Origin of the sequence: Allofrancisella heilbronnii (assembly GCF_000710735.2) — a bacterium.
Classification (GTDB): Bacteria; Pseudomonadota; Gammaproteobacteria; order Francisellales; family Francisellaceae; genus Francisella; species Francisella frigidaquae.
In genome coordinates this window covers 461,371-576,713 of the sequence record NZ_CP144673.1, presented here as the reverse complement: position 1 = coordinate 576,713, position 115,343 = coordinate 461,371, and the positions used below count along the sequence as shown (strand labels likewise).

Sequence of the window (115,343 nt, the reverse complement as noted above, 5' to 3'; positions counted from 1 at the left end):
TTTTTCTCTAAGTTTTTTGATCATGCTAGGAGCTCTTTTTCGCACCTTTAGTCCACCAGGTAACACCATCTCTGGACAGTTTAGCCCTCTCTCAATTGAATTGTTCATAGCTTGCCAGATTTCTTTTAATTTAATGCGTGACAGCTCTTCACCATAGGCCATTTTTTCATTTTCAAACATTATTTGATCAATGCTTTTTTGCTCCTTTTCACACAGCTGACGAAGCTCTACCATACTTGCAAACTTATATGGCTTATCGCAAGGTTTTTCTGTAGGTACTGCATCTTTTTTGATTTGTTTTTCATCTACTATAAAGCCTCCCCCTATAGAGAAATATTCTTTTTCACAAAGAAGTTTATCCCCAGCAAATAATGAAAAACGCATACCATTAGCATGCTCAGGTAAAAATTCATCATAATGGAAAATCAGATCTTTGTTATAATTAAAATCAATAGTGAATTGTTGATTTAGATCTAATTTTTCATTAGTCAAACAATTGCTATACAATTTTTTAGCTAGCTCGATATCTACTGATTCTGGTAAAAAACCCATAACACCTAAAACAACCGCATAATCAGTCTTATGACCTTTTCCTGTCAAAGCAAGAGAGCCATATAAATCTATCTGTATACGTGTTGTTGCTGGTAAATGTTCTTTATAAATGTTTATAAAATCACAACCTGCTCGCATAGGTCCTATGGTATGAGAAGAAGATGGCCCTACACCGATAGAAAAAAGCTCAAAAGTACTTTCCATAATATCCCTCCTGATCCAAGGATACAAAAACGTTACACTAATTGATTATAACCTATTTTAGACTTTTTTCCCTAACTTTCCAGTCTGGCATATAGCTTGCCACATAAGAGTAAAAATCTTTAGAATGATTTGGATGTGTTAGATGAGCTAACTCATGAAGTATAACATACTCAATAGCTTGAATGTCCCTAAGTATAAGATCAATATTAAGATTTATAATCTTTTTAGTGTGATTACAAGATCCCCACCTAGTTTTAACCTTTTTGATTACGACTCTTTGTATATCTTGATTAGTTATTTTTAGATACTTAGCTACTAAGTTATTTAAAATAATATCGGCCCTATCTTTGTAAAATTCTTCTAACAATTCTAATTTAAATTTTCTATTATCTATAACACTTGGATTCAAATAAAATACTAAAGAATTTTCTTTCTCAACAAGCAGATTTTGCTTTGATTCTACAAGTTCTACCTTATACCCTTTACCAAGAAAAAACGCCTGGCTTCCTTGATCTAAAGTATATAAACTGTAAAGGTATTTCTTATTAGCAGTAATCCTATTGCGATGTTTTTCTATCCAAGCTTTTCTTGTATCTAAAAGATCAAAAATCTCTTTCTTTGAGAAACTTTGAGGTGAAGTTACTACTACATTTCCTATTGCATCTAGAGCTAATTTAAGGCTTTTAATATTTTTATAGACTATCTTTACATTTTCCATCTAATCTTCGACATTTATATTTTGCCAACCTTTAGTAATCTCTGCAGGATGCGAACTCCAGTATTTTATTATTAAATCGCGAGCAGGGACACTACTATCTTTATAGTTTTTTACACCTTTAAATACAAACCCATCACCACCTGTTATTAAAAAATCTATTGTTGCAATTTTATAAACTCTATATAAATCTAACGGCTGGTCTCCAACAAGCACTTTGGATATATTGCCTGCTTTATCTAAATCTATATTAATTCCAGCAAAAACTCCCAGCTGCTCGCCTTCTTTTGGAGATAAGCTATGTTTAATAAGCTCTAAAAGGTCATCTCCTCTGATATTCAATGTCACAATTGTATTATCAAATGGTAGCATTTCATAAAGCATACTATAAGTGATGTCACCCGATGGTAATGATCTTCTAATACCATGCGAATTAAGTAAAGCGACATTACTAACTGTTGCTGTTTTGATTATATCAGCCAAAGTATAAGTTAATGGAATATTATAATGTCCATCTTGAGCTTGATTAGAGAGTGAAGATGGTGCTTTAGTGATAACTTTCTCTAACTCGCCTTTAATAGTAGCAGTATAACTGTCTAGTATCTTCTTTACCCCTTTATCGGCAGGTAAACTTTTAGTCACCTTCAATAAATTTATAACCTCTGGAGTAACCTTACACTCATTAGCAGTAGTATGACAATCATAATGAAGTACACTAATGTTTTTACCTTGACTTGCTCCTTGGACAACAGCCACATTATTTAAGTAGCCAGAAACAAGCATATGGCTGTGGCCCGATAAGACAGCAGAAATACCCTCAACATCTTTAGTAACCGAGTATATTTCTGACTGTTCATTTAAATCATGTCTCTTTGAAGAGTAAATATCTTCTCCCTTTTGCTGACTTGGTATATGAGTAAGTAAGACAATCGTATCTGGTTTTGGTAAGTTATTCTTCTTATAATCCTTAATAAAAGATACCCACTGATTTGCACTAATAACAGGATTTGTAAATTCAAGATTAGAAATATTTTTTTTAGCTGTAGTTTCAGGTGTTTCAAGAGTTGACAAACCAATAAAATACACAGTTTTACCGTTAGTGAACGTATGGTAGCCAAAAGGCTTAATATAGTCTAGCGATACATCACCATTGTATAAATCTCTAAAATAACTTAAAATCGAAGAGCTTTTATAATCAATATTTGCAGATAAATATCTTACACCACTATCATTATACCAGTTCCTAAACCAACGCTGTCCATAATCAAAATCGTGATTACCAACAGCGGAGTATTTAAGCCCTATATAATCAAAAAAAGCGTTTACAACAGCGCCATGAGATATATTAGAAATTGCTGTTCCTTGATAGTTATCGCCAGCTGACACAACTACTAAATTAGGATGGTCTTTTTTGTAACTTTCAATGAAACTAGCTATTTTAGCAGCTCCTACCATATTTTTATTTGGCTCAACTTGGCCATGAAAGTCGTTTAATGATAAAACTGTCATATCATCATATGCGTAAGCACATAAAACAAATAGCAATAAAAATATACTTAATAAAAATCTTTTCATAGATCCACCCTAGTTAAATTGAAATGTTTTGTAAGATCCTAATACTTTCAAAAAAGTGCTTTTTTTTAACACTTCTAACAATGCCAACTGAATATGATTATCATCTTCTGAACCTTCAAAATCGATAAAAAACAAATAATTCCAAGCTCTATCTCTAGATGGACGAGACTCAATTTTTGTAAGGTTAATGTTATGCTTGCCAAAAATGTTAAGAATATTTACTAACGCATTCGTTTTATCTTCAACGGAGAAAATAATTGAAGTTTTAAGTTTAGTGTTAACTTGCGCACCTAACTCAAGGTTATCATAACCCATTAATAAAAAACGTGTATAGTTGAAATGCTCATCTTCAAATTCACTTTGGAAAATCTCAAGACCATAAGTTTCTGCAGCAAGTTTACTTGCTATTGCTAGATAATTACCTTTCTGTTTTTCAAAAATATATTTAGCTGCCCCTGCGGTATCAGCAAATGCTTGGGGAGTAAGCTTAAGTTTCTTAAGACTCTTTGAGCATTGAGCTAAAGCCTGTGGATGTGATATTACAGCGTCAATTTCAGAAAATTTCACGTCTTTCAAACCCATTAAACAATGCTGTATTTTAAAAACTATTTCAGCTTTAACCTTCAAATTACTTTTTATAAGCTCATCATACGCAGGAATTACAGCACCTGCCAAAGAATTTTCTACTGGCAAGATAACAAAATTTGACCTACTACTCACAGTCTCTTCTATAGCATCAAAAAAAGATAAGCAAGGAATAGCTTGAAATTCCTCTATTCCTTGTAACTTTAGAAAGCTTGATATGGCTTGTTCAGAATAAGCTCCATGTTCACCCTGAAAAGATACTTTAAGCATTTAGTTATAAAAAAAATTCTTTTAGCTGAATAATACCGCTTTTTAGAGAAAAAAAAAATGATTTTTTATAAGCTAGACCTCTAATGTTTTTAAAAATTTCCAGCAACCATAATAAATAAATTGCAAATATTAAATTTATTATTTATTTTAATTTTTATTTATTTTGTGATATAAATAATTTTAAAACCAAAAAATGTATTGGCGGTGTTTAATGCGTTTTCACCCACATGAGAATAATAATGATATAACTATAGAGCATTATGAAAATAAAATATTAACAAATTTACCAGATAAAGACGCTGCTGTATTATGTGAGCTAGTGTATGAAAGTAAAGTTTTTGAAAATATTGTATCAGATAGAAAATTATATAACTCTTCATTCGCTAGTATTATTTATAGATTTGACAAAAAATCACTTGTAGAAGGTTATGAAAACCTGCTGTCATCAGACGCACAATATGCTTTAAAAAACTACCCTCATCATTACTATCCAGTATTAGCAAAATATAAGTTGGTGGTTACAAGTAACCAATTAGGTAACGATGTTGGTTACTATGGTATCGCAGTAGCAGTTGCTGGAGATAAACAAAATAAAGGTATATATGTAATAAACAGAGGTACAAGATTAAATAGTTTTGATGGTATCTATAACGACTTCCTTAAAACAGATATTAGAGATATGGCTATTTTAGGTAAAACCTTACCTGTTGCAATAGTTTCAAATCATACAAAATCAGCTATAGAATTTGTTAAGTACCTTCTTAAAAGTTATAATCTTAAGCATATAGGCTTTGCAGGACATAGCTTGGGGGGCTCAATAGCACAAATGCAAGCAGTATACTTTGTAGATAAAAGATTTAGAGGAATTAGACTATCACCATCAAAAGGATTTGAACCTTTTGGTATTAAGAATGAAGCAGACCCATTTATGAAATATAATAATGAGGACGGAGCACTTTACTATTTGACTTTAAATCCAATTAAAGCTTTTAAGTCATGGCAGTGTAAGCTAGCAGCTAAAAATTGTAATAGTTGGCAAGGTATAGCAGATAAATTAATAATTAATTATGCAAGCTTTAAGTCAGATATTGATTTTACATCTTTTGCTAGAAACGGAGATATTGTTGCTAACCTTGCAGAAAATATTGGTAAAAAAGTGTTGATAGATAGTGCTGGTAGTTATAAGGATTTTAAGAATCTTCATGAGATAGCTAACTATCGTTATCAAGAATATCGACCAGATGGTAGTTTAATAAAAACACAAGTAAATAAACTTAATTCAGATATTTTAAAATTAAGCGATAATTTAGAGCAAAAGACTAAGTATAGAATATGTTTTAATACAGATACTTTTAGTAACCGAGTAGAGGTTTAGTATGATAAGACTGCTTAAAATAATAATACTATTATATTTATCTATTTTTTTATCTGGTTGTTCATCAGTTGCATTAATGTCAGCACCAATTATTGGATATTCACAAAGAAGTATAAGTCCAAAAGCAACTAAAGAACAACAGCAGCAAGTTAAACAACAAGTTATGCAACTTCTTGAGAAAGAATATAAGCAACCATTTAAATTAGAAAGTTTTGAATATAAATACCAAACTTATAACCGCCCTGGGTCTTTTGATTTTGCTGAATATGGTACTTACTACTTTAAAATACAAGCTCTAGATAATCCAATTATAGTTATGGATTTTAGAATCGATGATATTAATAAATCATCAACCAATGAATTGTTAGAGAATTTTAAAAATAAAAAATTAAAAGATTTATATTGCGGTAGCTTAGAAAGCTATTATCTAAATTTAGAAACCGAAATATCTCAACCTTACGCTAACGAAGCAGAAAAATACTGTGACAGTAAGGATCAAGCATACTACAAAGTACAAAAAGAAAGATATTTACAATATTCGAATTTAAAATAACGCTGTGGCTTTTTTTTAGACTATAATTTCTAAAAAAGATAGGGTGTAGTTAGATTCCACAAAAATCAATACAAAGACTGCTGCAAACTACATACATACTCTAGTATTCAACAATTTCCTAACCGTAAATGTGCTTTTAAAAAAATACAAGTGTAGAACTTGAAAAGTTTTTATCATATCCAAAGATAGAAAACGATTAATCTAAATATTCTCTCTGGTGATGCAAAGCTTGTTTGATACCATTTTTCATTTCCGCAGATGATAAACAATAGTATTTAGCTAATAATGCGGTAATAAAACTTACTAATAACAATATTAAAGCTGCTGAGTAAAAGTCTAAGGCTCCTGTACCACCAAACTCACTAAAATACGAAACCACTGTTACTGCTATAATATAAAACCAAAACCAAATAGATTCTTTAAAATTCCAAAAAATTCTAGCTGACTTGTCTGCCCCAAAATTTCTATACAACGCTAATAAAAAAATAGCTATAAAAATCGCAAACCCAGATTTTGAAACAATTGACCAGCCACTCCATAAAAACACCAATGTAGATGCAAGAACTCCTAAAACTGAGATTAAGAAAGCTGCTTTTAGTCTAAATGGTCTTTCCATGTCTGGCAAGCGATATCTCATTGCGAGAGTTGAGGTAGCACCTGTTAGATAAGTCAATGATATTAATGATGTAAGGAAAGCTGCCATCGTTTTCCAGCCCGGAAAAGGTGCAAACATAATCATAGCAACCAAGAAATTTAAACCTATAGCATAAACAGGTTTATTTACAGTTGGATTAATTTTGTTAAGTATTTTTGGCATATAACCATTTGCTACCATAGCATTTAATGAATTCAGAGCGACACAGAAATATAAAAGCCCTGCAATAAGTGGAAATAATATTGCTCCAAAATATAATAAATACATAACCCAAACTTGACCAAACTGCCTTGCTAGCAAGGCAAAAGCTCCAAAGCTTGAACTATAACCTTTTGAAATAGTGTCCAAGTCCCACACGTTATTATGAACATACTTAGATATAACCAGTAAATATGCTACTTGCAAAAGTAAAAATACAACCAAACATATAAATATCGTACTTAAAGTAGCAACAGGAATAGCTTTCTTAGGGTTGTTAGTATTTCCTGCCAATTCAACTATAGCCTTAAACCCAATAAAAGCATAACCAATACCTCCTAGCGAAATTGCTGATAAAATCCCATTTATACCAAATGGCATAAACTCTAAATTAGACTCTATCGTTCTACCTTTAAGTTCTGGTAATGAGAAACAAAAAACTATAAAAGCCAATGCTATCGTTGTCGGAACCAAAATTTTAAACAAAGTAATTACATTATTTATTTTTACCAACCAACGTAAAGAATAAAAATTAAATGCGCAAAAAACTAGTAATAAAACGACAGCTATTGGAATGCCTTGCATTGTTAAAGCGCCACTGTTCTGTGGGTCTATTAAACCAGGATAAAAAACTGCAATGTATTGCAATACTGCTTGGACTTCAATCGGAGCTAATACTAAATATGAAATCCAGGTGATCCAAGCAAAAATATAGCTTATTAAAGTTCCATGTGTAATGTGAGGAATTCTTGAAGTTGAGCCTTGCACCGGTACGATAGTACAACTTTCAGCAAAAGTTAAGGCTATAAAAATCATTAGTAAAGCCCCTATAATCCAAGAAATTATTGAAGCCGGGCCTGCGTATTCTGAAGTATATTGGGCTGAAAACATCCAACCTGAACCCATAATAGTCCCTATACCTATTGCTATAAGGCTACCTATTGTTAATTTGTCTTTAATCATAAAAAATTCTTTGTTTTGCTTACAATTCCTAGTCGAGATTACTAGTTTATTGCTTTAAAATTAAAAAGTAAAGCCTAAATAATCACAGGTATTCATGTCTTATCACTCTTTGATTAAGAGTTGTAATTATATCGTATTCTATTGTATGTAGGAGCTTAGCTAATTCTTTAACACTATTTTCCTTCTGCGGTAGATCAGAAATCAACTCCACTTTCTCACCAACTTTTACATCATAATTATTTTGCCCTAACGACACTGCTAAAGCATCCATATTTATCCTACCAACTATAGGATATTTTCTCTGGCTTATATACACATGTCCTTTACTACCAAGCTGGCGAGAAAAACCATCACCATAACCTACAGGTAGTATAGCTATAAACTCATCGTTTATTCCCTTATAACTTATAGAGTAACCAACATACGAAGCTTCTGATAGCTTAATAACTTTTATAACTTGAGTTGAAAGTCTTGCTATAGGTTTAATAACCTTAAGAGCATTGTCAACTTCGAATTCTGGTAAAAAACCATAACTTAAAATGCCTGGTCTAACCATATCATAAAATATACCCTTCTGACCCACGCTGCCATAAGAGTTAGCAAAATGACATATAATTTTTGGATCTAGACTCTTTACATACTTAGCTATAACTTTAAATTTTTCACTTTGTAACTTATTAAAGAAATGATCTTTTATATCAGCACAAGCAAGATGACTGTATACTCCTTCTAGAAATATATATTCTGACTCAAATACCGTTAGTATAGTTTCTAAAGCTTGATCATAATCAACACCTAGCATATTCATACCTGTATTTACAAATAAATGCACTTTAAGTTGTGTAGAACCTTTTTTGGCATATCTTTCAAGTTTCTGAATATCATCTAGATCATGAATACTAAATCGAACGTTTTTATCTACAAGCTCTTGTATACTTTCTGGTTCAACAGCTCCAAAGATCAATATAGGTACATCAGCACTATTTTTATATACTTCCAAAGCTTCACTAGCACAAGCAGTAGCGTAAAAATCTACGATATCTTTAGTATTTTTTACAACTATCTCTAGTCCATGACCATAAGCGTTTGCTTTTACAGGTAAACAAAACTTAGTTCCTGTGTATTTTTTAATAGCTAAGATGTTATTTCTTAAACTGTTTATATTCACCTCAAGAATATTAACATTCATATTATCTCCTTAGGCAGCTAAATACTTGTTTTGTATATTTTCTATAAAACTTCCTAAATTTTTATCGTAAACAAAATTTTGTAATCTCTTGCCACAATTACCATCAGCTACTGTTATCAAAAAACTGAAAACTGTTAAATCAACCAAAGATATTTTATCATTAAAAAAACATTTCCTTGCTTCTAAAAAGTTAGCTATAGCATCAATATCTTGTTGGGCCTTTGAATATATTTCATTTTTTGTTAAGCTCATAAGTCCAATAGATTTAAGTTGCCGTAAAATATTTCTCTTTGCTACAGGATATATAATGTTTGCCATAACTTTAGGTAACCCAGAAGCCTCTATAAAATTTACTTTCCATTTATTGTTATCAGCATCTACCCAGCGACTATAAAGTCCAGCCCAATATAAACTGTCTTCACACAATCGAATAAAACTAAAAGCTATAGCTTTTTGCTGGCTATCTAAATGTTCATCTATAGAAAAATTATTCTCTTGTTGTAATCGAGAAATTATAAGATTACTATCTGCATATTTTTTACCTTGCGTCTCGATATATGGTATTTTACCTGTAGGGGACTTACTAAACTCTAAGCCAAAATGGTTTTGATAAGTCAAACCAGCAACTTTTAAGTATAGTTCCATCTTTATACAAAATGGGCTCATACTATAACTTTTATCTTGTAGCTTGGGTAATTGGTGTAAATGAATCATAATAAATTTCTACTCGTCAAATTTTATAACATTATTTATAGCCTGCTTGGGGTAGACTTGTTCTGAACCTATATTTTCTTTGACAATATCAGCCTTTTCATATTCAGAAATAACTATATCGTCTAACTTGCCATTTCTAAGTACTATATACGCCCTAAATCTCTCACTTGAAGTTAAGGTATTATAATCAAACGAATAGATCCTATATATCGCTATCTTATAATTTTCTAATTTAATATTTATTTTACGTAAGCATACTGTATCGTCTAATAAATCCAAATTATATTTATTTGCTGATCGTTCAGCTATGTTAATTGCTAGTTCTTTATTTTTCATAAAATTTCGCCATGTAAAAAAGCAAACACCCAAAAACATTAGCGTGTACAAAGCTACCGACATACCTTAATCCTTTTCAAAAACTTATAAATTACCATCCTATTATATGTTAAAATCTAATCGTTATAAAATACAACCACATAATTATTTTGAAAACTTTAAAGTATTTTTACGGCTCATTCTTTGTAACTGTTTTAGGTGTAGCTATCGGAGTATTTTTTTATCCAAATAACCCTTCTGAGATTATTTATGCGATTTCGATATTAGCAATCTTAGAAATTTCTTTAAGCTTTGATAACGCTGTTATTAATGCAAAAATACTGGGGCAAATGCCAGAAATTTGGCAAAAAGCTTTTATTTTTATTGGTTTACCCATAGCTGTATTTGGTATGAGGTTAGTTTTTCCAATATTATTAGTTAGTATATCCAGCAACGTTAGCTTTGTTCAGGTAATTAACCTAGCTTTGAACAATCCTACACAATACCAAACTATTCTAGAAAGCTCTATGCCATATATTTGTAGTTTTGGTGGTAGTTTTTTACTTATGGTTTTTTTTAATTTTTTCCTTAGTGAAAACCAAGGCCACCATTGGCTACCCATCTTAGAAAATAATATCTTAATAAGAAAAATCAGGCAATATGATGGTGGATATATACTACTTGCTGTAGTTATTGGCTTTCTAGTAATTTATTTCACGAATAATGGTATGCAGGGAGAAATAGCTATAGCCTACCTGCTTGGTATAATTGTGCATGAAAGTATAGGTTTAATAAACTCCTTTTTTGGAAGCCCAAACATTGATGCTACAACGGTTGCTCGTAATGGTCTAATGGGTTTTATTTATCTAGAAATTATCGATGCTTCATTTAGTTTTGATGGTGTAGTTGGGGCTTTTGCCATTTCTACCAATATTATAGTTATTATGATAGGTTTAGGTATAGGTGCTATGTTTGTTAGATCATTAACTATTTTATTTGTTGAAAGAAAAACCTTATCTAAATACATATATGTAGAGCATGGCGCTCATTACGCTATAGGATTTTTGGCTACTATGCTATTACTAAAAGTGTTTATGCATATACCAGAATGGTTTAGTGGATCTGTAGGGGTATTAATACTAGTAGTTTCATTTGTACATTCTATAGTAACCAATAAATCTCTACAAGAGTAAAAGATCTCTAAGCTCATGTACACTATTGGCAATATGTTTTGCTTTACTGGTAACATTTTCCCTAGCCACATGTTCAGTGTATGCGACAAATTTATCTGCAAACCCAGATTCATAAAGTTGGTAATCTGTGTAACCATCCCCTACTGCTATCACTTCACCAGTAAATAAACTTCTAGCTTTTTCAAAAGCACTAAGTTTGGAGTCACAAGCTCCATTAGTGTTATCTAAAGAGTAGAAGCTTCCATTTTCACCCCAAACCACATCAACAGCAAAAATATTATTCTTATCAATACCTAAATATTCAGCAAATGGAGTAATACTATCGGTTAATCCACCACTGAATATCCAAATATTAAAACCTGCTTGTTTTAATTCTATAATTAACTCTAATATTCCTACTGTAAGTAAATTAGGGCAATGTGTAATCACAAAATCCTCTATTCTTGCCTTAGTTGGACTAGCTATAGCAAGCCTTTTTTCTAGCGACTCCCTAAAATTTATTTCTCCTTGCATACCAAGGTTGGTTATATTCTCAATCTCTTTTAGTTTATTAGGAAATTCTTTTAATATAGGCTCCAAAATAAGCTCTAATGATTCTTTTTTTATTAATGTTGAGTCAAAATCAAAAATCACATTCTTTTTTCTAATTTGCATTAGTATTCCCTACTATTTTTATAAAATACGGTTAAACTTGGTTATAGAGCTAGACTATACTCTCAATATTTATTGTTAGTTTCGGAGTGTGCCTCAGGTACAAAATAATTTAAACATTTCTTTGATCTATTATTCAAGCCAATTTGCAATTTCCCAACCTACTTTTTGTCATCTTAATTATAATTAAGAAGTGTTAAATACGAGCGCATATACCTTCAAGGAGGTTGAACCAGTAGCTGAAGCTAGAACAGCTCGTGTTGATTACTTTGAGTATTATAACATCAATAGATATCATTAAAGTCTAGAGTATAAAACTCCTGCAGGTGTGTACTTTGGTAACGTTAAAATAGGAAATGTTTTTGATAATTTGACACCTATTTTCTGACTAAATTCTGTCCGAAAAAAATTCACCACTATACTTCACTATTCTGAATCTGTATAATTAACTACCTACAAATATCTATATATTGAATAAATTGTACACAGAAAATAAACAAACCCAAGTCTCTAAAAAAGATACGGTGTTGATTCATTTTTATGATATAAAAACTGCCTTTATAACAACTACACGTTTTTACAATGTGTACCTAAAGAATTTTATAACAGTATACAATAACCATATGAATGATGAAAAAATAAGCATGAAGTTCATTTCATTTTCTGAGGCGGCAAAGTATCAAGACTTAGAAGCATCCCTTACCCAAATAAGATTAACTATGGGCAAAAAAGAGTCTTTCCTTTTAGACTCAGATCCTGATGAAGTTAGCTTAGATAGTTTTGAGATGTTTATATCATTTTATAATAGATGTTGTAAATTAGCCCATCATGAGGTTATAAATTACAAACATATAAACCTTGTATTTGACTCATTTTACCCGCATTTCTTGGAAACTTTGAAACATGTGCGTCTAATTTACAACGAAGATAGTATATATGGATTAAAGGTGATTTTATGTGATTACTCTAATGACATCGAACAACAACTGTTTCATTTGTATGGTCAACACCATAAGTACGGGCCGTTAATCAAGGAGAGATTAAAAATTAAAGACAAATATATACCAGTCCCTTTTTTTGAAGGTGAAACAGTTAATCAAATTTGTCTTAAAAAAAGAATGACTGCAGGTATATGTCATGCGATTTTAAGTGAGATAAAGAGAGTCCTTTTAATAGAAAGTAAGATGCAAAAAAGAACGCCAAATCACTTTTTTATGCATGCAGATTTGAATGCCTCTAATATTATAGTGAATGAAGAAACAAAGGATGTTGTTATTATAGACTTTTCTTTTAGCAGTCAGTTCATTGATGAAACGGACCATGTATTAAGGGAAACGTTAAATGAAATGCAGCATGGCGTGGCCGCCAATAGCGTTGATTTTATTCGTGTTAAACTTTTAATTGAAAATTTTAGAATGATACACAATGATAATAAACTATTTTTTGATGATAGCATATTAAAAAAGCACACAACAAAAAAAAGATCTAGTTCTGTAGTTAATGGTAGTCACTTTAACGACGGATTGAACATGACTAATTTAAAGACAATTTATAGAAAAGGGCAGTTACAACATACATATAAACATACGGAAAATTATATGAAGTATAAAGATATATTCGATTTTTCTAGACATTTTAAAAAATGAGGTGACGAAGCTACTCCTGGTGAATGGCAGCACCCTCAAAACTTATAGGTCTCGCCGTCTGTTTCTGTTGCTGATACTCTTTTTAATGCGACAAGCGTTTGCCCATGAATATTATAGCTTCATCTATAAAAAATGCTACAACAGGTTTATTTCTTTAATTAAACAAAAACTTTTCCCAGAAGTAAATGCTAGACTAAATGGAAAAATACCTATGAGAATTATATCGTAGTCCAAGCAAGCTGTAAGCTAACCATCAGTCTCAAGAATGTAAGTTTTAGATTCGAACTATAAATACTCAAAGCGCAATCTAGCAATCAAAAGTGCTCATAATAACAAACATCAATCATAAGTTTTCTTTAAATAATAATTATTTACTTTTTTTCTATCATAAAATTGCTTATCATTAAGCATCTTAACTTAACAGCAGTATAGATTCTAAAGATGAATAAAATCTCCAAAAAACCTTTGGTTTCTATAAAGAACCTTTCCAAACAATTTGAAGACGGCCATTTGGCTGTTGATTCTGTGGATTTAGATGTTTATCCTAAAGAATTTTTTTCCTTACTAGGTGGCTCTGGAAGTGGTAAAAGTACACTACTAAGAATGCTAGCTGGGTTTGAAAAACCTACCGATGGCAAGATTATTATTGATGGGGTAGATATGTCTAATACTCCACCGTACAAAAGACCCGTAAACATGATGTTCCAGTCATATGCTTTATTTCCTCATATGAATATAAAACAAAATATCATGTTTGGATTAAAGCAAGAGAAAACTCTTAAAAAAGAAGATATAGAAAAAGCTACTGATGCTGCCCTTAGAATTATTAAAATGGAACATCTAGCAAAAAGAAAACCGCATCAGCTATCTGGTGGACAACGGCAACGTGTAGCTTTAGCGAGATGCTTAGCAAAAAGACCAAAGCTTATTCTTCTTGATGAGCCACTTTCCGCGTTAGATAAAAATTTACGTGATCAGATGCAGTTTGAGCTAGTAGATATCCAAGAACAAACTGGTAGTACATTTATCATGGTTACTCATGACCAAGAAGAAGCTATGACAATGTCTACAAGAATTGGAATCATGTCAGAAGGTTGGTTAGAACAAGTAAGTACTCCATCAGAAATTTATGAGTTTCCAAAAAGTAGATTTATAGCTAACTTTATAGGAAAGAGTACAATATTTGAAGGTCGTGTTGAAAAAGTTGGTAGACATAAAAGTATTATAACTTCTCAGGAGGCAGGCACGTCCTTTATACTACAAAGAAATATAGAAGCTATAGAAGACCAAGAGATTTGGGTTGGTATAAGACCAGAAAAAATTTTCATAAGTAAAGACAAGCCTGAAGATTACAACCCTAAAAAACCAGAAAACTGTATTAAAGGAAAAGTTGAGGATATTGCATACCTAGGTGGATTATCTACATATCATGTCAGAACAGAAAATGGTAGGATTGTAAAATCTACTGACTTTAATGTTGAAAGAAATGCGGACCATCCTTCTTGGGATGATGAAGTATATCTTACTTGGGAATCACAAAATATAATGGTGTTATATTCATAATGCAAAACTTACAACAAAATATTAGACATACTGTAGTTTATCTAATACCTTTTCTGTGGTTTGTTATATTTTTACTGGTACCTTTTTTATTTGTAGTTGGCATTAGTTTTACATTACCTGCGGATGGCACCCCTCCTGTTACAGCTCTATTAAACTATACAGATCAAACTTTGTATTTTACTTTTTATCTGAAAAATTATATCGAGCTAGTACATTATAATCTAATTTTTGTTTCTTTATTTAATTCGTTAAAGGTTGCTTTTATTACAACCCTTTTGTGTATTTTAATAGGCTACCCAATGGCTTTAGCTCTGTCACGAGCTAAAAAAAATACCCAAATTATATTTTTAATCCTTATTGTCATACCCTACTGGACTTCTTTTTTATTAAGAACTTATGCTTGGGTGACCTTATTAGGAAACCATACTTTAAATAAATTCTTAATGGACTTAGGTCTACCAAGTATGGCGCTTTTATATAATGATTTTTCAATGTATCTAGGTATGGTTTACTGTTACTTGCCTTTCCTAGTACTGCCATTATATAGTACTTTGATAAAAATAGACCCGATTCTTTATGATGCAGCCGAAGATTTAGGCTCTAAGCCAGTTAATTCATTTTTTAAAATCACATTGCCACTTTCTATGCCTGGTTTGATAGCCGGAAGTTTACTTATATTTATTCCAGCTGTTGGTGAGGTTGTAGTGCCTCAGATAATGGGCGGCATGAACTCCTTAATGATAGGTAATATAATTTGGGAAGAATTTTTTACTTCAAACAACTGGGGCATGGCTGCAACTATCTCAGTAGTATTAATAATAATATTAGTATTACCTATTTTATGGATGCAGCGCATCCAAACTAAAAAAACTTTTGTATAAGAGGGTATAACCATGAAAAAACTTTCATTTAGTAATATCATGCTTATTTTAGGCCTAATATTTTTATATATTCCTCTGGTGATATTAGTCATATTTTCTTTTAGTAACTCTGAAATTATAAACTTATGGGGTGGATTCACATTTGACTGGTATCATGAAGTTATTAACGATGAAGATATTATTAATGCAACTTTTACTAGCTTAAAAATAGCAACTATAACTTCTATAATTTCTACAATACTAGGTACTATAGTTGCCTACGCCATGACTAGATTTAGATTTTTTAGATCACGTAGTTTCCTATATGGACTAGTAGCAACACCTCTGGTTTTACCTGACATTATACTTGGCGTTGCTTTACTTTTAATGTTTTCGACATTACAGCAGTTGATCGGCTGGCCACATGAAAGAGGAACCACAACTGTGGTAATAGCTCATGTAACGATGTGTACAGCATATGTAACTATAGTTATGCAATCAAGAATAGCTAGTGTTGATATTTCACTAGAAGAAGCTTCTTTAGATCTTGGTGCTGGCCCCACTAAAACGTTTTTCTATATAATGCTACCCCAGTTGCTTCCTGCTCTTATTACTTCAGCTTTACTAACATTTACACTATCCATAGATGATTTAGTTGTAACAGAATTTGTCGCTGGAAGTGACAACCCTACCTTACCTATGTATATTTATTCTACTGTTAAAAATGGTCCTACACCTGAAATTAACGCTCTAGCAACTATTATGATAGCAATTATTATAACTGGAGTATTAGCAGGTATGTTTGTATCTGCAAAATTCCAAAATAGAAGGAATAAGTAACTAAATATTCTTATAACTATAGCTAAACTTTTGTATACCGTTTATTAAATAAATGATAGTGTAACGTACTTTTATACTTAATCAGAGCTCTTAATTTAAAAGTGACTATATAAAAGACACCGCCTTGTATTTATATTAAATAATTTACAAATTATTTAATAACTATTTATTTTTTGTTTTATTCATTAACAAATTATATATAATAATTAAATTATTTTATTTTTATACGTAAATTATAAACATGGAAATTTTACCCTTAATGAAACGCCTTGGATACACTATTGACGAATGTGGAATGTGTTATGGTATAGCTTTTATGGCAATACAAGCTATTATTAGAAACGATATTAATACATACGTTAACAGATTAAAGTTTATTAATGAATATGATGCTAAGTTAATAAGTTATAATATTATAATCGTTGATTCAACTCCTAATAGCTATAAACTAAAGACTATATATATCAACAGTAAAACTAAAGAGTATAGTTTTAATTATAGAGAAGGTATTATTGATGAATTTATATCAGGCACACTACCAGCTGAAATTGCAAATGAAATTAATTCAATTTCACCACCTTTAATAACACCTAGCAAAGAAGGGTTAGAAAGGTTAAAAGCTTTTTTTGCTATCGAGCTATTAGTTCGTGATATTAAAAAAGCAGAGCTAATCAGAGCTAATCAATACAATCCACAATCTCAACAAAGTCTTATTGCAATAGATAAGTTATTAAACATAAAACCTTGGCTTGAGGGGATAGCAATATATTTTGGCTTAAAAGACCCAAAAGAGCTTAGCGTAGAAGAAGAGGCAGTATGGAATAAAAACTTTAATACCTGGGATGGAGATAATAAACCATTTACACACCAAGACTACAATCGTGGTGTTCAATTATTCAGAAAACCAAGTAACAATAAATCTCAAGAGAGCTTCATTGGTTTACTAAAAAGTGAAACAAAGAAAGAAGATAATTCTATTTATTTACTACAAAACCATATAGGGATTTATAATAAAAAAAATATAGGTAAAATTATAGATTTTCTTAATAATAATCCTTCTACTCCAATTGCATGTTCACTTACTAGAAGCGGTCATACTATTGCAATTGGTAACTATAAAAAAATGGGCTATCGTTTAATCGATCATGATAGATATAAGAAATCTATTAACTTAGATTCTCTCCATCAAGATGTAATGAAGCACTTATTTAGAGAAGAAAGTTATGACCCTAAGCGAAAATATGCTATTTCTATTTTAGTATTTGGAGCAGAAAAACCTCAAGATAACCTAGTTCCAAAAAATACTTTTGGCCTTACAGAAGGAGAGTACTGGAAGTTTTTAATGTCAAATACAAATATGAGTAGTGATGCTGGATTATTACATTTAGCCTTGCAAGATGGCCATGTAGAAGCTGTTGAAAACTATATTAAAGCTATAGAAAAGGTTAATATAAATAACACTGATAAGCAAAAATTATTAGCCGCTAAAAATCCAAATGGAGGCCCTGGACTTTTTATAGCTTTGCAAAATGGTCATACTGCTACTGTTGAAAACTATATTAAAGCTATAGCAAATATTAATGGTATCAATAAACAAGAATTATTAGCTGCTAAAAATCCAAATGGATGTCCTGGTCTCTTTATGGCTTTGCAAAAGGGCCATGCTGCTGCTGTTAAAAGCTATATTAAAAATATAGCTAATATTAATGGTATCAATAAACAAGAATTATTAGCCGCTAAAGATCCAGCAAGGGTTTCTGGACTTTTTATGGCTTTGCAAGATGGCCATGCAGAAGCTGTTAAAAGTTATATCGAAGCTGTAATAAATATTAATGGCATTAATAAACAAGAATTATTAGCCGCTAAAAATCCAAATGGATGTCCTGGTCTCTTTATGGCTTTGCAAAAGGGCCATGCAGCCACTGTTGAAAACTATATTAAAGCTATAGCAAATATTAATGATATTAATAAACAAGAATTATTAGCCGCTAAAAATTCAAATGGAGGTCCTGGTCTCTTTATGGCTTTACAAAAGGGCCATGCAGCAGCTGTCGCAAACTATATTAAAGCTATAGCAAATATTAATGATATTAATAAACAAGAATTATTAGATGCTAAAAATCCAAATGGAGGTCCTGGACTTTTTATGGCTTTGCAAAAGGGCCATGCAGCAGCTGTTGAAAACTATATTAAAGCTATAGCAAATATTAATGATATTAATAAACAAGAATTATTAGATGCTAAAAATCCAAATGGGGCTCCTGGACTTTATGTAGCTTTATATAAAGGTAATACAGAAGCTGTTAAAAGTTATATCAAAGCTGTAATAAATATTAATGGCGTTAATAAACAAGAATTATTAGCCGCTAAAGATTCAGATGGGGTTCCTGGACTCTTTATGGCTTTACAAAATGGCCATGAAGATACAGTTGCTGTCTATTTAAAGATTAATGACCATGATAATAATTATGCAAGTTATATAATGCAAGAATATGAAGGTAGTCGCAAAATTTTTAAAAATCAACTATTAAAATGGGCGCAAAACTACAAACCTGAGAAAATGAAAAAAAAAGAAGATTATAGTTTGCTTATTAGTCTTCTTTCTTTTAATAGAAATTTTATAAGCAAAAATACAACAAAATCAATGCAATGCTTAAACGCAATAAATCATTGGGAATAAATTTAAATGTATCTTTTTGGTTTATAAGAAATTATATAATATAGCCGTAATAGCTTAGAGCTATTAGAAAAAAGTAGTTAAAAGCTAAAACTTACTCTTCAATAGAAACAAATTTACGGTTTAAAGCACCACCAGTGTGAAATTTTACATGACCATCTTGTAGCGCAAATAAAGTGTGATCTTTACCACAACCAACGTTAACACCTGGATGTACTTTTGTACCTCTTTGACGAATTATGATAGTTCCTGCTTTTACAAACTCACCGCCATATCTTTTAACACCTAAATACTTAGGGTTAGAATCTCTACCATTTCTAGTACTACCACCAGCTTTCTTATGAGCCATTTGTATACTCCTTAATAATCTTTATAAATTATAAACTAATAGATGAAACTTTCACCGCTGTAAAATACTGGCGATGACCTTGCTGCTTCATACTATGCTTGCGACGACGGAACTTCATAATTTTAACTTTTTTGTTACGTCCTTGTTCTACAACCTCAGCTACTACTTTAGCACCCTCTATAACTGGAGCACCAACTTTAACTTCGCCTTCTTCAGTTTGTCCCATCAAAACTGTATCGAACTCAACTGTTTCACCAATACCAAGGTCTATTTTTTCAAGTTTGACAACTTCACCTTGCTTTACCTTGTATTGTTTACCGCCACTTTTAATTATCGCGTACATGTATAAAACTCCATTTATTAGATTTTAAACTACTCAGAACTATTTATAAATTTATTATAAACTTCTGACTTTTTGTTATTATTAACATCGATCTAGATCTAGTTATAAAACTAGACACCAAATTATAGCAAAAAACATTTGTTTCACAAACAATTATTTGAATGTTATTCAACTTTACCGTGACACTGTTTATATTTTTTACCAGAACCACAAGGACAAGGATCATTTCTCTTAATTTTTGGCCCTTGTCTTTTAACTTGTTGAACTCTCAGCTCTTCTTGCTGATCTTGTTCTGCTGAAGATTTTTGATTATTATCAATCACGCTTTCATGCTCAGCTCTAATATCACTCATAGACTCTTGCCACTCTAGCTGAGCTCTTTGAGTCTCCTCTTCAGTTCCTATCCTAATTTTAGCCAAAGAACTGATTACATCATATTTAAAGTTATCAAGCATACTAGAGAACAACTCAAAAGCTTCTTTTTTATACTCATTTTTAGGATCTTTTTGAGCATATCCTCGTAAATTAATACTATTACGTAAATGATCTATCGCACTTAAATGCTCACGCCAGTGTGTATCTAATGATTGCAGCAGAGAGAACTTCTCAAACTGCCTAACCACCGCTAGGTCTAAGTCCTTAGTTTTCTCACTAAATTCAAGCGTTATAGCATCTACAACTATTTTCTTAAGATTTTCTTCACCTAAGTTTTCATTTTCTTGATAGAGTTTTTGTAAATCCACCTCTATCATAAAGTCAGATTTAAGTGCTTTTTCGAGACCCTTCAAATCCCATAATTCATGCATAGACCCTGCTGGAATATAATCGTGGAAAACCTGCTCAGCTACATCCATACGGATATCGTTTAAAATATCACTAACATCTTCAGAATCTAAGAATGCTTGTCTTTGCTCATAGATAACTTTGCGTTGAGTGTTTACAACGTTATCATATTCAAGAAGGTTTTTACGAATATCAAAATGGTAGCTTTCTACTTTACTTTGAGCTTTAGATATAACTTTTGACATAAAACCAAAAGCTAACGATTCACCACCTTTTAGGCCTTTTTTAACTCGCTCAGCCATTGTAGGTGAAGCAAAAATTCTTAATAAGTTATCATCCATTGATAAATAGAATTTACTCTCTCCAGGATCTCCCTGACGAGCAGCACGCCCTCTAAGCTGATTATCGATCCTACGTGAATCATGTCGCTCTGAACCTATTATACATAAGCCTCCAGCTTTTTTCACAGCTTCATTTCTTTTCTGCCATTCTTCTTTAATTTTTGCAATTCGTTCTTCAGTAGGATCTTCTAATTGAGCTACCTCAACCTCCCAATTACCACCTAAAATAATATCTGTGCCTCGACCTGCCATGTTAGTAGCGATAGTTACAGCACCTGGATAACCTGCCATTGCAATAATTCCAGCTTCTTTTTCATGTTGTTTAGCATTTAAGACGTTATGTTTAATTTTTTTCTTTTTAAGCAAGGTAGATAAAACTTCCGAAGCTTCAATCGATGCTGTACCTACTAATACTGGCTGACCATTTGCTATTCTTTGCTTAATATCTTCTACAATAGCATTAAACTTTTCTCTAACATCGCCATGTATTACATCATGATGATCTTTTCTTATCATTGGTTTGTTAGTAGGAATAATGATTACTTCTAAACCATATATTGAATGTAGTTCAAAAGCTTCTGTATCAGCTGTACCTGTCATACCAGCTATTTTATTGTAAAGCTTAAAGAAATTTTGGAAAGTAATAGACGCCATAGTTTGATTTTCAGCATTAATCTTAACGCCTTCTTTAGCCTCTATAGCTTGGTGTAAACCATCTGACCATCTACGCCCAGGCATTGCTCTACCTGTACTTTCATCAATAATTATCACTTCTTGGTCACGTATAATATAATCAACATTTAGCTGATATAAAGAATGTGCTCTTAGACATGCATTTAGATAATGCATTTTGGTTATATTATGAGGACTATATAGATTATCATTTCCCTCTAAGATACCTTCCTTCTTAAGCATATTTTCAATTTTTGCATAGCCTTTTTCAGTTAAATAAGCATTTTTAGATTTCTCATCAACATAAAAATCTTTTTGCTCCTCTCCTTCATCAAGCTTCTCTTTATCTTGCTTTTCTAGATAAGGCACTAGTCTGTTAAATAGATTATACATTTCTGAACTATCATCAGAAGCTCCTGAGATTATCAAAGGGGTTCTTGCCTCATCGATCAAGATTGAATCTACTTCATCTATAATCACAAAATTACGACTTCTTTGAACTTGGTGTTCTTTTTCATAAGCCATATTATCTCTAAGGTAATCAAAACCAAACTCGTTATTTGTTCCATAAGTAATATCACAAGCATAAGCTTTTTTACGTTGTTCAGGGTTCAAGTCAGCTATTATTACACCAACTGACATTCCTAAGAAATTGTAAATTTCGCTCATTAATTCAGCATCACGTTTAGCCAAATAATCATTCACTGTGATTACATGAACACCTTGACCAGTTAGAGCATTCAAATAAGCTGGAAGTGTCGCAACTAAAGTTTTACCCTCACCTGTTCTCATCTCAGCGACTTTACCCATATGCAAAACAATACCACCTATAAGCTGCACATCATAGTGCCGCATATTTTTAGTACGTTTAGCTGCCTCTCTTACAGCTGCAAAAGCTTCTGGTAAAAGACTATCCAAAGTCTCTGCTTTAGTTAATCTCTCTTTAAACTCTATCGTCTTAGCTTTTAGTTGTTCATCTGAAAGTTTCTCAAACTCTGCCTCAAGAGAATTAATCTTATGTACTGATTTGGAAATTTTTTTGATAAACCTGTCATTACGACTACCAATAACTTTTTGAATTAAACTTAACATGTTTCAAACCTAAACCGTTTTTTATAAAATTAATATTTTAAATATACTGCTCTGACTCTACATTATATAGAATTTGCAGAAAATTTAAATTAAGATGGCCATTTTAAACTAAGACTCTTCTATAAAACTTATAAAACTGGAGTTTTTCATATTTCATCGTATAATTAAGTGGAAATACTTATAGACAAAATGATAAAAAAATTTTATTCTGGTTTTAAAGCAAAGTTTTAATGGCTACCATAAAAAAGATTAATAGAAATGACTATAACTATTATTCCCGAAAAAATCTCTAATATAGATAAATATAAAACTCGCAGTAAAATAACTAACTCAACCCAAGCAAACAAAGAACTAATAAATAAAACTAAAAACTTGATTTTATCTATCGAGGTAGCAAATAAAGAATTAAAGAAACTAAATATCCCGTATCTAAATGATACCGAAATTGTGTATTATGCGCCTGAAAAAATAATATGCAAAAGTCAAAAGGAAATTTTAAAATTTAAAATAAAAGAATTACAATCACAATTTATAGAGATACTAAAAAAAAGTAAGCTTTTTTCCAAATTAGAAAAAATAGAAGTCTTAATCGATTACTCAACTAACAAGCCCCATGAGAAAAACCTTTCGAACTACAAAGCAAAAGAAGCTCTGCAACAAATTAAAAAAAATTTAAATATCTGACAAATATTATTTTTAAATTTTCATTAGTAAATACAATCTAGCAATGTTGTATGCGCCGCTGTGAACTTACTGTAGCCAGATTATAACAGCCAATTATAGAAATAAAATTTATTTAAAATTTAAATTGCATTATGCAATTTATAGCTTTTTGCGTATAATATTTTAAATTAAAGGCTAATAAAATTTTTTAGTAGAATTAATTTAATAAATATTTTATATATTTTTAAATATTATTTTACATTTGGTAAATCATTTTCATAGGTTTTAAATACCTAAACAGCATTAGATTTACGTATAACTAACCAATATGAGGAAAAACATGTACCATTTAAAATTACCAAAAGACTTTATAAATCTTTTACATATATTAAATATAGACATTTATGCAGTCCCATGGGATAAAAAATTTACTAAAAATATTTATCGACATCCATCATTCCAAATACCTTTTGACTACGTCCAATATGAAGTTTTTAACTTTGGTAAGGCAAAAACAGTGGTACCTAAAAAAAAGGCTAAGCAAATTAGTAAAAAGCTATTAAATGGCTCTAAATCATTGTCAGATTTATTAAGAGTTAACGAAGATAATTCATTATCTAAAGTAGCTTTATTTGATAAAGAAAATACCTTAGTACCTGATTCTATACTTCCGGCTCCTGAAGGCGCATTATTATTTGTGTGTAAGACAACTCACATGATCTTATCTGGGTTAGTGTATATGGGATTGGATAATATAAAAGATTTCATTCATCAAGGTTTAATGTGTCAAAAAAAACTTAAAAAAGTTCATATTTATCTTCTGTATTCTTCTCATTCATTGTATAAAAAATATAGGGAAGCGTATAAAAAATATATGGAAGCTCGACCACCCATAAGTCAACTAGAAAACAATGAAAAAGAGGAAAGAAAAATAGGAGGCTTTGCTAGTGGGTATGCAGGATTATTATTAGCTGTTTTACTTGAAAATTTTCATGCTAAGTTAGAAGCTACTAAAAAAGCTTTAAAAGGTTACGGGAGTATGTTTGGTGATCAAGAAAAATACATAGACTTACAGATAAACAAGCGAGGGATGTATGATATAAGCTTTGAATGCGGTGATGGACTAAAGATTTTTTATAATTTTTATACCAAATTTCTCCAAAAGCAAAGTATTAGACATCTATACAAAAGTACACTAATTAGGTTAAACGCAAATATTAAGGCTAAAGAAGAACAAATTGATAAATATAAGAAGCATTATGAAAAGGTCAAAATAAAGAATACTCCAGAAATAGGTAAATTAGAAATTGAACTAAAACAGTATATTTCTGATATCAATAAATTAAATAATGATAACCTTGAATCAATATTTTCTGACAACAGATTATTTAACATGATCTCGAAAACCATCCATAGCGTGATAATATTTCAAAGACTCTTTTTTCTATCTGAGTTAAGTGTTAATAATCTTAAAGAAGTTTATCCTAATGGAAATAAAGATATACATAAAGAAATACGCAAAGCCAAGGCTGTAGAAATAAATAATTATAAAGGAAAGCCAATTCCTCCGAAAATTGAACTACCGAAAAATAATCTTAAAAGCGAGATTATTAAGCATATTGAGTATAATCAAGGTTATAAAGATCAAAAGTTAATTGATCAATTTATACAAGAATTAAATAAATTTTTCATTAAAAACGATGGGCCACAAAAAAGAAAAAGTAGAAAATTACAGCGTAATAACATTAAAGATAATGGTGAGATAAAACGCGATGGTAACTGTTTTTATAATGCTGTAGTTAAACAAGTTCATCGTTTAGGAAGAGTTAATGATATTGTTGGCTTTCCTGACTCTGGTGAGGATTTAAGGGCTATATTAGCTTCATATATTCAAAATGACATGGTGGTACAGCAGTATCTAAGGCCTTTTGTTCCTGCTAGTAATTTTAATAAAGTTTACTATGATATAGCAAATTCAGGCTTATGGAATAATGAAGCTGGCGATTTAGTTATGTTTTTATTAGTAAATTTATACCCCAATATTAGACTTAATATACACCGGATAATGGTAGAACCAGGACAAACATCTATTGAGCAAATAACAGCTATAGCTCCGTCAAATAATTTAATCGATATTGATGTTGGTTATGATAATACAGTACCTGGCAAAGAACACTATTTTTTAATAGCTGATAGACAAATGGCCAATAATAGAATACAAATTTCTTTAGGTATGAATAAAAACCAAGAACAACCCTACATTGAAGTAAATAATAATACTATTAGCATACCACTACAAATACAAAAGGCTACTAAACAGTTAGAAAAGTCAAAAATAACAGATAAAATTTTAGGTAAAAGACAAAATAAACCTCAGCCAGTAGATATTCTTATGGAAGAAACATTAAATAGCGATAATGAAAATCCAACAGGGAATTTAGAAATACATACTAAAGAGAAAAAACATAAGTGTGGAGTCTGTAATAAACGTTTCACCCAATCATCAAACTTGAAAAAACATATGCGCATACATACAGGAGAGAAACCATTTAGGTGTAATTTTAAAGGCTGTAATAGTAGCTTTAACACCTCATCAAACTTAAAAGTACATAATGAGCGAACACATCAAGTAAATTATACAAAAAACAGACAATTAGGTCGTCCTTTGCAATACTCTAGTTATGAAGATTTTGTGACATATATAAGTACTGAGGTAAAAAAACTGTATGGTAATGCTGCTGAGGTTATTATTCCCGATAGTTCATGTAAATATAAAAATACGAGTGGGTTTATCAACTTCTGTAATAAAGCTAAGGATACTGCATCTCAGAAGTTACAAATTACTCCCTTCTTAAAAAACAAAAACTATGATCTTTATAATATAAGTGGTACTAAAGCCTATTTTTGGTGTGGTATTAATAATCATGCTTGTATAGGTCCTACAAAAATATTCAGAACCATCAAAGGATATGAGGAAGGTGGGGTATTTTATAACACATGGTGTAAGGAGGGAAACTGCAAATCCAATAAGGAACTAAATAATAAGAAATTGAAAGCACAGTATGAAAAAGATAAAAAATAAACCAATTAAATATGTGGATTAACAGCGTAGATTCATAAGTAAAAATGGCTTGAATAAACACATGCAAATGCGGCTATGCCTTATTTCATCATTCACCTTGAAAGTAGATTGCAGGCATAATCTATAAAACTATCTACACAGTTTAATGAAAAGGCTCGAAAAAAAGGTCAAATTAGTTATTTTCTAGAGTCCCTAAAGCAACTTCCATCATATTAGTGAAAGAATCTTGCCTTTCTGCTGAAGTGGTAGATGCACCTGTTACTAAACAATCTGATACTGTCATAATCGCAGCTGCTTTTTTACCTAATACTTTTGCGTTTGCAAATAGAGCAGCAGTTTCCATCTCTACAACCCCGCAACCGAACTTTTTACTAATATCTTTATAGTCATTGAAATTTTTTCTATAAAAAATATCTGTACAATGCGCTTTTACTTTTTTTAATTCTATACCCAAGTTTTTAGCTGACTTAACAAGCTCTGCATTTAACTTCGTACTAGGCTTAATCATATTAGTTTTCTCACCTGTCACAAGCTCAATAAACATTGACTCACCATAACTTTCTTCAATAAGCACAACATCGTAGATTTTATAATCTTCCGTATATGAACCACAAGACCCTACTCGAATAATATTATCAACATCATAATACTTAAATAACTCGTATGAATATATACCCATACTAGGAACGCCCATACCAGAACCCATAACACTAACTTTTTGTCCTTTGTAAGTACCTGTGTAACCCAGCATATTTCTAACAGTATTTACTCTGATAACATCTTCTAGGTAATTTTCCGCAATATATTTCACTCTTAAAGGATCACCCGGCATTATTACTGTTTTTGCGAACTTATCTTTGCTATCTGCTTCTATATGAGGAGTTGGTAACATATGTTTTTCCTTATTATTTATATTATCAATTGTTTTATTTTTACCACAGTTATTTAAGCAAAAGTCATTATTATTTAACTTTACTTAGATTGCTATTTACAAATTACAATCAAATTCTAATTATTTTCTTTGTCCTTATGCTTGTTTTTGTCTTTGTCTTCTCCTACTGATGCTACTGATGGCTCAAGCTTTGTAGACTCTGCAGGATTAGATTCTAAAATAGCTGCTTCGCTTTGTATATTCCTTGGCTTATAACTATCACCGTACTCTCCAGGCTCACGGACATCTCTTCTAGCCATTAGATCATCAACTTGCATTGCATCTATAGTTTCATACTTCATCAAAGCTTCTGCCATAGCATGTAAAATGTCTATATTCTCTTCTAACAGTTTTTTAGCTTTAGCATAACTTGAATCTATAAGTTTACGTACTTCAGTATCTACCTCACGTATCGTAACATCAGAAATTTTAGAAGTTCTACCACCAGAGCCTCCAAATGGGCCATCATCTTCTACCTCATAGAGTATAGTACCCATAGAATCAGATAAGCCCCAACGAGCAACGTAATTACGTGCTATATCTGTTGCTACTTGAATATCATTAGATGCTCCTGTAGTAACGTGCTCATAACCAAATATTAGCTCCTCTGCCAATCTACCACCAAAAATACTACATAAGCGCCCTTGGAGCACTAATCTACTTTGGCTAACCTTATCACCATCTGGCATATACATAGTTACACCAAGAGCACGGCCTCGTGGTATAATACTAACCTTATAGACAGGATCATGCTCAGGCATAAGTCTACCAATGATAGCATGTCCAGCTTCATGATAAGCTGTAAGTTTCTTTTCTTTTTCAGTCATTGCCATTGACCTTCTTTCAGCTCCCATAAGGATCTTATCTTTAGCTTTTTCAAAATCAGCCATTGTGACTTTTTCTTTAGACTCTTTTGCAGCAAATAGTGCAGCTTCGTTGACTAAATTTGCTAACTCTGCTCCAGAAAAACCTGGAGTACCGCGAGCAATCCAGTCAGCTCGTACATCATCACCCATATTTATTTTTTTCATATGTACTTTTAATATAGCTTCACGACCTTTGACTGTTGGTAAACCTACAGTAACTTGTCTGTCAAACCTACCTGGTCTTAGTAATGCTTTATCAAGCACATCAGGTCTATTAGTTGCTGCTATTATGATAACGCCCTCATTATCAGCAAAGCCATCCATCTCAACTAATAGTTGGTTCAGAGTTTGTTCTCTTTCATCGTTACCACCACCCATACCAGCACCACGATGGCGACCTACAGCATCTATTTCGTCAATAAATACTAAACAAGGTGCTTTTTTCTTAGCTTGCTCAAACATATCACGCACACGTGAAGCACCAACGCCTACAAACATTTCAACAAAATCAGAACCCGAGATAGAAAAAAACGGCACTTTAGCTTCACCAGCGATAGCTCTAGCTAACAAGGTTTTACCTGTACCTGGAGGTCCAACCATTAAAACGCCCTTTGGTATTTTACCACCAATTTTTTCATACTTTTTAGGTTCTCTTAAAAAATCAACTATTTCTGCCACATCTTCTTTAGCTTCGTCCACCCCAGCAACGTCATCTAAAGTAACTTTTATCTGATCTTCACCTAAAAGTTTAGCCCTACTTCTACCATAAGAAAAAGGACCTCCTTTACCACCGCCACCAGCTTTAGTCATCATATAAATAAAAAAACCAAAGATTAAAAGCATTGGTAACCAATTAAGCAAAAATGCTAAAAGTAAATTAGGTTTCTCTGGGGCTTTTGCCTTAACTACAGCTTTACTAGTTTCTAGCTTACCGACTAGACTACTATCTAACAAAGGTGCGTATGTGACAAAGCTTTCGCCAGAACTAGTTTTCCCTGAAATTGTTCTGCCATCGACATCTACTGAACTTATCTGATTATCTTTTAGCTTAGATACAAAAGTTGAATAATCAATATTTCGAGAAGAATTATTCGTATCATTAATACCATTAAACAACAATAACATTCCACCAATTATTAATACCCAAAAAATAATATTTTTTAGCATATTACTTTTATTGTCATTATTTTGTGCCATATTTTTATTTAAGCCCTTAATTCCTTTTTTAAATTTTAAAAATAAAATCCTAATATACTATAGTAAAAATTTTTACTATTGGCTAGTTGTTTTAACTAAAAAGCCCAACCACAGCTAAATATGTAACTCCCATACCTACATTCTAGTCTATTCAATTACTAATCTAAAGCTGAAATATTAGTTTACTAAACAAAACTTCTAATAATTTTTATAGTAGCTCTTTTAAATATTTACCTGTATAAGATTCTTTACACCCAATTATTTCTTCAGGTGTACCTTCAAATATTATTTGTCCACCCTTGTTACCACCTTCTGGACCTAAATCTATTATCCAATCAGCTGTTTTTATCACATCTAGGTTATGCTCAATAACAACTATAGTATTTCCTTTATCACGTAAATCCATGATAACCTTTAGTAACTGATGAATATCATAAAAATGTAACCCTGTTGTTGGCTCATCTAATATGTATAAAGTCTTACCAGTAGATCTTTTAGATAGCTCTTTAGCTAGTTTTACACGCTGAGCCTCTCCACCTGATAATGTTGTAGCACTTTGTCCTAGCTTAATATAAGACAGTCCCACACTCATCAAAGCTTCTAGCTTAGTTTTAATAGTGGGGACAGCTTCATAAAATTCAAGCGCTTCTTCGACAGTCATTTCTAAAACTTCGTAAATGTTTTTTCCTTTATATTGGACCGCTAATGTTTCTCGGTTATAGCGCTTACCTTCACAAACATCGCAAGCAACGTATACATCTGCCAAAAAGTGCATTTCTACTTTTATTACACCGTCACCTTGGCAGGCTTCACACCTTCCACCACGAACATTAAAACTAAATCTACCAGCAGTATAACCTCTTGATCTAGCCTCTGAGGTTGCTGCAAATAACTCACGGATTGGTGTAAATACTCCGGTGTAAGTGGCTGGGTTTGAGCGTGGAGTCCTACCAATTGGTGACTGATCAATATCAATAACTTTATCTAAATGATTAAAACCCTTATGAGATTTATATTGCATAGGAACTAATGTACTTCTATTTAACAATCGTGATGCTAATGGATAAAGTGTTCTATTTATAAGAGTGGATTTACCTGATCCTGAAACTCCTGTAACGCAAGTAAGCACCCCCATGGGAATTTTTAAATCATCACCTTGAAGATTATTACCAGTAGCTCCTGTTATCTCTAAGAATCTATTTTTATCAGCTTTAATTCTAATTTCTGGTACTGCTATTTTTTTACGACCACTTAGGTAATCAGCAGTCAGTGAGTTTTGACTCTTTATGATAGTGCTATAATCACCTGCAGCAACAACTTGACCACCATGAACCCCAGCCATAGGACCCATATCGATTATATAATCTGCCTGGCGTATAGCGTCTTCATCATGCTCTACAACTATAACTGTATTGCCAATATTTTTAAGATTATGTAAAGCATCAAGCAAACGTTGGTTATCTCGTTGATGAAGCCCTATAGAGGGCTCATCTAAAATATACATTACTCCAACTAAACCAGCACCTATTTGACTAGCCAAACGAATACGCTGAGCCTCACCACCTGATAAAGTATCTGCCTGTCTTGCTAAACTAAGATATTCTAAACCAACATCTGCTAAAAATTGTACCCTTAATTTTATTTCTTTAAGTAGACTCTCAGCTATCACCTGTTGTTGTCCAGCAAACTGTAAGTTACCTAACCAAACTAACAGATCTTGAGTAGATAACTGGCAAACATCTGCTATATTTTTGTCAGCTATAAAAATGTTGCGTGCGTACTCATTGATTCTAGCACCGCCGCATGATTTACAAGTTAAATTACTCATCAACTCATATAGGTCTTTTTTGACCATATCAGAATCTGACTCATAATACCTACGTTCAAAATGAGGAATTACCCCTTCGAAAGCTTTTTGACGTACTTGCTTACCTCCACGAATAGAGTCTATCGTCATTTTTATTATCTCTTCATCTGAGCCATATAAAATTATATTCTGTATTTCTTTAGGCAATTCTGCAAAAGGCTTGTCTAATGAAAATTTATAATGCTGAGCTAATGATTCTAGCTGCGAAAAATAGTATTGATTATTTTTATTCCACTTAGAGATAGCTCCAACTCTCAGAGATAAAGTTTCATCAACAATAATTTTTTTCTCATCAAAAAACTCTTTAACACCTAACCCATCACAGCTGCTACAAGCTCCTAACGGGCTATTAAAAGAAAATATTCTAGGGGAAAGCTCTTTTAATGCGAAACTACATAAAGGACAAGCATGCTTTGATGAAAATAGTATATCTTTAGCACTTTCATCATTCATATTAGCCAACTTGACTATGCCATTTCCTAAATCTAAGGCTGTTTCAAGTGATTCGGCAATGCGTTGCTGATTATCTTGTTTTGGCTTAAATCTGTCTACTACAACATCTATGTTATGTTTTTTGTATCGGTCTAATTCTGGGTAGTCTTCATCAAGATTGTAAAACTCGCCATTTATTCTAACCCTAATATAACCTTGTGCTTGTATTTTATCTAAAAGTGTATGATGAGTTCCTTTTTTCTCAGAAATAATTGGTGCTAATATCATTAACCTATCATTATCATCAAATTCTAAAACCCTATCAACCATTTGACTTACAGTTTGAGCTTTAAGCTCAATATCATGAGTAGGACATTTCGGTTGACCCACTCTAGCAAAAAAAACCCTTAAATAATCATAAATTTCTGTAACAGTTCCTACCGTAGAGCGTGGATTATGTGAAGTTGTTTTCTGGTCTATGGAAATAGCTGGTGACAAACCCTCTATGTGTTCAACTTCTGGCTTGTCCATCATAGATAAAAACTGCCTTGCGTAAGAGGATAAAGATTCGACGTATCTTCTTTGTCCTTCAGCATATAAAGTATCAAATGCGAGAGAAGATTTACCAGAACCACTTAAGCCAGTTATAACTGTTAGCTTATCTCTAGGTATTTCAACGTCGATATTTTTTAGATTATGGGTTTTTGCGCCCTTAATTATAATTTTTTTCATATAGAATCTGTTTTAAGAATAAAACTAAAAAGTAAAGTTATTGATACAAGACTTCGACAATTTCGTAAGTAACTCTTCCTTTCGGTGTTTCTAAAACAACCTCATCCCCTTCTTCTTTTTTGATAAGTGCACGTGCTAATGGCGCTTGTATTGATATTTTTTGATTATCTATATCAGCTTCATCTTCACCTACTATTTTATATGTAAACTCTTCTTCAGTATCTATGTTCACAAGAGTAACTGTACAACCAAATACTACCATACCATTTGCTAGTAATTTTGTAACATCTATAACTTGTGCATTTGCCAGCTTTGCCTCAATATCTTTTATCCTACCCTCAATCATACCTTGTCTCTCTCTAGCTGCATGATACTCTGCGTTTTCTTTTAGATCACCATGCTCACGTGCTTCAGCTATAGCTGCTATAATCTCTGGTCTTTCAACTTTTTTAAGTTGATTAAGCTCTGCTCTAAGTGCTGCTTCACCTGTTGGTGTCATTGGTATTCTATCACTAGCCATTATTTATTCTCCTTAATACAAAATCAAACTTTAATTACATTCATATAATTCATTACTATTTTTTTTAGTCGGACTATCAGTATATACTACCCTACCTACTAAGTTTAAAATCAACGCTGCCCTATACGTGTTAGTTTTATCACAATATACTATATTTCCATTGCCTGTAGCCATAAAACCATTAGGACTAATTTTTAAATAAGAGGGATTACCTGATAAATTGATATAGAGAGATTCATTATTACCTTTAGGTAGATTTGCTATTATCTTATCCTCATTAGCTACGTATGTAGCTGTACCATCAGAGCTTTGAAATGCAACTATAGGGTTGTCCCCCCAACTATCAGTATTAGCACAGTTAAAGGTTGTTTCATCTAACTTTCCTGTAGCATCAAAACTATCAGCGTTAGCTGCACATATAACCACAGTTTTACCATCAACTCTAGCTTTTATAACAGCAAATTCAATCATCTTCTGTAGATTTGTAAGCCTTGTTTCTGCAAAAGTTTTGTAATAAAAAGTAAAGGAACTAATAGCAGCCATCATAAGTATAGTCATAATAGCTATTACGACCATAACCTCTACTAATGAAAAACCTCTTTTTTTTATATATTGCTTAGGCATCTTAAAATTTGCTTTTTTGTATTAGATTTTTAGTTGATTCGTCAAGTTGAGAATACTCTGTAGAATTAAAATTTCTCATAGCTTTTAAGATATTTTTTCCAAGTTTTTTTCCAAGTTCAACACCCCATTGGTCATAACTATTAATGTCCCACAAAACACCTTGAACAAATATCTTATGCTCATATAAAGCTACCAAAGCACCAAGGTTATATGGACTTAACTCTTCTAGAAGTATTGTAGTACTTGGTCTATTGCCAGGTATTGCCTGATGATAGGCCAAATTCTTTGACTCATACTCACCAAAACCATTTTCTAAAAGCTCATTATAAACCATATCATAAGATTGTCCAAACATTAGTGCTTGAGACTGGGCAAAACAGTTTGCCAATAAAGACTCCTGGTGATTAAAGTAATTATGATAGCTTTTAGCAACTGCTATAAAATCAACTGGAATAAAAATATTACCTTGATGTAAAAGTTGGTGAAAAGCATGTTGACCATTTGTGCCAACTCCACCCCAAAGTATAGATCCCGTTTGATAATTAACTGTGTTACCAGTTAAATCAACAGACTTACCATTACTTTCCATATCTGCTTGCTGAAGATAATCAACAAAAAAACCAAGTCTATCATCATAAGGCAGTAAGGCTTGAGATTGACTATTATATACACATGAATAGTAGCTAGCAAGTAGCGCCATAATTACAGGAATATTTTTATCAAAATCTGTTTCTTTAAAATGTTTATCTATAGAGTAAGCTCCTGCTAAAAGCTTTTCAAAATTATCATAACCTACTGCAAATGCTATAGGTAGACCAATAGATGACCACAATGAATAGCGACCACCTACCCAATCCCACATTTTATAGCAATGCTCTAAATCAATACCAAACTCTTTAACCTTATCAAGCTGACTTGAAATAGCCACAAAATGATTAGCTACAGCCTGTGTTTTTTTATAATGATTTAAAAGCCACTCTCTAGCTGAAATAGAATTTAATAAAGTCTCTTCTGTTGAAAAAGATTTTGAAGCTATGATAAATAAAGTTGTTTCTGGACTAACGCAGCTCAAAGCTTGTAATAACGAATCAGCATCAACATTAGAAACAAAATGTACCTTTAATCCAGTACAATGATATGGAGTAAGTGCACGAACGACCATCTTTGGACCAAGATCTGAACCACCAATACCTATATTAACAACGTCTGTTATTTTTTTACCAGAGTAACCTTTCCATTCACCAGAAACAACTTTTTCTACAAACAATTTAACACGTTGTTTTTCTTGCGAAATTTCTAGACGTACGTCTTGGTCATCAACTATTAGCTGGTTATTTGATAAATCACGTAAAGCAGTATGTAACACAGCTCTATTTTCTGTAATATTTATTTTTTCGCCAGCAAACATTTGATGGATCTTTTGCTTCAGATTTGAGTCATTCGCCAACTTTACTAGTTTATCAAAGATAATTTTATTTATGAGGTTTTTAGAATAATCAAAATATATCCCTTCATAAGCTAGAGAAAATTTTTCCACTCTTTTAGAGTCTTTCTCAAATTCTGATTTTAAATTAATATCCTCACTAGTATTTTTTTTTAAATTATCACAAAACATCTATTTTTCCCTTATATTCCCCATGTGATATAAACAATAAAATATCTCCTGTAGAGTAAGATATCTTTACAATATCTTCCACAGCGTAATTTCTTGTACCCATCATTGCGCCTAATGATAAACTTTCGCCATTAAGAGGATATTTTAAACCATTATAATATATATTAACTGCCGAGCCAAAAGGCATAACTGAAAACATCCTGCCCAAAACTCCACTGATAGTAAATTCTTTTGATATAAAAAAGTAACGCGAGTAAATATCAATAAATTCAATCTCTATTTTTTTCTTATAACTTTTAGCTGTAGAAATGTTACCTAAAAAATGATCCATTTCTCCCTCTGAAGCACCAAAAACGTAAACTTTGGTGAAATGATTCTCTAATAAAAAATCTAGACATTTCTCAAAATCTGTAGAATACTGGTCGTCCTTGATTAAGAACAAATCATTATCTATTACATTGTATGAGTCAAAATCTCCTATAACTTTTTCTATTTTTTTATTTATACTATAAGAACCTTTAACTTTAAGATACGCTCCATCAGCACAAAATATAGGCAAGTTAAGTTCATTATCAGCAATATACTTCTGACAAAAAGATAAATCAATTTTACCATCTAAAAATAAAATAGCATTTGACATTAGGAGTTTCTCCTATTTATTCAGGGGTGCCGTAATTATAACTTTTTTTGCTAGATCAATATAGAATTAAGACTGGTAATTAGGGGGTTCTTTTGTAATAGTTATATTATGCACATGAGATTCATTAAATCCAGCCCCTGTTATTTGCACAAACTTTGGCTCTGTACGCATTGTAATTATATCTTTTGAACCGGTATATCCCATACTTGATCTTAAACCACCTATCAACTGATGAATAACAGCTGAAAGTAAACCTTTGTATGGTACACGCCCTTCAACCCCTTCTGGAACAAATTTTTTAGCTTCTGTGTTTCCTTGAAAATATCTATCAGATGAACCTTTTTCCATAGCTCCAAGAGAACCCATACCACGATAAGATTTATAAGAGCGACCTTGAAACAACTCAACCTCTCCAGGAGACTCTTCTGTTCCTGCAAATAAGCCTCCTATCATGACTACTGAGGCGCCTGCAACTATTGCCTTAGCAATATCTCCTGAATACCTAATACCTCCATCTGCTATCACAGGAACACCTGTATCTTTCAACGCCTCTGCCACGTTTGCAATAGCTGTTATTTGCGGGACACCAACACCTGCTACAATCCTAGTAGTGCAAATTGAACCAGGACCAATACCTACTTTTACAGCATCAGCTCCTGCTTTAATTAAATCTTTAGCAGCTTCTGCTGTAGCAATATTACCACCTATTACTTGTATGTGTGGGTATGTGTCTTTAATCCACTTAACCATGTCAAGTACACCTTGAGAATGCCCATGAGCAGTATCTACCACTATAATATCAACGTCTTCTTTAGCTAAAGCTGCTACTCTTTGTTTAGTATCAGCTGCTGTACCAACTGCAGCGCCAACTCTAAGACGTCCTAAAGAGTCTTTACATGCATTTGGTTTATTTTGTGATCTTTCAATATCCTTAGTCGTTATTAAACCTACTAATACACCATCATCATTAACTACGAGTAGTTTTTCTATTTTGTGCTCATGGAGTTTTTTCTTGATTGATCCTTGTGATGAGTTTTCAGGCACTGTTACTAACTTTTCTTTAGGTGTCATTATTGAACTAACTGGTTCATCAAGGTCCTTAGCGAATCTAAAATCACGCTTAGTGACTATACCGACCGTCTGGTTATTCTCATCAACTACAGGAAACCCAGAAAAGTTGTATTCTTTTGCTAGCTGCATGATTTGCTTAATTGAGTCTTGTGATTTTATCGTGATAGGGTCAATCACCATACCATTTTCAAACCTTTTTACCTTTTTAACTTCTTGGGCTTGTGCCTCTATAGACATATTTTTATGTACTATACCAATACCACCTTCTTGAGCTATCGCTATAGCTAATCGAGATTCTGTAACTGTATCCATAGCAGCTGATACAAGTGGTATATTTAACTGAATATCTCTAGTTATGTTTGTTTTTAAATCTACTTGGTGAGGAAGTACATTTGAGTATCTAGGTGAAAGCAATACATCATCAAAAGTAATTGCTTGTTGAGTAATTCTTAACATTAATGATCTCCGTAATTAAAATCTAAAGGTTTTGAATTTAATTACATCAAAATTGTATCACAGAATAAAAAATTTGCTATAGATGTTAAAAATTTAATTTAAAAGGACAAAAAGTTATTTTGCTTGAGATAATAAATAATGAGTCAAAAGTGGTACAGGACGTCCACTTGCTTTACAATTTGTAAAATCTCCCATTGCTGAACCTGCTATATCCAGATGCGCCCATTCATAATCTTCTGTAAACTTAGACAAAAATAAAGCCGCTACAATAGACCCTGCTGATCTATCTCTATTACAGTTATCTATATCTGCTACCTTACTTTTAATTTTATCTAGATAAGGCTTATGTAAAGGCAACCTCCATACCAAATCATTAGAAGCTTGCGCTGCTTGCTGTAAACTATTTGCCAGCTTATCACTATTAGAAAATAAACCAGAAAAAGCATCGCCTAAGGATATAACCATAGCTCCCGTTAAAGTCGCCATATCTATAACTGCTTTTGGCTTGTATTTACCAATGTAAGTTAATGTATCACATAAAACAAGTCGACCTTCTGCATCTGTGTTACTAACCTCTACTGTTATACCTTTCATACTTTTAAGCACATCACCTGGACGATAAGATCTAGAATCTACCGCATTCTCTGCTAAAGCCATCACACCTACCACATTGATAGGAAGATTAAGCATTGCTAGAGTTTTCATAGTCCCCATGACGACAGCAGCGCCACCCATATCCATTTTCATAGTATCCATACCAGCAGCAGGCTTTATACATACCCCGCCATTATCAAACACTAAACCCTTACCTACTAACACTATAGGAGCTTGATCCGCAGCGCCACCATTATATTTCATAGATACAGTATAATTTGGCATATCTGAACCTCTACCAACAGCTAAAGCACAACCCATGCCCAGCTCTGCCATTGCATCTTGACCCAAATACTCCAAATCAAATTTGTCATATTTAGAGGTAAGCTCCCTAGCTTCATTAAGCATATAATCAGTATTACAAATATTAGCTGGTAAGTTCTGTAAATCCTTAGCATAATTTTGCCCACATGCTATAGCAGAACCTATTTGAGCAGCTTGCTTAAGGTCTTGATTACCTGAATAAACTAACTCTATATGGTTTAAACTATAGTTTTCTTTTGTTGTTTTTAGCTCATCAAAGACATAACTTTCTGATACTAAAGCCCTAATAGTTTCAGACGCAAACTGCCTTATATCAAAGCTTTCAAATACATAATTTATATTGATTGCAACTTCTTCTATACTTAGTTTCTTCAAAAAATCACATGCTTTAGTAATAGCTTTATCATACTCTGAACTTAAAAAATCTTGTCTTAAACCAATTCCTAAAAGTATTACTGTTTTTTCACCATGTAATAAGGGAAGAGCTTCCCCAAACTTAGCCTTAAAAACTCTTTTTTCCAGTATTTTTTTTGAATTTGGACACTTAGTTTGAGCCACCAATTTTTGTAAATTTTCTTGAGCAACAATTATCACTTCCGAACTTAAGCTAACATTATCAGTTATAGTCAATTTCATATATTCTTATCTTTACTTTACTAGTTATTCGAATATAATACCAAAAAATGCTTATTAACGCATCCAATTTAAGAATGAAGCTTATTATTAGTTGCTGACTTTTATTGATAAAAATTATAGAATTATAAATAGCTTAATAAAAATTACCTGTGATAAATTTTGATTCTAGAAAAATACTATAACAGAGACATTGTAAACACTTTTACTTCCATAACCTTATTTATCATATCTATAGTATCTGCTAACTTACTTATTAGGCTTTTCCAAAAAGCTTATTCACAAGGCTTGGGTATGGATACTATCATAAAGTTTGTAATTTTAACATTACCTCAGAACGTAACTTTTGTTATTCCAGTAGCTATGTTCTTAGCTATAATTCTGTGTTTTGGTAAATATTTCTCAAACAATGAAATGTTTGTAACCTTAGCTGGTGGAGTTACATGGCTACAAATAGCTTTAAATACTTTAAAACCTACTATTGTTTTAACAATAGCTGCTTTTTTTTCATCTATGTATCTGATACCTTTAGCTAACCAAACGACTGATGTATTTCAAACCTCATTATCAGCACGTGCCTTAATATCCTCAATAACAGACGGAAAAGTACTTACTATACCAAACGGTAGAGTGTTATACATCAATAATAAATCTGGAAACAGACTAAATGACTTGTTTTTATACCAGCAAACTTTAAGGGATAAAGATTATAAAATTATTACCGCGCCGCAAGCTACAGTTAAAACAGATAAAACAGCCGCTTTTTTAAACTTCACAGATGTAAACATATACACACGTGAGTTAAACTCATTTAAAGCTACTTATGGTACTGCTGATAAAGCAATATATACAATCTATGATAACTCTATTCGTGATTATAATCACTATAGGATGGATAGATTATATTTTGGAGAATTAGTTACAAACTCTTTAAAAGGAAAAAACAGGTTTACTGCTGAACTTTTCTCAAGATTTAACAACTGTATCAGTATAATAATCGCTAGCTTGCTTGCACTTTCACTATGTAGATTATATCCACGCCAGAACAAGTACGCCAAGCTTCTTCCGTCTGTGATAGTTTTAGCCTTATATTTGTGTTCGGTAATGTTTACTAACACACTGATGGCAAAAGGTAATATCCCAGCTTGGGTAGGAATTTGGCTACCACACATTTTCTTTGCAGTGTTTGCAATAAGAACTATCAAAAAACAAAATGGGACATCCAATAAAAGGTAAAAAGATATGTTTTTAAATCGCATTGATCGCTATGTCTTTAAAACAGTATTAAACAGTTTTTTGATTGTTACTACTATTTTTTGTATTTTATTCTTTATTTTTACATATTTAGCACAAGTTAGTAATAGCCATAACAACGCTAGTAACTGGGAGCTGATTGTAAATACCTTATACCAATTACCAGGAATCTTATATACCCTACTACCTGCTTGTGCTATGGTAGGCGCACTTATGGGCCTTAGCTTACTAGCAAATAACTCTGAAATTATTGTTCTTAGGTCTTCAGGACGTTCAACTTTTCAAATTGCTAAAGGAGTTATTATCGTTGGATTAATTGGTGCTTTTATTGCCGTAGTATTTGGAGGTTACGTAGCTCCTGTATTACAAAAACTTGCTGATACTAACACCGTACAATACAACAGTAATAATATATGGCTAAAAACATCTGATGGAATCACTCATATACAACATATCAATCCAGAAAAAAGGTCTGCTACTGCAATTAGTAAATTCATAATAGATGACAACCAACTAAAAGAAGTTCGTTTTGCAGCTACAGCAAAATACGCTACGGATAATGTAGCAAATGCTTACAATATTAACAAAATTATTTACCCAACCTCAGATAAGCAAAAACAACTCGAAATTGTAAAAAATATAAGTCAAGACAAATGGACAAATCCTCTACCTTTATCTGTAGCTAGAATTATAACAATTAATGACAATGATTATTTAAGCTTAACGCAATTAACAAAATTTATGGTTTCCAACACTCAGGCTAACGATAATACTTTGTCTTTAAAATTCTGGCAAGAAGTGTTTCAACCAGTATCTTTAATGGTCTTAATACTAATTTCCGTACCCCTTAGTATCGGTTCTAACAGATCATCCACCCTTATTATCAAACTTATCTTGGGTGCGCTTTTTGGCTTTTCATTTTTTATAATCAATCAAATTTTTGGACCTATAGCACTTATACTACGTATACCGCCTATTTTTGGTGCAGCTGGACCAACCATAATTGCATTAGCTCTGCTAATATACTTATTTATCAAATCAAAAGAAACTTAAAATATGCAAATATATACATACTCCCTTAATAATGGCCTAAATATATATATAAAACCCAATAAACGAGCACCTGTTGTTTTATCCCAAATATGGTATAAAGTTGGGTCAACTTATGAGCCTCAAAAGTTAACTGGCATTTCCCATATGCTCGAGCATATGATGTTCAAAGGCACAGATAAATATTCTAAAAAAGATATGAACAGCTTAGTGGAAAATAATGGAGGTATTCAAAATGCTTTTACTAGCTTTGACTATACTGCTTATTACCAATTTTGGCATAAGAGAAACTTAGAATTAAGTTTATCATTAGAATCTTCTCGTATGAGTAACCTTATTTTTGATGAAAATGAGTTTATTCCAGAAAGAAAAGTAGTTTTAGAGGAACGTAACCTTAGGGTTGATGATAAACCTTTTAGCTATGCTTTTGAAGAGTTTATGAAACTAGCATACCAAACAAATTCTCGTCATACACCAATAATAGGTTGGCGTGAAGATATTGAAAATTACACTTTAAGTAGTCTAAAGAAATGGTACCAGAAGCACTATGCTCCAAATAATGCCAGTATAGTGATAGTTGGAGACGTTGATAAAGATTCAGCGCATTCTATGATAAGAGATTATTTTGATAGTATACCTTGCTCTACTATTTCAAAGCCTAAAGAAGAATATAGTTTAATCAATTTTGGTTACAGACAATTAGAAGTTAAAAAACCACCTAATGACACATCTGCTGTAATAATGGGTTATATAACCCCTTCTTTAACTACTGAATACCAAAAAAATGATCCTTTTGCGCTAATGATTTTAAACAGTATTTTAGGTAGTTCTGATGCTTCTATCCTCCAGCAAAAATTAGTTAGAGATGAAACTTTGTGCTGTCATATAGACAGTGAATATTCACCTTTTATAAAGGGTGAAGATATATTTATTATTACAGCAATAGCGAATCATGATCAAAGCTTAGAAAACATTCAAAATAAAATTGAAAAGACTATTCATGATTTAAAAACTAATGGTATAACACAAGAACAGCTTACACGTGCTAAGGTTACTATCAAAGCAGACAAAATATTTGCTATGGATTCATTAGAAACACAAGCAAACCTTATTGGTTCATTAGCTAGTATCAATTTGGATATTGATTATTATAAGCACCTTAACAAACTTTATGATGTAACCATTGAAGATGTAAATAGAGTGCTTAACGAATACTTTGACAAACCAAATCTTACATCTGTACATTTACTAAAGGATTAAAAAAAATGATCCAAAAATTTAACATCAATGACACAAACATATACCTCCAAAAAGATACTAACCTACCTATGGTAGATATTCAGCTTAATTTTAGAGCTGGTTCTGCATTTGATGGTAAACTAAATGGTTTAGCTGACTTAGCAGTAGGCTTATTTGCCACAAAAACAAAGCTTTCTAGCGAACAAGAACTTATAAATAAAATTACAGATATAGGTGCATCGATTCATGCTGAAACTAGTAAAGAGTTTTTTTGTATTAAGGTTAGAGTTTTAAGTGAGTCCAATATATTAAAACAGATAGTAGCTATTCTTAGAGAAATCTTTACAGATCCAGATTTTGATGAAAGTATCCTTGAAAGAGAAAAAATACAAACACTTACACATATTGACTATTTACATAAGCAACCTAACTACCTAGCATCATTAGAATTTTCTAAACAACTTTTTGCTGAAAACCCTTACAGTCATCCTACTATAGGTTATAAGAGTAGTATACAAAAAATAACTATCAAAGATATTACCAATTTCTATGATAAATATATATGTGCTAATAATGCTAATATTTGTATAGTTGGTGATATATGTGAATCTGACACTCAAAATTTAGCTAAAGAAATTATAAGCTCTCTACCCAAAGGTCAAATAAACACGCAAAATTTTATCCAGTTACCAGCTGAGCCTGCTATTATAAAAAAACAATTTAATAGTAATCAAACTTCAATTTTAGTGGGTCACCAACTTCTGCTGGATATATTAGATCCTTTATATTTCCCATTAAAACTTGGTAACGAAATACTTGGTGGTAGTGGTCTAAACTCTCTATTATTTAACAAAGTTAGAGAAGAGCTCGGATTAGTTTACAACATTGGAAGTGATGTAAATATTAACCCTGATTATGGTAGCTTTACGATATCAGCTCAAACAAGTAATCCAAATTTAGCTTTAAATACCATAAAAGAAGTGTATGAAGAGTTTATTCATAAAAAAATAGATGATGAGATAGTTGAAAACACAAAAAAGAATATAGAAGGTACACATTTATTAACTTCAGTAAAAAATAGCTCAAAACTTAATATGTTGTCATCTATTGCAAACAAAAAATTACCTTTAGATTTTTTTGATAAATATGTTGAAAATATAAACTCTATAACGCCAGCACAAATTAGTCAAGCTTTCCAGCAAATCCAAAAAAATGCTGTTGTAACGGTGATAGTTGGAGATGTCAAATAGTGAAAACTAACACTGTTCGTGTGATAGCTGGTAAATATAAAAACCGTAGACTTAAATTTCCCGACATCAGTGGTCTTCGTCCCACTTCAGACCAATTAAAAGAAACTATTTTTAATTGGTTAGCTCCATATATAGATAACTGTATCTGTATAGATGCTTTTGCAGGAAGTGGTAGTTTAGGAATAGAGAGTTTATCAAGAGGTGCTACAAAAGCTATATTCTATGAACTTAATATCAAAGCTATAAACCAACTAAAACAAAACTTAGAAAACCTAGAAATTTCAAATTTTGAATTATATAAAACCGATAGTGTAAAAGCTCTTGGCACACTTAATATGCCTAACTCTCGCCTAATTATTTTTCTAGATCCACCTTTTAATAAAAACATTATTCCTAAAACACTTAATATTATACTTGAAAATAGCTTTATTCCTCAAGGAACTATCATCTATGTAGAAACTGAAAAACAAACTAATTTTAGCCTTGAAGGCTTTGAGATATTAAAAGAAAAAGAGACCTCTAACATCAAAGCTAAATTAATAATAAAAAATAATTTAAATTCTTAAAATAATCTCTACAATATATCCAAATCGAGCTTGCTCAAAATCAAGGAACAATATGCACAATTACCACATAGGAATAACGGGCCCTTTTATTTTTAGCATTATGTTTATGTTTGGAATAATCGCTGAGAGTATGACTGGTGTTATATCTTCTTCAAGACGCAACATGGATGCTTTTGGTGTAGTTGCTATCGCTCTAATCACAGCTTTAGGTGGTGGTGTAGTCAGAGATTTACTATTAGGAAACTTACCTGTAACAATTATATTGCATCCTTATTATATAGTCATATGTCTAGTTTTTTCAGTTATAGCTATCTTTACCCAAAAATATATAAATAAATTTTATAATATCTTTCTAATTCTTGACTCTATCGGTTTAATAGCTTTTGCGTACATTGGTAGCAGTATTGCTTACCAAATTTGTTATGAAGTTTTTGAAATGAGCTTTGTAAGTGTACTGGTAGTTAGCACAGTCATAGCTATAGTTAATGGGGTTGCTGGTGGAATAATGCGAGATATGATTTGTAATGACATTCCTGTAGCTTTTAAATCAGAGCTATACGCCTCTGTTGCAGCTATTGTTGGTTTTTTAAACGCTGCTTTTATCTACTTTAATGTAGATTTATATGTTAGTACTGTAGTTATTATTAGCACAGGACTAACTATCAGAATTATGACGATACTTTATAAATGGAAATTGCCTATTATTTAAGCTTATAAAATTCCACCATGAAAACGAAATTCTGTGTCTGGAGATAATATCAAATCCCTCTCAACTTCGCCTATTCTTTTAATATCATTATAGATATCGCTAGATGAATACTTTTGAGCAAATTCTAAATAAATAGTAAAATGTCGCCTTTCAGACTCTAGTAAACCATTATAAAATTTTTGGAGCTCATTATCTAAAAAAGGGGCTATTTTGGCAAACCTCTCACAGGATCGAGCCTCAATATATGCGCCTATTATTAAAGCGTCTATAAAACGGCCTTCTTTATCAGTACGCGCTGTTTTTATCAACTGGCTAGCATACCTAGATGCTGATATTGGTTCGTATTTAATATTGCGTTTTTTCAAAAGTCTCATAACTTGTTCAAAATGGACAAGCTCTTCTCTTGCAATTTTAGACATTCTAATAATCAAATCATGCTTATCTGGATACTTGTAAATATATGTCATAGCTGAAGAAGCTGCCTTCATCTCACAATAGGCATGATCTAATAGCATAAGCTCTACATTCTCTAGGGCTACATTCACCCAAGTGTCAGGAGTTTCACATAAAAGAAATTTTTCTATAGTATTGTAATTTGCATACTTTTGACTCATATTAAATTTTAAAAGTAAGAAGACCTAAGCTGATATTATAAAGCATAGAAACACTAAAGAAATACTAGAATATCTTTTATTAACTAAATATTCGCTATATACTTTTATTTAAACATAACTACCCGTGAGAACAAAATATCTATGCCGAACCTTAATATTAGTAATAAAAGAGTTGATTCTAAAGAAATAATGTATCATACAAACCTGAACGAAAGCAACATACATAGTGCCAAAATCGCTATACTGCCAGGTGACCCAAACCGTGTTGAAATGCTAGCTAAAATGCTGGATGAAAATGCTTATTATTTAACATCAAATAGAGAATACACTTCCTGGCTAGCTAAAGTTGATAATGAGAATGTTCTTGTAATCTCTACAGGAATGGGGGGGCCTTCTGCTGCTATAGGTATAGAAGAGTTAGCTATGATCGGCATCAAAAAATTTATCCGAGTTGGAACTTGCGGCACAATTCAAGAAAATATAGAAGTTGGCGATCTGATTTTAACCACAGCATCTGTAAGGTTAGATGGTACATCTTATCATTATGCTCCTATAGAATATCCTGCTGTTGCTAGCTTTTTACTGAACCAATCATTACACAACTCTGCCAAAAAATTAAATATAAAATTACATACCGGAATAACAGCTTCATCTGATACTTTTTACCCAGGGCAAGAAAGGAAAGATAGCTACAGTGGCTACGTACGTAAAAGTTTCCAAGGTTCCGTAGAAGAATGGCGCAAGCTAAACGTCTTAAACTTAGAAATGGAATCCTCTGCTATATTAACAGTATGTGCAACGTTTGGTCTAGATGCTAGCTGTATATGTACAGTTATGGCAAAAAGAACTATGACTGAAACTATAGACAAAACCAAATATTTTGAAGGTATGACTGATATAATGGCTATAATAAAAGAATCTATTAAAAATAATTTTTATCAAGAAGATTAACAAGAATATGGAAAACACAAAGCTAATTGACATAGCAATTCAAGCATCTGAAAAGGCTTATGCTCCCTACTCAAAGTTTAAAGTTGGAGCTGCTGTGTTACTTAAAAATGGTAAAGTAATAACAGGTACTAATATCGAAAATGCTTCTTTTAGCTTAACTAATTGTGCTGAAAGATCGGCCTTGTTTTATGTATATAGCCAAGGTTACCGTAAAACTGACATCGCTAAAATAGTTGTTATCGCAGATACAAAAAGCGCAGTTTCACCATGCGGTGCATGTCGTCAAGTTATGTCAGAACTATTAGATTTAGATTGCCCTATAGTATTAGCAAATAAGGCTAAAACTGATATCAAAGAAACTAATATCCAAGAACTTCTACCATATATGTTTGTTCTATAACAAAAGTTATAAACAATTTTCTTTTTTACAAAGTATTATCATAAAACTTGCTCGAGTTGCGAAGAAAATAAATAATATAGCAATCGATAGAATTTAGATCCACTTAAGGATTTATATAGATTATGGTTAACTAGGAGATAATATTATTAAAGTGCTATAACGTCGTATGCTTCTTTACCTTTATTACCATCTTTGACTTGGAAGCTAACTTGTTGACCATCTGCAAGAGTACCATTTCTAATATTTGAAACGTGTACGAATACATCTTTGCTTAAAGACTCACAGTTGATAAAACCAAAACCTTTTGCATCATTGAAGAACTTAACTGTTCCTTGTAATTTATTATTCATTATTATTCTCTTTTTGTTTGTTTAATTGATATTCGCAGATATTCTTAATTAGAAAATTAATATTTAAAGCCTTACGATTACTCAGAAAAACTAAAAAGAAGAATTTAAATGTATTGAGATAAATCTACAATGGTAAGAGTACCATAGAAAAACCTAGAAAGATACTAATATGTTTTCTTTACACAATATTTTTTTTCAGTTACTTGAATATGCTGCACATAAGATAACAGAATTTAAAAAATTTCGCACCCTGCAAAGTAGACCTATCACAATTTTGGTAAAAACAGGTTTAAGGTTCTTAATCTTAGTGTTTGTAATAGCCCTAGCTATGATTTCCACGCCAAAAATATTGAGGCTGCACCACCTAACATCTTAAGTTGGAAATAATATTTTGGTATCTTCTTGGTACAAATTTAAATTAAAAAATATTGGCAGTAAAGATGTAAATTATTGTTGTATAAACTGGTGGGTTGTACAGGATTCGAACCTGTGACCAACTGGTTAAAAGCCAGCTGCTCTACCGACTGAGCTAACAACCCAACAATGAGGACTATTATACTTATCAAAATTATGATGTCAACGCTTTCTGTGATTTTTTTCTATTTAATTCTAAAATTTCTATAGGATGCTTAATCGTATGGCCCTCTAACCTCTTAACTTGGCAGCGACAAGAAAAACCTGTTGCTATAGAATTTCTAATTCCCACTTCTTTAATTTTACTTTTCCAACTCAAATCATAGATTTGCTTAGAGGTTTTTAAATTTTTAACTGCATGACCAAAATCACCAGACATACCACAACAACCTGTTTCAACAAGCTTAATATCAACGCCAAAATGTTCAAATATTTTTTGCCAATAAGTAGCGGAAACTGCTACCAATGATTTTTCTGTACAGTGTACGAATAAACTGAATTCCTTAGCAAGCTGTCCTTGCATCTTTGGCAGAGAGTCCAGTTTCGTTACTAACCACTCTTGTATCATCTTTATTTCAAATTTTATCTCACTTTCAAGAGCTTTAGGATACTCGTCCCTGTAAACTAAAGTCATCGCAGGATCAACACCAACCATATCAATACCCATGCTAGCTACCTCATTATACAGTTGAGTCGCTTTTAAAGCTTGTTTTTTAAAATACTTTAAAAATCCCTTCACATGAGCTGGCTTTCCATTGATTCTAAATGGTGCTACATAAACATCAAAACCCATCCCTGTAAGAAAATCATAAAGAGCTAAAACTACATGGGTCTCATATAATGAAGTAAAGATATCTTGAACAATACAGACTGTTTTTGATTTTTGTTCATTTGTAAGTTTGGCTAACTTTTCTAAACTAAATTCTGGTGCATTTCGCTTTCTAAGCTCTGATTTTAAATTTAAAGAGCTTACCAGAGGAGTATCAGCAAATCCAACTATACTACCCAAACTTGCTCTTACAAACTGAATATTGAAAATGTCGTTAAATATCTTTGGCATATGTAAATTAAAGCTTAGCATAGCTTCACTATATTTAACAAAATAGTCTAAAGCTGGTCGACGGTATCTTGAGTGATAGTTTGCTAAAAATTGTGATTTCATCGCTGGAATATTTACCTTTATAGGACATCCTGTAACACAAGCCTTACAACCAAGACACTTTTCTAAAGAGTCATAAACTTGATGCGAGAAATCATCAGGAAAATCTTTTGGATTATCTAAACCCATTTTTTCTACATTTCCAACAGTTGTATAACCTTCTGCGGATAGTTGGTTTAACCACTCTCTTAAAACTGCTGATCTACCTTTAGGTGAATAAAGCCAGTTTCTACTAACTTTAGCAGAAGGACAAATTACAGTATCTAGATTATAATTCAAGCATTGAGAATTGCCATTACAATTATATGCTCCTGAAAATTGCTGTCTCATTTGCTTAGGCACTTGAGTATCTGAGTACCCTCTAAACGGCCCATCTACTGGCACTAATTTATCTTTACTTCCATCTGGTACTGTGATTTTACCAGGGTTAAGCTGATTATGAGGATCAAATACTTTTTTGATACACCCTAATGAGTGATAAAGCTCATCACCAAAATAGTTTTTTAAGTACTCACTTCTAAAACCATGACCATGTTCAGCACAAAGTATCCCACCGTATTTTTGAACTAATTGACTAACTTTTTTTGTTATTTCTGCAAGCTTTTGAGAATCGTCTGAGGAGCTCATATCTAAGGCTGGTCTTACATGTAAGCAACCAACATCAACGTGACCGAACATACCGTATTTCACACCGTAAGAATCTAAAAGCTTAGTTAATTCTTTAATATAGTCTGCTAATCTTTCAGGTGCTACAGCTGTATCTTCTATAAATGGTATTGGTTTACGATCACCTTTCATCGCTCCAAGTAGCCCCACCCCTTTTTTACGCAACTCCCATAGGCTATCCATCTCATTTGGATCTTCTGTAAGGTGAAAAACAGCCATTTTATCTAATAATAATTTTTCTAGTTTTGCTGTTTTAGCATCTAAATCATGTCTTGAGTCTGCTATAAATTCGACAAAATTTACAGCTGCTAGATTGAATGAAGTTTCTTTTTCTAACATATGCTTGATCTTATGATAAACTTCATCATCTTTGGCTATCTCTACTATATTACTATCAACTGTTTCTATAGCTGATGGATCATAAGATAATAGTTCTCTTGCTGCTCGAAGTGCTTTATCGAAATTATCATACGACACTGCAAACAAAGCTTTAAATTCAGGCTTTTTAGTGAGCTTAAGAGTTAATTCTGTAACAAATGCTAATGTTCCTTCTGACCCAGATATCAAGTAGCTAAGATTAACAGTATTATTTTGCTTATCATATGTTTTAGCTAGATTATAACCTGTTAAGAATCTACTTAATTTTGGTAACTTTTCCTCTATTAATTCATACTTATCAATAATATGCTCAACTACACAACTATATATCTTTTTCTCACTATCACTTAAGTGTTCTTCTTTTACATCAGCTAAAGTTATTTTCTTAGTAGTTAAATTTTCACCATTAATTAATGCACATTCCAGCTCTAAAATATGCTGGCTTGTTCGCCCATAAATCCTAGAACCTTTACCACATGCATCTGTATTTACCATACCACCAAGTGTTGCTCTATTACTAGGTGAAAGATTAGGAGCAAAAAAATATCCAGTATCTGCTAAAGTATCGTTTAACTGGTCAAGCACCACGCCTGGTTGTACTTTAACATAACCCTTTTGTATATTTATTTCTAGAATATTATTCATATAACGACTAGCGTCTATAATAACACCAGCACACAAAGAATGTCCCGCTGTAGCCGTGCCGCCCCCACGAGGAGAAAACTTAAGGTCACGATATTCAGACTTACTTGCCAAGCTAAAAATCTTCGCTATATCTTGTTTATCTTTTGGAAAAACTACCAACTCTGGAACTACAAAATATACGCTATTATCCATAGAAGTAGATATCCTAGAAGCATAATCTGAGTGTATATCCCCCAAAAAATGAAGTTTTTTTAACTCTTGTATAAATTTGTTGATAAGAGTATTTAATTTATTTGTTTTATCAAGTGTTGGAAGTTCTGGTTGCTTCATCTATAGCTACATAAATTGTAAAAATTTGCAGAAATTATATAAGAAAAACGCAAGAGCATAAACATGTTTATTTTTTAATGTTTTTTTATGCTTTCAGCTGTAGGTGTTACAAAAATAACTTTTGCTTACCAAACAAAACAAGACAAACCCCAAATATAAAGCTATAATTATCGCAATAAACTGATATTTTGAAAAAAACCATTTTAAGGATTAATATGAAACAGACAACTCTTTTGGTCATATTAGATGGATGGGGATATAGCGAAAATGATTATTTTAACGCTATAAGAAACGCTAACACTCCTACTTGGGACAGTATTTGGCAAGATTTTCCAAGAACTTTAATCAATGCCTCTAGTTTAGATGTTGGCCTACCAAGAGGTCAAATGGGCAACTCAGAAGTTGGTCATGTTAATATTGGTTCAGGTAGAGTTGTTTACCAAGAGCTCACAAAAATAGATAAAGCTATAGAAGAAAATACTTTTGGTAAAAACCAAGCTATTTGTGAGGCTATAGAAAATGTTCTTAGAAATGGCTCCAACTTACATATATTAGGTTTACTTTCTGAAGGCGGAGTACACTCTCATCAAGAACATATCTTTGAAATGATAAAAATAGCAAAGCAAAAAGGTGTTAAAAGAGTTTTCTTACATGCCTTTTTAGATGGTAGGGATACTCCACCACGCTCTGCTAAAGAATCTATAGAAAAAGCTGATAAATTACTAAGTAGCTTAGGGCTTGGCTATATAGCTAGTGTTTCTGGTAGATACTATGCTATGGATAGAGATAACCGCTGGGATAGAGTTGAAAAAGCTTATAATACTATAGTAAATGCTGATTCTGAGTATATATGCGATTCTGCAATCGAAGCTTTAGAGCAGTCATATATGCGTGATCAGTCTGATGAATTTGTAATTCCAACTAGTATTAAAAAGAATGATGAACTAGTAACTATTGAAGATAACGATAGTGTTATATTTATGAACTTTAGGGCTGATAGAGCTAGAGAGCTTAGTCATGCTTTTGTAGATAGTGAGTTTACTAGTTTTGAAAGAGATAAACTTTTGAAAATAAACTTTACTACACTTACAGAATATGACTCTAAACTAAAGTGTAACGTTGCATTTCCTACTGAACAGCCTGTAAATACTCTAGGTGAAGTGTTAGCTAAAAATCACAAGACACAACTAAGAATAGCTGAGACTGAAAAATACCCACATGTAACATTCTTTTTTAATGGCGGCAAAGAAGATGAATTTGAAGGTGAAAATAGAATTTTAATACCATCTCCTAAAGTTCCCACCTATGACCTACAACCAGAAATGTCAGCCCCAGAAGTTACAAATAAACTAGTGGATGCTATTAACAGTGGTAAATATGACTGTATAGTATGTAACTATGCAAACTCTGATATGGTTGGTCACACAGGTAATTATGAAGCTACAATACAGGCTATCGAATACCTTGATAAATGCTTAACTAGACTTAAAGATGCAATCTTAGACACAAATAGTAATATGTTTATAACAGCAGACCATGGTAATGCTGATATGATGGTAAACCCAGAAACACATAAACCACATACTGCTCATACTACAAACCTTGTGCCGTTTGTTTATGTGGGGCACAAAGAAGCTACTTTGAATATAGAAAATGGAAAGCTCTCTGATATTGCTCCAACTATTCTAGAAGTAATGGGAATACCACAACCATCTGAAATGACAGGTAAAGCTATTTTCAAATTTAAAAAATAAGGATTAATTAACTGATGCTTGACGCTAAATATATAAAGGATAATTTACAAGAAGCTGCTCAAAAATTAGCTACTAGAGGATACCTTTTAGATTTAAATTATTTTGAAACCCAAGAAGCTAAAAGAAAACAATTACAAGAGAAAACTCAAGACTTACAAGCTAAGCGTAATTCTATCTCAAAAGAAATTGGTAAAAGAAAAGCTAAAGGTGAAGATGCTAATGACATTTTTGCTGAAGTTAACAATATCAATGAAGAATTAAAAACAGTTGAAAAAGAATTAAAAGCTATACTGGATTCTATCAACCAAACTTTGTTGTCAATGCCGAACATACCAGCTGATGATGTTCCTATTGGTAAAAATGAAAGCCAAAATATTGAAATCAGAAAATGGGGAACCCCTCGTAATTTTCACCCAGAAGCACAACCTAAAGATCATGCCGACATAGGTGAAACTCTAAAGATGATAGATTTTGAAGCTGCTGCTAAAATAACAGGCAGTCGCTTTGTAATCCTAAAGAGCAAAATTGCTAGACTACATAGAGCTTTAATCCAATTTATGCTAGATACACATACTGAAAATCACGGCTATGAAGAAGTGTATGTCCCTTATATGGTCAATGATGATAGTCTATATGGTACAGGTCAACTACCAAAGTTTAGTGAGGATTTGTTTAAGCTAGAAGGTGACTTCAAATATAGCTTAATACCTACTGCTGAAGTACCTCTTACAAACCTAGTAAGAGATGAAATAGTCGAAACAAGTTCATTACCAAGGTACTACACTGCTCATACTCCTTGCTTTAGAAGTGAAGCAGGATCTTACGGTAAAGATACTAAAGGTATGATACGCCAACATCAGTTTGAAAAAGTTGAGCTTGTACACATCACTACAGCAGAAAAAGGTGAAGAATCTTTAGAGTTACTAACTTCACATGCTGAAAAGATACTACAAAAACTTAATTTACCATACCGCGTCATGAAACTATGTACTGGCGATATGGGCTTTAGTGCAAAAAAAACTTATGACCTTGAGGTATGGCTACCTTCACAAAACACATATAGAGAAATTTCATCATGTAGCTGGTGTGGAGATTTCCAAGCTCGTAGAATGAAAGCTAGGCATAAAAACCCTTCTATGAAAAAGCCCGAGCTAGTCCATACTTTAAACGGTTCTGGACTTGCTGTTGGCAGAACATTACTAGCGATAATTGAAAACAATCAACAAGAAGATGGCTCTATTATGGTTCCGGAAGCTTTGATCAGCTATATGGGTGGAATATCAGTTATTAAGTAATCCGTAAGAGATAATCAAGTTTTTTTAATCAGACATAATAACCAGACTATTTTTTATAATATCTAATTTGTAATACCTTATCATCGCCACTGAGCATAAATTCCTAGATACCCCGATATATAAATTTTTAAGTTGACCGTAATATAAATTTTATAAAAAGTTAATTATTAACTTTAATTTAAACTATTTTTTATGTTATGAATATTTTATTGTCATATATTTAGGTTTTATGAAATGAATTTTTACGAATATAGAGATGGTAATGATGGTATAGTTAGATACAATTACAAAAATGAGATACTTACCCACCTACCAGATAAAGACGCTAGTATTCTTTGTGAATTGGTGTATGAAAGTAGATTACTTAATACGTTTAGTAACCAAAAAAATATATCTCTATCAAATTTGATATATAAAGATAATAAGAAAACCCTAAAAGATGGCGTAGAAACTCTTTTATCTTCAGATGTAAAAGATGCTTTAGAACAATACCCTCATCATTACTATCCAGTATTAGCAAAATATAAGTTAGTAGCTACAAGTTTAGATTTTGTATCAAGGAGCCAATCAAGTTTTTTTGGTACAGCACCAAGTTATTATGCAATTGTAGTGGCGAATGTTAATGATAAAGAGAATAAAGGTATTTATGTTATTAATAGAGGTACTGACAAAGCCTGGGATTATTGGTCAGATTTAAAAATGGGTCACGGTAAATTAATACCAAGTGCTGAAATCATTCCGCATATGATAGCAGGTATAAAATTTGCAGAGGAGGTATTAGCTAAATACCAAGTAAGAAGTATCGGTTTTAGCGGTCATAGTTTAGGTGGCTCAATAGCGCAAATCCAAAGCATAAGATTTTTTGATTATAAAAAAGGCTTAAGCTTAGCACCTACTAAATGTTTTGAGCCTTTTGGGACTAAGTCAGAGGTTGATCCAAGTTTTGGCTTTAGGTTTAAAAATAAATATTATTATTCTGATATTAACTTATGGAAGGGTTTTCGTTCTCAAGTATGTAATGTGGGTATAGAGTGGAAATGTAATAGTTGGCAAGAACTAAGTGACAGATTAATCCATAAGTATCAAAGAAATGCTAAACTTATAGCAAACAATATTAAGAATTTTATCAGACAAGGCGATATAATAGCTGAGTTGTCAGCGCAAATAGGTGATTCAATAAAATTAGCAACAAACATTAATAATAATTACTATAACTATATACCACAGCAAACAAGTGGATTAATAGCTGTACCACAGTTTTTATTTGAGTTGTTAAGAAGGTTAACTATACATAAGATAAGTTGGTATAGGTATAATGCATATGCTGAGAATGGTGACTTAATTCCTAATCAGATCGATAAGAAAAATGTAAAAATATTTAAGCTTTCAGCAAATTATAAAGATATACAAAGTTTTAGAGAGGCATTTAAAGATGATAACTAAGATTTCAAAAAAGTTTTTTATTTTAACTTTGTTGTTAAGTATTATGTTGCTCACATCATGTGCTAAATCATTATGGCTAGGTAATAAGCTTAGTGATAAAGCAACAAAACAGCAACAAGAACAAGTTAAGCAAGAAGTTATGCAACTTCTTGAAAAAGAATATAATCAGCCATTTAAATTATTAAATTATAAGTATGAATATAAAAGACATTATGATTTAGGTGGTAATTGTCACTATTGTGATGTTGTGAAATATGGTACATATTATTTCAAAATACAAGCTCCAGACAACCCAATTATAGTTATGGATTTTAGAATTGATGATATGAAGAAATCATCAACCAATGAATTGTTAGAGGATTTTAAAAATAAAAAATTAAGTACAGAATATTGCGTAACTTTAAGCAAAATATATATGTATCAAAAACAGAAAACTGTAGATCAAAGCAATCTAGAAAGAGCAAAAAAATATTGTAATAATAGAGGTCAAAATGGCTATAAAGACTGGGAAAATTTGTTTAGCTGTAATAGCTTTGACTTAATCTGACATTGTGTATAAAATAAGATGTCAAATTAAGGAAGAATAAAATGAATGCATCTCAAAAGATAATCAAACCCAAATTAGGTCTGTTAGAATTAGCAAAACAATTAGGTAATGTCAAGCAAGCTTGTAAAGTGATGGGTTACTCAAGAGACAGCTACTATCGCTTTAAAGAGTTATACGATAATGGTGGAGAATTAGCTTTACAAGAAATATCCCGTAAGAAGCCATTAGAGAAAAATAGAGTTGAGGCACATATTGAGCAAGCAGTAGTTAATATGGCTTATGAATATCCGGCGTATGGACAACATAGAGTATCAAATGAATTAGCAAAGCAAGGAATATTAGTCTCAGGAAGTGGAGTTAGATCTATTTGGCTTAGACATGACTTAGAGAATTTTAAGAAGCGATTAACAGCACTAGAGACCAAAGTAGCTCAAGATGGCTTTATACTTACAGAAGCTCAATTACAAGCTTTAGAAAAAGAAAAAGCTAAAAAGGTTGCTACTGGTGAGATTGAAACGCATCATCCAGGTTACTTAGGATCTCAAGATAGCTATGTAGGGTATATAAAAGGTATAGGTAAGATATATCAACAGACATTTGTAGATACGTATACTAGAGTAGGATTTGCTAAGTTATATACAGAAAAAAATGCAATAGTAGCTGCTGATATGCTTAATGATAAGGTATTACCATTCTTTGAGGAACATGGAATAGATCTATTAAGAGTATTAACAGATAGAGGCACGGAATATTGTGGAAAGCTGGAGAATCATTCCTACCAGATGTACTTAAGCATAGAAGACATTGACCATACTAAAACAAAAGCTAACTCCCCTCAAACTAATGGTATCTGTGAAAGATTTCATAAAACTATGAAAAATGAATGTTATGAGACAATGTTTAGAAAAAAGGTTTATTCAACGATTGAGGAGATTCAGCAAGATGTTGATATATGGCTGGATTATTACAATAACGATAGACCACATTCTGGTAAGCACTGTTATGGAAAAACGCCTATGAAAACTTTTATTGACTCAAAACCTTTGGCAAAAGAGAAAAATTTAGGTAATATGTTTGATAAATCTGACACTAGTTTAGAAATAAATTCAGTCTCAAATTAATTGGTGACTGTCAGATCAAGTTTGAGCTACTACAGTTTAGCTCCAATTAATTGCTTTGCGCTATTTGAAACCAAGTCAGAGGTTGGCTTAACTCTTGCTTTAGGTACTAAAAATCTATACAAGCTCAGAAATGTTTTAAAATCCTAATAACTCTTTAGCATGCTTTAAAGTATTTTCTGATATATCTACACCACCAACTATCTTTGCTATTTCTTGCACTCTTTGGTCTACTGTTAGCTCTATAATTTTCGATTCTGTAGTGTCTTTAAGGTACTTTTTATTAACATGTAAATGCGTATCACCTTGAGCTGCTACTTGGGCTTGATGCGTTATACACAAAACCTGTAATTTTTCTGATAATTTTTTAAGAAGTCTGCCGACTATTTCAGCTGTAGCTCCTGAAATACCAACGTCAACCTCATCAAACACTAAAGTTGGATATGATTTTTTTGCAGCCGATACTGCTTGTATTGATAGTCCAATACGGCTTAATTCACCACCTGAAGCTACTTTTTTGACAGCAGCAAGTTGCTCACCAAGGTTAAAATTTATTTTAAACTCACATGTATCTAGTCCCTTTGAAGTTTTATTTTCACTAGAGGATAATTCAACTACAAAACTACCTTTAGGAATATTCAAAGAACGAATATTTTTCTCGACTTGTATTGAGAAAATTTTGGCTGCTCTATGGCGAGCTTGAGTTAGGTTTTTTGCACACTCGTTATATACTTCCTCGAGTTTTTGCCTTTCTATGATTAGTGATTCTAGTTTGCTGTTTTCTTGTGAAAAGTTATCTAATTCTGTTTGTAATTCTACAATATACTCATATAGATAACTAGGTTCTACCTTGTGCTTACGTGCAAGATCATAGATTTCACTCATTCTTTGCTCTACTTTAGCTAACTCTTCAGGGTTCTGTTCTAAAGATTCTAGTTTATTTTGTGCTTCCTCATAACTTTCTTGAGCGTATACTTTTGTTTGTGATATTAGCTCTTGTAAGTTTGAAAAACCTTCACTTTCTAGTTTACCAACTTCTTTTTCAAGCTCCGCTAACATTGCTATAATGTTTTGGTCATTATCATACAAAGCACTAGTGATATAGCTTAAACTATAGTTTATTTGATCTACATTAGATAAGTTCTTTTGGCGTTGTGACAGTTCTTCAAACTCATTTTCCGCTAACTCTAAAGAAATAAGTTCTCTAAGCTTATATTCTAATAATTCTCTTTGGCTATTTTGGCTATTTACAACCTCTTTTAACTCTCTAATCTGTAAATCAGTTTTTTGTAGGTTATAATAAGCTTTTGAAACTTTACCAACAAGCTCATCATTATTAGCAAAACTATCTAGTAAACTTAATTGGGACTTTGGATCAAGTAAATCCTGATGAGAATTTTGGCTATATATATTTATCAGTTTATCTGATATTTTTTTTACATCACTAGCTTTTGCAACACTACCATTGATAAAAAGTCGGCTTTGCTTAGATTTATTGACCACTCTGCGAAATGTACACTCATCATTTTCATTTTCAATAAACAGCTCTTCAAACATTTTTTTTACTTTTTGGTTCTCCTTGATGCAGAAAGTAGCAGAGACTTCTGTGATTTCATTATCCTGTAAAAAATTCTTTTCTAACCTTGCTCCTAATACAAAACTAAGTGCATCAAGTAGGATTGATTTACCAGCGCCTGTTTCACCTGTGAGCACAGTCATACCTTTTCTAAAATCAATATCAGTAGACTTTATAATCGCAAAATTTTTTATTGATAAATGTAATAACATAAAAATTAATTAAATTAGTTCTAACCTAGATAAATATATCTGTTCTTGTAGATTTATACAATACAGTCACATCTATAAAATTACTATAATAAAGAGACTGCTATTAGCTGGAATTAGACGAGTGATAACAAGACAAAAATATTCTAAAAAGCACAGTTTAATACCATTAAAGTCATATAATTTAGGTTATATTAACTTCGTAAACTAAAGGCTTATAGAAATCTTTAGTTTATTCTGTGGCAATGCTCTTTCATATTCACGCTGTAATCTAGTTTTAAATTGCAGTATTTTTTGAGTATCAACAATCTTAGGTAAATCTAAATATAAATCAACAAATATAAAACGTCCTGACTGTGTTATTTTAATATTATTTATTGGTAAATTATAACCTTCACTTGCTACTACCCTTGCTACTTTAAAAATCTGTTTCCTAAGCTCAGAAGAAGGTGCAGCATCTAATAAATGTTGGTATGCTTCTTTGATAAGCCTAATAGGATTAATCACAATATAAAACCCGATCAAAATTGCTACTATTGGATCAACGTAAACTGCTAATTTATCAAATCCTGATTTTTCTAAAACAAACCCTATCGTTATATTAAAGATAACTCCCAAGCCTAATAAAGCATCAGCTTTCCACATTTGGGCATCAGTAAGTAAAATCTTTGACCCTGTTTGGTTAGCTCTTTTATTAACAAAGAAAAACATATAAACGCATAACGCTGTACCTACCATTTCTGACAACAGTGCTACACCATAGTTTGGTTTAATCGTGTGAGTAAACATATTAAATATAGCCATCAAAATCACACTAAGTGCCACTAATAGCACAAACCAAGATTCTAGAATTATAAATACTGGCTCTAAACGATAATACCCATAGTTATAACGTTTATTTGCCGGTTGATTAAGTTTTCTTAAAACATATATCGAAATAGCATAAATCAAAATAGAAATAACTGAGTAGCTTGTATCTAATAAAACCGTTAATGATTGTGCAAAATAGACTATTATTATACTAAAAAAAGCGTAGCCAATCGCTATAATAAAATTGGTTTCTAAGGTTTTTTTCTCTAATTGTTTATCAAAAATCATTATGTTAAAAAATTGGTTGATTTATAAATGTATAAACTAAGGATACTATAAATAAAATTTGTTTAATTATTTATTTTATACACTTTTTCACAGAAGATTACAAGTATTTAAATCACTTACCTTCCAGTAAATTAAGTATTTTTTACTTATAAAAAATATATTATAATTTCCCCGACCAATAAATATGTATGATACAAAATTGAAAGGAATTTTAAAATGCAATTATCAAGAAGAGTTCAAGCTATGCAAGCTTCTCCTGTGCGTAAATTAGTGCCGTATGCTCAACAAGCAGAGAAAGCTGGGAAAAAAGTTTACCATCTAAATATTGGTCAACCTGATATAAAAACTCCTAATGAGTTTATGGATGCAATTAGAAACTTTAACCAAGAAACTATAGCATATTCAGTATCAACAGGTGAGCCGAGTTTGATAAAAGCAATTTCAAAATACTATAAAAGGTTTGATATAGACTTCGCTGAAGATGAAATCTTGATAACTAATGGTGGATCTGAAGCTCTTATCTTTGCAGCTATTGCTACTTGTAATGCTGGTGATGAAATACTAGTACCAGAACCATTTTATACAAACTATAATGGTTTTACTATGGCTGTTGATGTAGTTATAAAGCCTATTACCACCAAAGCCGAAGAAGGTTTTCATCTACCCAATAAAGAAGAGATTTTAGCTTGTGTAACTAGCAAAACAAAAGCTATTATGTTATCTAATCCAGGTAACCCTACAGGCGTTGTATACTCCAAGGAAGAATTAGAGCTACTTGCTGAAGTTGCTAAAGAAAAAGACTTATTTATAATAAGTGACGAAGTATATCGTGAATTTACTTACGATGGTTTAACTTGTACTTCATTTGGCAATATCAAAGGTGTTGAAGATAGAGTAATAATAGTTGATTCGGTATCTAAACGCTATAGTGCTTGTGGCGCTAGAATTGGCTCAATTTGCTCCAAAAATAAAGAGTTTATAAAACAAACCATCAAACTATGTCAATCCAGATTATGTGTGGCAACTTTAGAACAAATTGGTGCAGCAGCTCTTTATGAAGTCGATGAGCAGTATCTAAAAGAAGTAAATCAAGAGTATATGAAAAGAAGAGATATAACATATACCGCTTTGTCAAAAATGGAAGAAGTAATCTGTGAAAAGCCTACAGGTGCTTTTTATGTGATTGCAAAACTTCCTATTGATGATACTGAAAAATTTGCTCTATGGATGCTAACTGATTTTGAAGATAACAAAGAAACAGTTATGTTTTCTCCAGCTGCTGATTTTTATGCCACTAAAGGTCTTGGTAAAGATGAAATCAGAATAGCATATATTCTTGAAGAAAAAGCACTAAAAAGAGCTTTAGAACTTCTAGAAAAAGGTATTAAAGCTTATAATAGTAGAAAAATCTAAAAGGATAAACCTTTTACAAAAACTAAACTCTAAAGAGTGTTAAAATTATTAGCATAAATTTTTCTAAAAAAGCGAGTCGTTGTATGTATTTATTAGGGATTGAAGCTGGTGGCACTAAGTTTTTTACCACTGTAGGTGATATACAAGGTAATGTTATAGAACGTCACCGCACCAATACTACAACTCCTGAGCAGACCATGGCTGAGGTTTTGGAAGTTTTTAGAAGTTACCAAACTAAATATAATATAAAAGCTGTAGGGCTAGCATGCTTTGGTCCAATTGATATTAACACTAAGTCAAAAACTTATGGTTATATAACAAACACACCAAAAACATCATGGAAAAATTTTGATATCCTTAGTTCAATTAAATCTAACTACAGTGGCTCTATTGGATTTAACACAGATGTTAATGCGGCAGCAATTTGTGAGCAACTTTGGGGAGCTGGTAAGGATGTCAACAACCTTCTATATCTAACAATTGGTACTGGCATTGGTGGTGGTATCATTTGTAATAAAAAGCTTGTACAAGGTGCAATGCACCCTGAAATTGGTCATATATTTATATCTCAAAACCCTAAAGATAATTTTAAAGGTTCTTGTCCATTTCATGGTAATTGCCTAGAAGGTCTAGCATCTGGAACAGCATTAAAACAAAAATATAATGTCACCTCAGCTGGGGTAATACCAGATGATCATGAAGCTTGGATATTTGAAGCTGAATACTTAGCAAAAGCTATTGTAAACTATATTTATGCATTCTCTCCTGAGAAGGTTATCCTAGGTGGTGGCGTAATGCATAAGACTATATTGTTTGATATGATACGTGAAAATGTTGTTAGATATCTAAATAACTACCTTGACTACCCTGCCTTAAAAAATATGTCTGAGTTTATTGTACCAGCATCGTTTGGAGATAATACTGGTGTTAAAGGCTCTCTTGCTTTAGCTCTAGATGCTTATAAAAACTAAAGTCATACCTGCCAGACGGGTATTCTATGGTTAATAAAGCTGTCATCTTCGTGCTCGACAAATCGATCTCTTAAATATCAGATAAAAGCCAAAAAATTTGCGTTTACGCTGGTGGTCCAACTTTAGCTTCGAGTGTAGTAGTTGCTGTGTAGCTAACTCCACCAGCTATAAATGATATTGTAATATCTGCTGAATAATTACCTTGATTAGCGGCGCCACAATCTAATCCCCCCAATGCAGAATCACCACCAGTATCAAATGAAACTGTTGTAGCAGTGAGACCTGAAGTTATTGTGCTCAAATCAGCAGCAAGTAGGGAACATTTAGCAGCACGTGCTGCTTCAGCACCACCTGAGTAAGTTACAGTAACTTGTGTATAAGGACTTCCACTACTGCTGTTCTCAAATCCAGGAATAGCTGTATTACTTATACTCACAAATTGATAGACCTGCCCTGCTGCTGACTTTAAAAGAGAGTTCTGTAATAAAGCATCATTGTTATCACTAGGATTTGTGCACCCAGCTAGTATAACTACACTGGATAAAACGACCATACTTAATATTTTATTATACACCAACATAAAAATTCATACAATTAATTTAATACACAATAAATAATAATATATATAAAAAATAAAGTAAAGTTATTGCAATAAAAAAATATATTAATTTATAATTTTTTATTAATTGCATTTTTACGTAACTGCCACAATTACTATTTTCTCACTTATATTATTTAAATATTACTGTTAAAATCTTTACTAAACCAATTGAAACTTAGATATATCCTTGCTAAAACGAATTTTTTCTAATCATATACTGTCAAAATCTTTGTTGACTATGTTTGTTCAAGCACTTGGTCAAGGTTGTGCTTTTATTACTGCTATACTTTTAGCTAGGCATCTTGATATTAACGAATATGGTTACTACATATTTGGTGTAACAGTCGCAACAATTTTAGCTGTAATAGCAACTATGGGAGCTGGTGGAATACTAGCACGTACGTGGGGTAAATCTAATCTATTTGACTATCAAAGAGATAAAGAAACCTTTCTAGTACAAAACTGGTATTTTAAAAGAGGTATATCAATTATCTTTGCTACTCTTTTACTAATATTTTTTTATAGTTACTTTAGAGGTTCGGTTAACTATATTGAGATATTTGCACTTTTTTTTGCAATCCCATTTTTTGTAGCTAATATTTTACAATCTTTTTTTGTTGCAAAGAGGATTGTAGTTTTAGCAAACCTACTACAGCTTGGTTTGCGTGTTATTATGTTGTTTATAACTGTTTTTTTTATTGTTTGGTATTTAAACAGTACTATAACTTTAGTCGCTAGCATGGCTGCTATTATGCTTATATACATAACTCTAATATGGCTAAGCCAGCTTAAAAAATACTCCTTTAAAAGTTCTAAGCCTAGTGGCAGTAACTTATCGTTTGCACTTATGCAGTGGGGACTTTTACTTCTATCTCAAATAGATATTTTGATATTAAAAGGAATATCAGATACCAAAAGTATAGCTTTGTTTGGTGTAGCATTACAGTTAAGTGCTTTGGTAAGTTTTGTGCTAAACGCTGTAAACTCAAATGTCCTCTCACAAATTGCTGATGACTATAAAAACTGTTCTCTTATAGAGTTTCAAAAACGTGTGACATCTTACACAAAAATTATTTTCTTTTTATCAATTTTTGCTATCGCAGGGCTTTTAGTGTGTGGTTATCCTATTACATTATTATATGGAGAGCAATACACTGTTTCTTATTATATCTTCTCTATCTTGATGGTTGGACAAATTATAAATATATTATCCGGTTGTGTCGCAACTATTCTAAATATGGCAGGATATGAGAAAAAGACTTGTATAGCTTTTTATATCGCTTTACTTATAAATATAGTTTTAGGAATTATATTTACAGAAATCTGGGGGGTATACGGCCTAGCAGTAGCTTCTAGTTTATCTATGACATATTGGAATATACATCTACTATATCAAGTGGTTACAAAACTCAAAATTAACCCTACTATCTTCATAAAAATATAAACATACTAAATAAAAAGCTTACTTATCAGGTTGAAGCTTATTATTACTCTCTTGTGCAACATCATTGAGTTTTTTAGAAACGTCATTAACTGCTTTATCAACAGCATGTTTAGCTTGATCAACGGATTTACTTTCAAGATTAGGGATAAAAAGTAGTATTAAAATTAATACGACAGAAACTATAAAAGAAATGATTCGTTTATTTCTTAATTTTTTAAATTTATTTTTCATTATAAACCTAAAACCTCTCGCGTTTAGAATAAAAGGATACTATGGCTAGTATAACGCTTTAAATAATTAGGTTTTAGTATTATTTAGCAATCATCATTAGCTGTCAACTTACTCACACAGTTTGTAGATCCATCAGCCATATTACCTAAATTTTCTGCCATTGCTATTTGGATATCATCAAGCTTATTTGCAGTAGCAGCCATAACATCATATATTCCATTTCCTATAGCCTTTATAACACTGTAAGTACCACTACCAATCATTTTAACAGTATTTGAAATACCATGACCAATAGCACTCACCGCAGTTTGTAAAGTCTGCCAAGAATTATCTAAAAAGCCCTGGTCAGATGACACTTGGGCTTCAGACGTTGCTACGACATCTGCTAATACTGGTGAAGCAAATCCTAGAGATATAAATATTGTTATTAAATATACTAGTTTTTTCATGTTTTGTTTCCTTTTTTACGTAGTTAACAAACTAAATAACTAATAGCTATACTAATATAGTTGATATTTGTAATCAAAGGAATTCTTAAAAATGAAAAGTATACTAATTAGTATAAACCCCTGTACATAATAAACAAGTTACAAACTTTTGCATTTACACTTGTATTTTTTAAAGCACATTTGCGTTTAGCAGTTGTTAAGCCATTGAAATAGCAACTACAACTGTTTGAGCATCGCGAGTTTTGTAGTTGCCAATGGCGTACAACTAAGCGATAGCATGTGCTAGCATTTTTGCATACTTTTTTTGCAATGAAAAAAGTATGTCGCTATAACTTACGTAGTAAGTAGCGAAACCAATCACTCTACCCAATAAAAAATAAACACTTTCTAGGGTTCATAAAACTTAAATACTATATAATATTACTCATATCTTTTTTACTACAAATATTTTTAAAATCTTATGCAAAGCTCAGAAGTATCAAAACAAGATAAGAAATCAGCTCGCAAATGGTTAAATGAAATATCTTTACCAGCAAAACTATGGATACAATTAACTGTAATAGTTAGTTTTGTTAGTGGTTTACTACTTATCGGACAACTCTACCTATTAGCCCATATTTCATATGATGCTTATCTACAAAAACAGTCTTTTGATCAGTTGAAGATGTATTTTTTTGCCATAATAATAATAGTAATTTTTAGAGCTAGTTTAAGCTGGTTACGTGAAATAGTAAGCTACAAAGCTGCCGTTATAGTAAAAAAACAGCTCCGTGAGGATATCATGACTCATATTAATAAACTTGGACCTATTGGTATTAGTCAAACATCAAATGCTAATATTATAAGTAGTGCTATGGAACAAGTCGAAGGATTAACAGGCTTTTTAACTAAATTTTTACCTCAGGTAACTTTGTCTGGTCTATTACCATTAGCTATTTTAGCTTTTGTATTCCCACAAAGCTTTGTAGCTGGAATTATCTTATTAATTTGTGCTCCTTTGATACCGCTATTCATGATAATTGTTGGACTAGGTGCTGAGTCTGAAAGCCAAAAGCACTTTAAAAGTTTAACCCGTATGAGTCTAACATTTTTAGATACTTTAAAAGGTTTAACAACTTTAAAACTTTTTAATAAAAGTAAATCTCAAAGTGACAAAATTTTCCAAGCTTCAGATAATTATAGGATTCGTACTATGAAAGTCTTAAAGATTGCCTTTTTATCATCTGCTGTTTTAGAACTATTCGCAGCTGCTTCAATAGCACTGGTAGCAATATATTTAGGTATGGGTTTTATAAATGCTGGAGCTGGAAATAATATCTGGTGGTCTTTGCATAATTTAAACCTTCAAGGTGCTTTATTTATACTTTTGCTTGCTCCTGAATTTTTTATGCCTTTACGTGAACTAAGCACTCATTATCATGCAAAAGCCGAAGCTGTGGGAGCAGCTATAGAGATAGCAAAAATATTTGATATGCAGCCACACTCTCAAACTAAAGATATAGAGCTAGTAGACACTATAAAAACTATCGATATACAAAATTTGACAGTAAAATACGGTGAAAGAATCGCTATTAATAATATATCTTTAGAAATACAAAATAAACAAAAAATCGCTATAGTTGGAGCTAGCGGTGCTGGTAAGACCACGCTTATCAACACAATCCTTGGCTTTATAGGATACCAGGGAAATATAATTATTAATGATTCTATAGAGCTTAAAGAGATACAAGAAAAATCTTGGCTTAGAAATATTTCTTGGCTAGGTCAAAATGCCTCCTTATTTAAAGGCTCAATCAAAGATAATCTAACTCTTGCAAATAACATCGCTTCGGATAAAGGGTTAGCCAAAATTATAGAGCAAGCAAGTTTAAGCAATTTTATACAATCACTACCCAATAAACTTGACACTCAAATAGGCGAGCAAAACTTTGGTATATCAGGTGGACAAGCTCAACGATTAGCTCTAGCAAGAGCTTACCTAAAACCACATAATTTACTGATACTTGATGAGCCAACAGCCAGTCTAGATAAAGATACTGAAACTAAAGTTATAGAGTCACTTAAATCTAATTGGCATGATAAAACAGTTATTATGCTAACTCATAAATTAAGCTTTCTTGAGTGTGTGGACCAAATTTACGTATTAGATAATGGCAAACTTGTTCAGCAAGGTAGCTTTAAAGAGTTAATTGAAAAAGAAAGTGGAGAGTTTTACAACTTTTATAAAAATGAGGTGACTGTATGAGAGACTTAATACCTTTTATAAAACTCTTTAAAAACCAATCTAAATGGATGCTTTTAGGAACCTTATTAGCATGGTCAGCTATACTGATGGGTGTTGGACTTATGTCGTTATCAGGCTGGTTTATATCATATACAGGGTACCTAGCTACAACTGCTTATGCTATAGCCACTTCATTTAATTACTTTTACCCTTCTGCTGGAGTGAGAACATTTTCTTTAGGTAGAATTGTTAGTAGATATGGTGAAAGGATACTTACTCATGAGGCTACCTTTAAGATTATCACAGACATACGCGTGTGGTTTTACCAAAAGCTTGAACCCCTTGCACCATCACATTTATACAAATATAAAAGTGGTGATCTATTAACGAGATTAGTAAACGATATTGCAGCTTTAGATAATTTATATATCCGTATACTTTCACCGACCGTTGTTTTTGTGTTAGCAACTCTGGTTATAGCGGTATTATTTAGCTTTTTCAGTTTCACATTAGCTATTTTTACAACCTTAGCTTTATTATTTACTGGCTTTGTAATACCTTTATTTAATAGTGTTTTAGCTTTTAAAAAATCACTCTCTTTAAATAAAAAAAGTAATGAATTAAAAACTGATATAGTTGAGCATATTAACTCTCTTACTGAATTAAAAATATTTGACTTAGAAAATAAACATTTTGAAAAGATAAAACAGCATAACCTTCAGCTATTACAACAAGAAGCTAAACTAAGTATTATTAGCGGTTTTGGTAGTGCTCTTATGACTTTAGCTCTTGGTTTAATTATAGTCATGGTGACGATATTTGCAGTTAAACTAACAAATGAAGGTTCAATAAACGGAGCTTTTATTGCTCTAATATTTTTAGCTATTATGGCGACGTTTGAAGCAATTATGCCTTTACCACTTGCATATCAATACCTTGGTAAAACACTATCTGCAGCTAAAAGGATTTTAAATATTACAAACTCTAAGCCAGATATTAACTACTTGGATGAGTATAAACCCATAAGCAACTATGATATAAAATTTGATCAAGTATCATTCGGTTATAGTGATAACCAACTAGTATTTAACAATTTTTCACTTGAGGTAAAAACTGGTGAAAAGATAGCTTTATTTGCTCCAACAGGTAGTGGTAAATCTACTCTTATAAATCTTCTAGCGAGATTATGGGATGTCAAGCAAGGTGGTATATCTATAGGTGGCACAAACATTCGAAAATTCAGCGAAGATCAACTAAGAAGCCTAATGACTATTATAAATCAATCTCCGCATATCTTTAACACGACGATTAGAGAAAACTTACTATTAGCAAAAGATAACGCTACCGATGATGAACTTTATCAAGCTTTGGAAGACGTTTTATTAGCTGATTATGTAAAGTCTTTACCAAAAGGCTTAGATACTTGGACTGGTGAACTTGGCAAGCATCTTTCAGGAGGACAACAAAAGCGCCTTGCCTTGGCACGAGCTTTTTTGCAAGATAAGCCTATATTAATTCTAGACGAGCCAACTGAAGGATTAGATAAAGAAACTGAAAGAGTTGTTTTTAATAACTTATGTAAACTAATGGAAAATAAGACGGTTATTTTTATCACTCATAATATTAAATTATTAGAAAATTTTGATAAGGTGGTTAAGTTTTAATCTACTTATATCTTTAACAAATAGATTCTACAATCAAAGCCTGTGCTGGACCTGATTCAGTATCATAGAATAACAAATCTATTCTTGCTTAAATCGGATTTGGAGCTGTAGCATTAAGAGTGGTAGTAGCTGTGTAGCTAACACCACCAGCTGTAAAGGATATTGTAATAGTTGCTAAATAATCTCCTGGTGTAGTACCCACGTTACAGTCTAGTCCTCCTAGTAAAGAATCAAATCCGAAACCAGCATTTGGATCAGCTGATTCAGATGTTGCTGTTAAGCTGGTAATTATTGAGTTATTATCAGGAGCCAATAGCTGACATCCAGCTATACGTGCTGCTTCAGCACCACCTGAAAAAATTGTCTTAACTTGTGTAGGGTTACTTCCATTTGCATTCTCAAATCCAGGAATAGCAGACTGATATATTCCTACTCGGTCTGCAACATTATCAGAACCTACACGACTATAAACATGGGTAAGCGAACTTTGCAGCAAAGCATCATTACTATTACTAGGGTCTGTACACCCAACCAACATAGCTGTACCAGCTAAAACAGCTAGACCTAATATTTTCTTTTTCATACTTGTGACATCAAATTTTAATAAAAAGTCTAAACAGTATAACTTGCCAACTAGTCAAAATCAAAGTTTTTTAAACCTTTAATTTTGTAATTGAAAACGCCTCACACCTACGAAGACAAATATCTTTTGAGTGTCGCCGTCTCTTGAAGTTCCCATTCGTATGGAAGTAACTAGCCAAATTAGGCTATACTAATACTTTAAAACTAACCTCGCTTGATTAACATCAAGCTTGCCTTGCCACTTTGAAATTATAATAGTACCCACAGCATTCCCTATCATATTGGTAATAGATCGTCCTTCTGACATAAATCTATCTATCCCCAATATAATTACTATCCCAGCTACAGGCACAACTCCTAAAGCGCTTAAAGTTGTTGCTAGTATTATAAAACCACTACCAGTCACACCTGCTGCTCCTTTAGAGCTAATAATCATAATTACTAACATAAATATCTGTTGCTGTAATGTAAGATCCACACCTAAAGCTTGTGCTATGAAAATAGCTGCTAATGAAAGGTATATAGCTGTACCATCAAGGTTAAACGAATATCCAGTAGGAACAACTAAACTTACTACCGCTTTATCACAACCTACCTGTTCTAATTTTTCCATTAGGTTGGGTAGCACAGATTCAGATGATGATGTACCTAAGACTATAAAAATTTCTGTCTTTATGTAATTTAACAACTTAAATACACTAATTTTACAGTAAAGCCGCAATATTAAGCCCAAAAATACCAATAAAAACAATAAACAAGTAATATAAAAACACAGCAATAAGCCTAATAGCCCAAGCAATGTACTAGCTCCATACATCCCTACAGTATAGCCCATAGCTGCAAAAGCCGCTATTGGTGAATAATGCATGACAATATGAATCATTTTAAAAAATATCTTTGATAAAGATTGGATACCTTCTAAGATTGGTTGTCCTTTATCTCCATAAAGTATAAGACCAGCTGCAAACAATATAGATATAAATAAAACTTGAAGAATATCACCATTACTAAATGCTCCAACAAAAGAGTTAGGTATGATATTCATAAGAAAATCTTTCATACCCTCAACATGTTCAACATTACCCATATAAGCTTTAGCACTATTTATATTTAGAGAGTTAGGATCTATATTTAAACTAATACCTGGTTTAAATATATTAGCTACAACCATACCTATTGTTAAAGCAACAACCGTTGCTGTAAAAAAATATAGCAATGCTACTCCCCCTATCTTACCAACTGCTTTTAGGTCTTTCATAGCAGCAATACCAGAAACCAAAGTTAGAAATATAATAGGTGTAATCATAAGCTTGATAAGCCTGATAAAAACATCAGCCAATGGTTTAAGAGTAACAGCTATATTTGGGGCACAAATACCTAATATCACACCTATAAAAATACCAATTAAAACCTGGGTATATAAATGACGAAATATTTTCATTTTTAACAAATTTCCTTAAGCAAAAGTAGACTAATAAAGTTACAAATATCTAGCTAGAAATCAAAGCATAGCTATTGTTTCGATCTCGATTTTTACATCTTTTGGTAGTCTTGATACTTCCACACATGATCGAGCTGGATAATTACTACCCAAAAATGAGCTATAAATCTCATTAATAACACTAAACTCATTCATATCTTTTATAAAAATAGTAACTTTTACTAGTTTATCTAAACATGAGCCAGCTGCTTCTAATATAGCTTTTAAGTTTTTCATAACTTGAGTAGTTTGCTCTTTTATACACTCACTAATTAAATTACCATCTGGTTTTAAGCCTATCTGTCCTGAAGTATAAACAAAATTTCCTGCAACAATCGCTTGCTCATAGGCTCCTATCGCTTGTGGGGCGTTAACCGTGTTAATTTTATTTTTTTGCATATATTACATCCGCTTATTTTTATAAACACATATATTACGTAGTAAAATCCAAAATAACTAAGATTTGTTAGCAAAATATATAATATTTTTTTATTGACAAGTTAAAAAAAATAATTGTTTAAGCTATAAATTTACCCTAAACTAAGAAGATATCTTAGAGTTAGAAAATAGAAAATGAAGTTTTTAAAACCTGCTAAGCCATTGCCTTTATTAGATGATAAAAAAATAGCTATTAAATACCCACGATGGCGTTTAAGAATGTTTCTTGTGGCATATATTGGCTACTTTACATACTACTTTGGACGTAGCAGTTTTGATGTATCTAAACAATACATAACTACCCTTTCACCAGATGAGCTAGGTTTAATTGGAGCTGGACTTGGCGTAGCTTATGGAGTAAGTAAGTTTCTCATGGGAAACATAGCAGATAGAAGTAATGCCAAAATCTTTCTTGCACTAGGATTATTAATAAGTGGTCTATTGAACCTAATCATTCCGAGTGTACTTTCTTTAGGTGTTTTACTAATGTTTGTAATCATGCTTGTAAATGGCTGGGCTCAAGGTATGGGCTGGCCAGCTTGTGCTAGAATCATGACACATTGGTTTTGCACGCATGAACGTGGTACAAAAATGGGAATTTGGAATACTGCTCATAACGTTGGAGCTGGTTTTTTAGCAATTGCAGTTGTACCTATAGGACTATATTTATTTAATAATGACTGGCATGGGCTTTTTTACGTTGCTGGTATTTTGTGTATATCTATCGCTATTTTAATACTAATATTTGGTGCAGATACTCCACAATCTGTAGGCCTACCAGCTATAGAAGTCTATAAAGGCTATGTCAACCAATCTAGCTATCAAGAAAAAGAATTCACTGCCAAAGAGATTTTCTTTAAATATGTACTAAATAATAAATGGGTATGGCTAATAGCTATAGCAAATGCCTTTGTGTATTGTGCAAGATATGGCTTACTTAGCTGGTCTACCTATTATTTAGTACAGGTCAAACATATGTCTGCAACCACTGGCTTATTAGGTTTTGCAATGTTTGAGTTACCTGCAATTCCCGGAACTATAGTTATTGGTTGGATTACAGACAGATTCTTTAATAGCCGCAGGGCTCCAGTGAGCGTTATTTGTATGATTTTATTTATAGCTGTATTATTTATCTACTGGTATAGTGATACAGCTTGGATATTGTTATTATCACTATCTGCCATGGGTGTACTTATATATGGCCCTGTCGCTTTAATAGGTATATTAGCTCTAGATTTAGTGCCTAAGAAAGCTGGTGGAACAGCTGCTGGTTTTACAGGTTTATTTGGATATTTTTTAGGAACAGTAGGAGCTCAAGCTGTTATAGGGATTATAGCAACGTACCTTAGCTGGAACGCTGTATTTATTTTTTTAATAAGCTCTTGTGTACTAGCGACTATACTTTTAAGTATTTGCTGGAATTTAAGTAGTGATAACAAATACTAATATATTTAAACCTACTCTACTGTTAGTTTATCCCTTTAAACAAACATAATTATATACACATATTATTGTTGGATATTTCTAAAACTTTAGGGCCATTTTTTGCCGTACAATATTTGACACTTAGTTTTATAGTATTTACAGTGTATAGTGTTAAACAAAAGGAGATAAATCATGAATAAGAAAAATATACCTTTATTACTATTATCTACATTATTAATATCCACTTCTTTAGCTGGACCAGCAGCAGATGTAGGTGAAAAATTGGATAATGCAGGCCAATATGTAGCTGAAAAAACTGGAGATGCCTGGGAAGCTACTAAACAGGGGGCTAAAAATACTGGCGGATTTATCAGTGACAAATCTAGTGCTGGTTGGGAAGCTACTAAAAAAGGAGCTAAAAATACTGGTGAATTTATTAGTGATAAATCTAGTAATGCTTGGGAAGCTACTAAAAAAGGGGCTAAAAACGTTAAAGAGGCATTAGATCCAAGAGGCCCAGCTGAAAAAGCTGGCTCTGCTGTTGACGATGCTGCTAAAAAAACAAAAAAAATAGCAGAGGCATAAACGTTCTTTCTCATAACTTAAATCATGTTTTTCGTTTGTTTTTTAAAAAAAATGAGCTATTTTACTTTTTATACTTATAGAACTTTCTTGTGCGTTCCCCTTGTTAAAATCTGTCTTTAATTCATTCTGCTTGTTAAATTTTGACAGTTACTTTCTAACAGAAATATTAACACCAACGAATAAAACAATATAAAATTGCTACTCGTAATAATCTTCAGTAAAAACAAAATTACTTTGTGGGTAAGTACTATGGCAAAAAAAATACATGAGCGTATAAAATCTAACTTAGGTTATGCCTTCTTAGGCGCCGATAGAAAAGGTGTCTGTTTCGGGTCAGTTGTTACTTTCTTTCATGAGACAATCGTAAATAATAATTATTTTTTAAAAAGCGATGGTGTACATATTAGCTTAGTTAGATCAGAAGCTCTACAAATGAAATTCCAGAAAAAAAACTTTGATGTTGATGCGATTTTAGAAGAACAATTTCTACAAAGAATCAAAATAAGTGAAGATCAAGTATATAAACCTTCCAAATTTTTAAATGAAATTTATTCTAGATACTCAAATTCACATGTAGGAGGATATCTTTTAGAACTAACGGGAGATAATTCTGGTCACGCTGTTGCTTTTTTCATAACAAGAGATAATAAGTTATTATATTTAAATTCTAATTATGGTCTTTATTTGCTTGACGACGTTGAAAATGATTTAAAAGACTTAAAAACAAACTTTTTTGATATTAAAAAAAATAAATATGATTTATATTCCTTATATCATGTAATTGAAACTCCTAAAAATTTTTTCAATTAAGAAAGTTTATCGCAAAACCAAAAACCCTATAGCTAACTCGCTAAAAAAGAGTACGTCATTCAGTTAGGATTGACCACGTAATCCACAGGAATAGTTTGATTTTAAGCTATTCCAGTTAATACTACTTTTATAACTAGTAGGCTATATTTGTTATCATTATGTATGCTAAAAATTGGTTTTCTATAAAACGACTATTTAAGGCCTAGATAATAAGTTACTTTTTATACCAACTCCCAGTTTGTTGGTCTTTGTAATACTTTTGTTTAACTGCTGTCCAAGCTACCTGATGTGATACTGTTTCTCTATCTTCATCGGTTCTTCTTTTTGATTCATCCTTATACTCATCCCAAGCGTTATTAAAAGCTTCTTTATAAATTTCTTGAGCATGTTTTAGGTAGCACGTTCTGTACCCCTTTTGGTAATTCACTCAATGCATTATAGGGCATCTCTCCCCTCCCTTAACCGTTTACGATCTCTCCACCATTAGGATGAAGCACTTGACCTATGAAATATTTACTCTCTACCTCGTTAGCAAGAAATACGTAAGCAGGAGCTATATCCGCAGGTTGCGCTGGTTCATCTAGCAAAGTACTTTCTCCAAAATGTTCCACCTTTTCTTTGCTAAAACTTGAAGGTATTAAAGGAGTCCACACCGGTCCTGGAGCTACAGCGTTTACTCTTATACCATCTTTAATTATATTTTTTGCTAAAGAACGTGTAAGTGCTACAATAGCACCCTTTGTGGAAGAATAATCAATCAAGTCAGGCCTACCCTTATAAGCTGTGACAGAAGTAGTATTTATTATGCTAGCTCCTTTTTGCATATGCTTTAAGGCCGCTTTTATCATATACATATAGTGATAAAAATTAGTTTCAAAAGTTTCTTTTAACTGCTCTTCTGATATGTCAAGAAAATCGTTTTGAGGAAATTGCACAGCTGCATTATTCACTAACACATCGATACTTCCAAAATGTTTATAAGATTTTTCAACAAACTCATAGCACTGTCTACTATCTTTAACATCAATTTCTACTGCTAATATATCATCTTTAGCGTTAGCTATTTTTCTTAGTTCTTCTAAAGTCTTTCTAGCATCATCTTCTTCTCGAGTGTGGTAAGTAAAAGCAACTTTTGCTCCTTCTTTTACAAAATGTAATGCCACAGCTTTACCTATGCCGCTATCTCCACCTGTGATAAGAGCAACTTTACCATTGAGTTTGTTTGCAGGATTATACTCTTTGTAAATATGAATAGGCTTAACATTCATCTCAGAAGTTAACCCAGGTTGCTCGTTTTGAATATTTTCTTCAGATTGTTTCATTTTTATTCCCCTTTTTTTTAATAAAACTTTTTAGTTCTGTAGAAAATACCTTAGATAATTTAATACGTTTCCTAGGGTATTAGACATTATAAAATTCTGCTAAAGTATCTCCTGTCCAATAAGAAGAATCAGCTTTGGGCCAATTATTTTTGTCAAAGCCAGGAGCTTTTTCTAAATCTTCTTTTGACTTATCAAGCTTAAACTGTTTATTAGCTGTATCTATTTCAAAAGCTGTTAGAGGAATAGCAAACAATTTATCTCCTATTCCTAAGAACCCGCCAAATGATACGACTATATAAGCTACTTCTCCTGTTTCAAGATTTAGCATAATTTCTTTTACATCACCTAAATCTTCTCCATCATAATTAACTACTTTATCACCTATCAATGTGCTTGCTGATAACGTTAAGTTCCCCATATTTTTCTCCTTCTTTTTTATTTATATTGCTTACCTTTTGTTGTCAAAAGGTAACTTCATATTAACGTGTCAAAAAATAATTTCAAATTTATACAGCAAAAAATATCACTAAGGTTGCGGTGTTTTTGTTATAAAAATCAGGAAATTCCATAACATATGTGGCTAGTGGCTAAAAAACCGTTTGGAAATGAATTTTTAAGATCTTTCTAAAAAATGGACTCTATAATTAATAAACCTATAGAAAGAATATTTAACACAATTAGAGTATTACTAATATCTTTGATTTTACCTACAAATACTCTAAACAAACTCCATAGTAATAAACCTAAAATCATCCCATGGGTAATTGAACTAGTAAGAGGGATAATTAGTATAGTTATAAGTGCAGGTATAGCCTCTTCAATTTGTTGCCATTTGATATTTCCAATAAGTTTCATCATATAGATACCAACGATAAATAATACTGGTGCTGTTGCCACCGATGGAACTAGTGATAATAAAGGTGAAAGAAATAAAAAAGGTAAAAATAAAAAACCTATTATTATTGCACTTACACCAGTTTTCGCCCCACTTTTTATTCCTGTTGCTGATTCAATATATGAAATAGCTGAACTTGTACCAAAGATACCGGAAAATACTCCTGCTAACCCATCAACTGTTAATATTTCTTTTAAATTTTTAGGGTCGCCCTTTTCATCTAATAAATTACCTACCTCACATACTCCGATGATACCGGCCAAACTATCAAACATAGTAGTAAATAAAAATGCAAATATTGCTGGCCAAAAAGCAATAGAAAGTGAATTTACTAAATCTAACTGACCAAACGTTGAAAAATCTGGCATAGCTATAAAACCATTAAATTTAGCTTGCAACCCCAAACTAGGGAATAAAAAGCTTAAGCTAAAATAAATTACTGTTACTCCAATTATCCCAATAATAAGGGCTCCTGTGTAACCATAATAAATCAATACACCTGTAACTAACAGTCCTACTAAAAATAGTATAAAAGAAACATTTAGGTCTGCCATTTCTATAAGGTTTTCAGGGTTAGGTGCTAAAACATTTGCAGCTTTTAACCCCACTACAGCTATTAACAAACCAATACCACAAACCACAGCATAGCGTACTTGGCAAGGAATTGCTTTAACGATCAAAGCTCTTAAGTTTATCATTGATAAAAATGTAAAAATTATTCCTGACCAAAATACAATACCTAAAGCGATCTGCCAGCTAACCTGCATATTTTGCACGATCGCGTAGGTGAAAAAAGCATTTATTCCCATACCAGGTGCGACAGCTATAGGACTATTACTAAAAATTCCCATCAGTAAACAACTTACAAAGGACACTAGTACTGTTGCTGTAAGTGCTCCACTAAAAGGTATACCCGCATGTGATAATATAATTGGGTTAACTACTACTATGTACAACATAGACAAAAAAGTAGTCACCCCTCCTATTATTTCATATTTTAATGAAAAATTATCACTTTGATATATTTCAAAAATTTTTAATTGCATACTTACTCCTAAAATGCATAATTAGGTTTTGTAACACTCTCTGCAAATTGATACTTCGTTATTAAATTATATTTTAAAATAAATTTGTTTTTAATTTGAATAATAAACTATAAGGATTAGATTATAATATAACCAATAAACACTTGGTAGCTAATATTTGCAATTAATAGAGATAAAAGTTCAAAAGGTATATAATTACTACACAATTTAGCTAATCCTCAAAAAATATGGAAGCTGTAAATCTATATCATAAAAACGATTATCTAAGACAAGATAATAATGTATCTTATAAAGAACATTTCTCCCCATTTAGAAGAGATTATGCTAGAGTCGTGCACTCATCATCATTTAGAAGACTACAAGCGAAAACACAAATTTTTCCAAACTTTGAAAATGATTTTTTTAGAAATAGGTTAACTCACTCTCTAGAGGTTGCTCAAATAGCAAAATCTATAGCAGTTAAACTAAATTCTGAACATGGTCTGAATTTAGACTACGATCTCATAGAAACGGCTGCTCTTTGTCATGATATAGGTCATCCACCATTTGGTCATAATGGAGAAATAGCCCTAAATAAAAAAATGCGGAATTTCGGTGGCTTTGAAAGCAATGCCCAAACACTTAGATTAATCTCCCATACAGCAAAAAAAGATATTGACCAAAAACAAAGCTTTGGTTTAAATCTAACATATAGAACTCTAGCTGCTACTATAAAATATGACTGTTTAATACCTCCTATTAGTGAATTTGGTGTTCTAACTAAAGGATACTATAACGAAGAAGTTAAGTTAGTTGAGGATATAAAGCAAAAACTCCTAGAACCATATACCACTGAACTAAACCAACCTTTTAAAACCATAGAATGCTATATAATGGACGTTGCCGATGATATTGCTTACTCAACTTATGATGTTGAAGATGCACTTAAAGGCGGCTTTATTGACCCACTATCTATGGCTAGCATCGATGATAAACTGCTACAAAAAATCCTAGCTGCAATGCCTGAAGATTTAGAAATTACAGCTAGTGAAATTAAGGAAATATTAAAAGATATTTTTTCAAATTATATTGACTTTAAAGCAGATAGTAGAGATATCTACCGGATTTCTAAAAATATAGCAAACAATAGTCTTCTACGAACAAAATTAACATCAAAGCTAGTGAATAACTGCATTCAAAATATCAAATTAGATTTAAACAAAAGTATTCCTATTATTTCAAAAGTTTATTTGGATGATCAAGTTAGAAAACAAGTTGAAGTGCTTAAAAAATATATTTTATTTAAAATAATAAAATCACCAAAGCTAAATATCCTACGTTATAGAGGTAGAGAAATAATTTCAGAAATTTTTGATATTCTGATTGAGTCAACTCCTAACGATAGTCTATTGCCTGACGATATCGGAGCTATTTTCTACAACGCAAAAAGCACTCACCAAAAGGCTAGAATTATAAGCGACTATATATCATCTATGACAGATAGATATATTATAGAACTTTATAACCAGTTCAAATCTGACCCTTCTGCGATGATATTTAAACCTTTTTGATAAATTTACTTGAAGCTACTAAGCCTATAAGCGAAACTACACCTGCAAAAACTATTAAGTATGCTGGTACCAATAATAATTTTGTCTCGGAGATTAGAAATATCGTAAAAGCTGGGATCCCCGCAGAAAATACTAAATACCCAAGGTTATAAGCTAAACCAAGTCCTCTACCTCTATAATCAAAATTAAAATAATTAACAATTATCACATTATATGTAGAGGCAAAAAATCCCATAACAATTGATAAAATTATAAAACATAAATATATACTCTTACCATCAAGTATGTTTTTATAAAAAATAGGAGCAAGGGATATGCTTATAATGATCAATATACCCATTAGTTTTTCTTTTGACATATAGTCACTTATAAAACCACCTACTATACAACTAATAGTCATTATTATAGAGCCTACTAAAAGTAAGTTTGCTAGCTGTATTTTTGAAGTTAAATACATTTGGTAAAATGACGGTAAAAACATATAAAGCTGTGTTGTTAACATAGCAATACACGCTACCAGCATCATACCTACTACAACCTTAGCAACAAATGATAGTAAGCTAGTATTTTGGTTATTTAAATTTATAGTAAGCTTTGGTAAATGATCATCGACTATACCTTTTCTTAGAAAGAACAAAGTAAACGTAAATATTGCTCCTATTAAAAATCCTATTCGCCAGCCATATTCTTTTACAAAATGATCACTTGTGTAGTTAGTTACTATAAAGAGAACTACTGTTGTCATCATAATACCAAAGCTTAGGCAAGAAAAAATAATTCCTGTTACTAAACCTTGTCTCTTAGGGTAATTCTCTATACTAAATATTATAGCTACTGGAATTTCTGCACCTATAGCCATAGCTTGGATACATCGTAATGTAACAAAAAATAATGTCGCCCAAATTCCTATACTTTGAACTCCTGGTAAAATAGCTAATAATAAAGTTGAGCAAAATAATAAAATCATGTTTAACTTTAAAATAAAAGCTCTGCCTCTTTTATCTGCTATATAACCAAATATCCAAGCACCAAATGGTCTTACCAAATAACCACCTACATAAACCAAAAACACCATTAGTGTGCTACTAATAGTATTATCTTTATCAAAAAATTTTTCCCCTATTGCAACTGCAAAAACGGAATATATAGCCAAATCATAATACTCGAAAGCAGAACCAAGGCTTGAAAAAAGTAATTTTTTATATTTATTCATAGTATAAACTAAAAATCTAGCATTAAAAAATCATATTAATCCATTAGAGCGTATAAAGAAACTCCTAAATAACCTAAATTGTTCAAGTTAACTAACGTAGGCTGGAGGGAGTTCTAAAATTTCAATGGTCAGAGTATAATTTTTAATTTCTAGACTTATTGCGTCTAGGTATTTAACTAACAGCAACCTTAATTGATTTGCTATATTGACTAAATGCTCTTGTTTACGTCCAGATAGAACCTTTATGGTCAAATGTATTAGTTCTTCAGAAGTCAAACCTCCAACCATACAACTATCATAAACATAAACTCTATTTTTAAAAGTTTCTAGTTTAGTAGGTAGACTATTTATCAAATATTCTTGTACTTTTTGAATAATGTTATTAACAATTTGTTTATCAAATTTTTGCGAAACTTCTACTACTATATGTGGCATACACCTAAACTCCTTTACAAAATATTTTCTTAGTTAGGCTTTAATTTTTTTAGCTTGTACTGTTTTGTTATATTATACCAATTCCAACATAAATTGGTGCATTTATAATAAAGGAGTTTATGACTAATTTAAGTTTTTGATGTGCAGGCAATAACGTGGCTATTGGCAAATATTAAAGGATTAAATTAGGTATGAAATACAAAGTTAGAAAGTAATAATATGTGTTGGAATTGGTATTATTTTCTAACAACCCAAATATTACTAATTAATTTTAACTAGTGACTATTAATTACACACCTACCAAATCTATTGACTTATAGTTATAATCATAGTCAGTAAACATAATTGTTTATGTTAAAACTAAGGAGAAAAATATGAATATAAAAAGAAAATTAATTTCAATAGTAACCTTAAGCCTAATGGGGTCTTCAGCTTTTGCTACTGAAGCTTGGTCTACTTCTGACCTAAGTAGCTACTCTGCAGGTACTATTGTAACTGATCAAGGCAAAACTTATAAATGTAAACCTTGGCCATATGAAGGTTGGTGTAAATCAGCTGCGTATAGACCTTCTGGTATATATGGCGCTGATGCTTGGGATGAGACAGGTCCTGGTCCAAGTCCAACTCCAGCTGAAAAGATTACAGCAAATGTTTCTATTCAAGGTCAACTTCCTACTACAGCTGGTATCGATTTTGTAAGTTCAAAAGGTACTTTTACTGTTTCAAATGGTAAAGTTACTTTAGAATATCCAAAAGATGGCTCAGAAACTTATACTGTTAAACTTAACGGTGATGAAGGTACTATTTCTCCTTCTACAGTAACAGTTTCTGCTACAACTACAACTATTGCGTTAACTTATACCGCAAAACCTGCTCCTGAACCTACTCCAGGTATAAAAGCCTGGGATCCTTCTGCTGTTTATACTGCAGGTGACCAAGTAACATATAACAACTCTATATACGAGGCTAAATGGTGGACGCAAGGTAACAACCCTGAAACTTCTGGAGAATGGGGACCTTGGAAACTAGTAGGTGAAGATCCTGCTAAAGAAAAAGCTACTCTTACTATTACTATACCAGCAAAGCCTGCCTTTGTTACTGACTCTTCTTTACCTACTGTAACTGTATTTGATAAAAATAACACTAAAGTAGCTGAGAAAAATGTTAGTTGGAGCTCTTCTGTTGACCTTAAAGTCCCTGCAGGAGAATTAAAAGTTTCTGTTAGCTCTATCGGTTCCAGCCGTGGTACTGCAACTCCTAATAACTTCTCTATAGCTAAAGGTGAAACTAAAAACATCGCAATAAGTTATGAACAAGCACAAGTAGGATCTATAAACTTAATAGCCTCTGCAGACAGAAGCGTTTCAAAAGCTGTAGATTATGTAGTTAAGGATGAAGCTGGAAATGTCGCTTCAGAAGGTACCGTAAATTTCACTTCTCCAACAGTTATTGATAACTTACCTGCATCTACTGAAGGTGTTAAATATACAATTACGGCTAAAGACTTTACTTATGATGGCAGAGCGTACGTATCAGAACCTACTGAAGTAGTAGTCTATAGCTTTAATAAGTCAGAAGCACAATTACAATTTACATCAGAAGAAATCCCAACAGAAGCTGTAAATATTACTGTTACTGATCTACCAAAAGGTAAAGAGACTACTTTAAAATTCACAAGTAGTAATGGTGATTCTCAACAACTAAAGGTTAACGCTAGTGGTGTTTATACTGAGCAATTACCAAAAGATGGTAATACTTGGACTGTAACTGCTGATAAAATCTCTGGATACAAAGATAGTATAAATCCTAGTTCCTTCGTCGCTGATCAGGATAGTCTGAATATAACTATAAAATATTCTGAGGCTCCAACGTCAGAATGGCCTGATCGAGTAATAGTCGGTTACGTTAGAGGTTATGATGCACCATGGTATAGTCAGCCAGATACAACAAATGAAATGATTACAGAAGCAATGAAACGTGGATATAATGTTATAGTTTATGCATTTGCAGGACAAGATTTTCATGGCACTGTTGAAGGAAAACAAATCGATATTAATGGGGTTGGATACACACAATTCACTGATGATATGAAAGCTAGAATTCCTGAGCAACAAAAAATTATTCATGACAATGGGGGCATATCTTTACTTTCTATTGGTGGTGGAGTAAATTACTTTACGCCTGATATGAATAATGATGCTGCAGGAACTGGTAAAGCTATGGGTAAATTCTTAGCAGATAATGGCTTTGACGGTCTTGATGTCGATGTTGAGCATCCTACAAATGGAGCTGAGAAAGAGGCTAACTTTATAGCATATATTAATGCCATGAAAGCTGAATATATGTCTATAACAGGTAAAACGCCATTTTTAACTGCTGCACCCCAAATTAACGGATGGTACGGTACTGGCCAATGGGCAAGTGGTAGTGCAAAATTTGCTGAAGCCATGTATACCCAACAATTCATGGATGATGCCCAATTTGATGCTGTGTTTATACAAACATATAATCAATATGGTGGTGCAAACTTTGGTGGTAAAAAAGGATATGATGTTGGTTTCTTAAGCATGACGTTTAATTTACTAAGTCCAGAAACTCGTGATAAAATGCCTGGAATCACAGAAGATGCTTTCTATGTACCAAAAGAAACAAAAATAGTCCTTGGTGTTCCAGATTATAAAGATCCATCTGTTACAGAGGCTGCTTATATACAAGGCGCTTGTTTAGCTGATGCATCATGCTCTGGTGTAGGTTTGTATAACCCTGCTGATATCACTAAAGATATAACAGATGGGGATCTTGAAAAATACAACCAGTACGGTGGCGTGATGACCTGGATCCTAAATTCAGACTCTTACCAAGGATGGACTTGGGTTGATGGCGTTAAAGACGTAGCTTATAACTAAGCTTAACTAGCTTTGAATCTATTATCTAAAACTAAAGTTTATCTTATATTTTTAAAAATGTTCTAAAATATTTCTTTTATGAAATTAATCTAGATATTGCAACCATACAACCAGTTTGCTATAAAACTATTGATTATACGTTTTTAACAGATTATTTTTACACTAAAATGTATCAACAATCGGTATCTTCATTATGTTTAAAAAAATTCTATTAGTATTGCCTTTAATTTTAGTTCCTTACTTATGTAATGCAACAATAGCATATGTGGTATACTTATCTCCTGTGTTACAGCAGCAATATTATATAGGTAAGGCATTTCAGCCTCATGGAGGAAGTGGAAATTGCAGAACTGGCGACTCAGACAGCATTCACCTTGTTGTGCAATGTAATACACTTTTTACTGATGAGAAAGTTCAGTTTTCAATATTAAATAAAACAACCCAAGAAAAAGAAGCAGAGATAGATGTTTTTGACCCTGCGATTGGATATAGCTACTTATTTTTTAAGGTACGTGGCAAAAAAGTAGCTTTATGTTACACGGACAGTTGTGATGATAATAATAAATATTTTAATATTTTTCCAGTAGGCCCCATTAAATATGAAGGGCAAGATGCTGAATTTCAGTTAATAAAAATACAATCACCACATCAGTATAAAATTAGCTCCAAAGAAACGACTTAATATCTTGAGATTTATTTATATCTTAACTTATTGCTAGCTTTTTACCTAGCTAAGGCTATTGAATTAATTTAACAAAGAATGTTGAAGTAGTTTTGATAGTAATTCTAGAATGAGGCAGTTGATAATTTCTACCCCTACTTGTTAATATACTTCATAGCAACTCATAGAAACGACTAGGCTATCTGCATTTTGGTTTCTATACTTTAGATAGATGCTAGTTGTAGTAGCTCAAACTTGATGGTGCCCGTGCGCTATAATAAGCTAAAACCTTTTTTATATAATCCTTTTCGCCAACTCCCTAGAGAAGTTTTCACCAACATAAGTCCGCTCGATCCCAGATATAAATTACCATTCTCATATTTCCCAATAAGGTCCATATTCAAAATAAAATTAAATTCCTTATAATATTTGTCATCATGTTCTACCCAAAAGTCGGTAACGTCTTCGTCCAGATTAAGATAACCAAGGTTATATAACGAATAACTTATAATTCCAACATTAGTAATAATGCCTGGGTATTGGCCGAGAGATGATAATGTAGGACCTTTATTAACTGTATCTATTGTTTTTCTGAGGCGCTTCAATTCTTCATTTTCATTTTCATCTTCATCATCTTCATCATCATCTTCATCATCTTCATTTTTTTGCTTACGCATTAATTCTTTAATTTCATACAAACGTTCAACGAGGCCATCTTGATGGCGGGTATTAATATATTTATCCCGCCACGAGTGACCAAAATTAGTATTCAGCTCTTTATTTAACAGCGCGTTGCTAGACATAATGATATACAATAAAACTGGATGGCGAGCATAATAAGATACCATCGCGTTAGAATCCAAGTTCACCGCAAGAAACTTATAATATTCGTAATCACTATTCTCAAAGCATGCATTCGCAGCTTCATAATAATCATAAACTCCAATAAACTTACCTTGATCGACCTTGCGACAAATCGGCACACAACCCTTCGATTGACCGATAAATTTCAAATTATTCGCACTAAACCATGGTTTAATTACATCCTTTTCACAAGACTCGTTTAAATGCTGTTTGATAGAATTCTTATTTGTTGGAAGCTGAACTTCTGGACTAACTGGCGCGTAACCATAGTCTAAGTATATACCTCCATATAGATACAGAATAACAAATCTCAAGATATCAGCAGATAGGGCTGGTGTTACTGATTGAAAGTTTGATGCAAAAGTAAGTTGCTCGGTAAGGAGACGTTTTAAAGTAAGCTTCCTTTTCTTGTCAGTATGCCTGCTCAATACAATTTCAAGGTCCTGGTTTAAGTCCGGTTCTTCAAGAAGACTTGAAATATCTCGTATTTCAAAAGAATTTTGTCTGGACATTGGAATAGTACCGATGGCACTTTTTTGATGCCATAAAACATATTTTATATCGTGCTTGAGCTGGCTACTGAGGTTTCCCCAAGTTCTCTCAAAGTGTGATGTGACTTTGAGCGCTAGTTCGTTAAAATCTTTAGGTAGATTTCCCAGGTATACCGAATGCACGTATATCAATCGTCTTCCAAACCGGCCGCGTGGTTGTTTACCATTTGGCATTTCTAGCTGATAACCCATCTCCATCATAAAATTAGATGTGGCACGTAAAATTTTGCGTAAAAGGTTATACTGGTTGATTCTGTCATCGAGCTGATCGATACAAAAACGTAAATTCCGAATGCAATCTTGCATTTGTTTTAATTCGAGCTCACTTACGTAGATTGAGATAGGGTTGGTGGTATAGGTTTTATCTAATGCTGGCATCGTGCAGATGTAATCAAAACCTCGGACCATCGTGTATGGATTTTTCGTTACTTTAATATAAGTTTCCAATGTGCTTTTTGCCTTAGGACAAAACATAGAATACTCGTTATTAGTCAAGCATTTAAAAAGACTTTGTTTTATTTCGGAGAGATTTTTTATAGTTAGCATTTCGAAAGTCCTGTTAGTTTATAGAAGCGATCTTACTATATACAATATATCAAATATATAAGCTAATTGAAAAAAATAGGGTTTATTTTAGAATTTTTTACCATTATTTAGCATGAAGAAATCTACTACTTTAAATTTTAATTTTTTAGATAGTCCTCTATGTACTCTTATCCTATTCTTGAGATCAAAAAACTTTCAGCCATCAAGAGGATTTGTAGTATTTGGGATAAATAAACCTGGAAGATTCTTATAGGTAAATAGATAGTCTAAATTTGAACATAAACTAGCATACGCAGCTCTAAGTTTATAGTGAGTATATGTGTAGCTTCACCAGTCTCATAATTTACAGTCCTTTCATTTATTTTAGTCTTTTTTTTACAGACATTTGTAAATAATCCTTTTTAAAACCTTAGTCTACAACATTTACAGCTATGTTTTAGACCTTATTTTTTTTCAATTAGCTCTAGTATTTTAGTTACAAAATGGTTTAAATATAATGCTTTGACATGGTTTTAACAGAGATAAGAGTAGTTAACTACATTTAATATGGTGCCCGGGGCCGGACTCGAACCGGCACGGAGGTTAAGCTCCGAGGGATTTTAAGTCCCTTGTGTCTACCAATTTCACCACCCGGGCAATGTTTGGAGGTCGAGGCCGGAATCGAACCGGCGTCCAAGGCTTTGCAGGCCTCTGCATAACCATTTTGCTACTCGACCACACATACAAAGAAAAGTGTGGAGCGGGAAACGAGGCTCGAACTCGCGACCCCAACCTTGGCAAGGTTGTGCTCTACCACTGAGCTATTCCCGCTTTTATAAAGTCATATATTACCTTATTTTGAAACATTGTCAATACCGATATGGTCTTTAATTAAAAGAAAATATTACTTACACTTACTTATTAACCTCGAAACTAATCTTAAATAGGTTTTGAATATTATCAAGAATTTTTAAATTAGTGTTATTACTTAAATTTACTTTTCCATTTTTCACCGAATTATTACTACTTATGTTTTCTAGATCTTCTGTCAAACTTACTAATAATACATTTTGGTTCAATGGCTTATTTGCTTTTGCATGCATACTAATACTTTGTGGATTCTGTAAAAACATAGCAAGAGATGATAATACTTTCTGCAAAAATACATCTTTTTGTTGAGACGCCATAAGCTGTAACAAAGCACCATAAGAAGCTAATATTTGCTGAGGCGTGGTATTAGGATCTTTATTGGTGTATCTAGCAAGTATTTCTAGTAATCCATGGTTAGCAAAACTAACATCTATATTAGAAATGCACAGCTGACTCTTACATTTATAAAGGCTATTCATGTCCTGAGAACCAGATGCCCCTATATATGGCAATATGTTAAGCTTACCGTTTACTATTCCTTGGTAGCTAGTGTTTAACTCAGCTAAATCTTTACTTACTAAGTTTAAGCTTGAATTAAAAGTTAAGCCAGTACTATAGTTTTTCTTAGAAGCTACATTTAAATAAATACTCTGTCTTCCCAAGGTTTTAAAAATAGCTTGAAAAGGTGAATTTTTGTCAAATAAATTACTGTCAAACCTCAAAGCTATTTTGGTGTTATCATTTATTGAGGTAATATAAGCATTTTCTAATAGATGTTCATAATTTGTAGAGAAATCTTTTAACTTAATATCTGCTAGATTAATACCATCTATAACCAAACCAAAATTTATATAGTTACTTGAATCTAACTTACCATTTACATTCAAACTAAACTGTCCTTTTTTCTCTGACAAAGCTCCTTTAGTTTCAAAGGTTACTTTTTTATCATAATCTTTACCTAGATATTGAACTGAAACTGCTCTTATAAGCTCTGAGAGATTCATATCAAACTCAAGCTCTTTTAAGCTTGCCTGTTGCACAGCATCCTCTACGCTAGCTAAGAAATCTGAATCTACAACTATATTTGAAAAATCGATGTCATCTAGCTCAACTTCACTTTGTATAAATTCTTCCTTATTGTTTGTAGAATCAAGTTTAAGATCTAAAGTTTTCTCGTAGTTATTATAAACCATTTCCAGGTCATATATGCTCTGACCAAGATTATTCATTATAACACTAAATAGACCTTTATTTTCTACCAGGTTTTTTGGATCTGTCTGAGCGCTAACGACATTACTATTTGCAACTGAAGTAGCCAAATTAGTTATACTAAGTCCTTTAACTTTTATAACGTAATCATGCGTTACATTTTTCCCGAAATTTAGATCCTTTGTGATTATTTCATTGATAGAAAGATTTGGGTTTTTATCCCCGCTAATAACTAAGACATCTTCTATTATAATCTGACCATCACTCCCACGCTTAATATCGCCTACTGTTATTTGGGTTTGGTATGGAAATAATGAATCTATATTATCTATTACTATTTTTTCGATATTTTTATATTCACTGCTAGAATACTGAATTTGTGTACCATTATTAATATCTGTTGCATACAAACCAACTGCACCTAACGTTATTATACAAACTGATGTTAATAAAAATATTTTCTTTAACTTCATACTTTTCCTTTTGTGTTTTTTTAACTTAGTTTTTCCAACTTCAAAAATTCTAAATCTTTTTTTCGCAATGAGAATGTACCACAACTTGTCTCAAAAGCTATAGGACCACCCAGGATCGATTTATTTATAACTTTCATTTGTTGACCTTCTATCACACCCATTGCTATTATCTTATCTTTAAATGCTTTCGGACAATCATCACTAAACCCACAAACTATAAGCTTATCATTTTTCTTAAAACTCATACAAAACTCTATATATTTTTATGCAACTATTAATTATAATCATTTTTAGTATAACATTAATAGCTTAAACGCAAAGTTAGTTTGATAAAATTTTATAGCTTATGAAAGATCTCTCTAGACTGAATATTCCCAAAAAACCAAAAGACTCTTCAGAGCAAACACAAAAACCTATTACTTCTAACACGAGAAGAAAAAAAATCATTGTCTTGTTTATTGTTGGCTTACTAAGTATTGCTGTTGCATCTAAGATTATAAACAAACACTTAAAGAAACAAAAAGCTCAGGAAAAAGTTCAGATTGAGACTAACAATAACACCGCTACTATGGAAAAAAGCTCTAGCAAACAAGCAGATAGTAAGCAAAAAACTCACTCGAAAGATAACGATAACAAAATGGTTTTTACATTTTACGATAATCTGAAAAATGAAAGCGTTATTGTAGATGCTAAACCTCAAGCACAAAGAGCTCAATACAAATATACCTACGTATATCAAATTGCTTCCTTTAGAAACATGAATGAAACTACTTATTACGTTAATAAAATAAAAGAAGCTGGTCTTGAACCTAAATTCGAGTATGTAGGAAATTGGATCAGAATGTACATCGGACCTTATGACAGTACTAGAGCTATGGCACCAGATATTATTAAACTCCAACGAATTGGTTTAAACGGTGGCTTTACTAGAGAGATCAGTAAAACAAAAATTGAACCTACAGAAGATAACAATAATAAATCTAAATAAGCCACAGAACTGGGCTAAAAGTTATTCTTTAACTCTCTTAACTTTACAAACATCTCTCTACCTAATTTATACTCTGGTAGTGCTTTTAAAAGTGTTTTATCATCTATAGATCTAATAAAAATATTAAGTTTACTCTCTTCTGCTAAATCTACAATTGGTTTATCTTCTGCTTCTAATTCTACAATATGATTTTTATAATAATTTAAATAACTATCATCTGGAAGAACACTTAGTGCAAAATCTAAATTATTTTTCCAATAATCATGAGCTGGATATAGTTTTATATTACTATTTAAATTGGTTATTTTTACAACAGAATCATACAACTGATTAACATCTGCTGTTTGAGCGTGTACACCACCAACCCCTGCATTAAATAACGTATCACCACAAAAAAGGGCTTTTTCTTCGTCAAATAAAAAACTTACATGGTCAGATATGTGTCCTGGTGTATATAATACCCCAAACTTAGTAAACCCAAAATCTATACGGTCATCATCCTTGACATAAACATCTGGCTCAAATAAATCATTGTTTGCATAAGCATATATTTTAGCAGTTGGAAAATCTTGTTTAAGCTTTTTGACACCTGCTATATGATCACCGTGTTTATGAGTCACCAAGATTGCTTTTAGGCTAAGTTGTTTACCAATAATGAAATCCCTAAAAATATCTGACTTTAAAGGGTCAATTACTATAGCATTTTGTTGGTCATACAACAAGTATTGATAATTTCGTAGACTATTATTTAGAAACCATCTTTTAATTAACATAGATTTCCCTAATATTTACTATAAACAAGTCTAGCTTCCGATAAATCAATTCCAGCTACACTGCCATTTTTTATATAAAATCTACATAGTATATGCTGGTATTTTTCTAGCTCATACTGTGATAAAAATGCTTTAATATTGGTCTCAATATATTGATAAATCATCTTGAAACTTTGAGTATCTGACTTTATCATAGCTAAACTTAACAAAGTAAGGACGCTATCATAATTTTTATTAGCTTCATTACAAACTCTTGAATATAGCTTAGGAATTTCTATATTAAAAGCGTTAACGTACATATAAAGCATCTTTGAATCAATCTCTACTTTGCCCAATTGTTTTTTCATAAATCTCTGAGCTGTAGAAGTGTCGTTAAATTTTAAAAGTTGCTCAACGTATACCCTACTTAGCATTGCAGTAGCATCACACTTGTTGTATATATTTGTCAATTGACTAGCATCTTTTGCTTCTTTTAATGCTAATATTATTAAAGCTTCTTCATTTTGTGTTTCTAAATAAGGGTTATATTTCTCTAAAATATATAATGCAAAATCTTTATCACTATTAGCTAAAGCTATTTTTGCTGCCAAATTAACTATATGTGGTAAAAATTTATTATTACGCACAGTTAAAAGTTCTTTCACGCTAGCTTGAGCATCTGAAGTTTTATTTATTAAATACTGTAAATATGCTTCAAAAAACTTGTAGACAAAACTATGGTTATCAAGCTGCTTAATCGCAAGCTCGAGGGCTTTTATATCATTTTTTTTAACAAAAATACTTAGCTTTTTAAATATCACATAATCTTGTAAATATTTAGGCGTAAATTTAATAAGCTTGGTTAAGCCTAATTTAGATAAAAGCTCGTTATGTTCTAATAAAATATCTGCCATAAGATCAGCAAATTTTTCCCCCTTATTAATCACAAACAAACCTATAAACCAACTAAATATAAGATAAGGCAAGCTAAGCAATAATCTAAAAAACCTATAACCAAAAATAGTAAGAAAAAGTATAATCGCAAGTATAAAAATAAAAGCAACTAAATTTATTTTTAGAGACTTATCTGCTAAAACAAGCATTACAAACCCATGGTATTTAGTCGCCCAAATACCTATCAGTGTAGCTGCAGCAACTACAAATATAAGCTTAAAAATTTTTATCATTTTCCACTTCCTTTTGCTTATGCTCTACTAAACTACTTTTATTACCTGCTAAAAGCTGGTTTTGTTGTTTAACCAAAGCTTCAACAGTATTTTCTAAACTATCATTCAAATTTTGTCTATCTTGAGCATTTAAATCTGTAATAGTTTTCTCTAAATTTTTAGCGTCCTGGTTTTGAATAAATCTTTGTTGCAAAATTTCTAGCAAGTTTGCTTTAGTTTTATCTATAACAACTTGATCATTAGCATACACAGCATTTTGTAAAGCTATTAAAGCATTATAAAGATTACTTGCCACCACATATTTGGCTTCGTTAGTCGATACTAATTTTTGGTTTTTTGGAATATCTTGTATCTCGATAACTGAGCTTAAGAAACTTAAATACTTGTTAGATTTTGTAGTATCAGTTTTAGTTTGGTCTAAATTTTCCGGTGTTATATAAATAAGTTTGTCTAATTGTTGTTGTATATTAATAAAAACATTAACGATATCACTCCTAGAATCATATTGATCCAAAGCTTTTTTAATGTTTTGCATATCATTTGCACTTAAATTAGCAACCTTACTTGCTTCTATCTTACTAAAAGCGATGCTTACCAACTCTTTAGCTTTAGCTGTATTTCCATTAAATAAAGCTACATCTTTTGCCAAGGTCAAATAATCAATAGCTGATTGGATATTAATAATACTCATTTGCATATATATATCTTTAGTTGGAGTAGCAATTTGGTTATTTAACGCTTCTAACTGACCTTGAACAGCTCTTAAACTACTTTGCTGAACCTGTGCTAGAAAGCCTTCTTGCTCTATAGATTTTATTTGGCTAGATTGTGTAGCTTTTAACTGATTAACTTGGGATTGTAGTTTTTCGTAGAATTGGTTTATTTGCTGGGATTTTTTAGATTCTATAGTTGAATTAACAAGCATATATCCAGTTAGACCTATAGCAATCAAAGACCCCGCTAAACTAAGCTTTGATATCATTGTATTTGACGTAATATTTGACGCTGTTTTTTTATTCTCTTTTGGATCACTATTTTGATTACTTTTCTCTACTGACATAATCATTAGCCTCTATATGTTGTAATATTTTTACATAAATACAATAATTACTTAATTTTTCAAGTTTTAACGTATTATGGAACCCTTGTGAATTAACAAATTTTAACATTTTTGTGCTCGTTATGGTAACTATACTATCTCCAGGTAGAGGTATTTTTTCAAAAATTCTGTTTAAAGATTTAAATACATCTATACTTGTTGTTATTATGAACCTAGGCTGTTTGTCTCCCCACAGTTTTAAATATTTAGTATATAAAGCTTCCTTACTCTCAAAAGCGCGTTGATAAGTTTCAAACTTTTGACAAGTTGTATGTTTACTTATTTCCTTTTCTAAATACTCATTACCATCAACACCTGAGAAAATAGCAAACTTCCTATCAGATAAACCTTGCTTTGAGATGAGTTTAAACAGCTCTTTAGAATTATATTCTTTTGGATGCTTTGCATTAAGATTAAAGTTTGCTAGATGCTTTGCTGTTGTAGCACCAACACTATATATAGACTTATCCATAAAATTAGATGGTAAATACTGACTAAATAAACTTTCCACCGCATATTTACTTGTAAATATAAAATCCGTGTAATTTTCAATTTTAAAATTTATTTTCTTATGTACTATTTTTATAGATGGCAGTACCTCAACTGACAAACCGCTAGACTTAAATAATTCAGCAAGTTGCTTAGCGTCATCATATGGACGAGCAATCAGTATATCCATTTACTGGTGTTTAAGTGCCTGTGAATATATATAGTCTAGCATAGACTTTAGTCCATTTACTCTAGTAGCGCTCAAATTACTACCAAAGCCTATTTCTTTTATAAAGTCTGTGGTTGATTGTAATATATCACTAGGTTTTGAATCATTATAAACCCTAAGAAGCAGCCCTATTAAACCAGAGACAATCAAAGCATCACTTGTAGCTATAAAGTGTAACCTATCATCTATTATATCACTAGCAAACCAAACTTGTGATTGACATCCTTTGACAAGGTTTTGTTGCACTTTTTTCTCCTCTGGAAAATGGGTTAGTTGCTTCCCTAAAGATATTATATAATCATACTTATCTTCCCAGTCTTCAAAAAAGGATAATTCTTCAACTAAATCTTGTTGTCTTTGAATAACTTGATTTTGCATTTGTGCTATTGGCTTTTCTAGAACCTTAAAATAAATAATTTGCTAATATTAACACAAACGATAAAGCTTATAAACTTTATAGCTTTCCCAAAATTATAGTTGGATATTAAATACATAAAAAATGTTTAAAAAAACAAAATATATATTGACAGTACAAGTAAATGGCTATAGAATACTCCATGTTGTTCCCCGATAGCTCAGTCGGTAGAGCAGTTGACTGTTAATCAATTGGTCGGCGGTTCAAGTCCGTCTCGGGGAGCCAAAAATTTCACTTTGTCATAAACAGTTTACATTTAGAGTCTTCTGGTTTTTATATTTATCTCCTCCTTTTTTAAGCTATGAATGCCAGAAGACCCTAAATTTTCTCCAAGTAAAGTTGAACATCTATAGCTAGTTTTAGTTCCTTTTGGTTTATTTAAATTTCACAAACCTAATAAACACAACTGGAACTCTCTTTTATACCAATTCCAACATAAATTGGTGCATTTATCACAAAGGAGTTTATGACTAATTTAAGTTTTTGATGTGCAGGCAATAGCAGTGGCTATTGGCAAATATCAAAGGATTAAATTAGGTATGAAATACAAAGTTAGAAAGTACTAATATGTGTTGGAATTGGTATTATAGGACCGTTATAAACTAAAATTATATGTTTCTAACCACGTTAAAAATATTGTTGTCTTGTTACCATCTGTCTAATTCCAAGCTTATAACAGTTTCTTTAACTATTTTTAGGACTTTAAGAATACAATTTTACATTTGAGCTAAAGTTATGACGGTGCAGGTATAAAAAAATGTAAAGTTTATTTTTTTAAACATTGACTTATAATTTTAAATATGTATAATTAATAAAATAAATTAAACCTTAATTTATTACACTTACACACTTAACTTAAATAAGGTTTAATTTTATGATGACTCTTGATAGATGTAAGTTTCCCCTCAATTCTCATATCTCCTGACTTGCATCTATCATAAGTCTTTTTCCTTATGTTTTATAGTTGTTTTTTGTTATAATTCACTTACTTTTATTTTCAAAAATTCGAAATGTATGAAAGCGTCTCAAACTCTCATTGCTACTACAAAAGAGCTACCTAAAGAAGCTGTCCTTATTAGTCACCAATACATGCTAAAAGCTGGCTTAATCAAAAAACTAGCTTCTGGAATATATACTTGGCTACCAATTGGACTAAAAGTACTACAAAAAATCCAAGATATTGTCCGCCAAGAAATGAATAAATCAGGAGCTAGTGAATTATTATTGCCAAGCATTCTGCCTTCTGAGCTTTTACAAGAAACTCATCGCTGGAGTAAATTTGGTCCTGAACTTCTAAAACTAAAAGATAGGCATGATAGAGATTTCTGCTATGGTCCAACCCATGAGGAACCTATTGTAGATATGGCTAGAGATACTATCAAAAGTTATAAGCAGCTACCTTTAAACTTATACCAAATCCAAACAAAGTTTAGAGATGAAATTCGTCCTCGTTTTGGTGTGATGCGTGCTCGTGAATTTATTATGAAAGATGCTTACTCTTTTCATGAAAATAGCCAATGCTTACATACTACTTACCAACAAATGTACCAAACTTACTGCAATATCTTGGACAAAATCGGTTTAGAATATCGTCCTGTAAAAGCAGATACAGGCGCTATAGGTGGTGATAATAGTCATGAATTTCAAGTTCTAGCAAACGCTGGTGAAGATATTATTTGCTACAGTAATAGTAGTGATTATGCAGCGAATATTGAGCTAGCGACTTATGCAAAACCAGATTTCAGTAAAAAAGAAGTTTCTAAAAATCATATAGAAAAAATTCATACTCCAAGTATCAAGACTATTGAAAGCCTTTGTAACAAGATTGATTTTGATATTAAACAAACCGTAAAAACTATGATTATCAAAGATGCTGAAAATAATTTTTTTGCGCTAGTAATACGTGGTGATCATGAGCTTAACGAAACTAAAATAAATAAACTAGAGCAAATAGCCGCACCGTACACTTTAGCCACAAAGGAAGAGATTTTTTTAATTTTTAATGCTAATCCTGGTTCGCTTGGCATACTTAACTGCCCTATCCCGATAATTGCTGATTACAATGCTGTAGCAATTACAGATCTATGTTGTGGTGCTAATGAAGATGATTATCATCTTATAAATGTAAACTGGGATAAAGATGTAACGAACTATCAGGTTGCTGATATTAGAAATGTAATTGCTGGCGATATCTCACCAGATGGCAAAGGAACTTTAGAATTAACTAATGGTATAGAAGTTGGTCATATTTTTGAGCTTGAGGATGTTTATTCTAAACCGATGAATGCTAATATTATTGGGCAAGATGGCAAATCTAAACCTATGTTAATGGGCTGTTATGGATTTGGTGTATCCCGTGTTATGGCTGCAGCAATAGAACAATCTCACGACGATAAAGGAATCATCTGGCCAGAAGCTATAACCCCATTTCTAGTAACTATATTGCCTATCAATTACAACAAATCTGCGCAGGTAAAAGAAGTTGCTGATAAACTTTATCAAGACCTAATTTCCAATGGAATAGACGTACTCTTAGATGATCGTGGCAATCGCCCAGGAGTAATGTTTGCTGATGCTGATTTGATTGGTTGCTCTCACCATGTAATAATTGGTGATAGACTTCTTGAGCAAAATTTAATTGAATATAAAAACCGTAAAACTCAAGAAAAACAAGAAATCTCTATTGAACAATTAAAAGAAATTCTAAAAGTCTAAAACTCTATTACTATAGTTATTCCAGTTAAGTTGTGTTTAAAAGTTAAAGCTAAGCTTATAGCTGTAGTAAGTAGGTTCCAGATCGTAAGTTTGGAATGACAAGCATTTTTCTATATTGTTTACTCGGATTAACTATACCCTATTTGACCAAACTTAAAATACCAGTATACTTCTAATAAACCCAACTCCACTTTAATAATTATGATCCAGCCAAAATCATACATTGACACCTCACCGTCCGTATATGGAAAATTTGCTGTAATGGCAGCTGAGTATAATGCAATTAGTTTTACCCAAGGAGCGCCTGATTTTGATACTCCAGAATGGTTAATTGATCGTACAAACTTTTACATGCAACAAGGTAAAAACCAATATTCACCAATTCCTGGTACCTTAGTATTACGTAAAGCTGTAATTCAAAAGACCAAAAGTTGTTATGACGTAGATATAGGCATCGATAATGTCGCTATTACAGTTGGGGCTATCGAGGGGCTATTTGCAGCTATTACAGCATATGTAGAAAAAGATGATGAAGTAATAATGTTTGACCCTGTATTTGATGCTTACGTTGGGTTAACAAAACTCAACCAAGGCAAACCAATAAGACTGAACTTACTGTCAGATGGGAAAATAGATTTACAAGCTCTAGCAAATGCAATTACCGATAAAACTAAAATCATTATTCTTAACTCTCCTCACAATCCTATGGGAAGTGTTATCTCAAAAGAGGAATATTTAGAGTTTGCTAAAATCATTAAAGATAAGAATATCTTAGTTATAGCTGATGAAGTTTATGAGCATATTTATGCTGGTGAAGTTTTTACTAGTGCTTTAGAAATTCCTGGACTTAGAGATAAACTAATAGTGTTACAATCTCTTGGTAAAACTTATAATCTAACAGGATGGCGTTTAGGAATTGCAATAGCCCCTAGTGAAATTATAAAAAATATTTTGGCAGTAAAGCAGTTTTCAACTTTTTCAGCAGTCCACCCTATGCAGCTAGCCTTAGCTGAAGGGATTTTAGAACACCCTGAATACTACCAAAACCTTCATAAACTTTATAAAAAACAAAACTCTTTATTACGCCAACATTTAAAAGGTTCTCGATTTAAGCTTTTAGAATGGCATGGTTCACCTTTTCAGATGCTGGATTATACCAATATCAGTAATGAAAATGACAGTGAGTTTGCTACAAGACTTATTACAGAATATGGTGTTGGACTAATACCAGTATCCTCACTTTTTGAAAAGCCTAAAAATGGTTTACTTAGATTATGCTTTGCTAAAAAAGACAATGCTATTATAAAAGGAGCAAAAATCCTCTCAAAAATCTAAAAACAAACTACATCACCTAGGGAAATAATAAAGTATGAATAAACTAAAAGTTGCAATAATACAGAGTGATATAATTTGGGGTAATAAAGATTTAAACTATACAAAGCTAGAGCAAAAAATAGCTACTCTAGACCGAGGGATCGATTTAATTATCCTACCTGAGATGTTTAATACTGGTTTTGTTATGAACCCAACTAATGAAGCTAGTTTCCAAGAAGATGTTGTTAACTGGATGTACGATCAAGTAAAAAATAGAAACTCTGCTATCGTTGGAAGTGCAGCAACATTTACAGATAACAAAATCGCTAACAGATTATATTTTGTAACCTCTGAAAAAGAAGTATACACATATGATAAAAATCATCTTTTTATCCATGCAGGTGAAAACAAAAAATACACGAAAGGAAACCAACGAAAGATAATTCAGTACAAAGGCTACCGGATACTTGTTACAGTTTGCTTTGACTTGCGTTTTCCAGTTTTTAACTGCAACAATAATGAGTACGATATTTTACTAAATGTAGCTTGCTGGCCTGAATCACGGCGTGAACATTGGCAAGCTTTACTTAAGGCTAGGGCTATAGAAAATCAAGCATATGTGGTAGCTTGTAACAGAGTTGGTAAGGATCCAAACTTCAGTTACGCTGGAGATAGTATGATTGTTGACTATAATGGTGGAATATTAGCTTATCAAGAATACAAAGAAACTGTACTTATTGCTGAATTAAATAAAGATAAGCAGATTCAACATAGGGAAAAATTTAATTTTTTAGCTTCCCAAGACAATTTTACTCTTCAGCTCTAATAGTTTTTGCTAATTTCTGTAACATAGCATTAACAAACTTGTACCCTTCTTCTGTACCCATACTATAAGCTATTTCAACGTATTCTTTAATAATTACTTGATATGGGTTTTCCAAACATTCTATAAGTTCTGCAACAGCAGATTGCAATACAGCCAGATCAACGTAGTTTATTGAATCTATACCGTCTTTGGAGCTTTGTTTTATATGCTCTTGTATAGTTTCTTCATTCGACTCTGCAGAATCTATAAGTCTATAAAACAGATTCCAATCTGTTTGGTGCCTTTCAGCATTATCAGAGTAATATTGAACTTTCAATTCATCGAACGTATTATCTGCAACCTTTTTTTGGTATAAAGCTTGTACGGTATATAAACGAGCATTATTTCTAGCTCTTGCTGTAGTTTTCATAGTAGTTAAAATTTTAATTGACGAGTTATCTTAATAGTCAACAATTATAACTTATTAGCAATAATATATATAGCAGTTGTGATACATAACAAACTTATAGGTACAATTATATCTAAACCATTAATAAGCATGTCATGCTGAACCTATTTGACACGTCTCACTATTTTACTATTTAATATACACTTTATTTAAAATTGTATGATACAATGCCATGATCTTTAATAACCAACCATATCGAAAAATATGAAAAAAGCTATATATATAATATCTTTAGCGCTTATAGCTACTATATTGGCATCTTGTAGTACAAATAATCCGCAAGAGTTTCCTAAAACGCCTTATACATCAGGAAATGTTTCGCTAACTTTGAAAAAAGGAGTAACGACAAAAGAGCAAGTGATACAAGCCTTTGGATCACCAAATATTGTAACTCAGAATGCTGATGGAGATTCAGTTTGGACATATCAGACAAATGCGACTATCCAAAACAGCTCTAAAAAAGAAGGATTTTTAACTCTTATTCTTGTTGGTGGAGCTACTAAAAATAGCGATTTTATGGAATCACAAAAAACTATGACTATTATAATAACATTTAAAGATGATGTAGTTTCAAACTTCAAATCTTTATCAACAAGCTTCTAAAAAAAGGGGGCAAAATGTTAAAAAAACTTTCTAAATCTATCATATTTCTAATGATAATTATTTTAGCTAGCTGTGTTGTAGAACCGCCAAAACCAGACCTTACTCCGCTACAAATACAGCTCATGCAGACAAAAGTTTTTAATGTTAATAAACGTTCTGCTTTTAATTCTACGGTTACTGTTATGCAAAACCTTGGATATATTATTCATGATGCAAACTTTGATACTGGTATAATTACAGCACAGAGTACCCAAACTGTAGACTTCTGGCAAGAAGCCCAATACACTGAAGCTACAGCATTTATACAAAAGTATAGAGGTTCAAAAAAAGACTCTAGCATAAGAATAAACTTTGTTGTGCATAAAACTGTTCCAAATCCAAGTCAACAAAGCTCTGTTCCGATTCATAAATCAACTGCTGTAGTCGATCCTCAAGCATACAAGAATGCTTTCACCAAGATCCAGCAGCAAATTTTTGTTGATACTGGAGTATCGCCAGTATTAGACCAACCTATACAACAAACCGTTTAAAATTTTTAAATCTCTTTACGACTATTTTTCTCGCCAAATTTAGTTTACTATTCTACAAATAAATAAAACATACTATATTCTAATATGCATAAATGGTGGCAAGAAATTAAGTTAAAAGATATGACTAGTGAGCAGTGGGAATCTGTATGTGATAGATGTGGATTATGTTGTTTGAATAAACTACAAGATCATGACACTGACGAGGTCTACTACACTAAGGTTAGCTGTAAGCTTTTAGATATATCAAAATGCCAATGTTACATGTATGAAAAAAGAAAACAGCTAGTACCTGAATGTATAAACCTAACCTATAAACAACTAAAAAATCATGCTTATAAATGGCTACCAAACACTTGTAGCTACAAGTTACTTTTAGAAGGTAAGGATCTACCAGAATGGCACCATCTAAATACTGGCTCAACTGAACAAATGCATAAACAAAAAAAATCAGCTAAACATTTTGCTATTTCAGAGTATGAACTAGATGTGGATGAGTACTTAGATGATTTTATAATAAAGTTAGATAACTAATTCTTATTTTTAGTATATACTTCGCTTACTAACTCTTTATTGGGCATGCTCATGTCTAATTTACTACCTATAAATCCTCTTTTTGAAAAAATTATTACAGACTTTTTTAATGAAGGTTATTGTGTCATAGATAATTGGCTTTCTAAAGATGAGACTTCTCTATTAAAAGCTGAATTGGCTCAACTCTACCAAGAAGATTGTTTTAGAAAATCAGCAATAGGTAATAAGCTAAATGAAACAGTTAAAAGATCTATCCGCAGCGATTTTATTTACTGGCTAGATGAAACAAAACATGCTCAATCATTTTTTCAAAAAGTAAATAACTTTATAGAATATATAAATAAAACTTGCTTTGCTGGCATCGTTACAAAAGAGTTCCATTATGCAATTTACCCCAAAGGTGCTTTTTATAAAAAACACCTTGATACTTTCCAAAATGATGATCGTCGCAATATATCTATAGTGTGTTATTTAAATGATGCTTGGCAAGAATCTTATGGTGGCGAACTTAAGTTATATCTTCCAAATGGAAATTTAAACATCTATCCAGCTTGTGGCAAGATAGTGATATTCAATAGTAAAAAAATAGAACATGAAGTTAAGACTATTTTGTCAGAAGTTAAAAGGCTCAGTATAACTGGTTGGTTGAAGACTAGCTAGGTAAATTTGGGATTGTATATAATAGGGCTTTAATCTTTTAATTTATAAAATAAATCACTAGACCCAATGCAACCAGCATAATAGCAAATATTTTTTGTAAAATTTTATCATTTAGTTTTTTCTTAAGCTTAGTTGATAAAACCATACCAGTAACACTACCAACTATAAATAGTATTGCTACGTACCAGTTCATACTACCTAAATCATAGTGCGAAATAAATCCTGATATTGAAACTACAAAAATAACAAGTAGTGATGTATTAATAGCCCTCTTAATTGGTATGCCTGTTATAAACATCAAAGCTGGAACAATTAAAAACCCTCCTCCAACTCCAAAAAAACCTGTTAAAGTCCCAACAATAGCTCCACTTAAAAGTAACGCTGTAATGCATCTAATACCGATACTCCTACATATAGAATGCGTATCAGAGATAATTTTTGACTTTATTAAACTCCAAACACCTATAACTACCATAAGTACAGAGAAACTAAGCATTAGAGTTTGATCAGTTAAAGCTTGAGAAAGATAACTACCCACAGGTGCAAACATTACACCTGTAACTATCATAATGAATGCTGCTAAATAATTTAAATCATGATTTTTAAAATTTATAACCAATCCGAAAATGGCAGTAAACCCCACAACTAATAATGATATGGTTACAGCACTATGAAAGTCTAGTCCCACACCATAAGTTAAAAGAGGCACTGCTAGTATAGAACCCCCTCCACCTGTTAAACCAAGAGCTATACCACAAATAAGACCAAAGATTATTAATGAGATCATTTACTTCACCAGACCACATTTTAAATTAGCTGGAACAGCAACATCCATATATTTAGGGTTTGGCAGATTTAAATTTGCCATAAGCTCTGCATACTCTTGTGCTGATTTAACTTGTAATCTCGGATTAAACCTCTTCTCCTCACCAATAGTACTAGATGTAAAGCCATTATAATCATGTCCAGGATAAACTATAGTTTCATCTGGAAGCTTGAAAAGTTTGTTGTTTATACTATCGTATTGAGCAAAAGAGTCTCCATGTTGAAAATCTGTTCTACCAGTACCTCTTACAAATAGAGTGTCACCTGTAAAAAGTTTATCTCCAAGAATAAAACTATAAGAGTCATCTGTGTGACCTGGGGTGTATATAGCTTTTAGCTTCATACCATCAAAGTTTACAGCTTCACCCTCTTTTATCTTCACAGAAACACACTCTGCTTTTGTGTGTGCTCCCATTACTGATTTGCAAGCTGTTGATTCTCTTAGTAAACCAAGTGCTGTAATATGATCAGCATGTACATGTGTATCAATTGCAGCAACTAGTTTAAGATCTAGCTCATCAAAAAGTTTATGATACTTACTTAACTGCGTATCAACTGGATCTATTATAATAGCTTCTCTACCTTCTCCTGATGCAATAAGGTAAGTATACGTAAAAGTATCTATATCAAATAATTGTCTGAAAATCATAACTTCTCTCCTATTTAGCTTTCTTATTGTACGGTAACATCTGTAAGATATTTGCTAAAGCACAAGTGCCAGACAAACCTGCAAACAAAAGGCCAGCTCCAAAAAAACCGCTTAAAATTGCAAAATATTGTGACACTGTAAATGACAATACTACCCCTAATAGCACCATAAAACCAACTACTATTTGCACTTGACGCATAATTGGAAAAGGCTCTTTTACGTTTTTTTGAGTTGGTTGCTTATGTTGTTTCCATGAGTTTATACCACCATCTAAAAGATAAACTTTCTTTGCTTTAAGTCCAGAAACTTTATCTGCTGCCTGATTAGTTCTATTACCAGATTGGCAATGAAGTACTACGACTTCATCAGACTTAATGTCAGCATCATAAATATCATCAATCATAATGTTTTCAGCACAATCAATACATTCTCTTTTATGCTCATGAGGTGTTCTAATATCTATTAATTTAACTTTTTCTTTTTTTTGTAAATCCAAAAATTCTCTTACTGATATTTTTTCTACTTTATGCATCTTTTTCTCCTTTTATTTTTTTCTAATTTAGATAACTCTAATATTTGTATTAAATTTTTTTTACTTATCTTCACAATAAACTGAGTGCAAAGCTTCTAATATCTTTGCTACACCTTTGTCTTTTATACTATAAAAACAAACTTGTGATTCTTTTCTGACCTTAACTAAGCCTTTTTTTCTAAGTACTGATAAATGTTGTGAAAAGGCTGATTGACTTAAATCAGAATATTTAGCTAATTCACCTACAGACATCTCACCTTTTGTAAGTAAGCACAAAATAAGCAATCTTGATTCATGTGAAATAGCTTTAAGCATATCAGCAGCTTTACTAGCATTTTTTTGCATTTGTACTAAATCCATTTCAAGCTCCAAAGACTAAACCTGTTTATATATTAGCAAATACTAATTTAGAAATCAACAATATAATGGATCAATTAAAGCTCTAGCCAAACACGTAATAAAAGTACTGCTAACTGAAATAGCTTAATTTTAAGCTATTTCAGGAGCTCACCCGTGTTAAGCACGAGGATGATTTTTCAGTAAATTTAGAATATTTCTTTAAATTCTTCGGCATAGTAAACTGTTTTGCCATGTAACTTCTTTAATTTACCAGACAAATCAAGAACCATAAATACATCTGCTGGAACATCATATTCACATTTTACATTGTATTCTGTAGCAGGTTTAAAACCAAATCGCGGGTAATAGTTTGGATGCCCTAGAACAAATATAGCATCAATGTTACACTTTTTTGCTTCTTGTATAACTTGTTCAACTAGCTTTGCTCCAATTCCTAAATTTTGGTAATTTGGAGATACACACATTGGAGCTAATCCATATATGTCTATATTTGGAATACCATCTTGAGACATTTTTGAAAGAATTATCTGTCCAATAATCTGATTATCTAACTCTGCAACTAAAGATATCAAATTCTGGTGGTCTGTATGTAATAGTCTGACTAATTTTTCCTCATCACCACTTTCAAAACAATTAGAAATAAGCTTATATATAAGCTCTTGATCTGCAAGTTGCTCATGCCTAATTTTTATATTCATACAAAACTTAGCCCCTTATAACTAAATCTCTAGTTGAACGTATCTCGATATTTATAAATTTATCTACTACCTTTAGCTTACCAAATACCGCAAACTTAGCTCTGATACTTTTATCAAAGTTTAAATATTTGACCTGGTTGGGTACGATAAAGGTTGAAAATCTAGAACCTTCATTTATTTTAAACAATAGCTTTAGGCTTTCACCTATATTTGAAGAGGTAATTCCTGCAACTCCATATAGCACAGCATATTTACCTTTTACTTTTTCCAAATCTATATCTGCTAACTCAAAAGTATTTATAGTATAAATATCTTGTTTAGAATATTCTCTAACACGTTTTTCTACCATTTGTTGCTTTTTCTTTGGCATCAAATTCAAGGTATCTGCGTAATTTAATTTACCATCATTCTCTACTTTAGTAAGTAAATTTATGCAACGTTCGAGGTTTTTATTAACTATAAAGTTAACTTTACTCATATCTTTTTTTGAATCACTAGCTATAAGCTCTTTGATTTTATTATCATCAATAGGCTTGCTTATTCTAGGACATAGCTCATCATGGGGATTATCTTCGGTAATAAATTCAAAATATGATTCTTGATCAGCTTTACGTACCAACTTAACTTTAGCAACTCCACAATCAGGACAATAAACATTGCCAAAATGAAGCTTACTATTATACTCGTTTATTTTTACAAAGCCTTTTTTATATCTAGCTATATTCACTACTTTTCCTTAAACTTTTTCAAACAGCATATCTGATATCGGATGTTCTAAGCTTTGCCCTCTTTTTTCAAACTTTGTCAAAGGGCGCCAGTCTGGTCTAGGAGCAAAGTCTGAATATAAATTTTTATACTGACCGTGGTTTTCTAGCAACCCTAAAACATCTTCGGCATAAGGTAACCAGTCACTAGCAAAATGCAACAACCCACCTTTATCTAATTTTCTAGCGAAAAGGTCAAGGTTAGATTGATTGACTAACCTACGTTTATTATGCTTTTTTTTATGCCATGGATCAGGAAAATATATCTGAATTGCTTTTAAAGAATTATCTTCGATCATATCTTGTAATACCTCTAAAGCATCGTGGCTTATAACTTGTAAGTTTGAAATGTCTCTATGCTCTATTTCATATAATATATTACCCACACCTGCCTTATGAACTTCAATTCCAAGGTAATTTTTATCTGGATTTTCTAGTGCCATTTGTACGAGAGAAGTCCCCATACCAAAACCTATTTCTAAAATCACTGGATGACGGTTATTAAAAATATTAGCAAAGTTTAACTTTTGTTCTTTTCTATATTCTATTAGGTATTTTTCAGAATATGTTTCCAATGCTAACTGCTGTTTTTTTGTGACTCTCCCCGCTCTTTGAACATAGCTTTTTATTTGACGCAAATTTTCTTTGGGTTTATCAAACATTTTTCTAGATTTATAACAATTTTGTTAATACTATTCTATATTAAGTAAATTAAAAATAAGAGTCTAACAATGCTAATATTCTTAACTATTATAGCTTTACAAATAAGTTGCCTTATTCTACCAGGTCCAGATTTCTTTGTAACTATTAGCAACTCTATCAAATTTGGGCAAAAATATGGTATTTATACTGCCTTGGGAGTAGCTTCTGGAATATTCCTAAATACTTTCTTTGTATACTGGTTTGGCTCATTTTTACTCTACAAAGAACCTATTTTATTTAAATTTATCATATTAATCGGAGTAGCTTATTTAGCTTATTTAGCTTTTAATCTCTATAAAAATGTTTTTACAAAAAGTCCACAAAACTCCAATGCTGAGCAATACATAAAAAATTTATATCAACTTGAAGAGCATCCAGCTTTCAAGTTCTTTTTAAATGGAGCTTTCACCAATCTTGCTAATGCTAAAGTGGTTGTATTTTTCAGCTCTATGCTAAGCTTAGTTGATGAGCTAACCAGCTTTGAAAAAATTGCTGTCTGGTTATGTATAACTTTAACTACTGCGATTTGGTTTTGTACAGTAGCTATATTTTTTGGCAATAATAAATTAAGAGAAATGTTTTTTAAAGCTATAAAAAAAATAGAACTTATTTCTGCAATTTTTATCACAGTTTTTATAATAATAATTTTAGTAGAACTTTTTTAGCTTATGAAGACAAATAAATTCCATCTGCTTTTATCAAGATTTTCTTACTTTTAAATAAGCTACCTATAGCTTTTTTAAATGATGATTTACTAATACCAAATTCTTTTTTTATAAGAACAGGGTCTAACTTATCATGAAATGCTACAAAACCACCTTTAGAAACTAAATAGTCGTATATTTTCTGAGCATTCTTAGCAAGGTCTTTATATACTAATTGTTGCAAACTTAAATCTATTCGACCATCTTTACGGATAGATTTAATATAGCCCTTCGTAGATTGCCCAAAGCTTAACCTTTGAAATACTTCATTTTTGTATAGTACACCCCAATGAGTATTATTTATGATTGCTTTATAACCGATATCAGTTGAGTTCCCTATAATCAGGTTAACCTCTTGGTTAAGCTTAAAATCACCATCATCAAAATCTGATATAAATTTGTTTATCTTAGAAGAAGCTATAAGCTTACCATTTACTTTATCACGGTAGATATATACTAAATATGATTTCCCAAGCTCAAAAGGTCTATGTTGCTCAGCTAAAGGTACAAGCAAATCTTTATCTAAACCCCAATCTAGAAACGCTCCTATATTAATAATTGATTTGACTGGTAAAAAAGCAATTTCACCAACAACTGCTACTTTTTTTGTAGTAGCCATAAGCTCAGACTTAGAATTTTCGTATAAAAGTACATTTATAGTATCTCCTACACTCAAATCATTTTCCAACTCTTTTTTAAGTAAAGTTGCAACGCCTAATTCTACAGCATCAAGATGTAATATATACTCATGAACATCTATAACTCTTAAATTATGATAGTTTCCTAAAGTAATCAAGTTAATTTCTCAGTAAAAATTCTTATGCTTTAATTATAACACTGGTTAAACTGTTGATATAGATAAATAGAGTCCCATAGCTTATAGACAAGATATTGAATTTGCAATTAGAGCTAAACACATTTAGTTTACAATCAAATCCTATATGTCTATCATTCAGGTAAATTATTTTTAAAAAACATCTAAGAGGGAAAACGTATGCTAAAAAGAATCATAATAAGCTTAGCTTTAATATTTTGTATACAAGCAGTATTTGCTAATAATGCTAAAATTGCAGCAATACAACTTACCGCAAAACAACAATCATTTGAAGAGCTAAAGCAAAGTATAACTAATTATGCAACTAAAGCTAAAGATCAAGGAGCTAATATTATAGTTTTCCCAGAAGATGATATGTTAAACCTTATCTATAATGATCCTTGGAGCAAAGATAGTTTAGTCAAACTATCAAAGTTTTATGATCAAATAAAAAATTTTGTCTCAGACCTCTCTAGAAAGCTAGATGTATATATTGTAGCTGGCTCTACTGTTAAACAAAAAGACCAAAAACTTTATAATACAGCTTTGATTGGTATACCTAGCGGTTATGTTATAGAGCAAGACAAAATATACCTAACCCCTAGTGAGCGAAAAGTTGGTTATACCGGTAGTGGTAACGATATATTAGTATTAAATACAAAATTTGGACGAGTCGCTATTTTAATTTGTTATACTAGCGAATTTGCTAATATTTCTTTAGCTCTGAGTCAAATTGAACCAGATATTATAATTGTACCATCATATACAGATGATATTTATGGTTTAAACCGTGTTCAAACAGCTATAAAAATGTTATCCATACAAAACTACTCTTACGGTGTAGCTGTTGGTATGGTTTCTAACCTTGATAAAAATAATCTAGAAAATGCAGATGGTGTTTCTCAGATGCTATTTACAAGCCCTCAGCAGAAAGAATTTCCAGCAGGAAAAATTGCTAAAGGTAAGTTTAATTATGAGCAGATGCTTATTGAAGATTTTGATATTAGTAAGCTACATTTAGCTAGAGAAAACTATACAGCATATCCAAACAAAGATGCTAAAGACATGCAGAAAAATCTTTCTATAAAAAGTTTTAATTTCAGATAACTAATAAAAGCTTAGACTCGCTTAAGCCTAAAACAACACCTTACCCCAACCTAGTTTTTCACGCAAAGTGTCATAGTAATTATAATTTTCTGTATGAAGCACAGAAACCTTTTTACTAGCTTTTCTAATAGTAACTTTTTGCTCTGACTTTAAAATAATATCATGACGCCCATCTATACTTAGTACAGGTTCAGGATTATTATAATCAGTTATATAAATATCTATAATACTATCATCTGAAATTACTAGTGGTCTGCTATTTAATGAATGTGAGCATACTGGTACTAAAACCATACTGTTTTGATTAGGGTTAAGTATTGGTCCACCTGCTGACATTGCATGGGCTGTAGAACCTGTCGGTGTAGCTACTATTAACCCATCACCTCTTTGGTCAAAAGCATAGCCACCATCAATAAAAACTTTCAACCCAAACATCCGGCCTCTACTAGCTGTTATAGCTATTTCGTTTAAGGCTATCGAAGCTTCTAATGGAGCCTCAATGTTATCAACTTGACACTTTAACATAGCCATCTTAGAAAGAGCGCTTTTACCTTTTAAAATATCTATTAGATCACCTTGTAACCCCTTACTATCAGATGTAATAGTCGTTAAAAATCCAAGCTTACCTTTGTTAACGCCTATAACTGGTATATTGCTATATAATGCCAAAACTCTAGATACTTGCAGAAAATTTCCATCACCACCTATTATTATGGCAACATCACAGTTTAAAGCTATATCTTTCAGGCACATTTTCGGGGTGTCTTTTAGAGCTAGGTTATGACTAGATTCACGCTCGATTATCACATCTAAACCCAAATCATTTAGTTGATAGCATAATCCCTGTATAGTTTCACCAACTTCTTTTTTATGGTGCTTGCCAATAATAGCTATCTTTTTATATACAAATGACATCTTTAAGTATCTTTTAAAATTACTATTAAGATTATAACAAAAAGGACTTTTATCAACTAAACTTTTATGGATTTTTAGGAATATACAAGCTAAAGTATTAGCTACAAATATAAATCAAGTACTTATAATGGATAAGAAAAATTTACTAACTAGCATAATAATACCTGTCAAAGATGAGTCAGAAGGTTTAGAGCAACTTTTTTCAAGGCTTATACCTATAGCTGAGCAATTACCAACCAAATATGAATTAATATTTGTCAATGATGGTAGTACAGATAGCACACTAGAGCTACTCTTAGAGAAACAAAAAAACCATAACGAGATAAAAGTCGTAGACTTATCACGTAACTTTGGCAAAGAATCAGCCCTTTATGCAGGTTTTGCAAACTGTAGCGGAGATGCCGCTATCTCTATAGATGCTGACCTACAAGACCCACCTGAATTAATATTAGAAATGGTAGACTATTGGTTAAAAGGCTATGAAGTTGTTACAGCTGTCAGAGAAAATCGAGATACAGATACTGCTGCAAAAAAAGGTTCTGCGGGGCTTTTTTATAAGTTAATGAATAGAATAAGTGAAACTAAACTAACGCCAAATGCTGGTGATTATCGATTATTAAACAGAGCAGCTATTAATGCTTTCTTAGAGCTTAAAGAAAAAGTACGTTTTAATAAAGGTTTACTTAGTTGGATAGGCTTTCATGAAAAGCTTGTCTACCATACTAGGGAGGGACGTGCTGCTGGGCAAACTAAATGGAATTATTGGAAACTATTCAAATTTTCTATAGATGGGATTACTAGCTTTAGTAAAGCCCCTCTAGAAATATGGTCTTATTTAGGAGTATTTATTGCGTTCATGAGCTTTATATATGGCTCTTTCATCATATTAAAATCGTTGATTTTTGGTATAAGCGTACCAGGTTATCCATCGTTAGTTACTTTTATACTATTTTTTAGTGGTCTACAAATGATTGGTATAGGCATGCTTGGAAGCTATATAGGTAGGGTATTTATCGAAACAAAACAGCGTCCTTTATACATAGTTAGAAAAGTGTATTATGGTGGTAAAGCTAGTTAGTCGCCATTGAAAAAGTCAAAGAATTATTTTTTATAAATATAATAGGTTTCGCTGCTTACTGCGCAAGCTACAGCGACATACTTTTTTCATAAAAAAAGTATGTAAAACTGCCTAACACTAGGCTAACGTAGCTATATTCATGTGTTTTAGCAACTTAGGCAAGTGGTATAACGTGTAAAATATACCATTTAAATGACAAATGAGCGTTTTTTTATTTCGCTAATCTACAAAGTTTCTACCTCTATAATACAACTACAGTCAGCGTTATAATATTTCATCGATACCAATTGAATAAGTCATGGTTTCTACATCGTATTGGATTAATTTATTAAAAGCAGATAATGTTTCTTTACTATTTGGGTTGTTATTATACTTATTTATATATAGTAAACGACTATTTGAACGGTTGCTATAGTGCTTTATTGAGTTTTCTTTAGATCTTTGAAAATCAAAATTAGTTCCAAAATCCTCATGGTAATTATGAGCAGCTGATAGTGTCTTACGATATAAATCGGGATTACTTGGTTGAGGGTAGCTTTTGAATTTATATTGAGATCGATAAAGACTTGAACCTGTACGTACAAGCTTAAGAAACTCCCCTAGTACTTTTTCAATGTGATATGGGGTTGTTATAGCAAAGAGACTTAGAACCTCATTTTCATCCTTTATGTCTTCACGATCGAACTCTTTCGATATTTTGTAATTTACAGGTTTATAACTCTTTGGTTCAACGTTATCTATATATATCTGTTCTTCACTTTTATACAAAATGTTATCGGTATCATAACTATCTTTCTGTGGTATTTTTATCGCATCAACGTTTCTTTTAAGTTGATTGCGGAGCTCAATTTCATTCTTAGGGATCGCTTCCCATGCAGGAGTCTTTCCTATTTTTAGCTTTCGGATTATTTTTGTAGAATAATCATCCCAAGGTTCTTGTGCGCCCCGCTCAGGCAAATCTACTCCTAAAATCTCACTGCGTCTACGATACCCTTCAAACGCTTCTTTTTCGTAATCGTTAAGTTTCTTCTGTAGTAAAGAATCTGTTTGTATACGTTCATTAAATTGCTGATGCAAAAGTTCGTGATTGATATTCTCAGTAGAAGCACCTTGACAAGTAAAAGCCGTATATTTGCCACATTTAAATTGTATCATTGATTCAGCTATGCTCTCACAAGTCATACCATTGAGTTCATCACCACCACTATGCCCCATAAAAATAAGTTTTTTGATAATTAAATTTTGTTTTTGAGCTATAGCATTTTGATACTCTTCTGAGGTGAAAACAGCGATACTAGTATCTTTATCTTTTGCATTGATTACGCTGATGCCTGCAACTTGTTCGGTATCTGATCCAAGCTGATTATGAATGACGATACAGTAGTCCAACTTCAAAGGTAGTGGTGAAAGTTTTAAACTAACAATATTTAAACGTGTTTGCCATTTAGTAGCAAAATCTAAAATTTTCTTATACGCAAGGATTGGCGGTCCAGGAATAAAACTCTGTTCACTAGTAACAATTTGTTTTTGCATACGTTTTTGCATATGTTTTTGCATACGTTTTTGCATATGTTTTAGCAGTAACATGATAACGCCATTATAAAGTCCAGATTTGATACTATCTAAGACAGGTCCAATAAAGGCAGGGTTATCTGGATCATGTTTAGAGAGAACAGCATGTAGAGATGTATGAATATTTGTTGCCATAACACCACAAGAATCTTGAGGTTTCCAAGCATTTACTATAATACGAAAAATATAGCAGCAAGCCGACCAATCTACGTCAGTTTCAATCACTAGTGCTTGGGAAAAAAACGTTTGTAAAATAGTAGGGGCGTTACCTTCTTTTTCTAGTGCGCGAATGAGCTGTGCACTTAAGGCGTCTATATCAATAAATCTGTAATACAGGTTTTTTACAGCTAGTGCAAAGTTATAAGGTTGATAAGCAAGCTCCTCCATCAATTGCTTACCCAAACTTGACGAAAGGAATTTTCCTGTATCTTTTAAATCAAGATTTTTCCATTTATAATGTTTTTGGATTAAATTTGCAGAAACAGCTTCTTTATCAGAAGCTAAAGTAACATTTATCGATAAAATTGTTTTTTGTTTAGATTTAAACTCGTTAACTTTGTCGTAATACTTTCCATATCCAGAGTAATCCCCAGTGTTACATAAAGATAAAGATTGTTGAATTAAAGCGAGTGACTCCACCACATGTTTTGAGTAAGATTCGAATATACGTTTATAACGCATATAAGAAGATTCTTGGCGTTCTAAATCTTTAATATATCGTTCTTTTTCTTTTAAAAAAAGAGTATAAATGCTCTCTATATTTTCACAGACTTCGACAGATTTTACATCTTCAAGTTTTGCAAGTTCTGGAGATGTTAACCTAACTTTCAAAGTTTCAAGTGCGATCTTCAATGATTCAACAGACACATTATCTGCTTTTAAGATGCAATACATGTGTCTATCTATTGATCTAGAAAATGAAAACTCCTCAAATTTAAACAAAGAAGAAGCTAGAGTTGTGATTGAATCTGTTGAAATCATAAATTTTTCCTTAGGCGCCTTATACATAACCTTTACCAACCTTAGAATAATAAAGGAAATAAAATACTTTTGGTACTGTCTTTAATTAACAATTCTTATTAAATTAGCCATAGTGAATAACGAACTAATTACAAAAAGGCAGTATAGCTTTGAAGGTTTTGTAGAGACAATTCTGATTAATAAAAATCTTACGGCTTTAAACGAATACCTTTGTTTAACAAATACCAAGCTAGATAGTATAAAACAAATGTAAAAATAACTATTGCAGAAAATGCTATATATGGGTTTACCGTAGAAATACCTATAAAGCCATATCTAACAAAATCAACTATATAAAATAGGGGATTACACGCTGATAAAAAGTGCCAAAATCCAGATAGATTATTTATATCGTAAAAAACACCGCCTAAATAAATAAGAGGCGTAAGTACAAATGTTGGAAAAATAGTTGTGTCATCAAACTTTTGTGAAAATATAGCATTCAATAAACCACCTAAAGAAAATAATGCTCCACAAAATATAAATCCAGCTAACACTAAAACAAAGCTATGAATAGTAGTAAAACCACCTAAAATAAAAGCCGCTATACTTACAAAAACTCCAACTAAAAATCCTCTAAATATTCCACCAGAAATATACCCAAGTACAATAATATGGTTATTAACTGGTGAAACTAAAAGCTCCTCTATTGCTCTACTAAAGCGTATCCCAAAAAATGAGCTAACCACATTACCATAAGAGTTCTGGATCACAGCCATTATTATTAAACCTGGAGTAATATACTGCATATAAGTAATACCATCATGCATATCACCTATACGGGCTCCTACAACTTTACCAAATATCAAAAAATATAAAACTATTGTGATTACCGAAGGTAAAAGAGTTTGTGGCCAAATTCTAAAAATCCTTTTACTCTCACGATTAAAAATTGTTACATACATTATCCAATAATCTCGAATGCTCATTTTACCCACCTACTTATTTCTTGCTACCTCTATAAATAGCTGTTCTAGTTTAGCTGATTTGGTTCTAACATCTAAAACTTCTAAATTATATTTTGTACTTAGTTCGGAGAAAATATTATTTAAAATAGCTCCCCTGCTTACTTCTACCTCTAAAGTGTAATCATCTATTAGTTTAGCTATTCCAGATTCAAGCTGTATATCATCATCACATTTAGATTTTAAATCAAAAATATATGTATGTTTATCTGCTGATTTTAGAAAGGTTTTCATATCTGTGTTTATATGCAATTTTCCTTTATGAATCAAAGCAATATGGTTACACATAGACTCAGCCTCTTCTAAGTAATGTGTAGTTAAAATCACAGTTAAACCTTCTTTATGAAACTGAGAAATCATTTCCCAAAGAGAATTCCTAAGCTCAACATCAACACCTGCTGTTGGCTCATCTAATATCAGTAGTTTAGGTTTATGAATTAAAGCTCTAATAACCATGAGCCTTCTTTTCATACCTCCAGACAAAAACCTTACTTGTGTATTACGTTTATCATACAAATCTACTTTTTTTAATAGTTCCTCAGCATATGGCTTAGCTTGTTTTTTTGAAATACCAAAAAAGCCGGCTTGAGTTATTAAAATGCTAATAGGTGTCTCAAAGATATTTAAGTTAATCTCCTGTGCCATAAAACCTAAATGCTTACGAGCCTGATTAAAATTAGTATCTATGTCATAGCCAAATATTTTAATTTTTCCAGACGTTTTATTTACAAGTGAAGATATCATCCCTAAAGTAGTAGATTTACCTGCTCCATTTGGACCTAACAAAGCAAAAAAATCTCCTTTTTCTACATTAAAGCTAATCTCATCAACTGCCTTTAACCCACTTTTATAAATTTTACTCAGATTCACTATTTCAAGA

Annotated in this window: 103 protein-coding genes, 5 tRNA genes and 1 pseudogene (2 of these 109 only partly in view); 46 read left to right on the top strand and 63 right to left on the bottom strand. The window is 32.0% G+C overall.

From position 1 onward, the window contains the following. The 4 genes in view from FRA_RS02695 to pheA are tightly spaced (at most 52 nt apart) and all read right to left on the bottom strand, a layout consistent with a single transcriptional unit that may run on beyond the window. Nucleotides 1-756, bottom strand: the 5' portion of a protein-coding gene (locus FRA_RS02695; RefSeq protein WP_035718622.1) for an L-serine ammonia-lyase. It extends 618 nt beyond the left edge of the window; the window shows 756 of its 1,374 coding nt (coding positions 1-756); the start codon lies at nt 754-756; the stop codon falls past the left edge of the window. Between the two features lie 52 nt (nt 757-808). Beyond that, the gene (locus FRA_RS02690; protein WP_035718619.1) at nt 809-1,474 is read right to left on the bottom strand and encodes a M48 family metallopeptidase; all 666 of its coding nucleotides are present in this window, start codon (nt 1,472-1,474) and stop codon (nt 809-811) included. Continuing rightward, entirely contained in the window at nt 1,475-3,046 is a 1,572-nt protein-coding gene (locus tag FRA_RS02685; RefSeq protein ID WP_035718617.1) for a bifunctional metallophosphatase/5'-nucleotidase, read from the bottom strand. Between the two features lie 9 nt (nt 3,047-3,055). Continuing rightward, the gene (gene pheA / locus FRA_RS02680; RefSeq protein WP_035718615.1) at nt 3,056-3,901 is read right to left on the bottom strand and encodes a prephenate dehydratase; all 846 of its coding nucleotides are present in this window, start codon (nt 3,899-3,901) and stop codon (nt 3,056-3,058) included. Nucleotides 3,902-4,112: 211 nt separating this feature from the next. Here pheA and FRA_RS02675 point away from each other — a divergent pair, with 211 nt between their 5' ends. Together FRA_RS02675 and FRA_RS02670 are read left to right on the top strand one after the other, a co-directional pair. After that, nucleotides 4,113-5,276 (top strand): lipase family protein, encoded by a 1,164-nt coding sequence (locus FRA_RS02675; RefSeq protein ID WP_464110836.1) that lies wholly within the window; start codon nt 4,113-4,115, stop codon nt 5,274-5,276. A 1-nt stretch (nt 5,277) separates the two neighbouring features. Next, on the top strand, nt 5,278-5,829 hold the full coding sequence (locus FRA_RS02670; protein WP_035718607.1) for a hypothetical protein: 552 nt from the start codon (nt 5,278-5,280) through the stop codon (nt 5,827-5,829). Nucleotides 5,830-6,025: 196 nt separating this feature from the next. Here the strand turns inward: FRA_RS02670 and FRA_RS02665 are convergent, their stop codons facing one another. The 4 genes from FRA_RS02665 to FRA_RS02650 form a co-directional block, all read right to left on the bottom strand. Next, nucleotides 6,026-7,645, bottom strand: coding sequence for an APC family permease (locus FRA_RS02665; protein WP_035718604.1), 1,620 nt, complete (start codon nt 7,643-7,645; stop codon nt 6,026-6,028). An 82-nt stretch (nt 7,646-7,727) separates the two neighbouring features. Continuing rightward, the gene (gene alr, locus FRA_RS02660; RefSeq protein ID WP_035718602.1) at nt 7,728-8,834 is read right to left on the bottom strand and encodes an alanine racemase; all 1,107 of its coding nucleotides are present in this window, start codon (nt 8,832-8,834) and stop codon (nt 7,728-7,730) included. Between the two features lie 9 nt (nt 8,835-8,843). Continuing rightward, complete coding sequence (locus FRA_RS02655) at nt 8,844-9,548, bottom strand: glutathione S-transferase family protein (RefSeq protein ID WP_155960854.1); 705 nt, start codon at nt 9,546-9,548, stop codon at nt 8,844-8,846. A gap of 9 nt (nt 9,549-9,557) precedes the next feature. Beyond that, on the bottom strand, nt 9,558-9,947 hold the full coding sequence (locus tag FRA_RS02650) for a DUF3301 domain-containing protein (protein WP_035718597.1): 390 nt from the start codon (nt 9,945-9,947) through the stop codon (nt 9,558-9,560). An 86-nt stretch (nt 9,948-10,033) separates the two neighbouring features. Here FRA_RS02650 and FRA_RS02645 point away from each other — a divergent pair, with 86 nt between their 5' ends. Then, nucleotides 10,034-11,056: a DUF475 domain-containing protein gene (locus FRA_RS02645; RefSeq protein ID WP_035718594.1), complete on the top strand. Its 1,023-nt coding sequence runs from the start codon at nt 10,034-10,036 to the stop codon at nt 11,054-11,056. Here FRA_RS02645 and FRA_RS02640 read toward each other — a convergent pair. Then, complete coding sequence (locus FRA_RS02640; protein WP_035718592.1) at nt 11,045-11,710, bottom strand: HAD-IB family phosphatase; 666 nt, start codon at nt 11,708-11,710, stop codon at nt 11,045-11,047. The genes FRA_RS02645 and FRA_RS02640 overlap by 12 nt on opposite strands. A 467-nt stretch (nt 11,711-12,177) precedes the next feature. Between FRA_RS02640 and FRA_RS02635 the strand changes: the two genes are divergently transcribed. The 5 genes from FRA_RS02635 to FRA_RS02615 all read left to right on the top strand — a co-directional run bounded on the left by FRA_RS02635 (nt 12,178) and on the right by FRA_RS02615 (nt 19,296). Further along, nucleotides 12,178-13,353, top strand: a complete 1,176-nt coding sequence (locus FRA_RS02635) for a protein kinase family protein (protein WP_155960853.1) — start codon at nt 12,178-12,180, stop codon at nt 13,351-13,353. Between the two features lie 441 nt (nt 13,354-13,794). Continuing rightward, nucleotides 13,795-14,916, top strand: a complete 1,122-nt coding sequence (locus FRA_RS02630; RefSeq protein ID WP_035718587.1) for an ABC transporter ATP-binding protein — start codon at nt 13,795-13,797, stop codon at nt 14,914-14,916. Further along, the gene (locus FRA_RS02625; RefSeq protein ID WP_035718585.1) at nt 14,916-15,797 is read left to right on the top strand and encodes an ABC transporter permease; all 882 of its coding nucleotides are present in this window, start codon (nt 14,916-14,918) and stop codon (nt 15,795-15,797) included. The genes FRA_RS02630 and FRA_RS02625 overlap by 1 nt, the downstream gene beginning before the upstream one ends. A 12-nt stretch (nt 15,798-15,809) precedes the next feature. Then, on the top strand, nt 15,810-16,616 hold the full coding sequence (locus FRA_RS02620; RefSeq protein ID WP_035718583.1) for an ABC transporter permease: 807 nt from the start codon (nt 15,810-15,812) through the stop codon (nt 16,614-16,616). A gap of 259 nt (nt 16,617-16,875) precedes the next feature. Continuing rightward, entirely contained in the window at nt 16,876-19,296 is a 2,421-nt protein-coding gene (locus FRA_RS02615) for an ankyrin repeat domain-containing protein (RefSeq protein WP_464110835.1), read from the top strand. A 91-nt stretch (nt 19,297-19,387) separates the two neighbouring features. On the opposite strand, the gene rpmA is transcribed toward FRA_RS02615, so the two are convergent. From rpmA to secA, 3 genes are all read right to left on the bottom strand, one after another. Beyond that, nucleotides 19,388-19,642 (bottom strand): 50S ribosomal protein L27, encoded by a 255-nt coding sequence (rpmA, locus tag FRA_RS02610; RefSeq protein WP_035719377.1) that lies wholly within the window; start codon nt 19,640-19,642, stop codon nt 19,388-19,390. A gap of 28 nt (nt 19,643-19,670) precedes the next feature. After that, nucleotides 19,671-19,985, bottom strand: coding sequence for a 50S ribosomal protein L21 (rplU, locus tag FRA_RS02605; RefSeq protein ID WP_035719376.1), 315 nt, complete (start codon nt 19,983-19,985; stop codon nt 19,671-19,673). Between the two features lie 164 nt (nt 19,986-20,149). Beyond that, nucleotides 20,150-22,873: a preprotein translocase subunit SecA gene (gene secA, locus FRA_RS02600; RefSeq protein ID WP_035719374.1), complete on the bottom strand. Its 2,724-nt coding sequence runs from the start codon at nt 22,871-22,873 to the stop codon at nt 20,150-20,152. Between the two features lie 258 nt (nt 22,874-23,131). On the opposite strand from secA, the gene FRA_RS02595 reads away from it, so the two are divergent. Together FRA_RS02595 and FRA_RS02590 are read left to right on the top strand one after the other, a co-directional pair. Beyond that, nucleotides 23,132-23,557, top strand: a complete 426-nt coding sequence (locus FRA_RS02595; protein ID WP_035719372.1) for a hypothetical protein — start codon at nt 23,132-23,134, stop codon at nt 23,555-23,557. A gap of 319 nt (nt 23,558-23,876) precedes the next feature. Further along, nucleotides 23,877-26,618: a C2H2-type zinc finger protein gene (locus FRA_RS02590; protein WP_464110834.1), complete on the top strand. Its 2,742-nt coding sequence runs from the start codon at nt 23,877-23,879 to the stop codon at nt 26,616-26,618. A 172-nt stretch (nt 26,619-26,790) separates the two neighbouring features. On the opposite strand, the gene deoD is transcribed toward FRA_RS02590, so the two are convergent. From deoD to FRA_RS02545, 9 genes are all read right to left on the bottom strand, one after another. Continuing rightward, nucleotides 26,791-27,510, bottom strand: a complete 720-nt coding sequence (gene deoD / locus FRA_RS02585) for a purine-nucleoside phosphorylase (RefSeq protein WP_035721713.1) — start codon at nt 27,508-27,510, stop codon at nt 26,791-26,793. A gap of 116 nt (nt 27,511-27,626) precedes the next feature. After that, nucleotides 27,627-29,612, bottom strand: a complete 1,986-nt coding sequence (gene ftsH / locus FRA_RS02580) for an ATP-dependent zinc metalloprotease FtsH (RefSeq protein WP_081835947.1) — start codon at nt 29,610-29,612, stop codon at nt 27,627-27,629. 208 nt (nt 29,613-29,820) lie between these two features. Beyond that, nucleotides 29,821-32,643, bottom strand: a complete 2,823-nt coding sequence (uvrA, locus tag FRA_RS02575) for an excinuclease ABC subunit UvrA (protein WP_035721710.1) — start codon at nt 32,641-32,643, stop codon at nt 29,821-29,823. Nucleotides 32,644-32,680: 37 nt separating this feature from the next. Continuing rightward, the gene (gene greA / locus FRA_RS02570; protein WP_035721707.1) at nt 32,681-33,163 is read right to left on the bottom strand and encodes a transcription elongation factor GreA; all 483 of its coding nucleotides are present in this window, start codon (nt 33,161-33,163) and stop codon (nt 32,681-32,683) included. 30 nt (nt 33,164-33,193) lie between these two features. Beyond that, on the bottom strand, nt 33,194-33,787 hold the full coding sequence (locus FRA_RS02565; RefSeq protein ID WP_035721704.1) for a pilus assembly FimT family protein: 594 nt from the start codon (nt 33,785-33,787) through the stop codon (nt 33,194-33,196). 1 nt (nt 33,788) lies between these two features. Next, nucleotides 33,789-35,402: a glucose-6-phosphate isomerase gene (pgi, locus tag FRA_RS02560; protein WP_035721701.1), complete on the bottom strand. Its 1,614-nt coding sequence runs from the start codon at nt 35,400-35,402 to the stop codon at nt 33,789-33,791. Further along, nucleotides 35,392-36,042, bottom strand: coding sequence for a thiamine diphosphokinase (locus tag FRA_RS02555; protein WP_035721697.1), 651 nt, complete (start codon nt 36,040-36,042; stop codon nt 35,392-35,394). Before FRA_RS02555 ends, pgi begins: the two co-directional genes overlap by 11 nt. Nucleotides 36,043-36,108: 66 nt before the next feature. Next, nucleotides 36,109-37,569, bottom strand: a complete 1,461-nt coding sequence (guaB, locus tag FRA_RS02550; protein ID WP_035721695.1) for an IMP dehydrogenase — start codon at nt 37,567-37,569, stop codon at nt 36,109-36,111. A 114-nt stretch (nt 37,570-37,683) separates the two neighbouring features. Then, nucleotides 37,684-39,123 (bottom strand): leucyl aminopeptidase, encoded by a 1,440-nt coding sequence (locus FRA_RS02545; protein ID WP_035721692.1) that lies wholly within the window; start codon nt 39,121-39,123, stop codon nt 37,684-37,686. Nucleotides 39,124-39,282: 159 nt separating this feature from the next. Between FRA_RS02545 and lptF the strand changes: the two genes are divergently transcribed. Genes lptF through FRA_RS02515 form a run of 6 tightly spaced genes read left to right on the top strand, consistent with a single transcriptional unit; the run spans nt 39,283 to nt 45,188 of the window. Beyond that, complete coding sequence (lptF, locus tag FRA_RS02540; protein WP_035721689.1) at nt 39,283-40,356, top strand: LPS export ABC transporter permease LptF; 1,074 nt, start codon at nt 39,283-39,285, stop codon at nt 40,354-40,356. A 6-nt stretch (nt 40,357-40,362) separates the two neighbouring features. Continuing rightward, nucleotides 40,363-41,427, top strand: coding sequence for an LPS export ABC transporter permease LptG (gene lptG, locus FRA_RS02535; protein ID WP_035721685.1), 1,065 nt, complete (start codon nt 40,363-40,365; stop codon nt 41,425-41,427). A gap of 3 nt (nt 41,428-41,430) precedes the next feature. Next, on the top strand, nt 41,431-42,684 hold the full coding sequence (locus FRA_RS02530) for a M16 family metallopeptidase (protein ID WP_035721682.1): 1,254 nt from the start codon (nt 41,431-41,433) through the stop codon (nt 42,682-42,684). Between the two features lie 5 nt (nt 42,685-42,689). Further along, a complete protein-coding gene (locus FRA_RS02525; RefSeq protein ID WP_035721679.1) occupies nt 42,690-43,913 on the top strand; it encodes a M16 family metallopeptidase in 1,224 nt (407 codons plus the stop codon). Continuing rightward, a complete protein-coding gene (rsmD, locus tag FRA_RS02520; RefSeq protein WP_035721676.1) occupies nt 43,913-44,479 on the top strand; it encodes a 16S rRNA (guanine(966)-N(2))-methyltransferase RsmD in 567 nt (188 codons plus the stop codon). The genes FRA_RS02525 and rsmD overlap by 1 nt, the downstream gene beginning before the upstream one ends. Before the next feature lie 52 nt (nt 44,480-44,531). Beyond that, nucleotides 44,532-45,188: a trimeric intracellular cation channel family protein gene (locus FRA_RS02515; RefSeq protein WP_035721673.1), complete on the top strand. Its 657-nt coding sequence runs from the start codon at nt 44,532-44,534 to the stop codon at nt 45,186-45,188. A 2-nt stretch (nt 45,189-45,190) separates the two neighbouring features. Here the strand turns inward: FRA_RS02515 and FRA_RS02510 are convergent, their stop codons facing one another. After that, nucleotides 45,191-45,802, bottom strand: a complete 612-nt coding sequence (locus tag FRA_RS02510; RefSeq protein WP_035721670.1) for a MiaE family protein — start codon at nt 45,800-45,802, stop codon at nt 45,191-45,193. A gap of 141 nt (nt 45,803-45,943) precedes the next feature. Between FRA_RS02510 and udp the strand changes: the two genes are divergently transcribed. After that, nucleotides 45,944-46,753, top strand: a complete 810-nt coding sequence (gene udp, locus FRA_RS02505) for a uridine phosphorylase (protein ID WP_035721667.1) — start codon at nt 45,944-45,946, stop codon at nt 46,751-46,753. Between the two features lie 7 nt (nt 46,754-46,760). Then, nucleotides 46,761-47,153, top strand: a complete 393-nt coding sequence (gene cdd / locus FRA_RS02500) for a cytidine deaminase (RefSeq protein WP_035721664.1) — start codon at nt 46,761-46,763, stop codon at nt 47,151-47,153. 146 nt (nt 47,154-47,299) lie between these two features. On the opposite strand, the gene FRA_RS02495 is transcribed toward cdd, so the two are convergent. The 3 genes from FRA_RS02495 to FRA_RS02485 all read right to left on the bottom strand — a co-directional run bounded on the left by FRA_RS02495 (nt 47,300) and on the right by FRA_RS02485 (nt 51,095). Further along, nucleotides 47,300-47,503, bottom strand: coding sequence for a cold-shock protein (locus FRA_RS02495; protein WP_035721660.1), 204 nt, complete (start codon nt 47,501-47,503; stop codon nt 47,300-47,302). A 463-nt stretch (nt 47,504-47,966) separates the two neighbouring features. Next, nucleotides 47,967-48,042 (bottom strand) — tRNA-Lys (locus FRA_RS02490). A gap of 29 nt (nt 48,043-48,071) precedes the next feature. Continuing rightward, nucleotides 48,072-51,095 (bottom strand): FAD-binding and (Fe-S)-binding domain-containing protein, encoded by a 3,024-nt coding sequence (locus FRA_RS02485; protein ID WP_035721656.1) that lies wholly within the window; start codon nt 51,093-51,095, stop codon nt 48,072-48,074. 215 nt (nt 51,096-51,310) lie between these two features. Here FRA_RS02485 and gpmI point away from each other — a divergent pair, with 215 nt between their 5' ends. The 5 genes from gpmI to FRA_RS02460 all read left to right on the top strand — a co-directional run bounded on the left by gpmI (nt 51,311) and on the right by FRA_RS02460 (nt 57,255). Further along, nucleotides 51,311-52,849 carry a 2,3-bisphosphoglycerate-independent phosphoglycerate mutase gene (gpmI, locus tag FRA_RS02480; RefSeq protein WP_035721653.1) on the top strand — a complete coding sequence of 513 codons (1,539 nt, stop codon included), beginning with the start codon at nt 51,311-51,313 and terminating at the stop codon, nt 52,847-52,849. A 14-nt stretch (nt 52,850-52,863) separates the two neighbouring features. Next, nucleotides 52,864-54,144, top strand: coding sequence for a serine--tRNA ligase (gene serS, locus FRA_RS02475; protein ID WP_035721650.1), 1,281 nt, complete (start codon nt 52,864-52,866; stop codon nt 54,142-54,144). A gap of 234 nt (nt 54,145-54,378) precedes the next feature. Then, nucleotides 54,379-55,587, top strand: coding sequence for an alpha/beta hydrolase family protein (locus FRA_RS02470; RefSeq protein ID WP_035721647.1), 1,209 nt, complete (start codon nt 54,379-54,381; stop codon nt 55,585-55,587). Continuing rightward, nucleotides 55,577-56,134, top strand: a complete 558-nt coding sequence (locus FRA_RS02465; RefSeq protein ID WP_464110833.1) for a hypothetical protein — start codon at nt 55,577-55,579, stop codon at nt 56,132-56,134. The genes FRA_RS02470 and FRA_RS02465 overlap by 11 nt, the downstream gene beginning before the upstream one ends. Before the next feature lie 41 nt (nt 56,135-56,175). Further along, nucleotides 56,176-57,255 carry an IS481-like element ISFw3 family transposase gene (locus tag FRA_RS02460; protein ID WP_035718769.1) on the top strand — a complete coding sequence of 360 codons (1,080 nt, stop codon included), beginning with the start codon at nt 56,176-56,178 and terminating at the stop codon, nt 57,253-57,255. A 135-nt stretch (nt 57,256-57,390) separates the two neighbouring features. Here the strand turns inward: FRA_RS02460 and recN are convergent, their stop codons facing one another. Both recN and FRA_RS02450 read right to left on the bottom strand, forming a co-directional pair. Further along, nucleotides 57,391-59,040 carry a DNA repair protein RecN gene (gene recN, locus FRA_RS02455; RefSeq protein WP_035721620.1) on the bottom strand — a complete coding sequence of 550 codons (1,650 nt, stop codon included), beginning with the start codon at nt 59,038-59,040 and terminating at the stop codon, nt 57,391-57,393. A gap of 204 nt (nt 59,041-59,244) precedes the next feature. Next, complete coding sequence (locus FRA_RS02450; RefSeq protein WP_035721618.1) at nt 59,245-60,135, bottom strand: cation diffusion facilitator family transporter; 891 nt, start codon at nt 60,133-60,135, stop codon at nt 59,245-59,247. Between the two features lie 216 nt (nt 60,136-60,351). Here FRA_RS02450 and FRA_RS02445 point away from each other — a divergent pair, with 216 nt between their 5' ends. Both FRA_RS02445 and FRA_RS02440 read left to right on the top strand, forming a co-directional pair. Next, on the top strand, nt 60,352-61,548 hold the full coding sequence (locus FRA_RS02445) for a pyridoxal phosphate-dependent aminotransferase (protein ID WP_035721617.1): 1,197 nt from the start codon (nt 60,352-60,354) through the stop codon (nt 61,546-61,548). A gap of 83 nt (nt 61,549-61,631) precedes the next feature. Continuing rightward, a complete protein-coding gene (locus FRA_RS02440; RefSeq protein ID WP_035721615.1) occupies nt 61,632-62,519 on the top strand; it encodes an ROK family protein in 888 nt (295 codons plus the stop codon). 103 nt (nt 62,520-62,622) lie between these two features. Here FRA_RS02440 and FRA_RS02435 read toward each other — a convergent pair whose 3' ends face one another. After that, on the bottom strand, nt 62,623-63,093 hold the full coding sequence (locus FRA_RS02435) for a hypothetical protein (protein WP_464110832.1): 471 nt from the start codon (nt 63,091-63,093) through the stop codon (nt 62,623-62,625). 214 nt (nt 63,094-63,307) lie between these two features. On the opposite strand from FRA_RS02435, the gene FRA_RS02430 reads away from it, so the two are divergent. Further along, on the top strand, nt 63,308-64,564 hold the full coding sequence (locus tag FRA_RS02430; RefSeq protein ID WP_035721609.1) for a lipopolysaccharide biosynthesis protein: 1,257 nt from the start codon (nt 63,308-63,310) through the stop codon (nt 64,562-64,564). Nucleotides 64,565-64,582: 18 nt separating this feature from the next. On the opposite strand, the gene FRA_RS02425 is transcribed toward FRA_RS02430, so the two are convergent. Continuing rightward, complete coding sequence (locus FRA_RS02425) at nt 64,583-64,795, bottom strand: hypothetical protein (protein WP_035721606.1); 213 nt, start codon at nt 64,793-64,795, stop codon at nt 64,583-64,585. A gap of 83 nt (nt 64,796-64,878) precedes the next feature. Continuing rightward, nucleotides 64,879-65,244 carry a hypothetical protein gene (locus FRA_RS02420; RefSeq protein WP_035721604.1) on the bottom strand — a complete coding sequence of 122 codons (366 nt, stop codon included), beginning with the start codon at nt 65,242-65,244 and terminating at the stop codon, nt 64,879-64,881. A gap of 460 nt (nt 65,245-65,704) precedes the next feature. Here FRA_RS02420 and cydD point away from each other — a divergent pair, with 460 nt between their 5' ends. Both cydD and cydC read left to right on the top strand, forming a co-directional pair. Next, complete coding sequence (gene cydD / locus FRA_RS02415; RefSeq protein ID WP_035721602.1) at nt 65,705-67,489, top strand: heme ABC transporter permease/ATP-binding protein CydD; 1,785 nt, start codon at nt 65,705-65,707, stop codon at nt 67,487-67,489. Next, entirely contained in the window at nt 67,486-69,132 is a 1,647-nt protein-coding gene (gene cydC, locus FRA_RS02410; protein ID WP_035721599.1) for a heme ABC transporter ATP-binding protein/permease CydC, read from the top strand. Before cydD ends, cydC begins: the two co-directional genes overlap by 4 nt. Nucleotides 69,133-69,220: 88 nt before the next feature. Here cydC and FRA_RS02405 read toward each other — a convergent pair whose 3' ends face one another. From FRA_RS02405 to FRA_RS02395, 3 genes are all read right to left on the bottom strand, one after another. After that, the gene (locus FRA_RS02405) at nt 69,221-69,715 is read right to left on the bottom strand and encodes a hypothetical protein (RefSeq protein ID WP_035721596.1); all 495 of its coding nucleotides are present in this window, start codon (nt 69,713-69,715) and stop codon (nt 69,221-69,223) included. A gap of 189 nt (nt 69,716-69,904) precedes the next feature. Continuing rightward, nucleotides 69,905-71,155 carry a C4-dicarboxylate transporter DctA gene (gene dctA, locus FRA_RS02400; protein WP_035721593.1) on the bottom strand — a complete coding sequence of 417 codons (1,251 nt, stop codon included), beginning with the start codon at nt 71,153-71,155 and terminating at the stop codon, nt 69,905-69,907. A gap of 60 nt (nt 71,156-71,215) precedes the next feature. Then, a complete protein-coding gene (locus tag FRA_RS02395) occupies nt 71,216-71,593 on the bottom strand; it encodes a RidA family protein (RefSeq protein ID WP_035721590.1) in 378 nt (125 codons plus the stop codon). Nucleotides 71,594-71,767: 174 nt separating this feature from the next. On the opposite strand from FRA_RS02395, the gene FRA_RS02390 reads away from it, so the two are divergent. The 3 genes from FRA_RS02390 (at nt 71,768) to FRA_RS02380 (ending at nt 74,452) form a co-directional block, all read left to right on the top strand. Beyond that, nucleotides 71,768-73,078 carry an MFS transporter gene (locus FRA_RS02390; protein WP_035721588.1) on the top strand — a complete coding sequence of 437 codons (1,311 nt, stop codon included), beginning with the start codon at nt 71,768-71,770 and terminating at the stop codon, nt 73,076-73,078. A 171-nt stretch (nt 73,079-73,249) separates the two neighbouring features. After that, nucleotides 73,250-73,642 carry a hypothetical protein gene (locus FRA_RS02385; protein ID WP_035721585.1) on the top strand — a complete coding sequence of 131 codons (393 nt, stop codon included), beginning with the start codon at nt 73,250-73,252 and terminating at the stop codon, nt 73,640-73,642. Nucleotides 73,643-73,891: 249 nt separating this feature from the next. Beyond that, nucleotides 73,892-74,452 carry a hypothetical protein gene (locus FRA_RS02380; protein WP_035721583.1) on the top strand — a complete coding sequence of 187 codons (561 nt, stop codon included), beginning with the start codon at nt 73,892-73,894 and terminating at the stop codon, nt 74,450-74,452. A 214-nt stretch (nt 74,453-74,666) separates the two neighbouring features. Here FRA_RS02380 and FRA_RS02375 read toward each other — a convergent pair. From FRA_RS02375 to FRA_RS02360, 4 genes and pseudogenes are all read right to left on the bottom strand, one after another. After that, nucleotides 74,667-74,898: pseudogene (locus FRA_RS02375) on the bottom strand (ChaB family protein). 12 nt (nt 74,899-74,910) lie between these two features. Further along, entirely contained in the window at nt 74,911-75,774 is an 864-nt protein-coding gene (locus FRA_RS02370; protein ID WP_035721581.1) for an SDR family oxidoreductase, read from the bottom strand. Nucleotides 75,775-75,853: 79 nt separating this feature from the next. Next, a complete protein-coding gene (locus tag FRA_RS02365) occupies nt 75,854-76,192 on the bottom strand; it encodes a PRC-barrel domain-containing protein (RefSeq protein ID WP_051686806.1) in 339 nt (112 codons plus the stop codon). Nucleotides 76,193-76,398: 206 nt separating this feature from the next. Continuing rightward, nucleotides 76,399-77,715 carry an NCS2 family permease gene (locus FRA_RS02360; protein ID WP_035721579.1) on the bottom strand — a complete coding sequence of 439 codons (1,317 nt, stop codon included), beginning with the start codon at nt 77,713-77,715 and terminating at the stop codon, nt 76,399-76,401. 227 nt (nt 77,716-77,942) lie between these two features. Between FRA_RS02360 and dgt the strand changes: the two genes are divergently transcribed. Next, complete coding sequence (gene dgt, locus FRA_RS02355; protein ID WP_035721577.1) at nt 77,943-79,265, top strand: dGTP triphosphohydrolase; 1,323 nt, start codon at nt 77,943-77,945, stop codon at nt 79,263-79,265. Here dgt and FRA_RS02350 read toward each other — a convergent pair. Together FRA_RS02350 and FRA_RS02345 are read right to left on the bottom strand one after the other, a co-directional pair. Next, nucleotides 79,252-80,478 (bottom strand): MFS transporter, encoded by a 1,227-nt coding sequence (locus tag FRA_RS02350; protein WP_035721575.1) that lies wholly within the window; start codon nt 80,476-80,478, stop codon nt 79,252-79,254. The genes dgt and FRA_RS02350 overlap by 14 nt on opposite strands. 87 nt (nt 80,479-80,565) lie before the next feature. Continuing rightward, nucleotides 80,566-80,913, bottom strand: a complete 348-nt coding sequence (locus tag FRA_RS02345) for a 5-carboxymethyl-2-hydroxymuconate Delta-isomerase (protein ID WP_035721573.1) — start codon at nt 80,911-80,913, stop codon at nt 80,566-80,568. 374 nt (nt 80,914-81,287) lie between these two features. Here FRA_RS02345 and FRA_RS02340 point away from each other — a divergent pair, with 374 nt between their 5' ends. Both FRA_RS02340 and FRA_RS02335 read left to right on the top strand, forming a co-directional pair. Beyond that, the gene (locus FRA_RS02340) at nt 81,288-83,819 is read left to right on the top strand and encodes a carbohydrate-binding protein (protein WP_035721571.1); all 2,532 of its coding nucleotides are present in this window, start codon (nt 81,288-81,290) and stop codon (nt 83,817-83,819) included. A gap of 193 nt (nt 83,820-84,012) precedes the next feature. Further along, nucleotides 84,013-84,501, top strand: coding sequence for a hypothetical protein (locus FRA_RS02335; RefSeq protein ID WP_035721570.1), 489 nt, complete (start codon nt 84,013-84,015; stop codon nt 84,499-84,501). A 251-nt stretch (nt 84,502-84,752) separates the two neighbouring features. Here the strand turns inward: FRA_RS02335 and FRA_RS02330 are convergent, their stop codons facing one another. From FRA_RS02330 to FRA_RS02305, 6 genes are all read right to left on the bottom strand, one after another. Continuing rightward, nucleotides 84,753-86,441 (bottom strand): glycosyltransferase, encoded by a 1,689-nt coding sequence (locus tag FRA_RS02330; RefSeq protein WP_035721568.1) that lies wholly within the window; start codon nt 86,439-86,441, stop codon nt 84,753-84,755. 547 nt (nt 86,442-86,988) lie between these two features. Next, a tRNA-Leu gene (locus FRA_RS02325) sits at nt 86,989-87,077 on the bottom strand. A gap of 6 nt (nt 87,078-87,083) precedes the next feature. Further along, nucleotides 87,084-87,157 (bottom strand) — tRNA-Cys (locus tag FRA_RS02320). Between the two features lie 19 nt (nt 87,158-87,176). Further along, nucleotides 87,177-87,251 (bottom strand) — tRNA-Gly (locus FRA_RS02315). Nucleotides 87,252-87,334: 83 nt separating this feature from the next. Continuing rightward, nucleotides 87,335-88,972: a hypothetical protein gene (locus FRA_RS02310; protein WP_035721566.1), complete on the bottom strand. Its 1,638-nt coding sequence runs from the start codon at nt 88,970-88,972 to the stop codon at nt 87,335-87,337. Nucleotides 88,973-88,992: 20 nt separating this feature from the next. After that, nucleotides 88,993-89,217: a FeoA domain-containing protein gene (locus tag FRA_RS02305; RefSeq protein ID WP_035721563.1), complete on the bottom strand. Its 225-nt coding sequence runs from the start codon at nt 89,215-89,217 to the stop codon at nt 88,993-88,995. 101 nt (nt 89,218-89,318) lie between these two features. Between FRA_RS02305 and FRA_RS02300 the strand changes: the two genes are divergently transcribed. Continuing rightward, nucleotides 89,319-89,960 carry an SPOR domain-containing protein gene (locus FRA_RS02300; RefSeq protein ID WP_051686805.1) on the top strand — a complete coding sequence of 214 codons (642 nt, stop codon included), beginning with the start codon at nt 89,319-89,321 and terminating at the stop codon, nt 89,958-89,960. Between the two features lie 14 nt (nt 89,961-89,974). Here the strand turns inward: FRA_RS02300 and FRA_RS02295 are convergent, their stop codons facing one another. From FRA_RS02295 to FRA_RS02275, 5 genes are read right to left on the bottom strand one after another with little or no spacing between them, the layout of a single operon-like run. Beyond that, nucleotides 89,975-90,733: an MBL fold metallo-hydrolase gene (locus FRA_RS02295; protein ID WP_035721560.1), complete on the bottom strand. Its 759-nt coding sequence runs from the start codon at nt 90,731-90,733 to the stop codon at nt 89,975-89,977. 8 nt (nt 90,734-90,741) lie between these two features. Next, on the bottom strand, nt 90,742-91,899 hold the full coding sequence (locus FRA_RS02290) for a membrane protein (protein WP_035721557.1): 1,158 nt from the start codon (nt 91,897-91,899) through the stop codon (nt 90,742-90,744). Further along, nucleotides 91,883-92,959, bottom strand: a complete 1,077-nt coding sequence (locus tag FRA_RS02285; protein WP_035721552.1) for a hypothetical protein — start codon at nt 92,957-92,959, stop codon at nt 91,883-91,885. Before FRA_RS02285 ends, FRA_RS02290 begins: the two co-directional genes overlap by 17 nt. Then, on the bottom strand, nt 92,940-93,677 hold the full coding sequence (locus FRA_RS02280; RefSeq protein ID WP_035721549.1) for a uroporphyrinogen-III synthase: 738 nt from the start codon (nt 93,675-93,677) through the stop codon (nt 92,940-92,942). Before FRA_RS02280 ends, FRA_RS02285 begins: the two co-directional genes overlap by 20 nt. Beyond that, entirely contained in the window at nt 93,678-94,094 is a 417-nt protein-coding gene (locus FRA_RS02275) for a SufE family protein (RefSeq protein ID WP_035721546.1), read from the bottom strand. 186 nt (nt 94,095-94,280) lie between these two features. Between FRA_RS02275 and FRA_RS02270 the strand changes: the two genes are divergently transcribed. From FRA_RS02270 to FRA_RS02255, 4 genes are all read left to right on the top strand, one after another. Next, nucleotides 94,281-94,356 (top strand) — tRNA-Asn (locus FRA_RS02270). A 789-nt stretch (nt 94,357-95,145) separates the two neighbouring features. Further along, the gene (locus FRA_RS02265) at nt 95,146-96,846 is read left to right on the top strand and encodes a proline--tRNA ligase (protein ID WP_035721543.1); all 1,701 of its coding nucleotides are present in this window, start codon (nt 95,146-95,148) and stop codon (nt 96,844-96,846) included. A 201-nt stretch (nt 96,847-97,047) separates the two neighbouring features. Next, complete coding sequence (locus tag FRA_RS02260; RefSeq protein ID WP_035721540.1) at nt 97,048-98,181, top strand: aminotransferase class I/II-fold pyridoxal phosphate-dependent enzyme; 1,134 nt, start codon at nt 97,048-97,050, stop codon at nt 98,179-98,181. A gap of 34 nt (nt 98,182-98,215) precedes the next feature. After that, nucleotides 98,216-98,986 carry an amidohydrolase gene (locus FRA_RS02255; protein WP_035721537.1) on the top strand — a complete coding sequence of 257 codons (771 nt, stop codon included), beginning with the start codon at nt 98,216-98,218 and terminating at the stop codon, nt 98,984-98,986. On the opposite strand, the gene nusB is transcribed toward FRA_RS02255, so the two are convergent. After that, complete coding sequence (nusB, locus tag FRA_RS02250) at nt 98,970-99,395, bottom strand: transcription antitermination factor NusB (protein ID WP_035721534.1); 426 nt, start codon at nt 99,393-99,395, stop codon at nt 98,970-98,972. The two genes, FRA_RS02255 and nusB, sit on opposite strands and share 17 nt — an antisense overlap. A 243-nt stretch (nt 99,396-99,638) precedes the next feature. Here nusB and FRA_RS02245 point away from each other — a divergent pair, with 243 nt between their 5' ends. The 4 genes from FRA_RS02245 (at nt 99,639) to FRA_RS02230 (ending at nt 101,758) form a co-directional block, all read left to right on the top strand. Continuing rightward, on the top strand, nt 99,639-100,037 hold the full coding sequence (locus tag FRA_RS02245; protein ID WP_035721531.1) for a hypothetical protein: 399 nt from the start codon (nt 99,639-99,641) through the stop codon (nt 100,035-100,037). Nucleotides 100,038-100,087: 50 nt separating this feature from the next. Next, nucleotides 100,088-100,567 carry a hypothetical protein gene (locus tag FRA_RS02240; RefSeq protein WP_155960908.1) on the top strand — a complete coding sequence of 160 codons (480 nt, stop codon included), beginning with the start codon at nt 100,088-100,090 and terminating at the stop codon, nt 100,565-100,567. Nucleotides 100,568-100,651: 84 nt separating this feature from the next. Further along, on the top strand, nt 100,652-101,098 hold the full coding sequence (locus FRA_RS02235; RefSeq protein WP_035721526.1) for a YcgN family cysteine cluster protein: 447 nt from the start codon (nt 100,652-100,654) through the stop codon (nt 101,096-101,098). A gap of 51 nt (nt 101,099-101,149) precedes the next feature. Beyond that, nucleotides 101,150-101,758 carry a 2OG-Fe(II) oxygenase gene (locus tag FRA_RS02230; protein ID WP_035721523.1) on the top strand — a complete coding sequence of 203 codons (609 nt, stop codon included), beginning with the start codon at nt 101,150-101,152 and terminating at the stop codon, nt 101,756-101,758. Nucleotides 101,759-101,795: 37 nt separating this feature from the next. Here FRA_RS02230 and FRA_RS02225 read toward each other — a convergent pair whose 3' ends face one another. The 7 genes from FRA_RS02225 to trmB form a co-directional block, all read right to left on the bottom strand. After that, nucleotides 101,796-102,542, bottom strand: a complete 747-nt coding sequence (locus FRA_RS02225; RefSeq protein ID WP_035721632.1) for a sulfite exporter TauE/SafE family protein — start codon at nt 102,540-102,542, stop codon at nt 101,796-101,798. Nucleotides 102,543-102,545: 3 nt separating this feature from the next. Beyond that, nucleotides 102,546-103,232 (bottom strand): MBL fold metallo-hydrolase, encoded by a 687-nt coding sequence (locus FRA_RS02220; protein WP_035721521.1) that lies wholly within the window; start codon nt 103,230-103,232, stop codon nt 102,546-102,548. A 10-nt stretch (nt 103,233-103,242) separates the two neighbouring features. After that, nucleotides 103,243-103,764: a rhodanese-like domain-containing protein gene (locus tag FRA_RS02215; protein ID WP_035721518.1), complete on the bottom strand. Its 522-nt coding sequence runs from the start codon at nt 103,762-103,764 to the stop codon at nt 103,243-103,245. Between the two features lie 60 nt (nt 103,765-103,824). Continuing rightward, a complete protein-coding gene (locus tag FRA_RS02210) occupies nt 103,825-104,124 on the bottom strand; it encodes an ArsR/SmtB family transcription factor (protein WP_035721515.1) in 300 nt (99 codons plus the stop codon). A gap of 185 nt (nt 104,125-104,309) precedes the next feature. Continuing rightward, complete coding sequence (locus tag FRA_RS02205) at nt 104,310-104,822, bottom strand: GNAT family N-acetyltransferase (protein ID WP_035721512.1); 513 nt, start codon at nt 104,820-104,822, stop codon at nt 104,310-104,312. A gap of 7 nt (nt 104,823-104,829) precedes the next feature. After that, a complete protein-coding gene (locus FRA_RS02200; protein WP_035721509.1) occupies nt 104,830-105,549 on the bottom strand; it encodes a hypothetical protein in 720 nt (239 codons plus the stop codon). Nucleotides 105,550-105,558: 9 nt separating this feature from the next. Then, nucleotides 105,559-106,248 (bottom strand): tRNA (guanosine(46)-N7)-methyltransferase TrmB, encoded by a 690-nt coding sequence (gene trmB, locus FRA_RS02195; protein WP_035721506.1) that lies wholly within the window; start codon nt 106,246-106,248, stop codon nt 105,559-105,561. A gap of 69 nt (nt 106,249-106,317) precedes the next feature. On the opposite strand from trmB, the gene FRA_RS02190 reads away from it, so the two are divergent. After that, the gene (locus FRA_RS02190; protein WP_035721504.1) at nt 106,318-106,953 is read left to right on the top strand and encodes a LysE family transporter; all 636 of its coding nucleotides are present in this window, start codon (nt 106,318-106,320) and stop codon (nt 106,951-106,953) included. A 1-nt stretch (nt 106,954) separates the two neighbouring features. Here FRA_RS02190 and FRA_RS02185 read toward each other — a convergent pair whose 3' ends face one another. Then, a complete protein-coding gene (locus FRA_RS02185) occupies nt 106,955-107,788 on the bottom strand; it encodes a CvfB family protein (RefSeq protein WP_035721501.1) in 834 nt (277 codons plus the stop codon). Nucleotides 107,789-107,986: 198 nt separating this feature from the next. Between FRA_RS02185 and FRA_RS02180 the strand changes: the two genes are divergently transcribed. Further along, complete coding sequence (locus FRA_RS02180; RefSeq protein ID WP_035721499.1) at nt 107,987-108,913, top strand: nitrilase-related carbon-nitrogen hydrolase; 927 nt, start codon at nt 107,987-107,989, stop codon at nt 108,911-108,913. 27 nt (nt 108,914-108,940) lie between these two features. Here FRA_RS02180 and FRA_RS02175 read toward each other — a convergent pair whose 3' ends face one another. Further along, nucleotides 108,941-109,828, bottom strand: a complete 888-nt coding sequence (locus FRA_RS02175) for an NAD(+)/NADH kinase (protein ID WP_035721498.1) — start codon at nt 109,826-109,828, stop codon at nt 108,941-108,943. A 127-nt stretch (nt 109,829-109,955) separates the two neighbouring features. Here FRA_RS02175 and FRA_RS02170 point away from each other — a divergent pair, with 127 nt between their 5' ends. Next, nucleotides 109,956-110,906, top strand: coding sequence for a glycosyltransferase family 2 protein (locus tag FRA_RS02170; RefSeq protein WP_035721495.1), 951 nt, complete (start codon nt 109,956-109,958; stop codon nt 110,904-110,906). 264 nt (nt 110,907-111,170) lie between these two features. Here FRA_RS02170 and FRA_RS02165 read toward each other — a convergent pair whose 3' ends face one another. The 3 genes from FRA_RS02165 to FRA_RS02155 all read right to left on the bottom strand — a co-directional run. Continuing rightward, complete coding sequence (locus FRA_RS02165; protein ID WP_464110831.1) at nt 111,171-113,486, bottom strand: hypothetical protein; 2,316 nt, start codon at nt 113,484-113,486, stop codon at nt 111,171-111,173. Nucleotides 113,487-113,647: 161 nt separating this feature from the next. Beyond that, nucleotides 113,648-114,427, bottom strand: coding sequence for an ABC transporter permease (locus FRA_RS02160; protein WP_035721490.1), 780 nt, complete (start codon nt 114,425-114,427; stop codon nt 113,648-113,650). Between the two features lie 9 nt (nt 114,428-114,436). Beyond that, nucleotides 114,437-115,343, bottom strand: partial view of an ABC transporter ATP-binding protein gene (locus FRA_RS02155; protein WP_035721488.1) — the 3' portion only. 17 nt of this gene lie beyond the right edge of the window; only the last 907 of its 924 coding nucleotides appear in the window; the start codon falls outside the window, past its right edge; the stop codon is at nt 114,437-114,439.

Excerpts from the sequence above, each read along its gene's own strand:
- FRA_RS02690 (WP_035718619.1), bottom strand. The coding sequence starts at position 1,474 with ATGGAAAATGTAAAGATAGTCTATAAAAATATTAAAAGCCTTAAATTA.
- FRA_RS02685 (WP_035718617.1), bottom strand. The coding sequence starts at position 3,046 with ATGAAAAGATTTTTATTAAGTATATTTTTATTGCTATTTGTTTTATGT.
- pheA (WP_035718615.1), bottom strand. The coding sequence starts at position 3,901 with ATGCTTAAAGTATCTTTTCAGGGTGAACATGGAGCTTATTCTGAACAA.
- FRA_RS02675 (WP_464110836.1), top strand. The coding sequence starts at position 4,113 with ATGCGTTTTCACCCACATGAGAATAATAATGATATAACTATAGAGCAT.
- FRA_RS02670 (WP_035718607.1), top strand. The coding sequence starts at position 5,278 with ATGATAAGACTGCTTAAAATAATAATACTATTATATTTATCTATTTTT.
- FRA_RS02665 (WP_035718604.1), bottom strand. The coding sequence starts at position 7,645 with ATGATTAAAGACAAATTAACAATAGGTAGCCTTATAGCAATAGGTATA.
- alr (WP_035718602.1), bottom strand. The coding sequence starts at position 8,834 with ATGAATGTTAATATTCTTGAGGTGAATATAAACAGTTTAAGAAATAAC.
- FRA_RS02655 (WP_155960854.1), bottom strand. The coding sequence starts at position 9,548 with ATGATTCATTTACACCAATTACCCAAGCTACAAGATAAAAGTTATAGT.
- FRA_RS02650 (WP_035718597.1), bottom strand. The coding sequence starts at position 9,947 with ATGTCGGTAGCTTTGTACACGCTAATGTTTTTGGGTGTTTGCTTTTTT.
- FRA_RS02640 (WP_035718592.1), bottom strand. The coding sequence starts at position 11,710 with ATGCAAATTAGAAAAAAGAATGTGATTTTTGATTTTGACTCAACATTA.
- FRA_RS02630 (WP_035718587.1), top strand. The coding sequence starts at position 13,795 with ATGAATAAAATCTCCAAAAAACCTTTGGTTTCTATAAAGAACCTTTCC.
- FRA_RS02625 (WP_035718585.1), top strand. The coding sequence starts at position 14,916 with ATGCAAAACTTACAACAAAATATTAGACATACTGTAGTTTATCTAATA.
- FRA_RS02620 (WP_035718583.1), top strand. The coding sequence starts at position 15,810 with ATGAAAAAACTTTCATTTAGTAATATCATGCTTATTTTAGGCCTAATA.
- FRA_RS02615 (WP_464110835.1), top strand. The coding sequence starts at position 16,876 with ATGAAACGCCTTGGATACACTATTGACGAATGTGGAATGTGTTATGGT.
- rpmA (WP_035719377.1), bottom strand. The coding sequence starts at position 19,642 with ATGGCTCATAAGAAAGCTGGTGGTAGTACTAGAAATGGTAGAGATTCT.
- rplU (WP_035719376.1), bottom strand. The coding sequence starts at position 19,985 with ATGTACGCGATAATTAAAAGTGGCGGTAAACAATACAAGGTAAAGCAA.
- secA (WP_035719374.1), bottom strand. The coding sequence starts at position 22,873 with ATGTTAAGTTTAATTCAAAAAGTTATTGGTAGTCGTAATGACAGGTTT.
- FRA_RS02595 (WP_035719372.1), top strand. The coding sequence starts at position 23,132 with ATGACTATAACTATTATTCCCGAAAAAATCTCTAATATAGATAAATAT.
- FRA_RS02590 (WP_464110834.1), top strand. The coding sequence starts at position 23,877 with ATGTACCATTTAAAATTACCAAAAGACTTTATAAATCTTTTACATATA.
- deoD (WP_035721713.1), bottom strand. The coding sequence starts at position 27,510 with ATGTTACCAACTCCTCATATAGAAGCAGATAGCAAAGATAAGTTCGCA.
- ftsH (WP_081835947.1), bottom strand. The coding sequence starts at position 29,612 with ATGGCACAAAATAATGACAATAAAAGTAATATGCTAAAAAATATTATT.
- uvrA (WP_035721710.1), bottom strand. The coding sequence starts at position 32,643 with ATGAAAAAAATTATAATTAAGGGCGCAAAAACCCATAATCTAAAAAAT.
- greA (WP_035721707.1), bottom strand. The coding sequence starts at position 33,163 with ATGGCTAGTGATAGAATACCAATGACACCAACAGGTGAAGCAGCACTT.
- FRA_RS02565 (WP_035721704.1), bottom strand. The coding sequence starts at position 33,787 with ATGCCTAAGCAATATATAAAAAAAAGAGGTTTTTCATTAGTAGAGGTT.
- pgi (WP_035721701.1), bottom strand. The coding sequence starts at position 35,402 with ATGTTTTGTGATAATTTAAAAAAAAATACTAGTGAGGATATTAATTTA.
- FRA_RS02555 (WP_035721697.1), bottom strand. The coding sequence starts at position 36,042 with ATGTCAAATGCTATTTTATTTTTAGATGGTAAAATTGATTTATCTTTT.
- guaB (WP_035721695.1), bottom strand. The coding sequence starts at position 37,569 with ATGTTAAGAATTACTCAACAAGCAATTACTTTTGATGATGTATTGCTT.
- FRA_RS02545 (WP_035721692.1), bottom strand. The coding sequence starts at position 39,123 with ATGAAATTGACTATAACTGATAATGTTAGCTTAAGTTCGGAAGTGATA.
- lptG (WP_035721685.1), top strand. The coding sequence starts at position 40,363 with ATGTTTTTAAATCGCATTGATCGCTATGTCTTTAAAACAGTATTAAAC.
- FRA_RS02530 (WP_035721682.1), top strand. The coding sequence starts at position 41,431 with ATGCAAATATATACATACTCCCTTAATAATGGCCTAAATATATATATA.
- FRA_RS02525 (WP_035721679.1), top strand. The coding sequence starts at position 42,690 with ATGATCCAAAAATTTAACATCAATGACACAAACATATACCTCCAAAAA.
- FRA_RS02515 (WP_035721673.1), top strand. The coding sequence starts at position 44,532 with ATGCACAATTACCACATAGGAATAACGGGCCCTTTTATTTTTAGCATT.
- FRA_RS02510 (WP_035721670.1), bottom strand. The coding sequence starts at position 45,802 with ATGAGTCAAAAGTATGCAAATTACAATACTATAGAAAAATTTCTTTTA.
- udp (WP_035721667.1), top strand. The coding sequence starts at position 45,944 with ATGCCGAACCTTAATATTAGTAATAAAAGAGTTGATTCTAAAGAAATA.
- cdd (WP_035721664.1), top strand. The coding sequence starts at position 46,761 with ATGGAAAACACAAAGCTAATTGACATAGCAATTCAAGCATCTGAAAAG.
- FRA_RS02495 (WP_035721660.1), bottom strand. The coding sequence starts at position 47,503 with ATGAATAATAAATTACAAGGAACAGTTAAGTTCTTCAATGATGCAAAA.
- FRA_RS02485 (WP_035721656.1), bottom strand. The coding sequence starts at position 51,095 with ATGAAGCAACCAGAACTTCCAACACTTGATAAAACAAATAAATTAAAT.
- gpmI (WP_035721653.1), top strand. The coding sequence starts at position 51,311 with ATGAAACAGACAACTCTTTTGGTCATATTAGATGGATGGGGATATAGC.
- serS (WP_035721650.1), top strand. The coding sequence starts at position 52,864 with ATGCTTGACGCTAAATATATAAAGGATAATTTACAAGAAGCTGCTCAA.
- FRA_RS02470 (WP_035721647.1), top strand. The coding sequence starts at position 54,379 with ATGAATTTTTACGAATATAGAGATGGTAATGATGGTATAGTTAGATAC.
- FRA_RS02465 (WP_464110833.1), top strand. The coding sequence starts at position 55,577 with ATGATAACTAAGATTTCAAAAAAGTTTTTTATTTTAACTTTGTTGTTA.
- FRA_RS02460 (WP_035718769.1), top strand. The coding sequence starts at position 56,176 with ATGAATGCATCTCAAAAGATAATCAAACCCAAATTAGGTCTGTTAGAA.
- recN (WP_035721620.1), bottom strand. The coding sequence starts at position 59,040 with ATGTTATTACATTTATCAATAAAAAATTTTGCGATTATAAAGTCTACT.
- FRA_RS02450 (WP_035721618.1), bottom strand. The coding sequence starts at position 60,135 with ATGATTTTTGATAAACAATTAGAGAAAAAAACCTTAGAAACCAATTTT.
- FRA_RS02445 (WP_035721617.1), top strand. The coding sequence starts at position 60,352 with ATGCAATTATCAAGAAGAGTTCAAGCTATGCAAGCTTCTCCTGTGCGT.
- FRA_RS02440 (WP_035721615.1), top strand. The coding sequence starts at position 61,632 with ATGTATTTATTAGGGATTGAAGCTGGTGGCACTAAGTTTTTTACCACT.
- FRA_RS02425 (WP_035721606.1), bottom strand. The coding sequence starts at position 64,795 with ATGAAAAATAAATTTAAAAAATTAAGAAATAAACGAATCATTTCTTTT.
- FRA_RS02420 (WP_035721604.1), bottom strand. The coding sequence starts at position 65,244 with ATGAAAAAACTAGTATATTTAATAACAATATTTATATCTCTAGGATTT.
- cydD (WP_035721602.1), top strand. The coding sequence starts at position 65,705 with ATGCAAAGCTCAGAAGTATCAAAACAAGATAAGAAATCAGCTCGCAAA.
- cydC (WP_035721599.1), top strand. The coding sequence starts at position 67,486 with ATGAGAGACTTAATACCTTTTATAAAACTCTTTAAAAACCAATCTAAA.
- FRA_RS02405 (WP_035721596.1), bottom strand. The coding sequence starts at position 69,715 with ATGAAAAAGAAAATATTAGGTCTAGCTGTTTTAGCTGGTACAGCTATG.
- dctA (WP_035721593.1), bottom strand. The coding sequence starts at position 71,155 with ATGAAAATATTTCGTCATTTATATACCCAGGTTTTAATTGGTATTTTT.
- FRA_RS02395 (WP_035721590.1), bottom strand. The coding sequence starts at position 71,593 with ATGCAAAAAAATAAAATTAACACGGTTAACGCCCCACAAGCGATAGGA.
- FRA_RS02390 (WP_035721588.1), top strand. The coding sequence starts at position 71,768 with ATGAAGTTTTTAAAACCTGCTAAGCCATTGCCTTTATTAGATGATAAA.
- FRA_RS02385 (WP_035721585.1), top strand. The coding sequence starts at position 73,250 with ATGAATAAGAAAAATATACCTTTATTACTATTATCTACATTATTAATA.
- FRA_RS02380 (WP_035721583.1), top strand. The coding sequence starts at position 73,892 with ATGGCAAAAAAAATACATGAGCGTATAAAATCTAACTTAGGTTATGCC.
- FRA_RS02370 (WP_035721581.1), bottom strand. The coding sequence starts at position 75,774 with ATGAAACAATCTGAAGAAAATATTCAAAACGAGCAACCTGGGTTAACT.
- FRA_RS02365 (WP_051686806.1), bottom strand. The coding sequence starts at position 76,192 with ATGGGGAACTTAACGTTATCAGCAAGCACATTGATAGGTGATAAAGTA.
- FRA_RS02360 (WP_035721579.1), bottom strand. The coding sequence starts at position 77,715 with ATGCAATTAAAAATTTTTGAAATATATCAAAGTGATAATTTTTCATTA.
- dgt (WP_035721577.1), top strand. The coding sequence starts at position 77,943 with ATGGAAGCTGTAAATCTATATCATAAAAACGATTATCTAAGACAAGAT.
- FRA_RS02350 (WP_035721575.1), bottom strand. The coding sequence starts at position 80,478 with ATGAATAAATATAAAAAATTACTTTTTTCAAGCCTTGGTTCTGCTTTC.
- FRA_RS02345 (WP_035721573.1), bottom strand. The coding sequence starts at position 80,913 with ATGCCACATATAGTAGTAGAAGTTTCGCAAAAATTTGATAAACAAATT.
- FRA_RS02340 (WP_035721571.1), top strand. The coding sequence starts at position 81,288 with ATGAATATAAAAAGAAAATTAATTTCAATAGTAACCTTAAGCCTAATG.
- FRA_RS02335 (WP_035721570.1), top strand. The coding sequence starts at position 84,013 with ATGTTTAAAAAAATTCTATTAGTATTGCCTTTAATTTTAGTTCCTTAC.
- FRA_RS02330 (WP_035721568.1), bottom strand. The coding sequence starts at position 86,441 with ATGCTAACTATAAAAAATCTCTCCGAAATAAAACAAAGTCTTTTTAAA.
- FRA_RS02310 (WP_035721566.1), bottom strand. The coding sequence starts at position 88,972 with ATGAAGTTAAAGAAAATATTTTTATTAACATCAGTTTGTATAATAACG.
- FRA_RS02305 (WP_035721563.1), bottom strand. The coding sequence starts at position 89,217 with ATGAGTTTTAAGAAAAATGATAAGCTTATAGTTTGTGGGTTTAGTGAT.
- FRA_RS02300 (WP_051686805.1), top strand. The coding sequence starts at position 89,319 with ATGAAAGATCTCTCTAGACTGAATATTCCCAAAAAACCAAAAGACTCT.
- FRA_RS02295 (WP_035721560.1), bottom strand. The coding sequence starts at position 90,733 with ATGTTAATTAAAAGATGGTTTCTAAATAATAGTCTACGAAATTATCAA.
- FRA_RS02290 (WP_035721557.1), bottom strand. The coding sequence starts at position 91,899 with ATGATAAAAATTTTTAAGCTTATATTTGTAGTTGCTGCAGCTACACTG.
- FRA_RS02285 (WP_035721552.1), bottom strand. The coding sequence starts at position 92,959 with ATGTCAGTAGAGAAAAGTAATCAAAATAGTGATCCAAAAGAGAATAAA.
- FRA_RS02280 (WP_035721549.1), bottom strand. The coding sequence starts at position 93,677 with ATGGATATACTGATTGCTCGTCCATATGATGACGCTAAGCAACTTGCT.
- FRA_RS02275 (WP_035721546.1), bottom strand. The coding sequence starts at position 94,094 with ATGCAAAATCAAGTTATTCAAAGACAACAAGATTTAGTTGAAGAATTA.
- FRA_RS02265 (WP_035721543.1), top strand. The coding sequence starts at position 95,146 with ATGAAAGCGTCTCAAACTCTCATTGCTACTACAAAAGAGCTACCTAAA.
- FRA_RS02260 (WP_035721540.1), top strand. The coding sequence starts at position 97,048 with ATGATCCAGCCAAAATCATACATTGACACCTCACCGTCCGTATATGGA.
- FRA_RS02255 (WP_035721537.1), top strand. The coding sequence starts at position 98,216 with ATGAATAAACTAAAAGTTGCAATAATACAGAGTGATATAATTTGGGGT.
- nusB (WP_035721534.1), bottom strand. The coding sequence starts at position 99,395 with ATGAAAACTACAGCAAGAGCTAGAAATAATGCTCGTTTATATACCGTA.
- FRA_RS02245 (WP_035721531.1), top strand. The coding sequence starts at position 99,639 with ATGAAAAAAGCTATATATATAATATCTTTAGCGCTTATAGCTACTATA.
- FRA_RS02240 (WP_155960908.1), top strand. The coding sequence starts at position 100,088 with ATGATAATTATTTTAGCTAGCTGTGTTGTAGAACCGCCAAAACCAGAC.
- FRA_RS02235 (WP_035721526.1), top strand. The coding sequence starts at position 100,652 with ATGCATAAATGGTGGCAAGAAATTAAGTTAAAAGATATGACTAGTGAG.
- FRA_RS02230 (WP_035721523.1), top strand. The coding sequence starts at position 101,150 with ATGTCTAATTTACTACCTATAAATCCTCTTTTTGAAAAAATTATTACA.
- FRA_RS02220 (WP_035721521.1), bottom strand. The coding sequence starts at position 103,232 with ATGATTTTCAGACAATTATTTGATATAGATACTTTTACGTATACTTAC.
- FRA_RS02215 (WP_035721518.1), bottom strand. The coding sequence starts at position 103,764 with ATGCATAAAGTAGAAAAAATATCAGTAAGAGAATTTTTGGATTTACAA.
- FRA_RS02210 (WP_035721515.1), bottom strand. The coding sequence starts at position 104,124 with ATGGATTTAGTACAAATGCAAAAAAATGCTAGTAAAGCTGCTGATATG.
- FRA_RS02205 (WP_035721512.1), bottom strand. The coding sequence starts at position 104,822 with ATGAATATAAAAATTAGGCATGAGCAACTTGCAGATCAAGAGCTTATA.
- trmB (WP_035721506.1), bottom strand. The coding sequence starts at position 106,248 with ATGTTTGATAAACCCAAAGAAAATTTGCGTCAAATAAAAAGCTATGTT.
- FRA_RS02190 (WP_035721504.1), top strand. The coding sequence starts at position 106,318 with ATGCTAATATTCTTAACTATTATAGCTTTACAAATAAGTTGCCTTATT.
- FRA_RS02180 (WP_035721499.1), top strand. The coding sequence starts at position 107,987 with ATGCTAAAAAGAATCATAATAAGCTTAGCTTTAATATTTTGTATACAA.
- FRA_RS02175 (WP_035721498.1), bottom strand. The coding sequence starts at position 109,828 with ATGTCATTTGTATATAAAAAGATAGCTATTATTGGCAAGCACCATAAA.
- FRA_RS02170 (WP_035721495.1), top strand. The coding sequence starts at position 109,956 with ATGGATAAGAAAAATTTACTAACTAGCATAATAATACCTGTCAAAGAT.
- FRA_RS02165 (WP_464110831.1), bottom strand. The coding sequence starts at position 113,486 with ATGTATAAGGCGCCTAAGGAAAAATTTATGATTTCAACAGATTCAATC.
- FRA_RS02160 (WP_035721490.1), bottom strand. The coding sequence starts at position 114,427 with ATGAGCATTCGAGATTATTGGATAATGTATGTAACAATTTTTAATCGT.